This window comes from Sphingomonas sp. Ell38C01 (genome assembly GCF_055231975.1).
The window spans coordinates 1,224,903-1,335,929 of the sequence record NZ_JBUYVA010000001.1 but is presented as its reverse complement, the minus strand read 5'-3'; the positions used below and the strand labels follow the sequence as shown (position 1 = coordinate 1,335,929).

The 111,027-nt window shown below is 69.1% G+C and carries 109 protein-coding genes, 1 tRNA gene and 2 pseudogenes (1 of these 112 cut by a window edge); 38 read left to right on the top strand and 74 right to left on the bottom strand.

Annotation, left to right across the window (positions count from 1 at the left end; genetic code table 11):
- The 7 genes and pseudogenes from ACV7NO_RS06275 to ACV7NO_RS06245 all read right to left on the bottom strand — a co-directional run.
- Nucleotides 1–745, bottom strand: partial view of an NAD(P)/FAD-dependent oxidoreductase gene (locus tag ACV7NO_RS06275; protein WP_463405154.1) — the beginning only. Its footprint begins 896 nt before the window's first position; 745 of the gene's 1,641 nt are visible here — the first part of the coding sequence; it begins with the start codon at nucleotides 743–745; its stop codon lies off the left edge, out of view.
- A 55-nt stretch (nucleotides 746–800) separates the two neighbouring features.
- Nucleotides 801–1,100 (bottom strand): putative quinol monooxygenase, encoded by a 300-nt coding sequence (locus tag ACV7NO_RS06270; RefSeq protein ID WP_463405153.1) that lies wholly within the window; start codon nucleotides 1,098–1,100, stop codon nucleotides 801–803.
- Nucleotides 1,101–1,182: 82 nt separating this feature from the next.
- Nucleotides 1,183–1,470, bottom strand: a pseudogene (locus ACV7NO_RS06265) (thiolase family protein); the annotation flags it as partial.
- Nucleotides 1,467–2,639, bottom strand: coding sequence for a bifunctional 3-oxoadipate enol-lactonase/4-carboxymuconolactone decarboxylase PcaDC (gene pcaDC / locus ACV7NO_RS06260; RefSeq protein ID WP_463405152.1), 1,173 nt, complete (start codon nucleotides 2,637–2,639; stop codon nucleotides 1,467–1,469). The pseudogene ACV7NO_RS06265 and the gene pcaDC, both read right to left, overlap by 4 nt.
- 29 nt (nucleotides 2,640–2,668) lie before the next feature.
- Nucleotides 2,669–3,439: a lyase family protein gene (locus ACV7NO_RS06255; protein WP_463405151.1), complete on the bottom strand. Its 771-nt coding sequence runs from the start codon at nucleotides 3,437–3,439 to the stop codon at nucleotides 2,669–2,671.
- Nucleotides 3,418–4,125: an IS6 family transposase gene (locus ACV7NO_RS06250; RefSeq protein WP_463405150.1), complete on the bottom strand. Its 708-nt coding sequence runs from the start codon at nucleotides 4,123–4,125 to the stop codon at nucleotides 3,418–3,420. The genes ACV7NO_RS06255 and ACV7NO_RS06250 overlap by 22 nt, the downstream gene beginning before the upstream one ends.
- A 97-nt stretch (nucleotides 4,126–4,222) precedes the next feature.
- Nucleotides 4,223–4,312: transfer RNA gene (locus ACV7NO_RS06245), tRNA-Ser, on the bottom strand.
- Nucleotides 4,313–4,431: 119 nt separating this feature from the next.
- On the opposite strand from ACV7NO_RS06245, the gene hspQ reads away from it, so the two are divergent.
- From hspQ to ACV7NO_RS06175, 14 genes are all read left to right on the top strand, one after another.
- Entirely contained in the window at nucleotides 4,432–4,812 is a 381-nt protein-coding gene (hspQ, locus tag ACV7NO_RS06240; RefSeq protein ID WP_463405149.1) for a heat shock protein HspQ, read from the top strand.
- Between the two features lie 170 nt (nucleotides 4,813–4,982).
- On the top strand, nucleotides 4,983–5,279 hold the full coding sequence (gene rplU, locus ACV7NO_RS06235) for a 50S ribosomal protein L21 (protein ID WP_463407288.1): 297 nt from the start codon (nucleotides 4,983–4,985) through the stop codon (nucleotides 5,277–5,279).
- 25 nt (nucleotides 5,280–5,304) lie between these two features.
- A complete protein-coding gene (gene rpmA, locus ACV7NO_RS06230; protein ID WP_463405148.1) occupies nucleotides 5,305–5,580 on the top strand; it encodes a 50S ribosomal protein L27 in 276 nt (91 codons plus the stop codon).
- A gap of 202 nt (nucleotides 5,581–5,782) precedes the next feature.
- Entirely contained in the window at nucleotides 5,783–6,316 is a 534-nt protein-coding gene (locus ACV7NO_RS06225) for a GNAT family N-acetyltransferase (RefSeq protein ID WP_463405147.1), read from the top strand.
- 155 nt (nucleotides 6,317–6,471) lie between these two features.
- The gene (locus ACV7NO_RS06220) at nucleotides 6,472–7,056 is read left to right on the top strand and encodes a TetR/AcrR family transcriptional regulator (protein WP_463405146.1); all 585 of its coding nucleotides are present in this window, start codon (nucleotides 6,472–6,474) and stop codon (nucleotides 7,054–7,056) included.
- A gap of 6 nt (nucleotides 7,057–7,062) precedes the next feature.
- The gene (gene obgE / locus ACV7NO_RS06215) at nucleotides 7,063–8,118 is read left to right on the top strand and encodes a GTPase ObgE (RefSeq protein WP_463405145.1); all 1,056 of its coding nucleotides are present in this window, start codon (nucleotides 7,063–7,065) and stop codon (nucleotides 8,116–8,118) included.
- A 216-nt stretch (nucleotides 8,119–8,334) separates the two neighbouring features.
- Entirely contained in the window at nucleotides 8,335–9,435 is a 1,101-nt protein-coding gene (proB, locus tag ACV7NO_RS06210) for a glutamate 5-kinase (RefSeq protein WP_463405144.1), read from the top strand.
- 88 nt (nucleotides 9,436–9,523) lie between these two features.
- Nucleotides 9,524–10,420 carry an NAD-dependent epimerase/dehydratase family protein gene (locus tag ACV7NO_RS06205; RefSeq protein WP_463405143.1) on the top strand — a complete coding sequence of 299 codons (897 nt, stop codon included), beginning with the start codon at nucleotides 9,524–9,526 and terminating at the stop codon, nucleotides 10,418–10,420.
- 59 nt (nucleotides 10,421–10,479) lie between these two features.
- Complete coding sequence (locus ACV7NO_RS06200) at nucleotides 10,480–10,722, top strand: acyl carrier protein (protein WP_463405142.1); 243 nt, start codon at nucleotides 10,480–10,482, stop codon at nucleotides 10,720–10,722.
- A 128-nt stretch (nucleotides 10,723–10,850) separates the two neighbouring features.
- Nucleotides 10,851–12,125 (top strand): serine palmitoyltransferase, encoded by a 1,275-nt coding sequence (spt, locus tag ACV7NO_RS06195; protein WP_463405141.1) that lies wholly within the window; start codon nucleotides 10,851–10,853, stop codon nucleotides 12,123–12,125.
- Between the two features lie 120 nt (nucleotides 12,126–12,245).
- Nucleotides 12,246–14,138 carry an ATP-binding protein gene (locus ACV7NO_RS06190; RefSeq protein ID WP_463407287.1) on the top strand — a complete coding sequence of 631 codons (1,893 nt, stop codon included), beginning with the start codon at nucleotides 12,246–12,248 and terminating at the stop codon, nucleotides 14,136–14,138.
- An 81-nt stretch (nucleotides 14,139–14,219) separates the two neighbouring features.
- The gene (gene lptF, locus ACV7NO_RS06185; RefSeq protein WP_463405140.1) at nucleotides 14,220–15,431 is read left to right on the top strand and encodes an LPS export ABC transporter permease LptF; all 1,212 of its coding nucleotides are present in this window, start codon (nucleotides 14,220–14,222) and stop codon (nucleotides 15,429–15,431) included.
- Complete coding sequence (gene lptG / locus ACV7NO_RS06180) at nucleotides 15,428–16,519, top strand: LPS export ABC transporter permease LptG (protein ID WP_463405139.1); 1,092 nt, start codon at nucleotides 15,428–15,430, stop codon at nucleotides 16,517–16,519. The genes lptF and lptG overlap by 4 nt, the downstream gene beginning before the upstream one ends.
- Before the next feature lie 5 nt (nucleotides 16,520–16,524).
- Nucleotides 16,525–16,902 (top strand): hypothetical protein, encoded by a 378-nt coding sequence (locus tag ACV7NO_RS06175; protein ID WP_463405138.1) that lies wholly within the window; start codon nucleotides 16,525–16,527, stop codon nucleotides 16,900–16,902.
- 4 nt (nucleotides 16,903–16,906) lie between these two features.
- On the opposite strand, the gene ACV7NO_RS06170 is transcribed toward ACV7NO_RS06175, so the two are convergent.
- Nucleotides 16,907–17,995, bottom strand: coding sequence for a fatty acid desaturase family protein (locus tag ACV7NO_RS06170; RefSeq protein WP_463405137.1), 1,089 nt, complete (start codon nucleotides 17,993–17,995; stop codon nucleotides 16,907–16,909).
- Between the two features lie 142 nt (nucleotides 17,996–18,137).
- Between ACV7NO_RS06170 and ACV7NO_RS06165 the strand changes: the two genes are divergently transcribed.
- Nucleotides 18,138–19,292 (top strand): N-acetyltransferase, encoded by a 1,155-nt coding sequence (locus ACV7NO_RS06165; RefSeq protein ID WP_463405136.1) that lies wholly within the window; start codon nucleotides 18,138–18,140, stop codon nucleotides 19,290–19,292.
- A 42-nt stretch (nucleotides 19,293–19,334) separates the two neighbouring features.
- Here ACV7NO_RS06165 and ACV7NO_RS06160 read toward each other — a convergent pair whose 3' ends face one another.
- From ACV7NO_RS06160 to glnE, 8 genes are all read right to left on the bottom strand, one after another.
- The gene (locus ACV7NO_RS06160) at nucleotides 19,335–19,586 is read right to left on the bottom strand and encodes a hypothetical protein (protein WP_463405135.1); all 252 of its coding nucleotides are present in this window, start codon (nucleotides 19,584–19,586) and stop codon (nucleotides 19,335–19,337) included.
- A 163-nt stretch (nucleotides 19,587–19,749) separates the two neighbouring features.
- A complete protein-coding gene (locus tag ACV7NO_RS06155; RefSeq protein WP_463405134.1) occupies nucleotides 19,750–20,568 on the bottom strand; it encodes a transporter in 819 nt (272 codons plus the stop codon).
- 131 nt (nucleotides 20,569–20,699) lie between these two features.
- Entirely contained in the window at nucleotides 20,700–21,470 is a 771-nt protein-coding gene (xth, locus tag ACV7NO_RS06150) for an exodeoxyribonuclease III (protein ID WP_463405133.1), read from the bottom strand.
- Between the two features lie 24 nt (nucleotides 21,471–21,494).
- Entirely contained in the window at nucleotides 21,495–21,833 is a 339-nt protein-coding gene (erpA, locus tag ACV7NO_RS06145; RefSeq protein WP_463405132.1) for an iron-sulfur cluster insertion protein ErpA, read from the bottom strand.
- A 168-nt stretch (nucleotides 21,834–22,001) separates the two neighbouring features.
- Nucleotides 22,002–23,198 carry a peptidoglycan DD-metalloendopeptidase family protein gene (locus ACV7NO_RS06140; protein WP_463405131.1) on the bottom strand — a complete coding sequence of 399 codons (1,197 nt, stop codon included), beginning with the start codon at nucleotides 23,196–23,198 and terminating at the stop codon, nucleotides 22,002–22,004.
- A gap of 105 nt (nucleotides 23,199–23,303) precedes the next feature.
- Nucleotides 23,304–24,101 carry a ferritin-like domain-containing protein gene (locus ACV7NO_RS06135; protein WP_463405130.1) on the bottom strand — a complete coding sequence of 266 codons (798 nt, stop codon included), beginning with the start codon at nucleotides 24,099–24,101 and terminating at the stop codon, nucleotides 23,304–23,306.
- Nucleotides 24,098–24,553, bottom strand: coding sequence for a peroxiredoxin (locus tag ACV7NO_RS06130; RefSeq protein WP_463405129.1), 456 nt, complete (start codon nucleotides 24,551–24,553; stop codon nucleotides 24,098–24,100). The genes ACV7NO_RS06135 and ACV7NO_RS06130 overlap by 4 nt, the downstream gene beginning before the upstream one ends.
- Nucleotides 24,550–27,213: a bifunctional [glutamate--ammonia ligase]-adenylyl-L-tyrosine phosphorylase/[glutamate--ammonia-ligase] adenylyltransferase gene (glnE, locus tag ACV7NO_RS06125; protein ID WP_463405128.1), complete on the bottom strand. Its 2,664-nt coding sequence runs from the start codon at nucleotides 27,211–27,213 to the stop codon at nucleotides 24,550–24,552. The genes ACV7NO_RS06130 and glnE overlap by 4 nt, the downstream gene beginning before the upstream one ends.
- 87 nt (nucleotides 27,214–27,300) lie before the next feature.
- On the opposite strand from glnE, the gene ACV7NO_RS06120 reads away from it, so the two are divergent.
- Nucleotides 27,301–27,480, top strand: coding sequence for a hypothetical protein (locus ACV7NO_RS06120; RefSeq protein ID WP_463405127.1), 180 nt, complete (start codon nucleotides 27,301–27,303; stop codon nucleotides 27,478–27,480).
- A gap of 79 nt (nucleotides 27,481–27,559) precedes the next feature.
- Here ACV7NO_RS06120 and ACV7NO_RS06115 read toward each other — a convergent pair whose 3' ends face one another.
- The 3 genes from ACV7NO_RS06115 to ACV7NO_RS06105 form a co-directional block, all read right to left on the bottom strand.
- Nucleotides 27,560–28,201 carry a sigma-70 family RNA polymerase sigma factor gene (locus ACV7NO_RS06115; protein WP_463405126.1) on the bottom strand — a complete coding sequence of 214 codons (642 nt, stop codon included), beginning with the start codon at nucleotides 28,199–28,201 and terminating at the stop codon, nucleotides 27,560–27,562.
- Between the two features lie 103 nt (nucleotides 28,202–28,304).
- Entirely contained in the window at nucleotides 28,305–28,442 is a 138-nt protein-coding gene (locus ACV7NO_RS06110) for a hypothetical protein (RefSeq protein WP_463405125.1), read from the bottom strand.
- Nucleotides 28,443–28,518: 76 nt separating this feature from the next.
- Nucleotides 28,519–29,322 (bottom strand): response regulator, encoded by an 804-nt coding sequence (locus tag ACV7NO_RS06105; RefSeq protein WP_463405124.1) that lies wholly within the window; start codon nucleotides 29,320–29,322, stop codon nucleotides 28,519–28,521.
- Between the two features lie 274 nt (nucleotides 29,323–29,596).
- On the opposite strand from ACV7NO_RS06105, the gene ACV7NO_RS06100 reads away from it, so the two are divergent.
- The 3 genes from ACV7NO_RS06100 (at nucleotide 29,597) to ACV7NO_RS06090 (ending at nucleotide 31,805) form a co-directional block, all read left to right on the top strand.
- Nucleotides 29,597–29,794 (top strand): NepR family anti-sigma factor, encoded by a 198-nt coding sequence (locus tag ACV7NO_RS06100; protein WP_463405123.1) that lies wholly within the window; start codon nucleotides 29,597–29,599, stop codon nucleotides 29,792–29,794.
- A gap of 9 nt (nucleotides 29,795–29,803) precedes the next feature.
- The gene (locus ACV7NO_RS06095; RefSeq protein ID WP_463405122.1) at nucleotides 29,804–31,387 is read left to right on the top strand and encodes a sensor histidine kinase; all 1,584 of its coding nucleotides are present in this window, start codon (nucleotides 29,804–29,806) and stop codon (nucleotides 31,385–31,387) included.
- A 280-nt stretch (nucleotides 31,388–31,667) separates the two neighbouring features.
- A complete protein-coding gene (locus ACV7NO_RS06090) occupies nucleotides 31,668–31,805 on the top strand; it encodes an entericidin A/B family lipoprotein (protein ID WP_463405121.1) in 138 nt (45 codons plus the stop codon).
- A gap of 323 nt (nucleotides 31,806–32,128) precedes the next feature.
- Here the strand turns inward: ACV7NO_RS06090 and tatC are convergent, their stop codons facing one another.
- From tatC to ACV7NO_RS06040, 10 genes are all read right to left on the bottom strand, one after another.
- Nucleotides 32,129–32,893 carry a twin-arginine translocase subunit TatC gene (gene tatC / locus ACV7NO_RS06085; RefSeq protein WP_463405120.1) on the bottom strand — a complete coding sequence of 255 codons (765 nt, stop codon included), beginning with the start codon at nucleotides 32,891–32,893 and terminating at the stop codon, nucleotides 32,129–32,131.
- Entirely contained in the window at nucleotides 32,890–33,423 is a 534-nt protein-coding gene (gene tatB / locus ACV7NO_RS06080; protein WP_463405119.1) for a Sec-independent protein translocase protein TatB, read from the bottom strand. Before tatB ends, tatC begins: the two co-directional genes overlap by 4 nt.
- Nucleotides 33,424–33,466: 43 nt before the next feature.
- Nucleotides 33,467–33,700 (bottom strand): Sec-independent protein translocase subunit TatA, encoded by a 234-nt coding sequence (locus ACV7NO_RS06075; protein WP_463405118.1) that lies wholly within the window; start codon nucleotides 33,698–33,700, stop codon nucleotides 33,467–33,469.
- Nucleotides 33,701–33,730: 30 nt separating this feature from the next.
- Nucleotides 33,731–34,306, bottom strand: coding sequence for an SMC-Scp complex subunit ScpB (gene scpB / locus ACV7NO_RS06070; RefSeq protein ID WP_463405117.1), 576 nt, complete (start codon nucleotides 34,304–34,306; stop codon nucleotides 33,731–33,733).
- Nucleotides 34,303–35,037: a segregation and condensation protein A gene (locus ACV7NO_RS06065; RefSeq protein WP_463405116.1), complete on the bottom strand. Its 735-nt coding sequence runs from the start codon at nucleotides 35,035–35,037 to the stop codon at nucleotides 34,303–34,305. Before ACV7NO_RS06065 ends, scpB begins: the two co-directional genes overlap by 4 nt.
- 129 nt (nucleotides 35,038–35,166) lie before the next feature.
- Nucleotides 35,167–36,177, bottom strand: coding sequence for a glycoside hydrolase family 3 N-terminal domain-containing protein (locus tag ACV7NO_RS06060; protein ID WP_463405115.1), 1,011 nt, complete (start codon nucleotides 36,175–36,177; stop codon nucleotides 35,167–35,169).
- A gap of 186 nt (nucleotides 36,178–36,363) precedes the next feature.
- Nucleotides 36,364–37,095: an SPOR domain-containing protein gene (locus tag ACV7NO_RS06055; protein WP_463405114.1), complete on the bottom strand. Its 732-nt coding sequence runs from the start codon at nucleotides 37,093–37,095 to the stop codon at nucleotides 36,364–36,366.
- The gene (gene argS / locus ACV7NO_RS06050) at nucleotides 37,095–38,822 is read right to left on the bottom strand and encodes an arginine--tRNA ligase (RefSeq protein ID WP_463405113.1); all 1,728 of its coding nucleotides are present in this window, start codon (nucleotides 38,820–38,822) and stop codon (nucleotides 37,095–37,097) included. Before argS ends, ACV7NO_RS06055 begins: the two co-directional genes overlap by 1 nt.
- A gap of 230 nt (nucleotides 38,823–39,052) precedes the next feature.
- On the bottom strand, nucleotides 39,053–40,219 hold the full coding sequence (locus tag ACV7NO_RS06045; protein ID WP_463405112.1) for a DUF1501 domain-containing protein: 1,167 nt from the start codon (nucleotides 40,217–40,219) through the stop codon (nucleotides 39,053–39,055).
- A 5-nt stretch (nucleotides 40,220–40,224) separates the two neighbouring features.
- Entirely contained in the window at nucleotides 40,225–41,805 is a 1,581-nt protein-coding gene (locus ACV7NO_RS06040; RefSeq protein ID WP_463405111.1) for a DUF1800 domain-containing protein, read from the bottom strand.
- Nucleotides 41,806–42,010: 205 nt separating this feature from the next.
- Between ACV7NO_RS06040 and ACV7NO_RS06035 the strand changes: the two genes are divergently transcribed.
- The gene (locus tag ACV7NO_RS06035; RefSeq protein ID WP_463405110.1) at nucleotides 42,011–42,304 is read left to right on the top strand and encodes a hypothetical protein; all 294 of its coding nucleotides are present in this window, start codon (nucleotides 42,011–42,013) and stop codon (nucleotides 42,302–42,304) included.
- Between the two features lie 170 nt (nucleotides 42,305–42,474).
- Here the strand turns inward: ACV7NO_RS06035 and ACV7NO_RS06030 are convergent, their stop codons facing one another.
- The 22 genes from ACV7NO_RS06030 to ACV7NO_RS05925 form a co-directional block, all read right to left on the bottom strand.
- A complete protein-coding gene (locus tag ACV7NO_RS06030) occupies nucleotides 42,475–43,641 on the bottom strand; it encodes a deoxyguanosinetriphosphate triphosphohydrolase (RefSeq protein WP_463405109.1) in 1,167 nt (388 codons plus the stop codon).
- Nucleotides 43,638–45,878 carry an SPOR domain-containing protein gene (locus ACV7NO_RS06025; RefSeq protein ID WP_463405108.1) on the bottom strand — a complete coding sequence of 747 codons (2,241 nt, stop codon included), beginning with the start codon at nucleotides 45,876–45,878 and terminating at the stop codon, nucleotides 43,638–43,640. Before ACV7NO_RS06025 ends, ACV7NO_RS06030 begins: the two co-directional genes overlap by 4 nt.
- Before the next feature lie 540 nt (nucleotides 45,879–46,418).
- On the bottom strand, nucleotides 46,419–47,915 hold the full coding sequence (ftsZ, locus tag ACV7NO_RS06020) for a cell division protein FtsZ (RefSeq protein WP_463405107.1): 1,497 nt from the start codon (nucleotides 47,913–47,915) through the stop codon (nucleotides 46,419–46,421).
- A gap of 118 nt (nucleotides 47,916–48,033) precedes the next feature.
- Nucleotides 48,034–49,293, bottom strand: coding sequence for a cell division protein FtsA (ftsA, locus tag ACV7NO_RS06015; protein ID WP_463405106.1), 1,260 nt, complete (start codon nucleotides 49,291–49,293; stop codon nucleotides 48,034–48,036).
- 135 nt (nucleotides 49,294–49,428) lie between these two features.
- On the bottom strand, nucleotides 49,429–50,364 hold the full coding sequence (locus tag ACV7NO_RS06010) for a cell division protein FtsQ/DivIB (RefSeq protein ID WP_463405105.1): 936 nt from the start codon (nucleotides 50,362–50,364) through the stop codon (nucleotides 49,429–49,431).
- A complete protein-coding gene (locus tag ACV7NO_RS06005) occupies nucleotides 50,361–51,266 on the bottom strand; it encodes a D-alanine--D-alanine ligase (protein WP_463407286.1) in 906 nt (301 codons plus the stop codon). The genes ACV7NO_RS06010 and ACV7NO_RS06005 overlap by 4 nt, the downstream gene beginning before the upstream one ends.
- Nucleotides 51,267–51,441: 175 nt before the next feature.
- Nucleotides 51,442–52,320 (bottom strand): UDP-N-acetylmuramate dehydrogenase, encoded by an 879-nt coding sequence (gene murB / locus ACV7NO_RS06000; RefSeq protein ID WP_463407285.1) that lies wholly within the window; start codon nucleotides 52,318–52,320, stop codon nucleotides 51,442–51,444.
- A gap of 32 nt (nucleotides 52,321–52,352) precedes the next feature.
- Entirely contained in the window at nucleotides 52,353–52,529 is a 177-nt protein-coding gene (locus ACV7NO_RS05995; RefSeq protein ID WP_463405104.1) for a hypothetical protein, read from the bottom strand.
- Nucleotides 52,526–53,944 carry a UDP-N-acetylmuramate--L-alanine ligase gene (gene murC / locus ACV7NO_RS05990; RefSeq protein WP_463405103.1) on the bottom strand — a complete coding sequence of 473 codons (1,419 nt, stop codon included), beginning with the start codon at nucleotides 53,942–53,944 and terminating at the stop codon, nucleotides 52,526–52,528. Before murC ends, ACV7NO_RS05995 begins: the two co-directional genes overlap by 4 nt.
- Nucleotides 53,941–55,086 (bottom strand): undecaprenyldiphospho-muramoylpentapeptide beta-N-acetylglucosaminyltransferase, encoded by a 1,146-nt coding sequence (gene murG / locus ACV7NO_RS05985; protein WP_463405102.1) that lies wholly within the window; start codon nucleotides 55,084–55,086, stop codon nucleotides 53,941–53,943. Before murG ends, murC begins: the two co-directional genes overlap by 4 nt.
- Nucleotide 55,087: 1 nt before the next feature.
- A complete protein-coding gene (locus ACV7NO_RS05980) occupies nucleotides 55,088–56,311 on the bottom strand; it encodes an FtsW/RodA/SpoVE family cell cycle protein (RefSeq protein ID WP_463405101.1) in 1,224 nt (407 codons plus the stop codon).
- Entirely contained in the window at nucleotides 56,308–57,687 is a 1,380-nt protein-coding gene (gene murD, locus ACV7NO_RS05975) for a UDP-N-acetylmuramoyl-L-alanine--D-glutamate ligase (protein ID WP_463405100.1), read from the bottom strand. The genes ACV7NO_RS05980 and murD overlap by 4 nt, the downstream gene beginning before the upstream one ends.
- Entirely contained in the window at nucleotides 57,684–58,754 is a 1,071-nt protein-coding gene (mraY, locus tag ACV7NO_RS05970; RefSeq protein ID WP_463405099.1) for a phospho-N-acetylmuramoyl-pentapeptide-transferase, read from the bottom strand. Before mraY ends, murD begins: the two co-directional genes overlap by 4 nt.
- On the bottom strand, nucleotides 58,754–60,130 hold the full coding sequence (locus ACV7NO_RS05965) for a UDP-N-acetylmuramoyl-tripeptide--D-alanyl-D-alanine ligase (RefSeq protein ID WP_463405098.1): 1,377 nt from the start codon (nucleotides 60,128–60,130) through the stop codon (nucleotides 58,754–58,756). The genes mraY and ACV7NO_RS05965 overlap by 1 nt, the downstream gene beginning before the upstream one ends.
- Nucleotides 60,127–60,249 (bottom strand): hypothetical protein, encoded by a 123-nt coding sequence (locus ACV7NO_RS05960; protein ID WP_463405097.1) that lies wholly within the window; start codon nucleotides 60,247–60,249, stop codon nucleotides 60,127–60,129. Before ACV7NO_RS05960 ends, ACV7NO_RS05965 begins: the two co-directional genes overlap by 4 nt.
- Complete coding sequence (locus tag ACV7NO_RS05955) at nucleotides 60,246–61,661, bottom strand: UDP-N-acetylmuramoyl-L-alanyl-D-glutamate--2,6-diaminopimelate ligase (RefSeq protein WP_463405096.1); 1,416 nt, start codon at nucleotides 61,659–61,661, stop codon at nucleotides 60,246–60,248. Before ACV7NO_RS05955 ends, ACV7NO_RS05960 begins: the two co-directional genes overlap by 4 nt.
- Nucleotides 61,658–63,370, bottom strand: coding sequence for a peptidoglycan D,D-transpeptidase FtsI family protein (locus ACV7NO_RS05950; RefSeq protein ID WP_463405095.1), 1,713 nt, complete (start codon nucleotides 63,368–63,370; stop codon nucleotides 61,658–61,660). Before ACV7NO_RS05950 ends, ACV7NO_RS05955 begins: the two co-directional genes overlap by 4 nt.
- Complete coding sequence (locus tag ACV7NO_RS05945) at nucleotides 63,367–64,029, bottom strand: hypothetical protein (RefSeq protein WP_463405094.1); 663 nt, start codon at nucleotides 64,027–64,029, stop codon at nucleotides 63,367–63,369. The genes ACV7NO_RS05950 and ACV7NO_RS05945 overlap by 4 nt, the downstream gene beginning before the upstream one ends.
- Nucleotides 64,026–65,006: a 16S rRNA (cytosine(1402)-N(4))-methyltransferase RsmH gene (rsmH, locus tag ACV7NO_RS05940; RefSeq protein ID WP_463405093.1), complete on the bottom strand. Its 981-nt coding sequence runs from the start codon at nucleotides 65,004–65,006 to the stop codon at nucleotides 64,026–64,028. The genes ACV7NO_RS05945 and rsmH overlap by 4 nt, the downstream gene beginning before the upstream one ends.
- Nucleotides 65,003–65,503, bottom strand: coding sequence for a division/cell wall cluster transcriptional repressor MraZ (locus ACV7NO_RS05935; RefSeq protein WP_463405092.1), 501 nt, complete (start codon nucleotides 65,501–65,503; stop codon nucleotides 65,003–65,005). The genes rsmH and ACV7NO_RS05935 overlap by 4 nt, the downstream gene beginning before the upstream one ends.
- Nucleotides 65,504–65,834: 331 nt before the next feature.
- Nucleotides 65,835–66,143, bottom strand: a complete 309-nt coding sequence (locus ACV7NO_RS05930; protein ID WP_463405091.1) for a hypothetical protein — start codon at nucleotides 66,141–66,143, stop codon at nucleotides 65,835–65,837.
- A gap of 47 nt (nucleotides 66,144–66,190) precedes the next feature.
- Nucleotides 66,191–67,171 (bottom strand): cysteine synthase A, encoded by a 981-nt coding sequence (locus ACV7NO_RS05925; protein WP_463405090.1) that lies wholly within the window; start codon nucleotides 67,169–67,171, stop codon nucleotides 66,191–66,193.
- Between the two features lie 367 nt (nucleotides 67,172–67,538).
- Here ACV7NO_RS05925 and ACV7NO_RS05920 point away from each other — a divergent pair, with 367 nt between their 5' ends.
- Together ACV7NO_RS05920 and aat are read left to right on the top strand one after the other, a co-directional pair.
- Entirely contained in the window at nucleotides 67,539–67,925 is a 387-nt protein-coding gene (locus ACV7NO_RS05920; RefSeq protein WP_463405089.1) for a hypothetical protein, read from the top strand.
- Nucleotides 67,926–67,994: 69 nt separating this feature from the next.
- The gene (gene aat, locus ACV7NO_RS05915; protein WP_463405088.1) at nucleotides 67,995–68,732 is read left to right on the top strand and encodes a leucyl/phenylalanyl-tRNA--protein transferase; all 738 of its coding nucleotides are present in this window, start codon (nucleotides 67,995–67,997) and stop codon (nucleotides 68,730–68,732) included.
- A gap of 35 nt (nucleotides 68,733–68,767) precedes the next feature.
- Here the strand turns inward: aat and ACV7NO_RS05910 are convergent.
- The 5 genes and pseudogenes from ACV7NO_RS05910 to ACV7NO_RS05890 all read right to left on the bottom strand — a co-directional run.
- A pseudogene (locus ACV7NO_RS05910) lies at nucleotides 68,768–69,001 on the bottom strand (DUF2155 domain-containing protein); the annotation flags it as partial.
- A 233-nt stretch (nucleotides 69,002–69,234) separates the two neighbouring features.
- Nucleotides 69,235–69,627, bottom strand: a complete 393-nt coding sequence (locus tag ACV7NO_RS05905) for an NADH:ubiquinone oxidoreductase subunit NDUFA12 (protein WP_463405087.1) — start codon at nucleotides 69,625–69,627, stop codon at nucleotides 69,235–69,237.
- Nucleotides 69,628–69,804: 177 nt separating this feature from the next.
- Nucleotides 69,805–70,263, bottom strand: a complete 459-nt coding sequence (locus ACV7NO_RS05900; RefSeq protein WP_463405086.1) for a DUF192 domain-containing protein — start codon at nucleotides 70,261–70,263, stop codon at nucleotides 69,805–69,807.
- On the bottom strand, nucleotides 70,260–70,898 hold the full coding sequence (locus tag ACV7NO_RS05895; protein WP_463405085.1) for a cold-shock protein: 639 nt from the start codon (nucleotides 70,896–70,898) through the stop codon (nucleotides 70,260–70,262). Before ACV7NO_RS05895 ends, ACV7NO_RS05900 begins: the two co-directional genes overlap by 4 nt.
- Nucleotides 70,899–70,955: 57 nt before the next feature.
- A complete protein-coding gene (locus ACV7NO_RS05890) occupies nucleotides 70,956–71,498 on the bottom strand; it encodes a RecX family transcriptional regulator (protein ID WP_463405084.1) in 543 nt (180 codons plus the stop codon).
- A gap of 110 nt (nucleotides 71,499–71,608) precedes the next feature.
- Here ACV7NO_RS05890 and ACV7NO_RS05885 point away from each other — a divergent pair, with 110 nt between their 5' ends.
- The 4 genes from ACV7NO_RS05885 to pth all read left to right on the top strand — a co-directional run bounded on the left by ACV7NO_RS05885 (nucleotide 71,609) and on the right by pth (nucleotide 77,620).
- A complete protein-coding gene (locus tag ACV7NO_RS05885) occupies nucleotides 71,609–73,390 on the top strand; it encodes a fatty acyl-AMP ligase (RefSeq protein ID WP_463405083.1) in 1,782 nt (593 codons plus the stop codon).
- A gap of 279 nt (nucleotides 73,391–73,669) precedes the next feature.
- Nucleotides 73,670–76,024, top strand: coding sequence for a putative bifunctional diguanylate cyclase/phosphodiesterase (locus ACV7NO_RS05880; protein WP_463405082.1), 2,355 nt, complete (start codon nucleotides 73,670–73,672; stop codon nucleotides 76,022–76,024).
- A 126-nt stretch (nucleotides 76,025–76,150) separates the two neighbouring features.
- Nucleotides 76,151–76,843 (top strand): 50S ribosomal protein L25/general stress protein Ctc, encoded by a 693-nt coding sequence (locus tag ACV7NO_RS05875; RefSeq protein WP_463405081.1) that lies wholly within the window; start codon nucleotides 76,151–76,153, stop codon nucleotides 76,841–76,843.
- Between the two features lie 207 nt (nucleotides 76,844–77,050).
- Nucleotides 77,051–77,620, top strand: coding sequence for an aminoacyl-tRNA hydrolase (pth, locus tag ACV7NO_RS05870; protein WP_463405080.1), 570 nt, complete (start codon nucleotides 77,051–77,053; stop codon nucleotides 77,618–77,620).
- A 23-nt stretch (nucleotides 77,621–77,643) separates the two neighbouring features.
- Here pth and ACV7NO_RS05865 read toward each other — a convergent pair whose 3' ends face one another.
- Nucleotides 77,644–78,468: a hypothetical protein gene (locus ACV7NO_RS05865; protein WP_463405079.1), complete on the bottom strand. Its 825-nt coding sequence runs from the start codon at nucleotides 78,466–78,468 to the stop codon at nucleotides 77,644–77,646.
- A 20-nt stretch (nucleotides 78,469–78,488) separates the two neighbouring features.
- Nucleotides 78,489–79,052: a hypothetical protein gene (locus ACV7NO_RS05860; protein WP_463405078.1), complete on the bottom strand. Its 564-nt coding sequence runs from the start codon at nucleotides 79,050–79,052 to the stop codon at nucleotides 78,489–78,491.
- 164 nt (nucleotides 79,053–79,216) lie between these two features.
- On the opposite strand from ACV7NO_RS05860, the gene ACV7NO_RS05855 reads away from it, so the two are divergent.
- The gene (locus tag ACV7NO_RS05855; protein ID WP_463405077.1) at nucleotides 79,217–79,831 is read left to right on the top strand and encodes a TIGR02466 family protein; all 615 of its coding nucleotides are present in this window, start codon (nucleotides 79,217–79,219) and stop codon (nucleotides 79,829–79,831) included.
- A 75-nt stretch (nucleotides 79,832–79,906) separates the two neighbouring features.
- On the top strand, nucleotides 79,907–81,007 hold the full coding sequence (ychF, locus tag ACV7NO_RS05850) for a redox-regulated ATPase YchF (protein WP_463405076.1): 1,101 nt from the start codon (nucleotides 79,907–79,909) through the stop codon (nucleotides 81,005–81,007).
- A 178-nt stretch (nucleotides 81,008–81,185) separates the two neighbouring features.
- Here ychF and ACV7NO_RS05845 read toward each other — a convergent pair whose 3' ends face one another.
- Nucleotides 81,186–81,443, bottom strand: coding sequence for a hypothetical protein (locus tag ACV7NO_RS05845; protein WP_463405075.1), 258 nt, complete (start codon nucleotides 81,441–81,443; stop codon nucleotides 81,186–81,188).
- 249 nt (nucleotides 81,444–81,692) lie between these two features.
- On the opposite strand from ACV7NO_RS05845, the gene ACV7NO_RS05840 reads away from it, so the two are divergent.
- Both ACV7NO_RS05840 and ACV7NO_RS05835 read left to right on the top strand, forming a co-directional pair.
- Nucleotides 81,693–83,042, top strand: a complete 1,350-nt coding sequence (locus ACV7NO_RS05840; protein WP_463405074.1) for an alkaline phosphatase family protein — start codon at nucleotides 81,693–81,695, stop codon at nucleotides 83,040–83,042.
- 24 nt (nucleotides 83,043–83,066) lie between these two features.
- On the top strand, nucleotides 83,067–83,519 hold the full coding sequence (locus tag ACV7NO_RS05835; protein ID WP_463405073.1) for a MaoC family dehydratase: 453 nt from the start codon (nucleotides 83,067–83,069) through the stop codon (nucleotides 83,517–83,519).
- 171 nt (nucleotides 83,520–83,690) lie between these two features.
- Here the strand turns inward: ACV7NO_RS05835 and ACV7NO_RS05830 are convergent, their stop codons facing one another.
- The 4 genes from ACV7NO_RS05830 to petA all read right to left on the bottom strand — a co-directional run bounded on the left by ACV7NO_RS05830 (nucleotide 83,691) and on the right by petA (nucleotide 87,155).
- Nucleotides 83,691–84,236: a hypothetical protein gene (locus ACV7NO_RS05830; RefSeq protein WP_463405072.1), complete on the bottom strand. Its 546-nt coding sequence runs from the start codon at nucleotides 84,234–84,236 to the stop codon at nucleotides 83,691–83,693.
- 181 nt (nucleotides 84,237–84,417) lie between these two features.
- Nucleotides 84,418–85,260, bottom strand: a complete 843-nt coding sequence (locus tag ACV7NO_RS05825) for a cytochrome c1 (protein WP_463405071.1) — start codon at nucleotides 85,258–85,260, stop codon at nucleotides 84,418–84,420.
- A 29-nt stretch (nucleotides 85,261–85,289) separates the two neighbouring features.
- On the bottom strand, nucleotides 85,290–86,576 hold the full coding sequence (locus ACV7NO_RS05820; RefSeq protein WP_463405070.1) for a cytochrome b: 1,287 nt from the start codon (nucleotides 86,574–86,576) through the stop codon (nucleotides 85,290–85,292).
- Nucleotides 86,577–86,588: 12 nt separating this feature from the next.
- Nucleotides 86,589–87,155, bottom strand: coding sequence for a ubiquinol-cytochrome c reductase iron-sulfur subunit (gene petA, locus ACV7NO_RS05815; RefSeq protein ID WP_463407284.1), 567 nt, complete (start codon nucleotides 87,153–87,155; stop codon nucleotides 86,589–86,591).
- 210 nt (nucleotides 87,156–87,365) lie between these two features.
- Between petA and ACV7NO_RS05810 the strand changes: the two genes are divergently transcribed.
- The gene (locus tag ACV7NO_RS05810) at nucleotides 87,366–87,815 is read left to right on the top strand and encodes a tRNA (cytidine(34)-2'-O)-methyltransferase (protein WP_463405069.1); all 450 of its coding nucleotides are present in this window, start codon (nucleotides 87,366–87,368) and stop codon (nucleotides 87,813–87,815) included.
- Nucleotides 87,816–87,848: 33 nt separating this feature from the next.
- On the opposite strand, the gene ACV7NO_RS05805 is transcribed toward ACV7NO_RS05810, so the two are convergent.
- From ACV7NO_RS05805 to thyA, 5 genes are all read right to left on the bottom strand, one after another.
- Entirely contained in the window at nucleotides 87,849–88,862 is a 1,014-nt protein-coding gene (locus tag ACV7NO_RS05805) for an anion permease (protein ID WP_463405068.1), read from the bottom strand.
- Nucleotides 88,863–88,879: 17 nt separating this feature from the next.
- Entirely contained in the window at nucleotides 88,880–89,986 is a 1,107-nt protein-coding gene (locus ACV7NO_RS05800) for a DUF47 family protein (RefSeq protein ID WP_463405067.1), read from the bottom strand.
- 88 nt (nucleotides 89,987–90,074) lie between these two features.
- A complete protein-coding gene (locus tag ACV7NO_RS05795) occupies nucleotides 90,075–91,055 on the bottom strand; it encodes a DUF2891 domain-containing protein (protein WP_463405066.1) in 981 nt (326 codons plus the stop codon).
- 282 nt (nucleotides 91,056–91,337) lie between these two features.
- Complete coding sequence (locus ACV7NO_RS05790) at nucleotides 91,338–94,904, bottom strand: hydantoinase B/oxoprolinase family protein (protein ID WP_463405065.1); 3,567 nt, start codon at nucleotides 94,902–94,904, stop codon at nucleotides 91,338–91,340.
- Between the two features lie 147 nt (nucleotides 94,905–95,051).
- Entirely contained in the window at nucleotides 95,052–95,954 is a 903-nt protein-coding gene (gene thyA / locus ACV7NO_RS05785) for a thymidylate synthase (RefSeq protein WP_463405064.1), read from the bottom strand.
- Between the two features lie 77 nt (nucleotides 95,955–96,031).
- Between thyA and ACV7NO_RS05780 the strand changes: the two genes are divergently transcribed.
- A complete protein-coding gene (locus ACV7NO_RS05780; RefSeq protein ID WP_463405063.1) occupies nucleotides 96,032–96,406 on the top strand; it encodes a JAB domain-containing protein in 375 nt (124 codons plus the stop codon).
- 47 nt (nucleotides 96,407–96,453) lie between these two features.
- On the opposite strand, the gene ACV7NO_RS05775 is transcribed toward ACV7NO_RS05780, so the two are convergent.
- The 3 genes from ACV7NO_RS05775 to ACV7NO_RS05765 all read right to left on the bottom strand — a co-directional run bounded on the left by ACV7NO_RS05775 (nucleotide 96,454) and on the right by ACV7NO_RS05765 (nucleotide 101,034).
- Nucleotides 96,454–97,149 (bottom strand): class I SAM-dependent methyltransferase, encoded by a 696-nt coding sequence (locus ACV7NO_RS05775; protein WP_463405062.1) that lies wholly within the window; start codon nucleotides 97,147–97,149, stop codon nucleotides 96,454–96,456.
- A 101-nt stretch (nucleotides 97,150–97,250) separates the two neighbouring features.
- Nucleotides 97,251–98,378, bottom strand: a complete 1,128-nt coding sequence (prfB, locus tag ACV7NO_RS05770) for a peptide chain release factor 2 (protein ID WP_463405061.1) — start codon at nucleotides 98,376–98,378, stop codon at nucleotides 97,251–97,253.
- A 151-nt stretch (nucleotides 98,379–98,529) separates the two neighbouring features.
- Nucleotides 98,530–101,034, bottom strand: a complete 2,505-nt coding sequence (locus ACV7NO_RS05765; RefSeq protein ID WP_463405060.1) for a penicillin-binding protein 1A — start codon at nucleotides 101,032–101,034, stop codon at nucleotides 98,530–98,532.
- Between the two features lie 156 nt (nucleotides 101,035–101,190).
- On the opposite strand from ACV7NO_RS05765, the gene ACV7NO_RS05760 reads away from it, so the two are divergent.
- Nucleotides 101,191–101,337: a lmo0937 family membrane protein gene (locus tag ACV7NO_RS05760; protein ID WP_463405059.1), complete on the top strand. Its 147-nt coding sequence runs from the start codon at nucleotides 101,191–101,193 to the stop codon at nucleotides 101,335–101,337.
- Nucleotides 101,338–101,466: 129 nt separating this feature from the next.
- On the opposite strand, the gene ACV7NO_RS05755 is transcribed toward ACV7NO_RS05760, so the two are convergent.
- Nucleotides 101,467–102,705, bottom strand: a complete 1,239-nt coding sequence (locus ACV7NO_RS05755) for an N-acetylmuramoyl-L-alanine amidase (RefSeq protein WP_463405058.1) — start codon at nucleotides 102,703–102,705, stop codon at nucleotides 101,467–101,469.
- A 473-nt stretch (nucleotides 102,706–103,178) separates the two neighbouring features.
- Here ACV7NO_RS05755 and ACV7NO_RS05750 point away from each other — a divergent pair, with 473 nt between their 5' ends.
- A complete protein-coding gene (locus ACV7NO_RS05750) occupies nucleotides 103,179–105,926 on the top strand; it encodes an Rne/Rng family ribonuclease (RefSeq protein WP_463405057.1) in 2,748 nt (915 codons plus the stop codon).
- Between the two features lie 87 nt (nucleotides 105,927–106,013).
- Here the strand turns inward: ACV7NO_RS05750 and ACV7NO_RS05745 are convergent, their stop codons facing one another.
- Nucleotides 106,014–106,349 (bottom strand): hypothetical protein, encoded by a 336-nt coding sequence (locus ACV7NO_RS05745; RefSeq protein WP_463405056.1) that lies wholly within the window; start codon nucleotides 106,347–106,349, stop codon nucleotides 106,014–106,016.
- On the opposite strand from ACV7NO_RS05745, the gene ACV7NO_RS05740 reads away from it, so the two are divergent.
- From ACV7NO_RS05740 to ACV7NO_RS05725, 4 genes are all read left to right on the top strand, one after another.
- Complete coding sequence (locus ACV7NO_RS05740; protein WP_463405055.1) at nucleotides 106,336–107,586, top strand: M48 family metalloprotease; 1,251 nt, start codon at nucleotides 106,336–106,338, stop codon at nucleotides 107,584–107,586. The two genes, ACV7NO_RS05745 and ACV7NO_RS05740, sit on opposite strands and share 14 nt — an antisense overlap.
- A complete protein-coding gene (locus ACV7NO_RS05735) occupies nucleotides 107,583–108,302 on the top strand; it encodes a DsbA family protein (RefSeq protein WP_463405054.1) in 720 nt (239 codons plus the stop codon). The genes ACV7NO_RS05740 and ACV7NO_RS05735 overlap by 4 nt, the downstream gene beginning before the upstream one ends.
- 187 nt (nucleotides 108,303–108,489) lie before the next feature.
- Nucleotides 108,490–109,419 carry an ABC transporter ATP-binding protein gene (locus tag ACV7NO_RS05730; protein WP_463405053.1) on the top strand — a complete coding sequence of 310 codons (930 nt, stop codon included), beginning with the start codon at nucleotides 108,490–108,492 and terminating at the stop codon, nucleotides 109,417–109,419.
- A gap of 52 nt (nucleotides 109,420–109,471) precedes the next feature.
- Complete coding sequence (locus ACV7NO_RS05725) at nucleotides 109,472–110,233, top strand: ABC transporter permease (protein ID WP_463405052.1); 762 nt, start codon at nucleotides 109,472–109,474, stop codon at nucleotides 110,231–110,233.
- Here ACV7NO_RS05725 and ACV7NO_RS05720 read toward each other — a convergent pair.
- Nucleotides 110,205–110,966: a CPBP family intramembrane glutamic endopeptidase gene (locus tag ACV7NO_RS05720; protein ID WP_463405051.1), complete on the bottom strand. Its 762-nt coding sequence runs from the start codon at nucleotides 110,964–110,966 to the stop codon at nucleotides 110,205–110,207. The two genes, ACV7NO_RS05725 and ACV7NO_RS05720, sit on opposite strands and share 29 nt — an antisense overlap.
- Nucleotides 110,967–111,027 lie beyond the last annotated feature (61 nt).

Here is a 111,027-nt window from a genome sequence, read left to right as displayed (position 1 = left end):
GCAGCCGCCGCGTGCCGTCATCGTCGGCCGCGATGTCGAAATCGTCGACGCGGTTCCCGAACCGGTATTCGCCGCCCAGCTTCTCGACGCTCTCGCGCATGCTCTCCACCATCGTGACGAGGCGGAAGGTGCCGATATGCGGATGCGCCTCGGTCAGGATCTCGGGCGGCGCACCGGCCTTGACGAACTCGGTCAGCACCTTGCGGCCCAGATGGCGCGGGTCCTTGATCTGGCTCCACAGCTTGCCGTCGGAAAACGTCCCCGCCCCGCCCTCGCCGAACTGGACGTTCGATTCGGGGTTCAGTTCGCTGCGCCGCCACAGCCCCCAGGTATCCTTGGTCCGCTCGCGCACCACCTTGCCGCGATCGAGGATGATCGGGCGGAACCCCATCTGCGCCAGCATCAGCCCCGCGAACAGCCCGCACGGCCCCGCCCCGACCACGACGGGCCGCGGCCCCGCATAGTCCGCCGGCGCCTTCGTCACGAAGCGATAGCCGGTGTCGGGCGTCGGGTTGACGTGGCGATCGCGCTTGAACCGCGCGAGCACCGGCGCCTCCGCCTTCACCGTCACGTCGACCGAATAGACGAGTTGGATGTCCATCTTGTCGCGCGCGTCGTGCGCCCGCCTGGCGACGGTATAGCGGATCAGGTCGCGCGGGGTGATCCGCAACCGGTCGCGGATCGCCGCGGGCAACGCCTCCTCGGCATGGTTCAGGGGGAGCTTGAGGTCCGTGATGCGCAGCATGCTCCGCCCATAGCCGCGCGCGTGCCGCACGACCATCCGCGAACCGGGCGGTTCTTCAGTCGGCGACGTCCACCGGCTGCGTCGCGATGATGACCGGCCGGGCCGCCGCCAGATCGCGCGCGGCGAGGCCGAACGCCTTGAAATGGTCGGACGTCATGTGCGCCTGTACCGCCGCCTGGTCGACATAGAGCTCGTTGAACACGAACCGCCGCTCGCCCTCCGCCTCGCGCCACAGGTCGTAATGCAGCACGCCGGCCTCCGCGCGCGATGCCGCGACGCACACCGTCGCCGCTTCGACGAAGGCGTCTTCCTGACCGGGCTTCACGGTGACGAACGCGATGACCTTGACCGACATGCAGGGCTCCTGGTTTGGCTGACCGTGCAGCCTAGCGCCTTCGCGACGGCCAAAGCCATGATTATCGTGGGGGGTAAGTGGCCGCGTTCAGACACGAGCCGCAAAGCCGGTTGACCGTCGCGCAGGGCACGTCGATGGGCAGCCCGGCGAGCCGCGTTGCCATACGCGCGACGTTGCGATCGTCCTCGCCTGCCTAATTCGCGCAGCCCCGGATGCAATTCTCAACCGCCGCCCAGTCGACCCCGGCATTGCGCTCGGCCAGCGCCTTGATCGGCAGCGCAGCAAGATCGCCCGCGCGGATCGTCGACACCGCGCCGTTGAGCCGGCCGATCGGGGTCCGGACCGCATCGCAGATACAGGCGTCGGTCAGGCGCAGGGTGCCTCGGGCGTGGCATCGAGCGCGGCGATGATCCGGCCAGCTTCGGCAAAGGCAGTATTTGCGGCAGGGACTCCGGCATAGATGGCGGTCTGCATCAGCACCTCCTTCAACTCGTCACGCGTAAAACCGTCGCGCGATAGGCCCGCGCGGACATGCAGCGTGAACTCCTCCCACCGCCCCGGACTCGCAGTGATCGCCAGTACGATCAGTCGTCGGGTATGATCGTCAAGCCCCGGCCGGCCCCAGATCTCGCCCCACGCGATCCGCGTTATCATCGCCTGAAAATCGGCGTTGAACGGCGTGCGTGCCGCCAGAGACTGATCCACCCAAGCGTCGCCCAGTACGCGGCGGCGGTTCACCAGCCCCGCGTCGAACAACGTGTCGGCGGCCTCGGCCGCGGCTGCGTCGCGCGCCAGGAAGCGGATCAGGACGCCGCCCAGCGCCGCGGGCGCCTCGACAGGTGCAAGATGCGCGGCGTCGAGATGCACGACCTGGCACTTCGGGATCGCCGCCGCAATGCGCTCGCCATGCCCGAAGAACGGCGTCGACGTATCGCGGTCGCCTGCCACCAATAGCACCGGCAGCGTCAGTGCGGGCAGGCGATCGATCACCGCCATGTCGCGGATCGCCGCGCCCGCGCCGGCATAGCCATCGTCCGCCATGGCGACCAGCCCGCGACGCAGCGACGCGGCGACGTCGGTATGCGTCGCGGCAAAAGTGGAGGACAGGAACCGACTCATGGCGAGGTCGGCAATCGCTTGGGTCCCGTCGCGCCGCACCGTCGCGATCCGGTCGGTCCAGGCGGCGGGGTCCATCGTCGCCGACGTGCATATCAGCGCCAGCGCGGCAACGCGATCGGCGTGGTCGAGCGCCAGTTGCATCGCGATCATGCCGCCTAGCGACACCCCTGCGACCGCCGCGCGATCGATTCCGGCGGCATCCATCACCGCGATCACGTCGGCGGCGAGCATCTGCAGGTTGTAATCGCCGTCCGGTGCTTCGGACGCGCCATGTCCGCGTGCGTCGATCCGCAGCACGCGAAAGGTGGGGGCGAGCGTGGAGATGCACCCGTCCCACAGCGCCATGTCCGTGCCGATCGAATTGAGCAGCACCAGCGGAGGTGCCGCATCGTCACCATCGAGCTTCCAGTACAGGCGCACGCCGTCACGAGTTACGAAGGGCTGGACTTTCAGCCTTTTTCCGAAGCGACCAACGCGGCAACGAGCGCGGCGCTGTCGTCGATGTCGTCACCCTGCCCTGCCGCGGCCAGGTTGCGCGCGATGGCCGCTCCATCGATCTCCAGCCCTTGCGCGACCGTTGCCATCGCCTCGGCCGCGCCCGACGCCAGCAGGAACAGATCGACCAGCATCGGCCCTTCCGCCTGCCAGCCGCCGATGCCGCGCTCCTCCTCGGCAGGCATCGCGGCAAGGAGGCCGGCGACCAGCCCCGGCGTGCGGATCGCGGCGGACAGCGCGACCTGACATCCGGTCGGATTGCGCTTGTGTGCCATCGCCGACGATCCGCCGCGCCCCGCCACCGTCGGCTCGCGCGCCTCGCCGATCGCGGTCTGGGAAAGCAAGGGCACGTCGCGGGCCATCTTGGCGAGCGCTCCGATCAGGATGCCGAGCGCGGCAGCGATCCCGGCGACGCCTTCGCGCCGGGCATGCCACGGCGGCGCATCCGCCAGATCGAGCGCCGCCGCCAGCCGACGCGCGACCGCCGTGGCGCGACCCGCCTGGTCAGCGCGCGTTCCCGCAGCAGCACCCCATTGCAACGCCGCGCCCGACGCGACCTCCCGCTCGAGCCGGCTCGCCGTGGCGGCGATACCCGCCCGCCACGGTGCGATCCGCAAGCCGAAGCCGATCGGCTGTGCGGGTGCTGTCAGTCTAACGCGAACCGCTCTCCACAGGATGCATCCTGGGCTTTGGGTGCGGCAGCCTAGCTCGCGAGGATCTGCCACTCGGCCAGCGCGGCTGAGCGTCGTTCCTTGTAGGTCTGTCGGTCGACGAGATGGCGTTCCAAGCTGAAATGGTTGTGGACGTTGGCGTGGACGGAAGCGAACTTCTGTAGCGTCTTCATCCGCCTGAACCGGAGCATCGCTCGCTCTCGTCGTCGAAACGGCAGGTGACTATTCTCGACCCGGTTGTTTGCCCAGCGACCAATCTCCTGCTTCTCGGCATTGCCTAGGCCCTTCATCGCGGCACGGTACGAGCGCAGGCCGTTGGTTGTCACCGCCTCGGGCGAGCCGTGGTGCTTGAGCGCCTTCTTCATAAAGGTGAGCGCTGCATCCTTGTCGCGGGTCTTGGTGATGTAGCTCTCGAGGATCTCGCCCTCGTGATCGACCGCTCGCCAGATATACACCATCTCGCCATTCAGCTTCACGTACATCTCGTCCATGTGCCAGCGCCAACGGCGGAAGCCCCGCTGGCGACGGATGTCGCCTGCGAACATCGGACCGAACCGGTTCCACCACATCCGCACCGTCTCATGGCAGATGTCGATCCCGCGCTCGAACAGCAGGTCCTCCACGTTCCTCAGCGACAGAGGGAAGCGCACGTACATCAGCACCACCAGCCGGATCACCTCGGTCGACGAGTTGAAACGGCGGAACGGGCTAGACGGTAGCGCCCTTGATTTTCGGCTCATTAACGGCGGGTATCATCCCTCCTTCCCGCCTGCCACGTTGGCCTGACAGTGCGGGCCAGCCCTTTATCGAGCAAATACAGCGATTTACGCAAGGACGTGGCGGAGAGGGTGGGATTCGAACCCACGGTACCCGTGAGGGCACGCCGCATTTCGAGTGCGGTACATTCGACCACTCTGCCACCTCTCCGCAAGGTCGTGTGGGGGTACGAAACGCAACCCCCGTCGGTCGAGGGCGCGCCTCTAACGCAACGCCGCAGGGACCGCAAGCATGCTTGTGCGGCGCAAAAGACCCACTAGATTGGCCATATGCCCCGACATGACGCGCCCGTTTCCGCCACCCGCCCCGATCCGGCCACTCCGCCGGTCGCGCATGCGCGATTCTCGATCGGCGACATCGTGCGACACCGGATGTTCGATTTCCGCGGCGTGATCTACGATGTCGACCCCGTCTTCGCGAACACCGACGAATGGTACGAGGCGATTCCCGAGGGCATCCGCCCGTCGAAGGACCAGCCCTTCTACCACCTGCTCGCCGAGAACATGGAATCGAGCTACGTCGCCTATGTCAGCCAGCAGAACCTTGTGCCTGACGACAGCGACGAGCCCGTCGACCATCCCGCGATCGCGGGGCTGTTCACCGGGATCGCCGACGGACGCTACGCGCTGCGACGAGAGCATCGCCACTGACAGGGTGATTCGCCGAGGGCCGGACGGGATCGTACGCCGCCCTCGCGAAAACCGCCCTACCACGAGGGTGGAGGCGGTTGACAGACGCGCCCGTCTCGCCTAGCTGGCCGGCTCTTCCCGGCGGGCTCTGGTTCGCTCGGGGTACAGGCATTTGGAAAGTGATGAGGGCCATGTTCGCAGTCGTGCGCACGGGCGGCAAGCAGTATCGCGTCGCCGCCGGAGATAAGATCGTCGTCGAGAAGATCGATGGCGATGCAGGTGCGTCCGTGACGCTGGGCGATATCCTGATGGCGGGCGAAGGCTCGGAGCTCAAGGACGTCGCCGGCCTGACCGTCGCCGCTGAGATCATCGCGCAGGCGAAGGGCGAGAAGGTCATCGTCTTCAAGAAGCGCCGCCGCCACAATTATCGCCGCAAGAACGGTCACCGCCAGAACCATACGATCCTCAAGATCGTTTCGGTCGGCTGATCCACGCGCACAGGAGGACTTCGCAATGGCACATAAGAAAGCAGGCGGTTCGTCGCGCAACGGTCGTGATTCGGCCGGTCGTCGCCTCGGCGTGAAGAAGTTCGGCGGTCAGGAAGCGATCGCCGGCAACATCCTCGTGCGTCAGCGCGGGACCAAATTCTATCCGGGTCGCAACGTGGGCATGGGCACCGACCATACCCTGTTCGCGCTCGTCGACGGCCGCGTGGTGTTCCACCAGGGCAAGCTCGGCCGCAAATTCTGTTCGGTCGACATTACCGCGATGGCGGAAGCCGCCGAATAACATCGGGTAACCACACGGGTTGCCCACCAGGGCGACCCGGGTTCCGCATCACGCGGAGCCAGCCATCCAGAGGGAGACGGGTCCGCCCCGGCTCCCTTTTTTCTTGCTCTCTCGAGATCCGGTGTCGCGGGCCCGTCATCATGGCGTGCTTGGGGCCAGCGCAGGTGAGGAGAGCTTGGGAATGTTCGCCCGGACGAAGAGATTGACGCTACGGCCAGGCTGGCCGGAGGATGCGCACGCGCTGGCCGCGGCGATCGCGCATGAAGGGGTGGTGCGCAACCTCGCGCGCGCGCCCTGGCCTTATGACGTCGCGGACGCGCAGACCTTCCTTTCGCTACCGCGCCGCCACGACGAGCCGCGATTCGTGATCTGCGACAATACCGACGGCTATCGGCTGATCGGCGGCGTCGGCATCACCGAGGAGTGCGACGCGCAGGGCAACTGCCGCTACGAACTCGGCTATTGGCTCACCCCGGACGCCTGGGGCCGCGGCCTGGCGACCGAGGCGGCGTCGGTCGTGGTCGAGATGGCGCGCCACGCGCTGCCGATGCGCCGGCTGGTCGCACGCTGCAAGGAGGACAACCCCGCCTCCGCGCGCGTCCTCCACAAGCTCGGCTTCCGCGAAACCGGCCGGTCGACGCTCTATTCGCTCGGCCGCGGCGAAGAGGTGCCATGCATCGAACTGGCGCTCGACCTCGCGGCGGGCCTGGACGAGGCGATGCCGATCGCGGCGTAGATGGTGCCCCTTCCCGTTCGGGCTGAGCCTGTCGAAGCCCTGTCCTTCTTTTCCGGCGCCGAGAAGAACGAAAGCACTTCGACAGGCTCGGCGCGAACGGTCCCTGATTGAGCCATCCTTGCCTTCTCTCCCAAAACCGCCGACAGCCCGAAGCGATGTCCGTCACCCCCCTCCCCCTGCGCAAGCGCCTGTCGCCCGAGGAGTCGCGGGATGCCGCACTCGAGGCTGCGCGCGCGCTGCTGGTCGAGGTCGGCCCGCAGGCGGTGACGCTGAAGGCGGTCGCGACCCGGGTCGGGCGGACGCATGCGAACCTGCTCCACCATTTCGGCTCGGCGGAGGGGCTTCAGAAGGCGCTGATCGCGCGGATGGCTTCGGGGATCGTCGGCACGATCCGCGCCGCGGTGATCCGCTCGCGCGAGGCGCAGGATCCGAGCGAAGTCGTCGACCTGACGTTCGACGCGTTCGGCCGGAACGGCGCGGGCGCGCTGGCCAGCTGGATGATCCTGAACGGCAACGACGACGCGCTCGATCCGATCCTCACCGCGATCCACGACCTCGTCGACGAGCTGGTCGAGACGACAGAGAACCCCCGGCTGCCGATCCATGAGGAAACGCTCCAGCTCGTCCTCATGGCGCTGGGCGACGCGCTGCTCGGCGCGCCGATGGCCAAGGCGCTAGGCCTGCCGCGCACCGCCGCGCGCGAACTCGCGCGCAAGATGCTTCTTTCCGATCGGACGTAATTCCCCATGCATTTCCTCGACCAGGCCAAGATCTTCGTCCGCTCCGGCAGCGGCGGCCCCGGCGCGGTCAGCTTCCGGCGCGAGAAGTTCATCGAATATGGCGGCCCCGACGGCGGCAACGGCGGCAAGGGCGGCGACATCATCTTCGAGGCGGTCTCCGGGCTGAACACGCTGATCGACTTCCGCTACACCCAGCATTTCCGTGCCCCGCGCGGGCATGGCGGCTCGGGCAGCAACCGCACCGGCGGCGGCGGCGACGATCTCGTCGTCAAGGTCCCGGTCGGCACCCAGATCCTGGCCGACGACGACGAGCGCACGCTGCTGCTCGACCTGACCGAGGTCGGCCAGCGCGAGATCTTCCTGCGCGGCGGCGATGGCGGGCGCGGCAACGCCAGCTACAAGACCTCGACCAACCGCGCCCCGCGCCAGCACGGCACCGGCTGGCCGAATGACGAGGCGTGGGTGTGGCTGCGGCTCAAGCTGCTCGCCGATGCCGGGCTCGTCGGGCTGCCCAATGCGGGCAAGTCGACCTTCATCAACGCGGTGACCAATGCGCAGGCCAAGGTCGGCGAATACGCCTTCACCACCACCCGCCCGCAATTGGGCGTCGTCCGCCACAAGGGTCGCGAGTTCGTCATCGCCGACATCCCCGGGCTGATCGAGGGCGCCGCCGAGGGCGCGGGCATCGGCGACCGGTTCCTCGGGCATATCGAGCGTTGCCGCGTCCTGCTCCACCTCGTCGACGCGAACGACGCCGACGTAGCGGAAAGCTATCGCATCGTCCGCGAGGAGCTGGAGAATTACGGCGCGGGCCTGGCGGACAAGCCGCACGTCGTCGTCCTCAACAAGATCGACACGCTCGACGACGAACTGATCGCGGCGCTCTCCGCCGAACTCGAAGACGCCAGCGGCACCGAGGTCCTCCCCGTCTCGGGCGCAGCGGGCACCGGCGTCGACTGGGCGCTCGACCGCCTGCTTGAGGCGATCCCGGAAAAGGGCGTCGCCGCCCCGGTGCCGGAGGACGATGACGGCGAGGACGCGATCGAATGGTCGCCGTTGTGATCGTGTGCACTAAAATCAGATTCCGTTCGCCCTGAGCTTGTCGAAGGGCGACCCGCAGATCGACAAGCGCTCGCATATCGGGCGCGAGGGACGCCCTTCGACAAGCTCAGGGCGAACGGCAGCGTTGAACGGCGTCGTCCGGCCTTGACTTCCCCCTGCGCCGACGATCGTGATACCCCATTGGCCCCCGCCCCCCCACCCGCTACGGCAGCGCGCATGCTCTTTCCCCCCGCCACCTGCCCGCGCCTCGTCGTCAAGGTCGGATCGGCGCTCCTCGTCGACGCCGACGGCGCGGTCCGGCGTGACTGGCTCGCGGGGCTCGTCGCGGACATCGCGGACCGCACCCGCGCGGGCCAGCAGGTCGCGGTCGTCTCCTCGGGCGCGATCGCGCTCGGCGCGCGTCGGCTCGGGCTCGCCAAAGGCGGCCGCGCCAACCTCGAGGACGCGCAAGCCGCCGCCGCCACCGGGCAGATCGCGCTTGCGGGCGTCTGGGCCGAACTGCTCCACGCCGAGGGGCTGACCGCCGCGCAGATGCTCGTCACGCTCGACGATCTCGAGGACCGCCGCCGCTATCTCAACGCCGCCGCGACGCTCGCGCGGCTGCTCCAGCTCGGCGTCGTCCCCGTCATCAACGAGAATGACAGCGTCGCCACCGCCGAGATCCGCTTCGGCGATAACGACCGCCTCGCCGCCCGCGTCGCGCAGGCCGCGCTCGCACAAGGCGTCGCGCTCTTGAGCGACATCGACGGCCTTTACGATCGCAACCCGCGCGATCCCGGCGCGACCCACATCGCGCAGGTCGACCGGATCGACGCGCGGATCGAGGCGATGGCGGACAGCGGCTCCGCCTCGGGCATGGGCTCGGGGGGCATGGTGTCTAAGATTGCCGCCGCGCGCATCGCGACCGCCGCCGGCGCGCACCTCGCGATCCTGTCCGGCAAGGTCGCGCGCCCGCTCTCGACCCCCGCGCGCCACACGCTCTTCGTCGCGGAGAAGACTGCGCCCGCGCGCAAGGCGTGGCTGGCGGGCGGGCTCACCGCGCGCGGCGCGATCCACGTCGATGCGGGCGCGGCGGGCGCGCTGGTCGACGGCGCCAGCCTGCTCGCGGCGGGCGCGACCCGCGTCGAGGGCCGGTTCGCGCGTGGCGACCTCGTCACGATCGAGGGCCCCGCGGGCACGATCGCGCGCGGGCTCGCCGAATACGACGCCGCGGACGCCGCGCGCCTGCTCGGCCGCCGCAGCGACGAGCACGCCGCGATCCTCGGCTACGCCCCCCGCGCCGCACTGGTCCACCGCAGCCACATGGCGCTGGTGTGAAGGCGCACCGCATGGATGGGCTCCCGCGAAGGCGGCAGCCCAGTCTGGATGCCCGCCTTCGAGCGGATTCAACGGCGCGAGGACTACCGTGATCCTGGCGCTCACCGGTGGCACAGGCTTCGTCGGCCGTCGCACGATCGACCGCGCGCTCGCCGCCGGCCACACCGTCCGCGCGCTCGCCCGCCGCGCGCAGTCCCCCCGCGACGGCGTCACCTGGATCCCCGGCGCGCTTGACGACCGCGCCACGCTCGCCACGCTCGTCGAAACAGCCGACGCCGTCATTCACATCGCCGGCGTCGTCAGCGCTTCCGATCGCGCCGGCTTCGTCGCGGGCAATGTCGACGGCACCCGCGCCGTCATCGACGCCGCCACCGCCGCACAGGTCCGCCGCGTCGTTCACGTCTCGTCGCTCTCCGCGCGCGAGCCCGGGCGCTCCGACTATGGCTGGTCGAAGCGCGAGGCCGAACGCGTCGTCGAGGCGAGCGCGCTCGACTGGACGATCGTCCGCCCCGCCGGCGTCTACGGCCCCGGCGACACTGAATTGCGCGACATGTTCCGGCTGGCGAAGCTCGGTCTCGCCTTCCTTCCCCCGCCCGGTCTCGTCGGGCTCGTCCATGTCGATGACCTCGCCGCGCTGCTCGTCGCGCTCGCGCAAGCCCCCGGCGATCGCGCCACCTACGAAATCGACGACGGCACCGCGCTGACTCACGCCGCCATGGCGCACGCGATCGGCGCCGCTGTTGGCCGCCGCATCCTGCCGATGCACCTGCCCGCCGCGCTGCTCCGCGCCGCCGCGTGGCTCGACGGACGCCTCCGCGGCCCGGCGGCGAAGCTGACCGCGGATCGCGTCGGCTATCTCACCCACCCGGACTGGACCGCCCGCGCGGACCACCGCCCGCCGCCCGCGCTCTGGACGCCCACGATCCCGACCGCGAAGGGGCTTGCCGACACCGCACGATGGTATCGCGCCCAAGGCCTGCTATAGCCGCGCCGAAAAGCGGCCTCATTCGCCCGATAGGAAGAGCGCCCAACCAAGGACGAAACATGAGCGACCGCGACCAGATCCTCGAGACCATCAAGGCGCAGATCGAGCCGTTCAACAAGAAGGGCGTCGCCATCACCGACGCGACCACCTTCCAGGGCGACCTCGAATGGGATTCGCTGACCGTGATGGATTTCGTCGCCGCGATCGAGGACGAGTTCGACATCATCATCACGATGAACATGCAGGCCGAGATCGAGACGGTCGGCCAGCTCGCCGACGCGGTCGCGCGGCTCAAGGGATAAGACATTGCCGCTCGTCGTGAGTAGTCGTCGAGCATAGTCGAGACGATGTATCGAGAGGCCGATACCTCGATACGGCCTCCCGGCTTCGCTCGATCCCTACTCGGCATGAACGGTTACAGGATACAGACATGACCGAATCCGGCCTCCAGCCCGAAGCCCTCCCGCTCGATCCCGAAGTGGTAGCCCCAGCCAACGTTCTTGGGCGCGACCTCTTCTCCAAGTTCGATCCGTTGATCGCGGAGCGCAAGGCGCTGGTCGACAGCGGCGTGCGCGATCCGTTCGCGATCGTGATGGACGAAGTGAAATCCCCCACGCTCGCGATCATCAAGGGCAGGGAGACGATCCTGCTCGGCACCTACAATTACATGGGCATGACGTTCGACCCGGACGTCATCGCAGCGGGCAAGCGCGCGCTCGACCAGTTCGGCAGCGGCACCAACGGCAGCCGGATGCTCAACGGCACCTTCCGCGACCATATCGAGGCCGAGGATGCGCTGCGCGAATTCTACGGCACCACCGGCGCGATCGTCTTCTCGACCGGCTACCAAGCGAATCTGGGCATCATCTCCGCGATCGCGGGCAAGGGCGAGTACGTCATCCTCGATGCGGACAGCCACGCGTCGATCTACGACGGCTGCGCGATGGGCAATGCGGAGATCGTCCGCTTCCGCCACAACTCGGTCGAGGATCTCGACAAGCGCCTCTCCCGCCTGCCGAAGGAACCCGGCAAGCTCGTCGTGCTCGAGGGCGTCTATTCGATGCTCGGCGACGTCGCGCCGCTGAAGGAAATGGTCGCGGTCGCGAAGAAGCACGGTTGCATGGTGCTCAGCGACGAGGCGCATTCGATGGGGTTCTTCGGCCCGAACGGCCGCGGCGTGTACGAGGAGTTGGGGCTTGCCGACGACATCGATTTCGTCGTCGGCACCTTCTCGAAATCGGTCGGGACGGTCGGCGGGTTCTGCGTGTCGAACCATCCGAAGTTCGAGGTGATGCGGATGGTGTGCCGCCCGTACATCTTCACCGCCAGCCTGCCGCCCTCGGTCGTCGCCACCGCCGCCACCTCGATCCGCAAGCTGATGACCGCGCACGCCAAGCGTGACCGGCTGTGGACCAGCGCGCGCCGCCTCCACGCCGGGCTCACCGCAATGGGGTTCAGGCTGGGCACCGAGACGTGCCAGTCCGCGATCCTCGCGGTGCTGCTCGACGATCAGGCGCAGGCCGTCGCGATGTGGCAATCGCTGCTTGAGGCCGGGCTATACGTCAACGTCGCGCGCCCGCCGGCGACGCCCGCGGGCATGTTCCTGCTGCGCTGCTCGGTCTGCGCAGAGCATACGCCCGAACAGGTCGAGGCGATCCTGGCGATGTTCCGCGACGCGGGCCGTGCCACGGGCGTGATCGGCTGACGGGCCCGGCCCTTTTCAGCCGTCGCGCGATACGATAGTCTTCTACCCGTGAGCGGGATCGAGGGCGATACCCCGTCCGGGGAGCCGGATGCGGGGCTGGCGACGCGCTGGCGCACGATCATGCTCGTCGTGATCGCGATGCTCGGCGCGGCGGTTCTCGTAGCGCTCATCGTGACGCTGGGCGAGGCGAACCGTCAGCGCGATCGCGCGCTCCGGCTCCAGGCGCACAGCTACGACGTGATGATCCTCGCGCGCACGCTGTCGGGGTCGATCGCGCGGTCGGAAGCGTCGCTGGGGCGCTACGTCATCTCGGGCGACAAGCAGCTCGGCACGCTCTATTTCGACGAATGGCGGCTGGCGGGCGACCAGATCACGAAGCTCGACCACATCACCGACGACAATGGCGAGCAGCAGCCGCGGATCGATCGCCTGCGCGCCGCCTACGACACCCGCGGGCGCGAACTGTCGCTCACCGCGCTCAGCACCAACTACGGCAAGAACGACCAGGCGCTTTCGCGCTATTACCAGGCGCGCAAGGCGGTTTCGCTCGCCGACATCAACGACACGCTCGACCAGATCATCGCGCGCGAACGCGTGCTGCTCGATCGGCGGACGACGGAGGCGATGGCCTCGGTCGCGCGCCAGACGAAGATCGCGCGCGTCCTGTCGGCGTTCGGGTTCCTGATCGTGGCGGGCGCGATCGCGCTCGGCTGGCTCACCGTCCGCGCGCTGACGCTCGGCGCGGTCGCGCGCGCCGAGGCAGATCGCGAGCGCGAGCGCGCCGAGGAACTCGCCACCGCGGTCGAGCAGGCGACCGACGAGCTGCGCGTGCAGGAAGCGCGGCTTCGCCAGGTCCAGAAGATGGAGGCGGTCGGCCAGCTGACCGGCGGGATCGCGCACGACTTCAACAACATGCTCGCGGTCGTCCTGGGCGGACTCGAACTGGCGCGCCGCAATCTCGCGACCGGCGGCAACGACGTCCTGCGCCATATCGACAGCGCGACCGAGGGCGCGACCCGCGCCGCCGCGCTCACCCGCCAGCTCCTCGCCTTCGCGCGCGAGGATGCGATCAACCCCGAACCCCTCGACGCCGGCGGGCTGATCGCGGGGATGTCGCACCTGCTCGACCGCACGCTGGGCGACGCGGTGACGGTCGCGATGCGCGACGAAAGCCGCGGCTGGCGCGTCCGCGCGGATCGCGTCCAGCTGGAAAACGCGCTGCTCAACCTCGCGGTCAATGCGCGCGACGCGATGGCGGGGCGCGGCACGCTGACGATCGCCGCGCGCGCCGAGACGCTGGCGGCGGACGCGGTTGGCGCTTGCGCGGCGGGCGACTATCTCGCGATCGCGGTCGTCGATACCGGCTGCGGGATGACGCCGCAGGTGATGGAGCGCGTGTTCGAACCGTTCTTCACCACCAAGCCGATCGGCAAGGGCACCGGGCTGGGGCTCAGCCAGATCTTCGGCTTCGTCCGCCAGCTCGGCGGCGAGGTCGCGCTCGCCTCGACGCCGGGGGTCGGGACGACGGTGACGCTCTACCTCCCGCGCGATATCGAGGACGCGGCGCCGGCCCCCGCCCCCGCGGCGGCCGGCCCCGTCGCGCCCGTCGATCCGCCCCCGGCGCTGCGCATCCTCGTCGTCGAGGACGACCCCCGCGTCCTCGCCGCGACCACCGGCGCACTGGAGGAGCTCGGCCATGACGCCGTCGCGTGCAACGATCCGCTCGCCGCGCCGGCGATGCTCGCCGGGGACGACGCGATCGACCTCATCATCACCGACGTGCTGATGCCCGGTCAGACCGGCCCTGAGATGATCGCGGGCCTTGCGGACTCGTATGCGCACATCCCGGTTCTGTTCGTCACCGGGTTCGCGGGCGAGCTGGGCGATGGCGGCGGGTTCGGTGGCCGCCACGTCCTGCGCAAGCCGTTCACGCTCTCCGGACTCGAAAGCGCCGTCGATGCCGCGATGGCCATGTCGCGCCAGGACCCGCCCGAACAGATCGCGGCGGAATGAGCCGATTTCGCTGCTGACGCCGCGCGATCCCCCGCCTATAGCATCGGGCTTCCCGCCGCAGCCGAGCCCGCCCACGCCGTCATGACATCGATCGATCGTTACATGGCGCGGCTGATCGCGCTGCCGCTCTTCTCCACGCTCATCATCGCGGCGATGCTGCTGGTGCTCGACCGGATGCTGCGGCTGTTCGAGTTCGTCGCGACCGAGGGCGGCCCGATCAGCGTCGTGTGGAAGATGCTGGCGAACCTGCTCCCGGAGTATCTGGGGCTCGGCATCCCGATCGGGCTGATGCTCGGCATCCTGCTCGCCTTCCGCAAGCTCGCGACCACCTCGGAGCTCGACGTGATGCGTGCGGTCGGCATGAGCTACCGCAAGCTCCTGAAGGTGCCGTACATGTATGCGGTGGCGCTCGCGCTGCTCAACCTCGCGATCGTCGGCTTCGTCCAGCCCCGCGCGCGCTACGCCTATGAACAGCTCCGTTTCGAGCTGCGCACCGGCGCGCTCGGCGCGTCGATCAAGGTCGGCGAGTTCACGCATCTGGGCGACCGGATGACGCTCAGGATCGAGCAAAGTCGCGACGGCGGGCGTCAGCTGTCGGGCATCTTCGTCCATGCGAAGACCCCCAAGGGCGACTGGCTCGGCGTCACCGCGGAGCGCGGCCAGTTCCTCGCGACCGACGACCCCAACGTCATCATCTTCCGCCTTACCAACGGCACGCTGATCCACAACCGCCCCGGCTTCGTCGCGCCGCGCACGCTGACGTTCAGCAGCCACGACCTGCCGATCGACCTGCCCAAGTTCGAAAGCTTCCGCACCCGCGGCGAGGACAGCCTCGAATACACGCTCCCCGAACTCGCGAAGCTCGGCAAGCAGGGGCAGACCGAGGCGCAGCGCGACGGCAGCCGCGCCGAATTCCATTTCCGCGTGACCGAGGTCATGACGATGTTCCTGCTCCCGCTGCTCGGGCTGGCGCTCGGCGTCCCGCCCAAGCGGTCGACCTCGGCGCTCGGCGTCATCGTCGCGATCGTGATGATCGTCACCTATTTCAAGATCAACCAGTACGCCGCGGGCATCGGCGAACTGGGCCGCGTCGATCCGCTGATCGCGCTATGGACGCCGTTCCTCGTCTTCGCCGCGCTCGTCGGCTGGATGTTCTACACCATCGCCTACGTCCCCGGCGGCCAGCCGATCGGCGGGCTGGAGAAGTTCTTCTCCAAGGCCGCCAAGCTCGTCACCAATCGCCTGCCCGGCAATCGCCGCAAGCGCCGTGCCGCGCTGGAGGCGGGGGCATGACGTCGTTCTTCCCCTCGCGCACCGTCGCGATATACATGGCGCGGCTGTTCCTGACGCGCACCTTCGGCATCCTCGCCGGGCTGGTGCTGGTGCTGCTCACGCTCAACCTGTTGAGCGAATCGGGGCGGATCCTCGCCTATCAGGGCAACGGGCAGGGCGAGGTGTGGCGCTACGTATCGCTGCGCGGGCCGGAGCTGATTGCGTTCGGTCTGCCCTATTCGGTGCTGCTCGGCACGATCCTGACGCTGATGCAGATGAACCAGAACAGCGAGATTATTGCGCTCAAGGCCTCGGGGCTCTCCGCGCACCAGGTGCTCGCGCCCTTGCTCGTCTCCAGCGTGTTCGTCGCGATCCTCAGCTTCGCGTTCAACGACCGCATCGTCAGCCGCGCCACCGCGACGCTCAACCAGTGGGAGAACGTCTCCTACGGTCCGCTCCCGATCGATCGCGGGGACCGCACCAACGTGTGGGTCCGCGACGGCGACGACCTGATCCAGGTCGATCAGATCCGCGGCCGCGGCACTGCGGCGCAGCTTGGCGGCATCACGCTCTACGACCGTACCGGCGGCAACCTCCAGGCGATCGTCACCGCGCCGCGCGGCGTGTTCGCGGGCGGCGGCTGGCGGATCGCGCCGGCGAAACGGTTCGAGGTCGCGAGCGGCCGGGTCACCAATGTCGGTGCGATCGTGATCGCGAACGGCGTCCGCCCCGACCAGTTCACGCTCGCCAAGGTCGATGCGGAGGGGCTGTCGTTCGGCGCGCTCAAGGCCGCGATCAGCGACCTCGCCGAGTCGGGCCGCCCGACCAAGGCGCTGGAAGGCGCGCTATGGCACAAGCTTTCGGGTCCGCTGTCAGCGGTGCTGATGCCGCTACTGGGCGCGGTCGCGGCGTTCGGCATCGCGCGCTCGGGCAGGCTGTTCGTCCGCGCGGTCGCGGGCATGGCGCTGGGCTTCGCCTATTTCGTCGCGGACAATTTCGCGCTCGCGATGGGCAGCCTGGGCGCCTACCCCCCCTTCCTCGCCGCCTGGGCGCCGTTCCTGCTGTTCCTGCTGATCGGCGAAGCGGTGTTGATCCGCACCGAGGAATAGCGCCGATGCTGGCCTCGGTCCGTCGCCATCGATCGATCGCGATCGTCGCGATGGCCGTCGTGACGATCGATATTGTCTTGCTCGCGACCGGGATTCATTTCCTTCATCGCCTCCCCAACGTCACTGACGCCTATGCGCTGGTCTATCCGCCGGCATCCGGCGAACGGCATCAGCGGGAAAGCACCTGGACATTCGTCCTCGCCCTGCCGGTCGGGGCCATCTTCACGGGCGCGTGTGCGATCCACGCCATGCACGCGGCCCGTACCGATGCAGCCAGGCGCGCAAGGCAGGGTTTCGTCCTATGTGTCATGGTCTACGCCACGTTCGTCATCGCTGCGGTCGGGCGGTTCGCCGCGATCCGCGCATGGCTCGGCGGCGGGTAGGAGCTCAGCCCCGCCGCACCATCGTCGACCGCGCGATCTTCCACACCAGCCCGGGCAGCCCCTTGTAGCTCGCCTTGTGGTATGGCGATCCCGCGTCCAGCACCGCAGAGATCCGCCGGTGCGCCTCGCCGAGCGCATGATAGGGCACCCCCGGCAACAGGTGATGCAGCGCATGATAGCGCAAGCCCACCGGGGCCCACAGCATCGGCAGCATCGACGGCGGCGGCACGTTGACGGTATCGAGATACTGCGCGGTGACGCTCATCGTCTCGCCCTCATTTTCCCACAGATGCGCGACCAATGTGCGCACCTGGTTCACCACCGCGACCGCGGACGCCACACTCAGGAAGATCAGGAACGCGCGCACCGGGATCACCCCCGTCGCCACCAGCGTCAGCAGCGCGATCGCCCACAGGCTCGCCACGGTTTCGATTCGTGCCCACTGCGTCGCGAATGCGCCCTCCGGCATGCGTCGCCGGAACGACGGGTTGATCGCCAGCGCCGAGAAGCGCTCGACCACCGGCTTGCGAAGCGCCGGGATCATCACCGACAGCGGGGACAGGATCGCATAGCGGATCAGCAGCCCGACCGGCGCGAGCGCCGAGATCACGATGAACAGCGGCAGCGTCCACGGCTTCATCAGCGCCAGCGGCAGATATTCGGGATCCTCGGCGGTGCCGTAGCGCGTCTTCGCGTGGTGGAGGTTGTGCACCCCCTCGTACATGAACGAGGGCGTCAGCATCGGCACCCCGACCAACGCGTTCCACCCCAGCCGGAAGTGCGGCAGCGACGCGTGCTTCACGTGCGTCAGCTCGTGGATGAAGCTGATCGCGCGGTACAGCGCCAGCACCGACACAATGCCCGCCGCGATCGCCACCGCGACCGACGGCGTCAGCACCGCCAGCGCCAGCGCGCCGTACCCCGCCGTCACCGACGCGAGCAGGTCCGCCCAGTAGATGCCCGGCCGCGGCGCGATCAGGTCGCGCGTCAACTCCGCGGCAGCGCGCAGCATCGCCTTGTCGTCGGGAATGGCGTGCAGCGCGACACGTGGCGTCGCCGCGGTGTCGCGATTGAGGGTCAGCGAGGTCGTCATGCCGATATCCATTGGCCCAAGATAGTGGCGATACGGTGTCTTTTACACCGCCTGCCGTGCACATGGATGACGGAAACGTCACTCGCCATGATCGACTGCGCCGGTTACGAAGCGCGCCGGATTGCAGCGTGGGGACGCATCGATGGCAGACACCTTCACTATTCGCCCGGTCGAGACGAAACGCGACCGCAAGGCCTTTATCGACCTGCCGTTCCGGCTGTACCGGGACGATCCCAACTGGATCCCGCCGCTGAAGGGCGAGGCGCTCGGGCTCATCACGCCCGCCAAGAACGGGTGGTACAGCCACGCGAAGGCGCAACTGTTCCTAGCGGAGCAGGCCGGGCGCGTCGTCGGGCGCGTCTCCGCGCACATCGACACGCTCGCGCTGGAGATGCCCGCCGAGCAGGGATTCGGCCCCGGCACCGGCCAATGGGGCCTGATGGAGGCGGAGCGCGAGGATATCTTCGTCGCGCTGCTGGCCAAGGCGCAGGACTGGCTCCGCGCGCAGGGCATGACGCGCGCGCTGGGTCCGATCTCGCAATCGATCTGGGAGGAACCCGGGCTGCTGATCGAGGGCTACGACCATCCGCCGACGATCATGATGGGACACGCCCGCCCCGAATATCGCGGCTGGATCGAGCGCGCGGGCTATGCCCCGGTCAAGCAGCTGATGACCTACGAACTCGACATCACGCAGGAGTTTCCGCCGATCGTGAAGCGGATCATCCAGTCGGGCGAGAAGAACCCGCGCATCCGCATCCGCGAGGTCGACAAGACGAAGTTCGAGGAAGAGGCGGCGATCATCCTGTCGATCCTCAACGATGCATGGTCGGACAATTGGGGCTTCGTCCCCCTCACCCCGCCCGAGATCAAGGATGTCGGCGTGAAGCTCAAGCCGATCGTCTTCAACGACCTGATCCGCATCGCCGAGCTCGACGGCAGGCCCGTCGCGTTCATGATTACGCTGCCCGACCTGAACGAGGCGATCGCGCCGCTCAACGGCTCGCTCCTGCCCTTCGGCTGGGCGAAGCTGCTGCTGTGGCTGCGCCGACCGCAGGTGAAGACGATGCGCGTGCCGCTGATGGGGGTCGTCAAGGAGCTGCAATCGTCGCGCATGGCCAGCCAGCTGGCCTTCATGATGATCGAATATATCCGCCTCGCCGCGATCACCCGTTATGGTGCGACGCGCGGCGAGATCGGCTGGATCCTCGACGACAACCAGGGAATGCGCTCGATCGCCGAGACGATCCACAGCCGGGTCAACAAGGTCTACCAGGTCTATCTCGCAGATCTGTGACCGCCGCACCGGCCCGCGTCACGCGCGGGCCGGCCCGATCGATCACTTCCACTTGCTGACGTCGTAGCCCTGAGCCTGCCACTCGCCGCGCGATTTGCAGACCGTCCGCAGCACGCGCGTCCCGGTCATCTCGCCCTTGACGCAGTAACGCTGCGGCTTGGCGATCTCAGGCGCGACATTGCCAGCCGCCGGAGCGGGCGCAGGGGGCGCCTCGCGGGGTGCGGCGATCGCGGGGGTCGCCAGAACCAGCGCGGCGGATCCCAGCGCGACGAACAGACGATACGAACCGGTCATTGGAAAAGCTCCCGTGCGGCACCATGCCGACGACCGCATCAGTGCATTACCCGTGCCAGACACTCGTATCCAATGATTACAACGACTTGCATTTGACTACATCTGTAATCTTTGCGAGAATCCGGCGCGTCCTCCCAACCCGCGGGATTTTACGCCACCCGCGTCAGAACCGTCGCGACACCCCGGCGTACAGCTCGACATCGGGCGCTGCACGGTTGAGCCCCGCCGCCGCCAGCACGTCGAACTGGAGGTCGCCCTTCGCCGCCCACGCCAGCGATAGTGCCGCCAGCGCCTGCGTCGAGCGGCCGCCGGGATCGCGGTCGCGCAGCACCTGCCCCTCGCCCGTCAGCGTCCAGGCCTTGTCGATCGCATAGGCCAAGCCCGCCGTCCCGCTATAGGCGAGATGCCGGCCACGTCCGTCCTGGTCGACCGCGGCGTCGATTTCGGGGGTCGCGTCGAGTGCCCAGCGATCCGACAGTTCGAGCGTCACCGGCACCAGGAACCCGGCCCCCCAGTCCCCCGCTCCCACCGGCGTCCGCCCCACCGGCAGCGTCGCGAACGGCAGCACCGCGATCGACAGCCCCGATCCGTCGGGGTCGCGCAGGTTCGCCTTCACGCCCAGCGACACGTCGCCGACCCGGTTCGCGGTATCGACCGCCCCCGTTGCCAAGTCCCGCGTGCGGACATGCCCGAACGGCGTCCAGCCGACGCGTGCCTCGATCGCGTCGCTCACCCCGACACGCACCAGCGTCTCGCCCGCGACGATGCCATCGGTACGCGAATCGCTCTGCCGATCGAGCGTCCAGTCCGCGAACCCGGTCTCGACCGACACCCGCCCCTTCGCCATCGTGCAGGCCGGCGTATCGAGTCCGGGCCGCTCGGGACAATAATCCCGCTCCTGCGCCGCGACCGGAGCGGCCGCCACGAGTGCCAGGCCGATCGACAGCCCGCGCATGATGCCCGCCATATCCATAGACCCCATAGCCCTACCCCTCGTCACCCCGACTTGATCCGGGGCCCCGCTTCTACCGGGTGCATCCTTCGATAAGAAGAAAACGGGCCCCCGGATCAAGTCCGGGGTGACGGGGATAGCGGCAGACACCGCTACCGATCCTATCGCAGCCGCACCCAGGTCGGGGCATGGTCGCTCGCCTTCTCGCGTCCGCGATGCGCCTTGTCGACGCCGGCCTCGAGCATCCGGTCCGCCACCGCCGGGCTCAGCAACAGGTGATCGATGCGGAACCCCGCGTCGCGCGCCCACGCGCCCGCCTGATAGTCCCAGAAGGTCCACACCCCGCCTTTGGGATGCCGCGTGCGCAGCGCATCGGTCCACCCCTGCGCGACCAGCGTGCGATAGCCTGCGCGGCTCTCGGGCTGCATCAAGGCATCCTCCGCCATCGCCCGCACCGAGAAGGTGTCGTCGTCGTTCGGGATGACGTTATAATCCCCCGCCAGCACCGCGGGCGCCTCCTCCACCAGCAACGCCGCAGCGCGCGCGCGCAGCCGGTCGATCCAGCGCAGCTTGTAGTCGAACTTGGGTCCCGGCCGCGGATTGCCGTTGGGCAGGTAGATCGACGCGACCACCAGTCCGTCGACCTCGCATTCGAGATAGCGGCTATGCTCATCCTCGGGCTCGCCCTCCAGCCCGCGCTGCCGCTCGACCGGATCCATACCCTTCGCCAGCACCGCGACGCCGTTGAATCCCTTCTGACCATGCCACACCGCACCGTAACCGGCGCCGCGGATATCGGCTTCGGGAAACGTCTCGTCGGAGGACTTCAACTCCTGCAGGCAGACGATATCGGGCTGTTCCTCGCCCAGATACTCGAGCAGCCGCGGCAGCCGCGCCTTGATGCCGTTGACGTTGTAGGTAACGATCTTCACGGCCGCGTCCCGGATTCTGGAGGATCAGACCGCGAAGCTGGTGCCGCAGCCGCAGCCGCTGGCCGCATTCGGGTTCTCGACCCGGAACGCCGCGCCGCCAAGCGATTCGACATAATCGACCTGGCATCCGCGGACGAGATCGAGGCTGACGTCATCGACCACCAGCCGCACGCCGTCGGTTTCGGCGACGGTGTCGTTCGCCTCGGCGGCGTCCGCGAATCCGAACTTGTACTGGAACCCGGAACACCCCCCGCCCTCAACCGAAAGGCGCAGGATCGCCGGCTTGCCCTGCTTCGCCGCGATCGCCGCGACGCGCGCGGCGGCGGAGGAGCTAAGGGCGATATCGGGTGCGAGCGTGGCCATGCGGGAGAGATAGGCCTTGCAAGGGCATGCGGCAATGGCGGGTCTGTCCTCGCCCCCCCCTTACCGCGTTCGTTTCGAGCGAAGTCGGGAAGCGTGCCACGACCGTAGCGCGTGATATCTCGACTTCGCTCGAAACGGACGGGCAATCGGGACCTGACTGGCCTCAGCTCAATCGAGCGGCGCGGGCCCCGTCGAAACCGGGATCGCCGCAACCGAGCGGTCCTGCGCAGCGAGCAGATAGTCCGCGGTCGTCAGGAACGGCACCGGGTTCACCGCGTGCCCGTCGATGCGGACCTCATAGTGGAGATGGCTGCCGGTCGAGCGCCCGGTCGATCCCATCATCCCGATCAGCTGCCCGCGCGTCACGCGGACATTGTCGGCGACGAGGATCTTCGAGAGATGGCCGTAGCGCGTCGCGATGCCCTTGCCGTGATTGATCTCGACGAGGTTGCCGTACCCGCCCTGCCGGCCTGCATGGCTGATGACGCCGTCCGCGGTGGCGTAGATCGGCGTGCCGATCGGGCCGGGAATATCGACGCCCGCATGCATCGCCGCGGAGCCGCGGAACGGATCGCTGCGGATCCCGAAATTGCTGGTGAAGGACAGATGCTGGACGGGCTGGACCGAGGGGATCGCGATCACGCCCTGCTCGAGCCGGTCGAGCTTCTTCCAGCTCTGGAACAGCGAGCGGAACTGCGCGTCGGCAGCGATGTCCGCGCTCGCCTCGGCGCTCGCAGCCTCGACCAGCGGTCCGCCCATCGCGGTGGATTTCGACCTGGCGATCACGCGCTCGGGCTTCAGTCCCAGCCGGCGGATTTCGGTGCTGGCGGTGGCGAGCCGCGCGTCGAGCTGCGCCTTGGCCTGCCCGGCCTGCGCCAGCTGTCGCTGCTCGACCTGCATGAAGGGCTCGATCGCGGGCGCCGCGACGCGATCCGCCGCAGGGTCGATCGCCAGCGTCGCCAGCGCCAGCTTGCGCGCGTCGCCCTTGCCGGTCAGCGCGGCGGCGATCAGGGCCTGGCGATGCTCGATCCGGGTCGCGTGGAGCTCGGCGGTATGACGGATCGTCGCGACCTTCGCGCGCATCTGCCCCAGCTTCGTCTCCATCTGCGCCAGCCGGGCCTGCGACACCGCCGGGGCCGTCAGCCCGCTCGCCTGCGCGGCGGAGGCGACGCCGTATCCCGAAAAGCCCATCATCACCGCCGCGACGCCGGCGATCGTCGCCTGCGCCCGCGCGGGCACCTTGAAGCGGCGCAGCGTACGCCCGTCGTGGAGGATGAAATCGCGGTCAGTGAACGGATTGGCGGCGAAAAGAGCGCGGGCCCGGGTGAACAGCGTGGCCGCAGGCGCGAAGATCGTCTTGGTCATGAACCTCAGGCGTTCCCATCGGACGGCGCCGGAACGGCCCCGTTCTTCACAAGATCTGGTTTGCAGGCCCCCCGCGCACCGGACGATGGTTACTGACCCGCCCCGTCACCCCGATGCAAGCGCGGCATAGTAATCCAGCGTCAGACCGGCAGCGGCGCGCGCCGAGTCGTTGAACGGCGGCTTAATCAACCCGCGAAAATGCTGTGCGATCAACGCTTGCCAGTGAGTCGGCGCGTCGATCCCGGCGGCATCCGCCGCATGGGTAAACCACCGCGTGCCCGCGCGGACGTGCCGGATCTCGTCGGTGAGGATCCGCGCGAGGATCCGGGCGGTAGCGGTATCGCCAGCCCCTTCGAACCGAAGGATCGTCGCCGGCGTCACGTCCAGCCCGCGCGCCTCGAGCACCATCGGCACCACCGCGAGACGCGCCATCGCATCCCCCGCGGTCGCCACCGCCGATTCCCACAACCCGTCATGCGCAGGCAGGTCGCCATAGTGCAGGCCGAACCCGCCCAGCCGCCGGTCGAGCAGCACGAAGTGCATCGCCTCGTCCGCGCCCACCGCGATCCAGTCGTCGACGAACGCGCGCGGGAATGCGCCGCCGAACCGCCCGGCCATGTCGAACGCCAGATCGATCGCGACGAACTCGATATGCGTCAGCGCGTGGATCAGCGCGACGCGACCGCGCTCCGACCCGCCCTTGCCCCGACGCGGCATCCGGTGCGGCGGCAGCAGCTCTGGCCGATCGGGACGCGCCGGCACCGCGGGCATCGCCACGTCGAACGCATGCGCCAGTCGCCCGCCGCGCCAGTGGCGCGCGACGGCGCGGGCGCGCTTCACCTTGGCATAGGGATCCGCCGTCTCGAGAACGGCGCGACAGGCGGCGGCGATGCTACCGCTCACACCGCCTTCGCCGCCTCCAGCATCGCGGCGGCGTGACCCGGCACCTTCACCTTGCGCCACGCCTTCACCAGCCGCCGCTCGCCGTCGAACAGGAACGTCGCGCGCTCGATCCCCATGTACGTGCGACCGTACATCGACTTTTCGACCCACACGCCGAAGGCTTCGCACGCGCTGCCATCCTCGTCGCTCGCCAGCGGCACCCTCAGCGCATGCTTCGCCGCGAACCTGGCATGACTGGCGGGCGTATCCTTCGACACCCCCAGCACGCGCACACCCGCCCCCGCGAACTCCTCGCCCAGCGCGGAAAAGTCCTGTGCCTCGCGCGTGCAGCCCGAGGTGTCGTCCTTGGGATAGAAATAGACGACCAGCGGCCCCTCGATTTCGGCCAGCCGGATCGCGGCGCCATCGGGCGCGACCACCGTCACGTCGGGTATCGTATCGCCTTCGGTCATCGCGCTTCTCCAATCCCGTCCCACACGCGCGCGACCTCCTGCCGGGTCGCCGCGAACGATGCAACCACCGCCGCCCAGTCGGGCAGGTGGAGCGCCCGCGCGATCAGGGCGCGCGTCGCCTCCGCGGGCGGCTGCGCGTCGGGCGCGACCAGGCGCAGCGTCACCAGCAGCCGCGTCAGCACGTCGTGCGCGCCGCGCATCCTCTCCGGCATCAGCCCCTGCCCCGCCAGCGCATCGATCGCGCGCGCCAGATCGGGGTCGAACCCGGCTCGATGGACCAGCTGCGTCACATGCACCGCGAACTCCAGGTCGACGAGCCCGCCCGGCAGCAGCTTCGCGTCGAGCGGCCCCGCGGGCGGCTTGTGCGCCGCCATCTCGTCGCGCATCCGCCGCGCATCCGACGCGACGTCATGCGCAGCCCGCGCGCCCGCCAGCACGTCGGCGACGATCGCCGCCAGCGCCGCGCGTGCCGCCGCCGATCCATAGACGGGGCGCGCGCGCGTCAGCGCCATGTGCTCCCACGTCCACGCCTCCTCGCGCTGGTATCGCGCGAACGAATCGACGCTGACGACCAGCGGCCCCTGCGTCCCCGACGGCCGCAGCCGCGTATCGATCGGATAGAGCGGCCCCGCCGCGGTCGGCACCGAGAGCGCCCCCGTCACCCGCTGCGCCATCCGGTTGTAATAGAGCGTCGCGCCCAGCGGCTTCGCCCCGTCCGATTCCGCGGTGAAATCGCCCGTGAACAGATAGATCAGGTCGAGGTCCGACGCATGCGTCAGCGCGCCGCCGCCCATCCGCCCCAGCGCCAGGATCACGAACTCGCTCCCCGGCACGCAGCCATGCGCCCGCGCGAACTCGGCGACGGTCGCATCCGCCAGCGTCACGATCGCGGCCTCCGCCACGCGCGCATAGCCATAGGCGACGTCGATCGGATCGGACGCGCCTGCGACGATCTGCGCGCCCAGCGCGAACCGCGTCTCGCCGACGACGCGGCGGACATGTTCCAGCTGCGCCTGGTAATCCTCGCCCCCGCGCATCCGCGCGGACAGCGCCTCGACGCTCTCCGCGGGCTCGAACGCGGTCGCGTCGATCAACCCGTCGAGCAGGTCGGGCCGCCGTCCAAGCTCCGCCGCCAGCGTCTCGGCATGGCTCAGGATCGCCGCCAGCAGCGTCGCCAGCGCGGGCCGCGCCTCCAGCAGGCGGAAGATGTTGACCGCGCTCGGCAACCGCTCGAGCAGCCGGTCGAGCCGCATCAGCGCCGCCTCGGGATCGGGCGCGGTCGCGAACGCCGCGACGATCGCGGGCAGCACCGCCTCCAGCGCCGCCTTCGCCGCCGGGCTGCGCAGCGCCGGGTACGCGCCGCCGCGCCACGCCTCGATCCGCCGCACCGCCCCGTCCGTCTCGACGAACCCGGCCTTTGCCAGTTGCCCCGCCAGCCGCGCCGAATCGGTCGACAGCGAGTCGCCCTCGTCGGGCGCCAGCGTGTCGTAGATCCGCGCGGTGGCGGTCACGTGCGGGCGCAGCGTGTCGAGCAACGCCGCGCCGTCCGCCACGCCGTCCAGCCGCGCGACCCGGTCGAGCGCGTCCCCCACCGGCAGCGCGTGCGTCTGGCGGTCGTCGATCATCTGCACCCGGTGCTCGACGGTCCGTAGCCGTTCGTAGCTCGCGGCCAGCGTCGCCGCATCCTCCGCCGCGATCCGCCCCGCCCGGGCCAGCGCCGCGAGCGCATCGCGCGTCGCGGGCGCCCGCAGCGACGCATCGCGCCCGCCATGCACCATCTGGTGGATCTGCGCGAAGAACTCCGCCTCGCGGATCCCGCCGCGCCCGCGCTTCAGGTCGTAGCCGGGGCCGAATGCCTGTCCCTGCGCATGGTGGTCGCGGATCCGTCGCGTGATGTCGAGGATCTCGCCCACCGCGCCGAAATCGAGGCTGCGCCGCCACACGAACGGCCGGATCGCGTCGAGGAAGCGTTGCCCCAGCGCCACGTCCCCTGCGCACGCCCGCGCCCGGATGAATGCCGCGCGCTCCCATGGGAGCGCCTGCGATTCGTAATAGCCGATCGCGGCATCCACCGGAATCGCGATCGGCGTCACTTCGGGGGAGGGGCGCAGCCGCAGGTCGACGCGCAGGACATAGCCGTCCCCGTCGCGCGCCTGCAGGATCTCGACGACTCGCCTGGCGATCCGCACCGCCGCTTCGGCCACGTCCTCGCGCGCGCGGTGTGGCAGCGTGGCGGGATCATAAATCAGGATCGGATCGATGTCGGACGAATAGTTCAGCTCGAAGCTGCCCTGCTTGCCCAGCGCCAGTGCGGCGAATCCGCGTGGCTCCGCCCCCGGCGTCCGCTCCTTGATCGCGGCGCGGATCGCGGTGTCGAGCGCGCGATCCGCGAACGCGGTCAGCGCCCCCGTCACCGCGGTCAGGTCGTATGCGCCCGCCAGGTCCGCGATCGCGACGCGCAGCGCCACGCGCCGCCGCTCCAGCCGCAGCGCACGCGCCACCGGGGCATCCCGCTCGACAAGGGCATCGACCAGGGGCACCTCGCCCTGCGCGAGTTGCGCCGCCAGCGCCGGCTCGCGATCGAGCAGCAGCGCGAGGAACGGCGCCTCGTCGCGCGCCCGCACGATCGCCGAAGCAAACGCCGCCACCGTGTCACTCATGCAAGGGTCCCGCCGCTTTCCGTCACCAGCCACGCCCGATCGCCGCCACACAGGCAACCATGCCCGTCGCCGACCGTTCTATCCAGCATGACCCGCTCGATCCCCTCCCGCCAGCGCGCCTCGACAGACGGCTATGTCGTTCCGCGCCCGCGTGACAGCGACTCGCTCGGTTTGTCGTTGCGCCAGGTTTTCGACGCGCCGGCTTCCGCGACCTGCGAGTTTGACGGTCTTCTCCAGTCGATCGATCGCGTCACCGCACGGCATTGAAGGCGCAAGGGTGCCGCAAACACGAGAAGAGCGGCCCGACCGCCGTCGAACCGCTCTTAAGTCCCGTCGACTGCTCGTTTTACCGTTCGCGACTGAGATCGTCGACTTCGCCCATGATCGTATCGAGCGCGGTCATTCCCACCTCGTTGCGATGTTCGCGACGCGACGGCAGCGATCCATCGCTTAGGATCTGCTCGAGGGCGACGCGCCCGCGCGCCACCCGGCTCTTGATCGTCCCGACGGCGACGTTGCAGATCTCGGCCGCCTCTTCATAGGCGAACCCGCCCGCGCCGACCAGGATCAGCGCCTCGCGCTGCGGCTGCGGCAGGTGGAGTAACGCACGCTGCATGTCGCCCAGCTCGACATGCCGGTCCTGACTCGCCGGCGCGGCGAGAATCCGGTCCGCGACCAGATCGTCCCACTCGCCCTTGAACCGCGCGCGGCGCATTTGCGAAAGGTAAAGGTTGCGCAGGATGATGAACGTCCAGGCACGCATGTTCGTGCCCGCCTGGAACCGCTTGCGCGCCGCCCAGGCCTTCAGCAACGTCTCCTGCACGAGATCGTCCGCCAGATCGCGGCTGCCCGAAAGCGATCGCCCGAACGCGCGCAGATGCGGAATCACCTGCGCCAGTTGCGTCTTGAACTCGGGATCGGAGAGCGAGACATGCTCTACGGGCGCGACGGCGATATCGTCTTCGTCACGCTGTTCGGTATCTGTCATGCTGCTCCGTCCGCTCCGGTCGGGCCGGGGATCGGCCTCTCCGGAGCGCGCAAGATAGGGTTGCGCCCGCGTTTCCGCCAGCCGTGTCGTCAACATAGTCGCGTCAGCGCAACAGGATAAACGCGAATATCGCGATCACCAGCACCAGCGAGATCGCCAGCACATAGCGCATCGTGCCACGGGTTTCCCCGGACCGTGCGTCTTCCGCGTCGATGTGAATGGGTTCGTTATCCTGGGCCATGGCGTATCAACCCTCCAGAACCGTTTTGGGTCCGTACCGACCGGTACGAACCCTGCTGTTTCGCGACGTATCGGCGTTATGCCGGGACCGTGCTCTGGTCGAAGAACAGCGCCTGGCTGATCGCGGCCTTGACGGTGGAACGCTGGAACGGCTTGGTGATGAGGAACGTCGGCTCGGGACGCTCGCCGGTCAGCAACCGTTCCGGGAACGCGGTGATGAAGATCACCGGCACGTCGAACTCGGCCAGGATGTCCTTCACCGCGTCGATTCCGGAGCTGTCGTCGGCCAGCTGGATGTCCGCCAGCACCAGCCCCGGGCGATCCTGCATCGCCAGCGCCACCGCCTCGTCGCGGGTCACCGCCACGCCCGTCAGTTCATGGCCTAGGTCGCGGACGATCGTCTCGATATCCATCGCGATGATCGGCTCGTCCTCGATGATGAGGACGCGTGCGCGCGTCTGATGCTCGATCTCGGCCATCGCCTCGGCGACGAGCGACTCCACTTCGGCATCGTCGACCTCGATCAGATACGCCGCATCCTCGGTGGTGAAACCCTCCATCGCGGTCAGCAGCAGCGCCTGCCGCGACAACGGGGTCATCCGCGCCAGTCGTGCGCGCGCCACCGCCTCCTGGCCCGCACCCTCGGCGTCGGCACTTTCGTCACCGACTTCGTCATAGTTCGCCGAGTTCCAGATCCCCTGGAACATCCGGTACAGCCCCAGCCGGGGATCGACGTCCTTGGGAAACTCCTCGGGCGCGGCGACGATCGCCTCCAGCGTCGCCCGCACATATTTGTCGCCATGTTGCTGGCTGCCGGTCAGCGCGCGGCCGTATCGGCGGAGGAAGGGCAAATGCGGGGCAAGCTGTTGTCCAAGCGACATCGAGATACGGTCTCCCTTGCGCCGACGCCCCTTGTGCAACGGGAGGCGACGGCCACGATTTTCAAAGCCCTGATTCCAAGGCACTGCCGACGAGTCCCCCGTCCCGGCGCGGCAGACCCCGCCCCCGACCGTTTTTTCGTCACGCGTCTGGAACCATCGAAGCGCTTTTTTGTTTCATCGTCCTGCGTGTCATTCGACACCGACTGATTTTTGTGGCCTTTCGACAGGCCGCGTGCGCCAACAGGGGCCCGACAGGGCGGTTCGGGGGTAGACGTTGCGTTCGGGGTCCAATTCTCCAGATAACCCGGCCGCTCCAGGGGCCGATGCCAAGACGAACGATGCCAAGGTGCGCAGCCCGAAGATCCACAGCAAGGATCGCGACATGGGATCGGCACTGCGCTCTGTCTACCAGAGAACGGTCGACGAGAAGGTGCCCGACGAAATGCTGTCCCTCCTCGGAAAGCTCGATTAAGCCACCCTCATGACCGTCGCGGATTCCGATCCGCGCTCGTCGGCAGCGCTCCGGGCCCCCCTCGAGCGCTGGCCGACGGGTGCGAAGCTCTTCATCATTCTCAGCGCCGCGCTGCTTCCGCTGGCGCTGATCGCGGTTTTCGCCACGCTGCGCACCAATCAGATCGCCGATACCGAAGCTCGCGCGCGATTGCGCGTCGCCGCGTCGGAAAGCTCGCGCGCGCTCGCGATCGAGCTGATCGGCGACATGACCGCGCTGCGCGTCGCCGCCGACGCGCTGGAAACCGATCGGGGCGATGCGCCGAGCTGCGCGCGCGTCCAGGGCGTCTTCGCCCCGCAACTCGCGACCGGCACGCGCTTCGCGATTCTGGATATTCGTGGACGCGTCCTGTGCGGCACCGGCTTCCCGGATGCCGCCGCCGTCACCCGCCGCCAGGACGATCTGCCGATCGCGGCGAAGATTGCGCCGGATCGCGGATTGATCCTGGGCGTCGCCAGCCGCTCGGGCCGCGTCACCGCCGCCGCGTTGTTCCCCACCGCGTTCCTCCGCCAGATCAGTCGGCCGAGCGGTTTCACGCCCGATTCGGCGATCACGCTAACCAGCGACGGCGAGGCGCTGGCGCTTCGGCCGCTAGCGATGGAAAGCCCGCTCGAGCGTCGCGAGACAAACCGGACCGCGCTCGGCATCGGCGATCTCGTGCTGGAGATGCAGGTGCGCAGCGCTCCGATCAGCTCGCCGCTGGTCATCGCAATGCTGTTGCCGCTGCTGATGTGGGCCGCCGCCGCCGGCATCGCATGGTTCGTCGTCGATCGGCTGCTGATCCGCCCGCTTCGCCACCTCCGTCGCAGCGTCGCCACCTTCACCCCCGGCGAGGAGATCGACACCGGCGACGCCAGCCTGTTTCCCGCGCAGGAGATCCGCGAGCTCGGCGACACGTTCCGCGCGATCAGCCGCACCGTTGCGCTTCACGAAGCCGGCCTCGCCGAGGGCCTCGTCCGCCAGACCAAGCTGACGCGCGAGGTGCATCACCGCGTGAAGAACAACCTCCAGGTCATCTCCAGTCTCATCAACTTCCACGCCCGCGGCGCGCGCACGATCGAAGCGACGCAGGCCTATGCCTCGATCCAGCGCCGCGTCGATGCGCTCGCAGTGGTGCATCGCCATCATTACGCGGAGATGGAGGAGAATCGCGGTCTGCCTCTCCGTCCCGTCCTTGGCGAGCTCTCCTCCAACATCCGCGCGACCGTGCCCGAAGGCAGCAGCATCGGGATCACGCTGGAGGTCGAGCCCTTCCTCGTGTCGCAGGACACTGCGGTCGCGGTCGCGTTCCTCGTGACCGAGACGATCGAGCTGGCGTCGTTCTGCGACGATGCCGCCAGGATCCGCATCTCGGTCAAGCCCGGGCCGGAGGGGCGCGCGATCCTGCGGGTCAGTTCGCCCGCGCTGATCGAGAGCGAGGCATTGCGCGAGGGATTGAACCATCGCTTCGGCCGCGTGATCGAGGGCCTGTCGCGCCAGTTGCGCGCGCCGCTCCACCACGATCCGCTCGTCGGCGCCTATGAAATCGCGATCGCGGTCACCGGACGCGACTGAACCCGCGGAAATCCCTGCGAAAGTTTTTCGCGGATTTTTTTTGAGCCCCGGGAACCCGACGCCATAAAGCTCGTTATGCAATACGGATCGCGACCTTATGCCCCCCCGCTATCGCGATCCACGCAATAGGCCCGGAAGCACCCACCCTCCCCCCCCCCGGTGGTGCTTCCGGGCCTTACTCGTTCCCGCGTCTGTCGTCCTCGATCGATAGGAACCCGGAACGATCCACCGCCCGAAACATTTCGTTGCCACTCGCTTTCGAGTGTTCAGGAGGTACGAAATGCGTAAACTGTTCGGAATCGCGATGATCGCCAGTGCACTGGTCCTCACCAGCGCGTGCAACACCGTCGAAGGCGTCGGCAAGGACGTGTCCTCCGCCGGCAAGACCGTCGCCAAGACCGCCGACGACGCGAAATAAGCCTCGCCGGACTGTCGCGAACGGGCGGGCGCTCTCAAGAGCGACCCGCCCTTTTCGTGTCGATATGTGCTGTGCTGACGTGCTAACGTGCTGACGGTCCACCTTACCCGATGGCGAATCAACGCGACCGAAGATCCCGCAAAAAATCGTCACCCCGGACTTGATCCGGGGTCCAGCTTCTTCTCCGACGCCACACGATAGGGGCACTCGGGATCAAGTCCGGGATGACGTGTTTGCGACGAAGCCGCTACTCGGCGATCGCAATCCAGCCGACACAGGTCGGGCGCGCACCGCTGCTCCGGTACGCCATCACCCTCAAGCCCTCACGCGTCCGCTTCCACCTCGACCGCCTTCGCGCGCCGCTTCTCGGTAAACCAGATCCCTACGATCGCCAACTCGTAAAGGATGCACAGCGGGATCGCGAGCAGCAGCTGCGACCCGATATCCGGCGGCGTCAGCACCGCAGCGATCGCGAACGACGCCACGATCGCATAGCGGCGCGCACCCTGCAGCTGCTTGCGCGTCACGATCCCCGCGCGCTCCAGCAGCATCAGCAGCACCGGCAGCAGGAACGCAAAGCCGAACCCGAACAGGAACTGCATGATGAACGACAGGTAATTGCCGATCGCGGGCAGCGCCTCCTGATGCACTCCGCCGACATCGCCCTGGAAGCTCAGCAGGAAGTGGAGCGCCATCGGCACCGCGACGAAATACGCCATCGACGCGCCCATCGCGAACAGAACCGGCGTCGCCAGCAGGAACGGCAGCAACGCGCGCTTTTCCTTGCGGTACAGCCCCGGCGCGACGAACTGCCACAGCTGGCTCGCCAGCACCGGGAACGAGATCATCATCGCCGCGAAGAACGCCACTTTCACCTGGACGAAGAACGCTTCGAACACCTGCGTGTAGATGACCGTCTTCTGCCCCGCCGCCAGCAGCGGCTGGACCAGGATCGCGAAGATGTCCTCCGCGAAATACCACGACACCGCGAACGCCACGACGACCGCCGCGATGCAGTACAGCAGCCGCCGACGCAGCTCGAGCAGATGGTCGAGCAACGGCGCGCGCGATTCGTCGATCTCGCTCACGAAAGCGCCTTTCCGTCGGCATCCGGTTCCTCAGACGGAGCGGGCGCAGGCTCGACGACCGGCTTCTCGACCATCACCGCGCGCGCCTCGCCGCCCTCGAACAGGCTCGGTTGCGTGGTAGGCGCGGGCATGTTGCGATGCTTGGCGCGCGACGGCGCGTCGGGCGCCGCGGCTTCCGGCGCATCGACCTCGTCGGAGACGCGATCGCCGGAGACGTGATCGCCAACGCCATGATCGACAGCGTCAGGCGCAGGTCCCTCGGTCGTCGGCGCCTCGATCGCGGGCACCGAAGTGGCGGGATGCTCGCGCATGATCCGCGCATTCTCCTCCGCCCACTTCTTCTCCATCTCGGCCAGCTCCGATTCGCGGACCATCTCGTCGAAGCCCGAGCGGAACTGCCGCGCGACGCCACGCGCCTTGCCCACCCAATAGCCGACGATCCGCATCGCCTTGGGCAGGTCCTTGGGGCCGATCACCACCAGCGCCACGAAGGCGACCAGCAGGAATTCGGACGGCGCGATATCGAACATCCGCTATGCCTTAGCGATTACGTGCGGGCGCGCCAGACGGAACTCAGCGATCCTCGCGGACGCGCTCGCCATCGCGGTCGAACGCGGGCTCGGCCGCCTTCTGCGCCTCGATCCGCGCGGACGGCTTGGCGGGCTCGTCCTCGTCGGCCATGCCCTTCTTGAAGTTCTTCACGCCCTTGGCGACGTCGCCCATCATGCTGGAAAAGCGTCCGCCGCCCAGCAGCAGGATCGCGACGACCGCGAGGATCAGGATATGCGGAAGGCTGAAGCTGCCCATGACGAGATATCTCCTGGAGTTATTCCCTATCTAGTCCTCCTCGTCCGCGTTTGCCACCGTCAGTTGCTCGAACGCGAGATCGACCGGATCGAGCAGCCCCGCCACGCGCAGGTCGTCGATCCCGGGCAGGTCGCGGCGCGATTCCAGCCCGAAATGCGTCAGGAACCCGGGCGTCGTCGCATAGGTCAGCGGTCGCCCCGGCACCTCGCGCCGCCCCGCCGGGCGCACCCATCCCGCCTCCATCAGCACGTCGAGCGTCCCCTTCGAGATCTGCACCCCGCGAATCGCCTCGATCTCGGCGCGCGTCACCGGCTCGTGATAGGCGATGATCGCCAGCGTCTCGATCCCCGCGCGCGACAGCCGGCGCACCTCCTCGCGGTCGCGCCGCAACAGGTGCGCCAGATCGCCCGCGGTCTGGAACTGCCACCGCTCGCCGCGCCGCACCAGCGCCACGCCGCGCCCCGCATAATCCCGCGCCAGCACCGCCAGCGCCCCCCCGATATCGCCCTCGCCCACATGCGCGCGGATCGCATCGACCGTCAGCGCCTCCGCCGCCGCGAACAACACCGCCTCGACCGCGCGGGCGAGATCGTCGGGCGGTGTCATGAAACGGGCGCCCGCAGGTAGAGCGGCGCGAACGGCGCGGCCTGCTCCAGTTCCACGCGCCCCTGCCGCGCCAGTTCCAGCGCGGCGAGAAAGCTCGACGCCAGCGCCGAGGCGCGAAACCGCCCCTCCGCCGCCTCGGGCAGGAACCGCTCGATCGCACGCCACTCGATCGCCGCGCCCACCAGCGCGGAGACCCGCGCGATCGCTGCCTCCAGCGTCATCACCTGCCGATCGTGGACGACGTGCATCACCGGCCGCGTCCGCGCCGCGGTCCGGCCATAGGCGGCGATCAGGTCGTAGAGGTCCACCCGCCACGCCGCCGTGCGCACCGTCCGCAGCCCCTCGGGCGCGGCGCGCACGAACACGTCGCGCCCCACCCGGTCGCGCGCCATCAGCCGCGCCCCCGCCTCGCGCATCGCCGACAGCCGCTCCAACCGCAACTGGAGCCGCAGCGCCAGGTCATCGGCGTCGGGCTCCGCCTCGGGATCGCGCGGCAGCAGCAGCGCCGATTTGAGATACGCCAGCCACGCCGCCATCACGAGATAGTCCGCCGCCAGTTCCAGCCGCAGCGCGCGGGCGCGATCGACATAGCGCAGATACTGCTCGACCAGCGCCAGGATCGAGATCGCGCGCAGATCCACCTTCTGCGCGCGCGCCAGCGACAGCAACAGGTCGAGCGGCCCCTCCCACCCGTCGAGGTCGAGCGTCAGCTGGTCGGGATCGGTCGGCATCGTGCGCCGATATAGCGCGACCGCCGGTGCACGTCTCTCCCTCCCCGGAAAGGAGGGGTCGGGGTGGATGGCTCGCAATCGCAGGCGATGTCAGTCCAAACCGGCCGCCCACCCCCCGGCCCTTCCTTCTCAGGAAGGAGAGCAGGCCGCCCGCAACGCATCCCGTTTCGCGACCAGCTCCGCGAAATCCCCCTGCGGCGCGCCGACGCTCGCCATCGCGCGATCGAGCCGCGCCAGCGACACCGCCGTCATGTCGGGCAAGCGCGACACCACCTCGATCATCTCGGGCATCCGCGCCCAGCAGTCGAGCACCACGTCGCATCCGGCCGCGATCGCGCCCGCCGCCTTCTCGCCGGGCGTGCCCGACAGCGCCTTCATGTCGATATCGTCGGTCATCAACAGCCCGCCGAACCCGATCCGCCCGCGGATCACATCGGCGATCACGGTCGGCGACAGCGTCGCGGGGCGCTCGCGGTCCCACGCCTCGAACACGATATGGCTCGTCATCCCCATCGGCGCCCCCGCCAGCGCGCGGAACGGCGCGATGTCCGCCTCCAGCTTGTCGTCGGAGGCGGAAACGGTCGGCAGCAGGTGATGCGAATCGACCAGCGCGCGGCCATGCCCCGGCATGTGCTTGACGACGCCGACGACCCCGCCGTCGCGCAGGCCTTCCAGCACCGCGCGCCCCATCGCCGCCACGCGCATCGGTTCGTGGCCATAGGCGCGGCACGCCACCGCCTCGGTCGTCTCGGCATGGACGACGTCGAGCAGCGGCAGGCAGTCGACCGTGATCCCCACCTCCGCCAGCATCAGCGCGATCGCCTGCGCGTTCGCGCGCGCCGCCTCGATCGCGGTCATCGGCGCGATATCGTAGAGCGCGTCGAAGACCGGCCCGCCCGGGAAGGCCGGCCACTCGGGCGGCGCCATCCGCGCCACGCGCCCGCCCTCCTGGTCGATCAGGATCGGCAGGTCGTCGCGCCCCGTCATCGCGCGCAGCGAATCGGTCAGCGCGCGCATCTGTGCGCGGCTGCCGCAGTTGCGTTTGAAAAAGATATACCCCGCCGGGTTCGCGTCCCGGAAGAAATCGCGTTCGTCGGCGGTGAGTTCGAGGCCGCTGAGGCCGAAGATGACGGGCTTCATGGCCGCCGCCTATGCCATGCGGGGTGCGACCGGGCCATAGCGCGGACGACAGGGAGGTATGGCGCTGATCTATCCCCCCAACCGCGTCACCCCGGCGAAAGCTGGGGTCTTGTGAGGAGGAAACGCAGCGCCAGCCCCAGGGAAACCCCGGCTTCCGCTGGGGTGACGTGCGAGGCTCACGTCCGATCAACTCGTGACGAAGCACCCCTCGCCCGCGACCTTCAGCCGCCCGCAGATATCCGCCGCCGCGTTCGCGCTGCCCGCGTTGACGCGCAGGCGGAACACCTTGCGGCCGTTCACGTCCGCCGCCTGGATCTGCTTGCCCAGCGTCGCGACATAGCCGAACCGCTTCGCGACCGCGCTCCACGCCGCGTTCGCCGCCGCCTCGCTCGGGAACGCGCCGAGCTGGACGAGCGCGCCGCCCGATCCCGCACCGGGCACGCTCGCCTTGGGCGCGCCGATCGGCGGCGCCGCGGCGAGCTTGCCGCCGCTCGCCGGCACCGGCGCGACCGTCCGCGTGCCGACCGCGACCGGCTCTGCAGGCGCGCCGCTTCCGGTGCGCTTGCCCGTCACCGGCGCCTCGGGCACCGCCTTAAGGTCGATCGCACTGCCGCCCGCGCCTGCGCCCGCGCTGGTCGCGATCGCCGAATCGCCCTCGCCCTCGACCTTAAGGCCGCCGGGATCGTCGGGACGGACCTTATAGTCCCCCTCCTGCGCCGCGATCAGGTCGCCATTGCCCTGCGGCCCGGCGCGGTTCGAGATCGTGTAGACCCCGAACACCACCGCCGCGAGCAACGCGAGCCCCAGCACCACGAACGCCGCGATCCGGGCGATGCCGGGGCCTTCGGGTTCGTCGGGCTCGACCGTCTCGAGCCAGGGGAGACGATCCTCGTCCTTCAGATCGATCTCGTCGGCCATCACTTCATCTCCGAAACCGCCACCACACCCATGATGGACAGCCCGTTACGGATAATCTGCGCGACGCCTTCGGCCAAGGACAGACGTGCGGCGGTAACCATCTTGTTGTCCTGAATAAGGAATCTGCGCTCCGGCAGGTCGTTCCCGACATTCCACGCCGCGTGGAGCGCAGCCGCCAAGTCATAGAGATAGAACGCGATTCTGTGCGGCTCGCGCGACGATGCGGCCGTCTCCACGATACGCGGAAATTGCGCCGCCAGCTGCACCAGCGCCAGGTCCTGCGTATCAAGAAGGGACAGGTCCGCCGTCTGCGGCTCCACCCCGGCCTCCGCCGCACGGCGATGCAGCGATGCGATCCGCGCATGCGCATACTGGACGTAGAACACCGGATTGTCCTTCGACGCCTCCACCACCTTGGCGAAGTCGAAGTCCATCTGCGCGTCCGATCGCCGCGTCAGCATCGTGAAGCGGACGACGTCCTTGCCCACCTCGCGCACGACGTCCGCCAGCGTCACGAAATTGCCCGCACGCTTCGACATCTTCACGGGCTCGCCCCCGCGCAGCAGCCGCACCATCTGGATCAGCTTCACGTCGAACCGCGTCTTCCCCCCGGTCAGCGCCTCCACCGCGGCGACGATCCGCTTCACCGTGCCGCCATGGTCCGCGCCCCAGATGTCGATCAGCTGGTCCGCCGTCTGGCTCTTTTGGAAGTGATAGGCGAGGTCGGCGCCGAAATAGGTCCACTGCCCGTTCGACTTGCGGATCGGCCGGTCCTGATCGTCGCCGAACTTCGTCGAGCGGAACAGCGGCAGCACCACCGGCTCCCAGTCCTCGGGCGTCTCGCCCTTGGGCGCTTCCAGCACGCCGTCATAGATCAGGTCGCGCGCGCGCAGTTCCGCCTCCGCCGCCTCGGGCTTGCCCGCCGCCTGCAGCTCCGCTTCGGACGAGAACAGGTCGTGGTGGATCCCCAACAGCGCCAGATCCTCGCGGATGAGCACCAGCATCGCCGCGACCGCGCGCGCGCGGAACACCGCCAGCCACTCCGACTCGGGCGCGCTCGCATAGGTGTTGCCGAACTCCGCGGCCAGCGCCTGCCCGACCGGGATCAGGTAATCCCCCGGGTACAGCCCCTCGGGCACAGCGCCGACCTCCTGCCCCAGCGCCTCGCGATACCTGAGGTGCGCGGAGCGCGCGAGCACGTCGACCTGCCCGCCCGCGTCGTTGACGTAATATTCGCGGATCACGTCGTGGCCTGCAAACTCGAGCAGGCTGGCGAGCGCATCGCCCACCACCGCGCCGCGGCAATGCCCCATGTGCATCGGCCCCGTCGGGTTCGCCGAGACATATTCGATGTTGACGGTGATGCCCCTGCCCGTCGTCGAGCGGCCGTAATCCGCGCCCGCCGCGTGGATCGCGGCCAGCTCGTCGCGCCACGTCGCATCGGTCAGCCGCAGGTTGATGAACCCCGGCCCCGCGACCTCGACCGCCGACACCGCATCGAGCGCGCCCAGCCCGGCGGCGATCTTGTCCGCCAGCGCACGCGGGTTGGTCTTCGCGGGCTTGGCCAGCACCATCGCCGCGTTGGTCGCCAGATCGCCGTGCGCCGGATCGCGCGGCGGCTCGACGGTCACGTTCTTCCGGTCGAGCCCGGCCGGCAGGTCGCCCGACGCGACGAGCGTATCGAGCACCGCATCGAGATGCGCGGCGAAACGGGGGTACAGGGTCATGGGCGTCCGGCGTATGTTCGAGGAAAGCCGCGCTCCTAGCGCAGCGTGGCGCGAAACCCAAACGCCGCTCCACGCCTCCCCGTCATCCCCGCGGACCTCTCTGTCATCCCCGCGAAAGCGGGGATCCATCCCCCACGCGTTATACAGGCGCAACCGCCGGGACCATCCAGACGCCCGGAGCTGGATCCCCGCCTTCGCGGGGATGACGAGACGTAGGAATGACGGAAGCGCTACACCCGCATCAACCCTTCCACCGCCGCACTCCGCGTCCCCACCGGGAACAAGGCCGCCATCGCCTTCCCCGGCTCGACGCCGTAATGCGCCGCCACCGCCCCGCCGATGAACGCGTCCAGCGCCGCGGTCGGCCGCAGGTCGCGCCCTTCGTACAGCGCCGCCGCCTGCAACCCGGGCCAGTCGGCCAGCACGCGTCCGCCCTTCACGCCGCCGCCGAACAGCATCGCCGCGGTCCCCGTCCCATGATCGGTCCCGCCCGTCCCGTTCACCGCGACGGTCCGCCCGAACTCGGTCGCGACCAGCACCACGGTGTCGCGCCACGCCGGCCCCAGCCCGGTGCGGATCGCGCCGATCATCGCATCCAGCCCCTTGAGCTGCGCCGCCAGCCGCCCGCGCTGCCCGGTATGCGTGTCCCACCCGCCCGTCTCGATCATCGCGATCCGCGCGCCGTCCGCGGGCGCGAGCAGCTTGGCCGCCAGCGCCCCCGTCGCCGCCGCGTTCGCCCCGCCATTCTGCGCCAGATCCCCGGTCAGCTGACGCGTCGACAGCGCCTCGCTCCACAGCCCGTGGAGCTGCGCATCGCCCTGATACAGCATCGTCACCCGCTGGAGCAGGTCGTCCGACGCGTCGGGCAGCGCGGAGGGCGCATAGGACGACACCTCGCGGCTCCCGCGCAGCGCCATCGGCACCGTCGCCGCCACCGCGATCGCGCGGCGATCCTCGGTCGGCACCACAGCCAGCATCCGGTTCAGCCAACCGTCCTTCACCTGATACGGCGACGCGCCCCCGCTTTCGAGCACGTTCTGCCCGTCGAAATGCGAACGATCACGATACGGCGAGGCGATCGCGTGCGCGAACAGCGCCTGCCCCTCGCCGTACAGCCCCGCCGCACTGGTCATCGCCGGATGCAGAGCGAACATCGAATCGAGCTTGGCGCCGGTCGCGAAGTCCGCCGCCATGTCGCCGCGGATGCCCGCGAACGCCGCGTCCCCCACCGGCGCGACGATGCCCAACCCGTCCGCCGCGCCGCGCTGGATGATGAACACGAAGCGCTTCTCGGTCGCCGCCTTCGCGAAGGCCAGCCGCGGCGCGATGCTCGCCGCCACCGCCGCCAGCGTCCCGCCCACCAGCAGCGAGCGCCGATCCGTCACACGATCCAACATGGCCGTCACCTCCGCATCATTTCGGGCGCCACGAGCAGCAGCGCGAGCGCCTGCCCGGGGCTTTCGGCGCGCGCCAGCGCCTGTGTCGTCACGGGCGAGACCGCCGCCGGGAACAGCGTCGGCGCCAGCGCGCGCGCGTCGATCGCGCCGCCCTGCCGCGTTGCGAACCGCTCCGCCGCCTCCACCCGCCGCATCACCGCGTCCGGCCCCGCCCAGGCCGGGGCGATATCGTCATAGCCGACGGGCTGCCCCGGCTTCCACACCGGCTGCCCCAGCTGGTTCATCAGCCCGACGACCGATCCGCCCGCCGCCTGCGTCATCCCCAGCGCGCGCATCGCGGAGATCGACCATTCCCAGGGCGACTTGAACTTCACCGGCCGCGCCACCCAGGCCTCGGGCGAATCGATGATCGCGCGATAGACGGTCGGCAGGTCGCCGCCGGACTTCAGATAGACCGCGGTCAGCCGCTCGACCATCGCGGGCGGTGGCGCGTCGCCCGCGAAATGCCGCGCCAGCTTCGTCGCCAGATGCCGCGCGGTGGCCGGGCTCGCGGCGAGATCGGCGAGCACCGCCTGTGCCTGCGCCTCGCCACCCTCCGCATAATGCTTCCCGACGATCGTCCGCGCGCCCGGCTCGTGCAGCCGCTCCGCGAACAGGAACGCGCCCGGCGTCCCGCCATCGGTCCCCGCCAGCCGCGCGCCCGGCCCGCCCCCGATCCCCGCGACCGTCCACCCGGTCATCGCGCGCGCGAACTCGGTGACGTCGGCCTGCGTGTACCCGGTCCGCACGCCGAGCGTGTGCAACTCCATGATCTCGCGCGCGAGGTTCTCGTTCAGCCCCACCTTGCGCGCATTGGGTCGCGCCGCGACGCGCTGCCCCACCGCGCTGTTCGGGCCCACCGATACCGCCTGGTCGAGATACAGCAGCATCGCGGGATGCCGCTCCACCGCGTTCAGCATGTCGCCGAAGCGTCCCAGCACGTGCGGCCGGATCGCCTCCATCTCCAGCGTCCCGCCAAGCCCGATCACCTCAAGCTTGTCCGCCGAGACGGCGAAATGATTCGCCCAGAAATGCACCAGCCGCTCGACGAACGGCGCGGGCGTGGTCAACGCAGCCGTCGCGCGCGCGCCGACCAGCGCGGCATAGTCCGCGCGCGCATCGCGCCCTGCCTGCTGGCGTGCGGCCTGGAACGGGTCCGTCACCGTCGGTGTGACCGCTGCTGTCCCCGGTGCCATCGTCTGCACCGCCGCCATCGACGACGCCCCCCCGGGGGCCGGCATCTGCGCCCCGGCCATCGTATCACCTGCGCCTGGAGCCACAGCCGACCCCGCCCGGGCCTGCGCACGGAAATCGCGGCGTGGCCCGTATTGCGCGCGCAACGCGCGCTGCTGAGCCTGATACGCCGCCAGTTCCCCTGCGACCGCCGCGCTGGCCGGCGCTGCGGCCACCTGCGCGGGCCGCGCGTCATAAGCCTCGAACTGCGCGCGCAACCAGCGGCGCGGATCACCCGATACCGGCGCATCCGCGCGGCCACCGAGGCCGAACCGGTTGATCGCGATGGAAAGGCTCGAGTCGGTGTCGGACATGGGACGTACCTCGATCACTGTCCCCCGGCTTTCCGCCCCATTTGTCGCAGAAGTTTGCCCGGCGTCGAAGGTATACGATTGCGTTTTCTGCAAGTCGCGCTGCACCGTACGCGTTTGCAACCTATTGTGCGCCGCAATATCTCAGGCTTCGGAAGTCGGGAGTGGGCACTGAACGGCCCGACCTTGCAACACGGGAGTTTCGACCATGCTGAACACCATCAAGTTCCTCGGCGCCGCCGCTGCAGCACTCACCGCCACGATCGGCCTCGCCGGCGAAGCGCCGCGCAGCTTCACGCAGGACGGTCACAAGTATGTCTATACCAAGACGGTCAAGCAGGACGGCCGCACCGTGATCGAGGGTCGTCGTTACCCAGCCGGCGCCACCTTCCACCTCGTCGTGCGTGACGGTCGCGTCACCGGCATGAGCGGTGGCCAGCCGGTGTCGTTCCGCGTCGCCGACGCATCGGGCGCCGCCGCGACCGCCGTAGCCGCCGACTGATTTCCCTCCCACTCCGGTGGGAAGGCAAAACGCCGGTTCGCTCGACGGAGCGGGCCGGCGTCGTCATGTGTAGACTTCGTCATCCCAACTAAAGCTGGGATCTCTAAACGCCGGGGACACCCTGCGCCTCGGACAGACCCCGGCTTTCGCTGGGGTGACGAATCTCTACCTCAAAACCCCTCGGGCAGATCGATCGCGCCGACCATCTCGCGATACCGCGTCACCGCATAGCGATCGGTCATCCCCGCAATGAAGTCCCCGATATGCCGCGCCCGCGCGGTCGCGTCGTCGGGCAGCAGCTCGCCCCACTCGCCCGGCAGCGCACCCGGGTCCGCGGCATAGGCCGCGTACAGCCCCGCGACGATCCCGTGCGCCGCGTCCGCCGCCGCCAACTGGCGTGGATGATGGTACAGCTCGGCATACATGAACGTCTTCAGCGCGCGCTCATCCGCCCGCATCGCCTCCGAGAACGCGACCAGCACGTCGCCCGCTGCGCGGACGTCGTCCGCCGTCTCCACCCCGCTCGCCGCGATCCGCCGCCGCGTCTCGTCGAGCAGATCGTTGACCATCACCCCGATCTGGCTGCGCACCAGCTCGCTCGCCAGCCGCTTGGCGGATACGTCGGGAAACCGTGTCCGCGCCGCCTCCCACCCGCGCGCGACCAGCGGCACCGCCAGCAGCTGGTCCAGCGTCAGCAGCCCCGCGCGCAGCCCGTCGTCGATGTCGTGATTGTCGTACGCGATGTCGTCCGCCAGCGCCGCCACCTGCGCCTCGAGCGAGGGCCATGTCGTCAGCGCGAGCGGGAACGCCGCATCCGCCTCCGCCAGCGCCCATTCGGGGGCCGCGACAGGTCCGTTATGTTTCGCCAGCCCCTCCAGCGTCTCCCAGGTCAGGTTCAGCCCGTCGAACCGCGGGTACGGCTTCTCGATCCGCGTCAGCGTTCGCAGCGTATGCCCGTTGTGATCGAATCCCCCGACATCGGCGAGCGCGATCTCCAGCGCATCCTCTCCCGCATGCCCGAACGGCGGATGGCCGATGTCGTGCGCGAGACACAGCGCCTCGGTCAGGTCCTCGTTCAGCCCCAGCACGCGTGCGATCGTCCGCCCGATCTGTGCGACCTCCAGGCTGTGCGTCAGCCGCACGCGGAAGTGATCGCCGTCGGGCGCCAGGAACACCTGCGTCTTGTGCCGCAGTCGGCGGAAGCTGATCGAATGGATGATCCGGTCGCGATCGCGCTGGAACGCGTCGCGCGGACCCCGCTCGCTCGCGCCGGGCTCGCCATGCAGTCGCCCGCGCGTCCGGGCGGGATCCGCCGCCCACGATGCGTGCCCGGTCACTTGCCCGGAAGCCGCGTGACCTTCTGCCCCGCCTCGCTGGTGAAGGGGAACGCCGACACCCCCTGCTTGGCCAGCGTGTTGACGAACGCGCGCGCCTCCGCCTCGGTCTTGAATGGCCCCGTCACGACGCGGTTGGTCGCACGCAGCGGCGTCGAGTACGCGGACTTGCCCGCCAGCGCCGGTGTCTTCGCCTTCACCGCGCTCCACGCCTTGGGCAGATCGCTCTCGTTCGCACCGCCGGCCACCTGCACCCATACGCGGCTCGGCTCGCTTCGCGCCGCCTTCTTCGCGGCCAGTTTCTCGTCCGCGGCCGCCTTGTCCGCGAGCTTCTTCTCGGCCGCCTTCCTGTCGGTCAGCGCCTTCGCCGCCGCAGCCTTGCGCGCGGTCGCGCGATCGACCGGCTTGTCCTGCGCACCGGCCTCGGCGGCTTCGGTCTCCAGCTTCGCCGCCGCTGCAGCAGCAGCCCGACGCCCGGCGCGAGTCCGCGGGACCGCTGCCGCCTCGGGCGCTGCCGTCTCCGCCTCTAGCTTCGCCGCTGCGGCGGCCGCGGCGCGGCGCCCGGCCCGCGTGCGCGGCACCGCCGTTACCTCGGATGCTGTCGCCTCGGTCTTCGCAGCCTCCAGCCTCGCCGCCGCAGCAGCAGCCCGCCGCCCGGCGCGCGTACGCGGCTCCCCGACCGGTGCCGATGCCAGCTCGGCCGCCGGCACCTCGATCCCCGCAACGATCCGCGCGAGGATCGAATCATTCACCGAGCGCGGCGGCCTGGGCAGCCGCGCCGACCGGTTCGCCGGGGCCGCACGCTGCGGCTGGTCCTCGGGGGGCACCGCCTGCACCATCGCCAGCGCAGGCGGCGCCGCGGTGAGTGCGACCGCGGTCGAAGCGGGTGCTGCCTGCGTCGCGACCTGCACCGGCAGTGGCTGTACCGATGGCGTCCCGGCAGCACTTGGTGCCGGCACCGCAGTGGTCGTAGAGGCCACCGTACCGGCCGGTGCCGAAGGCGCCGTCACCCCGGTCACAATCGGTGCGACCGGCACCGCAGACGCGAGGGCGGTTGGCGGCGCGGCCGTCGCTGGTAGCGTCACCGAAGCCGGCGGCATCGCACGCGCAAGGGTCGTCGCGCCGTAGCTGGCCGCGGGCCGGACCTCGTTCGCCGCGAGTTGCGGCGCCCTGTTCGGCACTGCCGCAAGCGCAGGGGCCCGCGTGGGAACCGGCTGAACAACCGTCCGGGCCGTCGCCACCTGCGGAGGGAGCGCCTGAACGGTCTGCAGCGCGCGCGGCGCCGCCGTCACCACCGGCGTTGCCGCCGCGACCTGGGTCGCCGCCCGGTCACGACCCCCGCGCCGATCGCGATCGCGCTGCCGGGTGGCACTCCGGCTATCCGTCGCGACCACCACCGGCACACGTACCGGCGTCGCCGTGGCCACCTGTACGCCGGCTTCGGGCGCGAGCGGCGCCAGCGCCGGCACCAGCCGCGCATCCGCCACACGATCGGCCGTCGGCCGCACCTCGCCGAAATGCACCGCGAAGGCGCGATCCGCGGCGGGCAGGCTCGGCAGCTTCTGGAAGAACGGCCGCAGACCGCTCGCGAAGCCCGGCATCATACTCGTCGCGATCTTGTCCGCGCCCGCCTGGTCGCCACCCATCGCCAGGATGAACGCGCGCGCGCGCCATGCGCTGCGGTCCTGCTTGCGCAACAGCGGATCGAGCAGCGCGAACGCCTCCTCGCGCCGCCCCGAAATACCCAGCGACAGCGCATAGCGCCGGACCAGCTCATCGCTCGAATCGTTTTGCATCGCAACGCGGTAGTCGCGCTGCGCCCGCTCCTGCTCGCCGATCAGGTCATAGGCGAACGCGCGATCCGCCGCGAACGCGCGCGGGTTCAGTCCATAGCCGACCGCCTGGTCGAAATAGCGCAGCGCCGCGCCCGGTCGCTCCTCCTGGACCAGCACGCGCCCCATCCCGGCCTTCACCCGCGCGTTCATCGGATCGACCTTGTCCGCCCGCGCGAACAGCGACGCCGCGCCGCTGAGATCGCCAAGCCGGACCGACAACTCCCCCGCCGCCACCAGCGCATCGACGTCGCGCGGACTGGTCGCCAGCCGCCGCATCGCATCGGCGAGCGCATCGGCATCCGGGGTCGCACGCGGCGCGGTCGCCACCTGCGCGACCGCGGCCGGAGAGACAGCAAGAACAGTTGCAAGCGCGAGCAACGACGCGGGGAATCGAAAAACGGTCATGGGACGCGACAGCCTACAGCCCAGCGCGGCCCGACCGGCAATGACCCCCCGCCCCCGCTACGACGAAGCGAGACGCAGCGGCGACGAACGGGCGGGCGGGCGGGCGGGCGGGCGGGCGGGCGGGCGTCCCAAGAAACGGATCATATCCGCCAGCCGCGCAATTGACGCGCAAACCCGCCACACACGCCACCATACCCTGGCGAAGCCTGTCCTGAGCGCTTGCCTTGGCAGACCGTTGAAGGGGGCGGGTCCAGCCCCGACCGAGGACTCGCGCTTCGGCGCGATTACCACGCGGACCGAAACCTTACTGCAACAGGCATCCGCCCTTGAATCAGACGCTTCGAGCAATCCGCGCCGGCACACAACCTGACGCATCGTCCCCCCGGGACTTGGTCCGGGGTCCCGCTTCCGCCACACGCACTGCCGCCAGAAAACAAAGGGGAACCCCGGATCAGGTCCGGGGTGACGAGCAGGCAGGAAAACCGGACGGCGGACCGTCGACCCGGCCAATACCGATCAAGCGGCAGCCCCCACCCAACCCTACTGGTTGTTCTGCCGATGCAGGAATCGCGGGATCTCCAGCGAATCCTTCGACGCACTCCCACCCGCGCCGTCATCCTCCGCACGCTGGTTGCCGCGCGCGTTCGCCATCCGCTCGAACAGCGTGCCGCCCAGCTTCACCTTGGGCGCAGGCGTCGCTTCGGCATCCGCCTCGGTCCCGGCGCCCAGCCAGCGGCGGCGCGTATCCGCCGCGCTGGGGGGCGAGGCCTCGTCCGTGCCGGACATCTCGCCTGCCGACGGCACGATCGCCTCGGCGCCCAGCACCAGTTCGTCGTCCTCGGGGTTCGCCTCGATCGCGGCGATCGGCGCCGCCGGCGTCATGTCGACACGCGCGCCGCCGTCCGCCGCGGGCACGCCGCTCGTCATCGCCTCGGCCGCAGCCCCGCTCGGCTGCGCGGCCGTATCGGTCGCGGGCGTCGCACGCGCCGGCGCCTCGTCGGCCTTCTTCGGCGCGGAGAAGCTGAACGCGCGCGCCGGCGCCGCGGCCTGCTCGGGCGCGTCGGTGCGCACGTCCGCCTCGATTCCCGTCGCGACGACCGACACGCGGATCTTGCCCTCCAGGTCGGGATTGAACGCCGAGCCCCAGATGATGTTGGCGTCGGGATCGACCAGTTCGCGGATATGGTTCGCCGCCTCGTCCACCTCGAGCAGCCGCATGTCGTCGCCGCCGGTGATCGAGATGATGACGCCCTTGGCGCCCTGCATGCTCACGCCGTCGAGCAGCGGGTTCGCGATCGCCTTCTGCGCAGCCTCCAGCGCGCGGTTGTCGCCGCTCGCCTCGCCGGTGCCCATCATCGCCTTGCCCATCTCCTGCATCACCGAGCGCACATCGGCGAAGTCCAGGTTAATGAGGCCCGGCATCACCATCAGGTCGGTGATCCCGCGCACGCCCTGCTGCAACACCTCGTCCGCCATCGAGAACGCCTCGCGGAACGTCGTGTTCGCGTTGGCGATCAGGAACAGGTTCTGGTTGGGGATGACGATCAGCGTATCGACGTACTTCTGCAGTTCCTCGATGCCCTGGTCCGCCGCCTTGGCGCGACGGTTGCCCTCGAAGCTGAACGGCTTGGTCACGACGCCGACGGTCAGGATGCCCATGTCGCGCGCCGCCTTGGCGATGACGGGCGCCGCACCGGTGCCGGTGCCCCCGCCCATGCCTGCCGCGATGAAGCACATATGGCTGCCCTCGAGCAGCTTCGACAGCTGGTCGATCGTCTCTTCCGCCGCCGCGCGCCCGATCTCGGGCCGCGCGCCCGCGCCCAGCCCCTGCGTGATCTTGGAGCCCAGCTGGATCTTCTGCGGCGCGTTCGATTGCTTCAGCGCCTGCGAATCGGTGTTTGCGACGAGGAAGTCGACGCCCTGCACGTCCGCCATCATCATGTTGGCGATCGCGTTGCCGCCGGCCCCGCCGACGCCGATCACCGCGATCCGCGGGGTCAGCTCGTCGACCTCGGGTGCCAGGAATTCGATGCTCATCGCCAAGTCTCCGCCCATGATCCGTGCACCATACGCCGGCCGGACCCCTGATTAACCTTTGTGCACCAGAGATTCGCCCCGTTCCAGCGCAAATCGTGGGGTGCCCCGCACAAAATCCTCAATAATTCGCGCGCGCCGCCTGGATCAGCTTGCGGATGCCCCTGAACCCCTTCGCGCGATGGACCGTCGTCTGCTGCGGCGCCAGCCCGCGCAGGTCGATCGGATCCGACGCCGCGAAGAAGGCCAGCCCCGCCAGCGTCGCGAACGCCGGCCCCGAATGCGCGTCGGGCAGCGCGGAGAGCCCGCGCGGCCGCCCGATCCGCACAGATCGGCCCAGCACCAGCTGCGCATAGTCCGCGATGCCCTTCATCTCCGCGCCGCCCCCGGTCAGCACCACCTGCCGCGCGACCGGCCCCTCGAAGCGCAGCTCGGCGAGCGCCGCCTGCACCTCCTTCATCAGATGCTCCAGCCTCAGGCGGATCACCGCGATCAGCGCCGCCTTGGTGATCTGCACCGTCTCCCCGTCATCCTCGCCCGCCAGCGGCTGGATCGGGATCATCTCGTGATTGTCCCTCGGCGACGCGTTGGCCGATCCGTGGAAGCATTTCATCCGCTCCGCCTGCGCGCGCCTGGTCCCGAACGCGCTCGCGATGTCGTCGGTGATGTCCGCCGCGCCGAACGGGATAGACTTCAGCCCGACGAGCATCCCGCCAAGGAACAGCGACACGTTGGTGACGCCCGCCCCCAGCTCGACCAGCGCGACGCCCAGCTCGCGCTCCTCGTCGGACAGGCACGCGAGGCCGGTCGCCACCGGCGACGCGATGATCGACTTCACCTCCAGATGCGCGGTCCGCACGCACAGATCGAGGTTGCGCACCGGCGAGCCCTGCGCCGCGACGACATGGATGTGCACCCCCAGCCGGTCCGCGTGCAGTCCCTTGGGGCTCTTGAACCCCTCCAGCCCGTCGAGCGTGTAGAGCGCGGGCTGCGCGTGGAGCACCATCCGCCCCTGCGGATCGATCGAATCGCGCCCCGCCTGCAACAGCGCCTCGATATCCGCGTCCTCGATCCGGTGCCCGCCCAGCTCGATCTCGATCGACGCGACGTCGCTGACGAGATCGCCCGCCGAGAAGCCGACCCAGACATTCTCGATGTTGATGCCCGCGATCCGCTCCGCCTGCTCCACCGCCTCGCGCACCGCCGCCTCGGTCGCGTGCATGTCCGCGATATAGCCGCGCTTGACGCCCCGGCTCTCGCGCTGGCCGGTGCCCAGCACCACCAGTTCGCCGCCGTCGCCCTTCTGCGCGATCATCGCCGACACCTTCGACGATCCGATGTCGAGCGCGGTGATGAGTCCTTCCGGTGCTGCCTTCGCCATTATGCCCTGCCCCTGTTCCCGCGCCCCATGCGGGTATCTTCAACTATCTTGACCCCAAACCCGAACCGCTCGTCCTGAGGAGGGACTGAGCGAAGTCGAAGGCCCGTCTCGAAGGACGCTGCTTCGCGACCACCCTCACACCTCCCCCGATCGCGCCAGCGCCACCGACGTCACCGGCTTCGCCGCCGGCGCGGTCCCGTCGTCGGGCACCTGATGCTCCGCGCTGCCGTCGGGCTTGCGCGCCACCAGCCGCGTCGGATCGCGCATGTCGAACCGCTTCCACCCCTTGCCCAGCAGCGGCTGCTTGCCGTCGTACCGCGCGAACTTCACCAGCGCCGCCGCCGCCTCGTCCTGCGGCAGCGCCAGCGTCTCGCCGGTGTCGAACGTCAGGTCCCAGCGCCGGTTGCCCACCCACGACGCCGCCTTGATCCGGGGCTTGAGCGCAGGCGCCGCATCGAGCAGCGCCTGATACGCCGCCTCTTGCCGGTCCGCGCCCGGCCCGATCATCAACGGCAACCCCGCGGGCATCGCGTTCGCGTCGACCGGCTCGAGCAGCCGCCCGGTCGCGTCGATCAGCGTCAGCTGGCCGTCATTCTGCCAGATCGCCGCCGGCGTCCGCTCGACGATATGGATCAGCAGCGTATCGGGCAGCCGCCGCGAAACATACGCATCCTGCACCCAGCCGTACGCCAGCAACCGCTCGCGCACCGCGCCCAGATCGACCTTCAGGATCGCGCGCGCAGCCTGTCCCTCCAGCGCCAGTGCATAGACGGTGTCGCGATCCATCCGGTGCAACCCGGTGATGTCGACCTGCTCGACCCTGAGGCCTGCGCGCCCCGCGCTCTCCGCGATCGCGTCGCCCGCCATCGCCGGCACCCCGGCCCACGTCGCGGCCGCGACCAGCACCGCGCCGCCCGCGCCCAGGATCGACCACGTCGCCGCCTTGCGCAGCGTCGCCTCGCTCACCGGCAGCGCCGCGATCATGCGGTCGATCATCGACACCTTGGGCTTGCGCCGCACCGCGCGCGTCGGGCGACGCGGCGGCGATCCGCGACGGATCGTCCGGCTCATCGAAGCGCCTCGTCGACGATCGCCTGCACCAGCTCGGGATACGTCATCCCCGTGTGCCGCGCCTGTTCGGGGACGAGGCTCAGCGGCGTCATTCCCGGCTGGGTGTTCACCTCCAGCAGGAACAGGCCGTCGACCCCGCGCTCGTCGTCCCACCGGAAATCGGCGCGCGAACAGCCCCTGCACCCCAGCAGTCGGTGCGCCTCGACCGCCATCGCCATGCACGCCTGCGTGATGGCATCGGGCACCGGTGCGGGGAACAGATGCTCGGTCATCCCATCGGTATATTTCGACGCGTAATCGTAGAAGCCGCTCTTCGGCCGCAGCTCGGTGACGCCCAGGGCGCGAGGACCGTTCGCGCCGCCCAGCACCGCGGTAGTCAGTTCGCGCCCGCGGACGTACGGCTCCGCCAGCAGCTCGTCGAACTCCTGCCACGGCCCCGCCACGTCGCGCCCGATCGGGTCGCCGTAATTGCTCTCTGCGGTCACGATCGCGATCCCCACCGACGAGCCTTCGTTGACGGGTTTCAGCACATAGGGTCGCGTCAGCGGATCGCTGTCATGGATCTCCGCGGACTTCACCACGCGCCCGCCCGGCATCGGGATCCCGTGCGGCACCAGCGCCTGCTTGGTCAGCACCTTATCGATCGCGATCACCGAGGTCGCGAGCCCCGAATGCGTATAGCGCAGCCCCATCAGGTCGAGCAGCCCCTGCACGGCGCCGTCCTCCCCCGGCGTCCCGTGGAGCGCGTTGAACACCAGGTCCGGCGCCGCCTCCGCCAATCGCGCCGCGACGTCGCGCCCCATGTCGATGCGCGTCACCCGGTGCCCGAGCGACTCCAGCGCCTCGGCCACCCCCGCGCCCGACATCAGCGAAACCTCGCGCTCCGCGGACCAGCCGCCCATGAGGACGACGATGTGGAGCGATGTCACCACAGGTCCTCCCCATCGAAGATGGGGAGGGGGACCATGCGCAGCATGGTGGAGGGGCGGCGCGAAGCGCCGACGTCGCCGGTTCCCTCGACCGTCCTGCGGCCGCTCCCCGTCCCCGGCAAGCCGGGGAGGATCTCGTTCGAACCACTCACGGCTTCACCCCCACCCGCTGGATTTCCCATTCCAGCGTCACGCCCGACTGCGCCTTCACCCGCGCGCGGACCTCTTCGCCCAGCGCCTCGATCTCCGCAGCCGACGCGCTACCCAGATTGAGCAGGAAATTGCAATGCTTCTCCGACACTTGCGCATCACCGACCCGCAACCCGCGACACCCCGCCGCGTCGACCAGTGCCCACGCCCTGTGCCCGTCAGGGTTCTTGAACGTCGATCCGCCCGTCTTCGATCGCAGCGGCTGCGACGCCTCGCGCTCCGCCGCGATCCGGTCCATCTCCGCCCCGATCGCCGCGGGCTCTCCCGGCGCTCCCGCAAAGACCGCCTCCAGCACGATCGCCCCCTCGGGCAACCCCGAATGTCGATAGCTGTAGCCCAACTCTGCGACCGGCATCGTACGCACCACGCCATCGCGCGCCAGCACGGTCGCCTCGACCAGCACGTCCGCCACCTCGCGCCCATAGGCGCCGCCGTTCATCCGCACGAACCCGCCGACCGTGCCCGGGATGCTGCGCAGGAACTCGACCCCCGCCACCCCCGCATCGCGCGCGGTCGACGACACGAGGATCCCCGACGTCCCGCCCCCGCACGTCAGCGTCGTGCCCGCAACGCGCGCATAGGAAAACGCCTTGCCGAGCCGCACCACCACGCCCGGCATCCCGCCGTCGCGCACGATCAGGTTCGATCCCAGCCCCAGCGGATAGACCGGCACCGCCGGATCGAGCCCACGCACGAACGTGACCAGATCATGCGTGTCCGCCGGCTCGAACAGCCACTGCGCCGCCCCGCCCGCCTTGAACCAGACGAGCGGCGCCAGCGGCGCGTCCGGCGTCAGCCGCCCGCGCACCGCCGGCATGTCCGATGTGACGGAGAGGGTGGCATTCGAACTCACGGCCCCACGCCCCACAGCGCCAGCCACGCCTTGTACGCCGCGAGGTTCGCCTCCGCGGCCTTCTTCGTCGCCTCCTGCACCTTCACCAGCGCATCCCCCGCCCCGACCGAGGCGCGCGACGCGTCGAGCATCTGCTTCTGGACCTTGAGCGATTCGTCGAACCAGTTCGTCATGCGCCCCGCTCCTGAACCGCCGCGGCCAGCCCGGCCGCCCATTTGGTGATGTCGCCCGCGCCCAGGCAGATCACCTGGTCGCCCGCGCGTAGCGTCCCCGCCAGCGCGTCGGCCAGCGCGTCCGCCCCCGCGATCGTCGCCGCGGAGCGATGCCCGCGCCGCTTCAGCCCCTCGACCAGCGCCCCCGCGTCGACGCCCTCGACCGGCGCCTCGCCCGCGGCATAGACCGGCGTCACGAACACCTGGTCGGCGTCGTTGAACGCCGTCTGGAAGTCCTCCATCAGGTCGCCCAGCCGCGAATAGCGGTGCGGCTGCACGACGGCGATCACGCGACCCACCGCGCTCTCGCGGGCGGCGGCCAGCACCGCGCGGATCTCGACCGGGTGGTGCCCGTAATCGTCGACGACCGTCGCGACGCCGCCCTCCACCGGAACCTCGCCCACCTTGGTGAAGCGCCGCTTCACCCCGCCGAACTTGGCGAAGCCCTTGGCGATCGTCGCGTCGTCGATCCCCATCTCCAGCGCCACGCCGATCGCGGCCAGCGCGTTCTGGACGTTGTGCCGCCCCGGCATCGGCAGCTCGATTCCCTCGATCGACCGTGTCGTCCCGTCGCGGTGGCGCACGATCGTCTCGAACCGGTTGCCGCCCGGCACCGGCGTCACGTTCACCCCGCGCACGTCCGCCTGCGCGGAGAAACCGTACGTCACGACACGCCGGTCACGCACCCGCGGCAGGATGTTCTGCACTTCCGGATGATCGAGGCACACCAGCGCCGCGCCGTAGAAGGGCACGTTCTCGATGAACGCGACGAACGCGTCCTTCACCGCATCGAAGCTGCCATAATGATCGAGATGCTCGGGATCGATATTGGTGACGACCGCGATCGTCCCGTCCAGCCGCAGGAAGCTGCCGTCGCTCTCGTCCGCTTCGACCACCATCCAGTCGCTCGCGCCCAGCCGCGCGTTCGAGCCATAGCTGTTGATGATCCCGCCGTTGATGACGGTCGGGTCCACCCCCCCCGCGTCGAGCAGCGCCGCGACCATGCTGGTCGTCGTCGTCTTCCCGTGCGTTCCCGCCACCGCGACGGTCGATTTCAGCCGCATCAGCTCGGCGAGCATCTCCGCGCGCCGCACGACGGGCACGCGTCGCTCCAGCGCCGCCTCCACCTCGGGGTTGCCGCGCTTGATCGCGGTGGAGGTCACCACCACCGCCGCATCGCCCAGATTGTCCGCATGGTGCCCGATCGACACCGGGATCCCTTTCGCGCGCAGCCCCTCGACGACATAGCCCTCCGCCACGTCGGAGCCCTGCACGCTGTAGCCGAGATTCTTCATCACCTCGGCGATCCCGGACATGCCGATCCCGCCGATCCCGATGAAATGGATCGTCCCGATGTCGGTGGCGACCCCCCTCATGCGAACGCCTCCTTGCGCGCCGGCACGCCCACCGGCAGCCGCGACACCGGCGCATCCAGGCTCTCGACCAGGTCCGCCAGGTCGCGCACCGCATCGGGCCGCCCGCACGCCTTCGCGCGCCCCGCCGCATTCTCCAGCGCCGCGGGGTCTAGCCCCAGCTTCTGCATCTGCTTGGCCAGTTCCGCCGCGGTGAAGTCCCCCTGCGCGATCACTCGCGCACCGCCCGCCGCCGCCATCTCGCGCGCGTTCACCGTCTGGTGGTCGTCGGTCGCGCCGGGCAGCGGCACCAGGATCGCAGGGCGGCCCGCCGCCGTCAGCTCCGCCAGCGTCGACGCGCCCGCGCGCGCGATCACCAGATGCGCCCAGGCCAGTTCGTCGGGCAGGTCGGGCAGATAGGTCGCCAGCGTCGCCGCGATGTCGAGCTCGGCATATTTCGCGCGCGCCGCGTCGATGTCCTCGATCCGCGCCTGATGCGTCACCTGCAACCGGCGGCGGAACGCAGGCGGCAGCATCGCCAGCCCCTCGGGCACCACCTTCGACAGGATGCTCGCACCCTGCGACCCGCCCGTCACCAGCACGCGGAAGATTCCGTCCTCCTCCAGCAGCGGATACGGCTTCGCGCGCAGCGCCACCACCGCCTCGCGGACCGGATTGCCGACCAGATGCGCCTTGCCCTCGTGCTTGGCCGGCAAGCGCTCGGTCTTCGCATAGCTCAACGCGATCGCGTCGACCCGCCCCGCGACCAGCCGGTTGACGCGCCCCAGCACCGCATTCTGCTCGTGCACCGCGGTCGGGATCTTCTCCGCGAATGCCGCCGCCAGCGCGGGGAACGCGGGGTATCCGCCGAAGCCGATCACCGCCGCGGGCTTGAACGTCCGGTACAGCTGCCGCGCCATCGCGCGCCCGCGCCACATCTGTGTCGCCGCCTTCGCCCATCCGATCGGCCCGCCCGCCAGCCGTCCCGCGGGGAGCACATGCGTCTGCACGCCCTCGAACAGGCCCGGAAACCGCACCCCGCGCTCGTCGCTGACCAGCGCGACGCGGTGCCCGCGCCGCGTCAGTTCGGCCGCCAGCGCCGCGGCAGGGACCATGTGCCCCCCCGTCCCCCCGGCCGCCAGCACGTAATGCTTCGCTTTCGTCATCTCATGCGCTCCAGCGCGCCACGTACGGGCTGCGCGTCAGGAACGGATTGCGCCGGGTGAACGCCAGCAGCAACCCCATGCCGATCGAAAGCGCGATCATCGACGATCCGCCATAGCTGATGAACGGCAGCGTCATCCCCTTCGACGGCGCGAGGCCGGTGTTGACCGCCATCGAGATGAGCGCCTGCAACCCGAACTGCGTCGCCAGGCCGGCAGCGGCCAGCAGCTTGAACTCGTCGGTCTCGTCCAGCAGCTTCACGAACACGCGGACCACGATCGCCAGGAAGATCACAGCGATGACCGCGCACGCGATCAGCCCGAACTCCTCGCCGATCACCGAGAAGATATAGTCGGTATGCGCCTCTGGCAGCCCGAACTTCGCGGTCCCGCCGCCCGGCCCCGTGCCGGTCCAGCCCCCCGCCGTCAGCGTGGTGTGCGCGGCGTTGGTCTGGAAATGGTCGCTCGCGCCCTCCCCTTCCACGCCGGGAAACAGGAACGCGTCGATCCGCTTTCGGGCCGTGCCGTAGAAGATATACGCCGCGATCAGCCCGGCGGGCGCCATGCTCACCAGCCCGATCAGCGTCTTCGCCGGTGTCCCCGCGATCATCACCAGCGCCATCCACACGCACGCGAACACGATCGTCTGCCCGAGATCGGGCTGGAGCATCAGCAGCCCCGCGATCATCGCGGTCAGCGCCGCGGTGATCGGCACCACCGGCAGGTCCGCATCGCGCGACTTCATCGACAGCAGCCACGCGGTCGTCACGATGAACATCGGTTTCAGGAACTCGGACGGCTGGAACTGCGCGAACCCCACCCCGATCCAGCGATGCGCGCCGTTCACCTCGACGCCGATCAGCGGCACCAGCGTCAGCATCGCGACGAACACGCCCGTCCCTGCCACTGCCAGCCGCCGCGCGAGCGTGACGGGCAGCATCGACACGACGAACAGCACGGGGATGGAGATCGCGACCCACGCCGCCTGCCGCCAGAAATAATAGAGCGGCGGAAACTTGGTATGCTCCCCCGAATAGCGCAGCGCGCTCGCCGGAGACGCGGCCGCCACCGCCAGCAGCCCGATCGCGATCAGGAACAGCGTCAGCACCAGCAGCACCCGGTCGATGTCCCAGAACCACATGCCCAGCGGCGACCGGTCGCCGCGCCCGCCGCGCGCCTTCAGCCGCGTCGCGAGGCCGGGGGCCGCACTGGCTCGAATATCGGTCATGCGCCACTCCCCGGGGAAACCGCCCCCACCGCCTCGCGGAATACGTCCCCGCGATGCTCGTAATCCCTGAACTGGTCGAAGCTCGCCGCCGCCGGCGACAGCAGCACCGTGTCGCCGGGCGCGGCCAGCGCCGCCGCGCGCGCGACCGCCGCCTCCAGCGTCCCCGCCTCCTCGACCGCCATGTCCGGCCTCAGGATCGCCGCAAACCGCGCCCCCGCCTCGCCGATCGTATAGGCGCGCACGACATGCCCGAACGCCGGGCGGCACGCGTCGAGATCGTCGCCCTTGGCCTTGCCGCCGACGATCCAGTGCACCCGCGCGAACGCCGCCAGCGCGGGCGCGGTGCTCTCGGGATTGGTCGCCTTGCTGTCGTCGACATAGGCCACGCCGTCGATGGTCGCGACATGCTCCATCCTATGCGGCAGCCCTGTAAACGTCTCCAGCCCCGCATCGATCTGCGCATTCGACAAGCCCAGCGCCTCGCACACCGCGATCGCTGCCAGTGCGTTCTGCGCGTTGTGCGGCCCCTGCAACGACGGCCAGCGCGACTGGTCCATGCACACGCCGGGCGCGATCTTCGTCACATCCTCGCCGCGCCTCGACAGCCCGCGCGCGATGGCGGCAGACGCGTCGTCCCCGATCCCGATGATCGCCGCATGCCCCGCCGACTGCATCGCGAACAGCCGCGCCTTCGACGCCGCATAGCCCGCGAACCCGTCATACCGGTCGAGATGGTCGGGCGTGACGTTGAGCAGCACCGCCACGTCGCAGTCGAGCGTATGCGTCAGGTCGATCTGGTAGCTCGACAGTTCGAGCACGTACACCCCGCCCGCCGGCAGCGCGTCCGCGCCCAGGATCGGCAATCCGATATTGCCCCCCATCAGCGTCGGCACGCCCGCGGTCTTCAGGATGTGATGGACCAGCGCGGTGGTGGTCGACTTCCCGTTGGTGCCCGTGATCCCGACGACCTTGTGCGGCGGCAGGTCGGCGCGTGCCTGCGCGAACAGCTCGATATCGCCGACGATGGCGACGCCCGCCGTCCGCGCCGCCGCCGCCAGCGGATGCGAATTGAGTGGCACCCCCGGCGAAACCACCAAGGCATCGAACCCCGCCAGATCATCCAAAGGCGCGACCAGAAAATCCTCCCCGGCACGGGGAGGGGGACCATCCGAAGGATGGTGGAGGGGGAGCGCCCCGAGCGCACCACCTGCGACAATCCCCCCGCCGGAAAGGATAGCCTTCCGCTTCGCCGCATCACTGTCCCAAGCGACCACCCGCGCACCTGCCGACACCAGCGCCCGCACCGTTGCCGCGCCGGACCGCGCCAGCCCGAGCACCGCGTACCGCTTACCCGCCCAGGCGCGCGCGGGAATCACCGCAGCTTCAACGTCGAGAGACCGGCCAGCGCCAGCACGAGCGCGATGATCCAGAAGCGGATCACGACGGTCGGCTCGCTCCAGCCCAGCTGCTCGAAATGATGGTGGATCGGCGCCATGCGGAACACCCGCCGTCCGGTGCGCTTGTAGAAGAACACCTGGATGATGACGCTCATCGCCTCGACCACGAACAGCCCGCCGATGATCCCCAGCACGATCTCGTGATGCGCGACGACCGCGATCGTCCCCAGCGCGCCGCCCAGCGCAAGGCTGCCGGTATCCCCCATGAACACCGCCGCCGGCGGCGCGTTGAACCACAGGAAGGCCAGCCCCGCGCCCACGATCGCCCCGCAGAAGATCGCCAGCTCGCCCGCGCGCGGGACATGCGGGATGCCCAGATAGTCCGCGAACTTCACGTTGCCCGCCAGATACACGATCAGCATGAAAGCGACCGAAGCGATGATGACCGGCATCGTCGCCAGCCCGTCGAGCCCGTCGGTCAGGTTCACCGCGTTGCCGAACGCCACGATCGTGAACGCGGCGAACAGCGGGAAGAACCAGCCCAGCTCCAGATACATCCGGTTCGTGAACGGCAGATACAGGTGCGTCCCGTTCTCCTGGCAGATGATCCACGCCGCGACGCCGGCGATCAGGAACTCCAGCAACAGCCGCGTCCGGCCCGATACGCCCGCGGTGCTCGCCTTCTTCACCTTGTCGTAATCGTCGAGGAAGCCGATCGCGCCGAACCCCAGCGTCACGAACAGGCACGCCCATACGAACGGGTTCGACAGGTCCATCCATGTCAGGATCGCCAGCGCCATGCTGGTCAGGATCATCAGCCCGCCCATCGTCGGCGTGCCGCGCTTGGCGAGGTGCGTCTGCGGGCCATCGGCGCGGATCGGCTGGCCCTTGCCCTGCCGCACGCGCAGCCAGCCGATGAACCTCGGCCCGATCACCAGCCCGATGACCAGCGCGGTGAAGATCGCCGCGCCGGTGCGGAACGACTGGTAACGGATGAGGTTGAGGACACCCGGGAATCCCAGCTGCTCGGCGATCCAGTAGAACACTATCTTGCCCCAGCTCTTAGGGCCGCGACCACGCGCGCGAGCCCGACCCCGTTCGATCCCTTGACGAGAACCGCATCGCCCGGCGCGAGCACGTCGTGGACGGCATCGAGCGCGGCAGCCGCGTCGCGCACATGACGGATTTTCAGCTTTCCCTCAAGCGCATCCGCCAGCGGCGCCATCGCTTCGCCGACGAGCAGCGCCGTTTCGACGCGCGCCGCCACCACCGCGTCGGCCAGCCCGGCATGATAGGCGTCGGACGCGTCGCCCAGCTCGCGCATCTCGCCCAGCACCGCGACATGCCGCCCCGGCTCCTGCGCCAGCACCGCCAGCGTTGCGCGCATCGATGCAGGATTGGCGTTGTAGCTCTCGTCGATCACCAGCGCCTCCCCGCCCGGCACCGCCGCGATGAACCGCGCGCCGCGCCCCTGCATCCCGCCCAGCTCCGCCAGCGCGAGCCCCGCCAGCCCCAGATCGCCCCCCGCCGCGTCGACCGCGGCGAGCACAGCCAGCGCGTTGGACACCCAGTGCATCCCCGGCTGCGCGATCGTGAACGACAGCTCGCGCGCGCCCACCTTCGCGGTGACGAAGGTCGCCCCCGTCGCCAGCCGCATCGTCTCGATCGCGCGCACGTCGGCGGCGCGGTCCCACCCGAACGTCACCGTCCGCGCGGCGTGCGGCGCGGCGGCGGCAATCAGCCGGTCGCGATGCGGCGAATCATACGGCACGATCGCGATACCGCCGGGCTCCAGCCCCGCGAAGATCTCGCCCTTCGCGTCCGCGATCGCGCTTTCGTCGGGGAAGAACGCGGTGTGCGCGGGCGCGATCGCGGTCACCATCGCGATATGCGGGCGCACCAGCGTCGTCAGATGCGCCAGCTCGCCCGGATGGTTCATCCCCATCTCGAACACCCCGAACCGCGTCGCCGCCGGCATCCGCGCGAGGCTCAGCGGCACGCCGGTATGGTTGTTGTAGCTCTTGACCGACCGATGCGTCGCACCCGGCGCGCCGCGATCGAAGCACGCGAACACCGCCTCCTTGGTCGATGTCTTGCCGACCGACCCGGTCACCCCGATCACGGTCGCAGCCGTTCGCGCCCTTGAAGCCCGCGCGAGATCCTCCAGCGCCGCAAACGTATCCGCCACCCGCACATGCGGCAGCCCCGTCGGCGCGTCCGCGGACACCAGCGCGCCCGCGACGCCGTTCGCCGCCACCTGCGCCAGAAAGCGGTGCCCGTCGGTCGCCTCGCCCTTCAGCGCGACGAAAAGGTCGCCCGCGCACGCCTCGCGCGAATCGAACGTCACGCCGTCCGCCGCGAAGTCCGCGGACGCGGTGCCGCCGGTCGCCGCGGCGATCTCCGCGGCGGTCCACAGCGTCATCCGCGCGCGCCGGACTGCGGCAGCGGGCGGGTCGAGGTCGGCCCGCCATATTTCAGCGCCAGCTTGGGGCGCACCCGCTCCGGCTTGGCCGTCGCCGGGGTCGAAGTCTCTGTCGTCACGAAGCCACCTCCCGTGCCACACTCACATCGTCGAACGGCAGCACGCGGTCGCCCACGATCTGCCCCTGCTCATGCCCCTTGCCCGCGATCAGCACGATGTCCCCCGCACCCGCCAACCACACCGCATGCGCGATCGCCGCGCGCCGGTCGCCGATCTCGATCGCCTGCGGAGCCCCCGCCAGCACCATCGCGCGGATCGCCGCGGGGTCCTCGCTGCGCGGATTGTCGTCGGTCACGATCGCGACGTGCGCCTGCGCGCCCGCGATCGCCCCCATCGCCTCGCGCTTGCCCGCATCACGATCCCCGCCCGCGCCGAACACCACGATCAGCTTGCCCGAGACGTGCGGCTTCAGCGCCGCGATCGCCGCCTCCAGCGCGTCGGGGGTATGCGCATAGTCGACATACACCGGCGCGCCGCTCGCCGCGATCGCCGCGCGCTCCAGTCGCCCGCGCACCGGCTGCAACCGCGCGAGATCGGCGATCGTCGCCGCGACATCCCCGCCCGTCGCGATCACCAGACCCGCCGCGACCAGCGCGTTCGCCGCCTGATACGCGCCGATCAGCGGCATCGTGACCCGATAGGTCTCCCCACCCGCCTCGATCGTCAGCCCCTGTCCCAGCAGCGTCGGATCGCGCGCCACCAGCTTCAGCGCGTCGCCATGCTCGCCCACCGTCATCAGCCGGTCGCCGCGCGCATGCGCCAGGTCGATCACCCGGTCCGCATGCGGGTCGTCCGCCCACACCACCGACGCACCGCCACGCGCGAGCACTTCGGAGAACAGCCGCAGCTTGGCGGTGAAATACGCCGCCATGTCGCCATGATAGTCGAGATGGTCGCGGCTGAGATTCGTGAACGCCGCCGCCGCCACCGGCAGCCCCTCGGTCCGATACTGCGTCAGCCCGTGGCTCGACGCCTCGAACGCGACATGCGTGACGCCCTCGCGCGCCAGCCCCGCGACGTTCGACAGGAACGTCACGACGTCGGGCGTCGTCAACCCGGTCGACACGCGGTCGTCCGCGGTCGTCACGCCCAGCGTTCCGATCGACGCGGCATGATGCCCCGCCATCCGCCACAATTGCCGAGTCATCTCGACGACCGAGGTCTTCCCGTTCGTCCCCGTCACCGCGACGACCGTCGGCGGGAACGGCGCGAAGAACTTTGCCGCCAAGCGCGCGAACACCGCGCGCGGCTCGGTGGAGACGATATGCACCGCCCCCTCGACGCGCGCCTGCCGCCGCGCGACGACCGCCACCGCCCCGCTCGCCACCGCCGCGCCGATATAGTCCTCGCCGTTGACGGTCGCGCCCTCGAACGCGCCGAACACGGTGCCCGGCGCGACCTTGCGATGATCGATCGCGAACCCGGTGACCTGCACCGTCTCGTCGCCACCGGTGAGAACGCCCAGCTTCATTCGGGGTCCGTCGCGCTCTCGCCGGGCGCGTGCCACAGCAGCGGGTTCAGGTCCGATTCGTCGACATCGGCATGGTCGTCGGGGATCACCCCCAGCAGCGCGCCCGTCCGGCTGATGACGCGACTGACGACGGGCGCGGCGGTATAGGCCGCGGTCGTCTGGAACTGGTTCGCCTCGACGCGCCTGGGGCTGTCCATCATCGCGATGACGACATAGCGCGGCGCGTCCATCGGGAACGCCGCGGCGAAGGTGGAGACGTTGGCGTTCTTGGCATAGCCCCCCGCCTGCGCGACCTCCGCGGTCCCGGTCTTGCCGCCGACGCGGTAGCCCGGCGCCTCGCCCTTGCGCCCGGTGCCGTCGAGCACCACCAGCCGCAACAGCTGCCGCATCCGCGCCGACGTCGCCTCGCTGATGACGCGCCGCCCCTTCACCTCATGCCCGTCCGCCACGCGCAGCAGCGTCGCGGGCCGCCAGATTCCGCCGTTGACCAGGGTCGCATAGGCACTCGCCAGCTGGAGCGGGGTCACCGCGATGCCATGCCCGTAGGCCGTCGTCATGACGGTCGTGCGCGCCCAATAGGCCGGCCACAACGGCCGGCCCTTTTCCTTCAGCTCGATGTCGGGCTTGGTATCGAACCCCAGCTTGCGGAACATCACCTGCATCCGCGCCGCGCCCACCTCGTCCGCGATCCGCGCGGTCGCGATGTTGGACGAATGGATCAGCGTCTCGGGGATGTTGAGCCAGCGCTTCTGCGGATGGTCGTCCTTGATCTTGAACCGCCCGACCTGCAGCGGCGCGGTCGCGTCGAACCGGCGCGCCATGCTGTTCACCACGCCGGTATCGATCGCAGTCGCCATCGTGATCGGCTTGAAGGTGGAGCCAAGCTCGTAGACGCTCTGCGTCACGTTGTTGCGGAGCTGGTCGCTGCCCGCCATCCCCACCTTGTTCGGGTTGAACAGCGGCAGCGACACCATCGACACCACCTCGCCGGTGCGCACGTCGAGCACGATACCCGCCGCCGCGCGCGCCTGCATCGCGTACATCGAACGGCTCAGCTCGCTCTCCATCGCCGCCTGCACGCGCGAATCGATCGACAGCGCGACGGGCGTCCGCGCGGTCGCCGGGTTGGTCAGCTGGTCGTTCAGCGCGCGCTCCATCCCCGACAGCCCGACGCCCTGCGGCCCCAGCACGCCCAGCACATGCGCCGCCATCGAGGTCTGCGGATACAGCCGCTGCGTCTCGCGCTCGAACACGATGCCCGGCTCGCCGATCGCGTTCACCGCCTGCACCAGCGCGGGGCTCGCGCGGCGCTGGAGGAAGGTGAAGGGCCGCTTCATCGTCAGCAGCGAATAGAAATATGCCTGGTCCCCACGATCGGGCATCAGGTCCGCCAGCTTCTGCGCGATCTCGCTGCGGTCGCCGATGATCTTGTCGGGGTGGACCCCGATCGTCCACGCGTCGATCGTCCGGGCCAGCGGCACGCCGTTGCGATCGACGATATCGCCGCGTGGCACCGTGTTCAGCGCGCGCGCCGTCCCGTCCGGCGCATCGAGGATGGCCAGCATCGCCAGCCGCCCGACCACCAGCACGACCGCGGCCAAGAACATCAGCATCACGATCATCAGCCGCATATGCAGCGTCGCGAGCAGCGCCTGGCGCTGCCCGCTGCCGCGGCGCTGCTGGACGGGTCGTGCGACGAGTGTGGTCAACGCAGCCGCCGCGTTTCGGCCTTTGCGCCGCTCAGCAGGTCGCCGATCGTCGTGTCGCTCAGCAGCGAGCGGTCGAGCATCGCCACCGCCTGCGCCTTGCGCGTGGTGCCGGCGGGCTTGCCGACCGACACCGAGGCGGAGACCGCCGCAACCTGTACGATCGGAGACTTCGCGCGCAGCGCCACCGCGGGCGCGGTCTTGGCGGGCGCCTTCACCGTCACCGCCGCGACGGTCGCGATCGGGGCGGCGATCGTCGGCGTGGTCAGCGGGCCGGCCTCGGGCGCGGGCGCGATCGAGGGCATCACCAGCGCTGCGGTGCGGATCTGCCCCTCACCCTGCCCTGAGCCGCCGGGCATCGCCGATCCGTCGAACCGGATCGATGCCAGCTGCGCCTCGCTGCGGACGAACTGCTGCGCGGTGGGCGCGACGAGCGCGAGCGTGTCGCCGTTCCACTTCTCCAGCTGGATCAGGTTCGATCGCGTGTCGAACTCGGTGTCGAGCGCGCGGATCTCGCGCTCCGCCGCGACGATCCTGCCGTTCACCTGATCGAGCTTCTTGCGCTCCGCCGCCACCTGCAGCGACACGAGGTAGAAGCCGAGCGTGACGATCACGCACCCGCCGAACCAGCCGAGTCCCTTCAATCGATACGCCGCCGTCATCGCCCGTCTCCACGCATATGCTCGCCCCCGGGCAACACTTCGCCCGTCGTCCACGCCGCCGCGTCCGTCCGCGTCGCCGTCCTCAGCGTCGCCGATCGCGCGCGCGGGTTGCGGGCCAGCTCGGCCTCGCCTGCCCGCACGCCGCGCCCGACGCGCTCGAAACTGGGGGGACGCACATCGCCCCCCGCCGCTGGTGCATGCCGCGAAGCCCCGGGCATCGCGCCGGAGCGCTCCCGCAGGAACCGCTTCACCATCCGGTCCTCCAGGCTGTGGAACGTCACCACCGCCAGCCGCCCGCCGGGCTTCAGCACCCGCTCCGCCGCCGCCAGCCCGTCCGCCAGCTCGCCCAGCTCCCGGTTCACATGGATGCGGATCGCCTGGAACGCGCGCGTCGCGGGATCCTTCTTCTCGTGCGGCTTGTGGCCCAGCGCCTTGCGGACGACATTGGCCAGCTCGCCCGTCCGCGTGAGCGGCCGCGCCGCGATGATCGCGCGCGCCACCCGGCGCGACTGCCGTTCCTCGCCATAATGGTACAGCACGTCCGCGATCGCGGCCTCGTCCGCCTCGTTGACGAAGTCCGCCGCGGACAGCCCTTCCTGGCTCATCCGCATGTCGAGCGGCCCGTCCGCCTGGAACGAGAAGCCGCGCGCCGCCTGGTCGAGCTGCATCGACGACACGCCGATATCCATCGTCACCCCGTCGACCGGCACCGCGTCGCGCGCGTCGAGCTCGGCCGCCATCGCGGAGAAATCCGCGGCGACCAGCGTCAGCCCCTCTTCGGCCCCCTCCATAGCGCGCCCGTTCGCAATCGCATCGGGATCGCGGTCGAACGCGAACACCCGCGCCCCCTTCGCCAGCATCGCGCGCGTGTAGCCGCCCGCGCCGAACGTCGCGTCGACGTGGCGCTGGCCGGGGGCGATGGCGAGCGCGTCGATCACCTCGGCGAGCAGGACGGGAGTGTGCGGCGCGGCGCTCACAGCACCACCTTCCTGTCCATCAGGTGATACTGGCACGCCGACACCATCACGCCGGGCATCCCCGGCGTCTCGAGCAGGATCTTGGGGTTCCAGATCTCGATATAGTCGACCGTGCCCCAGAAGAACGCGTGCGCCTGGATCTCGGCATGGAAGCGGGGAAAGCCGGGGAGCACGAACCGCCCGCTCGAATCGAACGGCGTCGTCTCGCCCCCCATGCCGCCGCGCCGCTTGATGTTGTAGTCGAACTCGCCGCCCTCGGCGGTGTTCTCGCGCTCGCGCTTGCTCAGGTCCTCGGCGAGCTGGTCGATATAGCCGGGATCGGAGGCGACAAGGCATCTGGAGGACTGGTGCGCGCCGACGAAGATCGTGCCGCCGCCCTTCCCCTCGATGCCGGGCGTGTTCGCCAGCAGCGTGCCGCGGAGCGAAGCGGGAATCGCGAGCCGGCCCTTGTCATCGACAGGGCTAAGGCCGCTTCCCAGATACTTGCCCCTGCTCACACGCCAAACCCCGCACGCCCCGATTCAGCTCATCCTGATCTCGCGAGGGAAACACACACCGCTGCCGCTTCCGAAACGCGGGTTCGCCACGCTTCGACACGCCGATTCTACGGACAACAGGTGAGAGTGCCCCTCTGACACTTGATGAGTATCAGTGGCGTTTTGGGGATGCAACGGGATTTTTGGGGATTACGCGGGAAACGCACTCAATCCGGGGGAAACGTCCCCACATGGCCGGGATCGGGACCAACAAGGCGCGTGGGACGAGAGCGCCTGGCCACACAACGCGTACGCCGCGCGGCCCCACCGATCCCGTGAAATCCCCGCGCCGTCACCGCGATCCCCGCGCGGCCGGCATCGCGCCGTTGCCGTCGACCGTACTCGGCGCCACGCCGAGTTCGGCCAGCGGCTCGTTGGGCGGGGCGAGCATCATGTTGGAAGCGGTCGCCATATTGGCGACGGTATCCGCGCGCGGCGCGCCGATCGCCGCGATCGGGCGCTCGCGCGAAACCGAACTGAAGATCGCGCTGGCCAGACCGATCAGCAGCACGACCGCGGCCAGGCCGATCATGCCGACCTTCACGCGCTGTGCGGTCTGGGCTTGGGCCGTCTGGGCCTGGGGGCGGTCCGATATCTTCATTCCGTCGCGCGATTGTAACGAAACATCGCGCTTTTGTCGACGCGTGTTCATTCCGTCGTCCGGCCGAGCCCTTTTGCCGCGCGCCAGTCCGGGTCGTACAGTGTCGATAGATAGCGGAATCCGCTGTCGCACAGAATCGTGACGACGCGCGTGCCCGGCCCGAGCCGCCGCCCCAGCGCTATCGCTCCCGCCACGTTGATCCCCGACGACAGTCCCAGGCACAGCCCCTCCTCGTCGAGCAGCCGTCGCACCCAGTGATAGCCCTCCTCGTCCGAAATGCGGAACTGCGTGTCGATCGGCGCGCCCTCCAGATTGGCGGTGATCCGCCCTTGTCCGATCCCCTCGGCCACCGATGATCCTTCGGACTTCAGTTCGCCATGCGCATAATATTCGTAGAGCGCGGCACCATGCGGATCGGTCAGCGCGATCGTGACGCGCTCGTCCTTCGCCTTCAGCCCCATGCCCACGCCCGCGACCGTCCCGCCGGTGCCCGCGGCGCAGGTGAACCCGTCGACGCGCCCGTCCATCTGCGCCCAGATCTCCTCGGCGGTGCCGACGATGTGCGCGCGGCGGTTCGCGATATTGTCGAACTGGTTCGCCCACACCGCGCCCGGCGTCTCCTCGGCGATCCGCCGCGAGGTGTGGACGAAGTGCTGCGGCGAACTGAACGGCGCGGCGGGCACCAGCACCAGTTCGGCCCCCAATGCGCGCAGCGTGTCCATCTTTTCCTTGGACTGGGTGTCGGGCATCACGATCACCGTCTTGTAGCCTTTGGCGTTGGCGACCAGCGCCAGCCCGATCCCGGTATTCCCCGCGGTCCCCTCGACGATCGTCCCGCCGGGCTGGAGCAGCCCGCGCGCCTCGGCGTCCTCGACGATGAACAGCGCCGCGCGATCCTTCACCGACGCGCCCGGATTGGCGAACTCGCATTTGCCGAAGATCTCGGCACCGCTGGCCTCGCTCGGCCCCTTCAGCCGGACGAGCGGGGTGTTGCCGATGAGCGCGAGGGTGTCGTTGGCGATATGCATCCCGTGAATGTAGGCGTGCCGGTCCGCCCGGCCAAGCGCACTTCGCTGTCTTGCCCGCAATCCGAGATCGTTTCCGTCGCGCTCGATCATGCCCGCGCATGCGCCAGGCATTTGGCGATTTCGGAGAGGGACGGTATCCCGCCCGCCTGAATTTCGGCGACTGCTTCGCCTACGCGCGGCGCGAACCGCTACTTTTCAATGGCTGCGGTTCTTTACGGACCGACATTCCGGCGACGATTGGACGGCCAGATCGCCAGGGGCCGCTGCGGCGCCACCACCGGCTGGTCGCATCCTGCCGCGAAAACCCCGACACCGTTGTCGCACCGCCTTGACGTCGCATGCTGCATGCGCGAAGCGCAGGAGCGCTATGAGAACCCCCCTCCTCCTCGCCGCCGCCCTTCCCTTCCTCGCGCTCGCCGCCTGCGACAGCAAGCCGGCCGCGCCCGAAGTGATCGACACCAATCCCGATCCGATGGCGAGCACACTCGCCAATCGCGCGCCGGTGGAGCTGCCGCCGTCGATCAGCGCGGACAAGACGTTCCGCTGCAAGGACAACAGCCTCGTCTACGTCACCTTCTTCCACGGCGACAAGCAGGCGTTCGTCCGCACCGACAAGGCCGGTACGCCCACGACGCTCAAGGCCGAGAAGGCGGGCGATCCCTATGTCGCCGATGGCGGCTGGAAGCTGACCGGCACGCCCGCCAACATCACCCTGACCCAGCCGGGCAAGGGTTCGCTCACCTGCAAGTCGTAATCGCCTGCCCGGCCGTTCCCGCACGCCGCGCGCGTGCGGGGCGGTCCGGCGCGCGCCCCGCCTGACCCGATGCCTGATCCGATGCCCAGTCCGATGCAGGTGCTCGATCCGCACATGGTGCTCGGCGCCTATGCGGTCGGGGTCTTTCCGATGGCGGAGCAGCGCGACTCCGTCTCGGTCCACTGGGTCGAGCCGAAGCGCCGCGCGATCCTGCCGCTCGATGGCTTCCGTCTGTCGCACTCGCTGCGCAAGACGATCCTCGCGGATCGCTTCCGCGTGACCGCCGACACCGCCTTCGCGCGGATGGTGCGGCTGTGCGCCGAAAGCGTCGAGGGCCGGCCGGAGACGTGGATCAACCCCGCGATCGAACAGGTGTTCAACCGCCTCCACGCGATGGGATTCGCACACTCGATCGAATGCTGGGACGGCGATCGGCTCGTCGGTGGGCTCTACGGGCTCGCGCTGGGCCGCGCCTTTTTCGGCGAGAGCATGGTCAGCCGCGAGCGCGACGCCTCCAAGGTGGCGCTCGCCGCGCTCGTCGCGCGCTTGCGCGCCGGCGGCTACACGTTGCTCGACTGCCAGTTCATGACCAGTCACCTCGCCTCGCTCGGCGCAGTGGAGATTGCGCGCAGCGCCTATCTGGCGCTGTTGTCTACCGCGCTGTCGGGCGTGGTCGGCGCCTCGACCTCGGCGCTGCCCTCCGCCGACTTCGCGGCGGTCGATCGCGCGGCCGGCGCCGCGATCGACACCGTATCCGCGCCCCTGTCGGGGAACGTCATCGCGCAGCTCTTGGCCCAGACGTCGTAGACGGGGTGCAACACGACGTTCAGCGCCGGGCGCTCCTTGAACAGCCACCCCGAAAACGCGCGCTTCCAAGACTTGTCGACCTGCTGGACATCAAGCTGGACGAACGCGCCGGTCAGCGCGTCCTGTTCCCACGGCGCGGTCTGTTCGCATGCGCGCAGCCGCACGACGGTGTCGCCCACGCGCACCGCCTGCCCTGGCTTGAGCGTCAGGTCGCGGCTGACGCCGTTGCGCTTGTTGAGCAGCCCGATCACCGCGACGCGCTCGCGCATCGGCGTCGTCCCCGCATCCATCACAGCGTCGCCCGACTGGTCGACCGTCACGACATCACCGGTCGCGCCGGGCGAATCGGCGGGTTGCGGCGAACTCGCGGGCACCGGCTGGCGGACGGTCGCGGCGGGCGTCGCGTCGGCATCGAGCCAGCGGACTCCCTGCCATCCCGTCCCCTGCCAGACGACGGTGGCGAGCGCGACCGCGGCGACGCCGGCGATCGCGGCGGTGCGCTTCACCCCTCGGGCGTCCACGCTTCGTAATCGCCGGTCGCGGCGGCGCGCACGCCGCCCTTCTCCATCGCGCCGGGGGGGCGATAGGCGAGCGCGGTGCCCGTCATGTTGGCCACCGCAGGCTTCTCCCACCGGCGCGCGGGCGGCATCGTCTTGTCGGGCACGTCGTCGACGAGGTGCGCGAGCCAGCTCGTCCATTCGGGCGGCACCCGGCTGGCATCGTTGGCGCCCTCATAGACGACCCAGCGGCGCGGCCATCCGTTGGTGTCCTTGCCACCCTTGAAATAGACGTTGCCCAACGTGTCCTCGCCCACGCGAACCTTGCCGCGCAGGCCGAACCACGTGCCGAGCGTGATGCCATTCCACCAGGTGAACGGATTGCGATTGAGTCCCATCGCCACCGCGCTTAGCCGCCCCCGCGCCGCGCATCAACCGGCGAGTGTCCAGGGTCGGCCCGGATCGGCGCATCCCGCTCCGCACGTCATCTCAGCGAAAGCTGGGATCTCACTTCGCTGGAGCGCGCGCTCGCATCGAGACCCCGGCCCTCGCCGGGGCGGCGCCCGGAAGACCCCCTACCAGCTGACCCGGTCCCCTTCCGCGATCCCCAGTTCAGCCGCGCGGCCGCCGTTGATCTCCAGCACCGCCGCCACCGCCTCGCCCGACGCCACCGGCGCTTCCGAGAACGGCACCGTATTCTCTGCGATCCGGGCGATCGTCCGGTCGGCGCGGATGAAGACGATGTCGAGCGGGCGCGGCGTGTTCTTCATCCAGAACGCCGTCGCGCGCGGTGCGGTGCCGTTCGCATCGTCCTTCGGCGGATAGGGCGCGAACAGCATCCCGCCGTCCGCGGGAATCGTCGTGCGGTACATCAGCCCGCGCTCCTGCTTCGCCGCGGTATCCGCCAGATCGACGACGAAGCGGTGCGATCCGTTGGCGCTGGCGATCGTCACCGCGACCGTGCCCGGCGCGACCTTCGCCGGTCCGGAGCAGCCGGCCAGCAGCAGCGCGAGCGCCAGCGAAACGCGGCTCACGAATCCTCGCGTTCGACAGCGGGCGATTCGTCTTCCACCGCAACCGCCAGTGGCCCCTTGCGCGCCTCGACGATCCGCGCGCGCAGCGGCTGGTCGGGCTCCACCTCGACGATGCCTGCCCGGCGCAGCGTCTCCATATGGACGAACACGTCGGTCAGCCCCGCCGCGCGCACCAGAAAGCCATAGCCCTTCAGCCGGTTGAACCATTTGACCGACACCGCCTCCCACGGGCCCGCCTCGTCGACGAGGGCGACCGGATCGACGCGGTTGCCCGTCTCGCGCACTGGCACCGGCTCGACAGCGTTGCTGGTATCGACCGACAGCACCTCGCGCGCCTGGAACCCGCGCTCCCCGCGCACCGCGATCACGCGCAGTTCGGCGCCTTCGGGCAGGCTGCGGCGGCCCAGCGGCTGGAGCACCGAAAAATGGATCAGTACGTCGCCCACGCCCGCGTCGTCGGGCACGAGGAACCCGAACCCGCGCGTCACGTCGAACCATTTCAGCGTACCCGCGACCTGGATCGATCCGTCCGCGCCGTTCTCGGCATCCACGGTCGCGCCCTCGCCCCCGGCCATCGCCGGAGTCGAAACGTCGTATTGCCGGTCCTGAGTCATCGGTCGCGGATCGTCACGCATCACATGGCCCCTGTGCCTCGACGCTAGCAGGCTTGGCGCAGTGCACAATATGTTCGCTCACGCTTGGTAGAAATCGTCGATCGTTTCGCCCGGCGCCATCGCGACGATCCGCTTCGAAAGCGCGAAGTCATGTCCCGCACGCAGCAGCGCGGCCAGCTGCTTGCGACGCAGTATCGGGTCGGCCGGCGTCGCGGCCCACGGGCCGATCCGCCGCCGCCGCGCGAACGCCATCGCGCTCTCGTCCGCACGATCCGCGATCACCGGCGCCAGGTCCGCGCTGTCCTCCGCCGCGATTCCGGCCGCCTTCAATGCCTGGTCCACCCGCCGCGCGCCGAGCCCGCGCCGCGCCATCGCGCGCGCGCGCGCGTCTGCGAAGGCGGCGTCGTCGACATAGCCCAGCCCCGCCATCCGCTCCGCCACCGCGCGCGGATCGGGCGGCATGGCATCCTCCCAGCCGCGTTCGCGTATCTTTCGCGTGAGATAGTCGGCCAGCTTGCCCCGGCTGGTCGCGAACCGCTCGACATAGCGCAGCGCCAGCCGGTCGAGCGCGGCGGGGTCCAGCGGCGGCGGAGAAGCGCGGGAATGGGAGGGATGTCGCATCACGCCATGTTTGTGCCACACTGGACTCCGATTTTGAACGTGGCGCATTCCCATAGGCGTCGACGCCCGATGATGCGGTACGGGAACCGCGGATGGACGAACGGACAGTGATGACGACCCAGACGATGACGACCCAGACGGTGACGGGGGACACGGCCCTGATGCCGACCCCGACAGAGGACGCGCTGCCGCGCCGCCGGTCGGACTTCGCGACGCTGGGTGGCGCGCTCGACTATGCCGCGACCGGCGCGCGCGGGCTGAACTTCCACGACGCGCGCGGCACGCTCGCCCGCGCCTATCCCTTCGCCGAGCTGCGCGCCGATGCGATCGCGGCCGCGCATCGTCTCGTCGCCGCCGGGGTGAAGCCGCAGGACCGGATCGCGCTGGTCGCCGAAACGAGCGCGGAGTTCGCCGCACTGTTCTTCGGCGTCGTCTATGCCGGCGCCTGGCCGGTGCCGCTGCCGCTGCCCACCTCGTTCGGCGGACGCGATTCCTATATCGAGCAGCTTCGCGTCCAGCTCTCGAGCTGCGAGCCGTCGATGCTCGTCTACCCTCCCGAGCTCGCGCAGATGGCGGGCGCCGCCGCCGAGGCCGCGGGCACGCAGGGCGTCGATTGGGCGGAGCTGCTTGCGCGCCCCATCGTCGAGGGTCCGCTGGCGCAGGCGTCGACCGACGACATCGCCTATCTCCAATATTCCAGCGGCTCGACGCGTTTCCCGCACGGCGTCGCGATCACCCACCACGCGCTGCTCAACAACCTCGCCGCGCACGCGCACGGGATGGAACTGATCGACACCGATCGCTGCGTATCGTGGCTGCCCTGGTATCACGACATGGGGCTGGTCGGCTGCTTCCTGTCGCCCGTCGCCAACCAGGTCTCGACCGACTATCTCAAGACCGAGGATTTCGCGCGCCGCCCGCTCGCGTGGCTCGACATGATCTCGCGCAACGCGGGCACCTCGATCAGCTATTCCCCCACCTTCGGCTACGACATCTGCGCGCGCCGCATCTCGTCGCAGACCAAGGCATCGGACCGGTTCGACCTGTCGCGCTGGCGGCTGGCGGGCAACGGCGCGGACATGATCCGGCCCGACGTGATGCAGGGCTTCGTCGACGCGTTCGCCGATGCCGGGTTCCAGGCGACCGCCTTCCTCCCCAGCTACGGCCTCGCCGAGGCGACGCTCGCCGTCTCGATCATGCCCCCGGGCGAAGGGATCCGCGTCGAGTTGGTCGAGGAGACTCAGCTCTCTGGCGTCCCCGCCGGGCAGGATCGCCCGCAACGCTACCGCGCGATCGTCAATTGCGGAAAGCCCGTGCGCGACATGGCGGTCGAGATCCGCGAGGAAGACGGCACCCCGCTGCCCGAGCGCGCGATCGGCAAGGTCTGGTGCACCGGCCCGTCCGTCATGGTCGGCTATTTTCGCGACGAGGCCGCGACCGAGGCGTGCATGGCCCCCGATTCCACCGGGAAAGTCTGGCTGGACACCGGCGACATGGGCTACATGTCGGACGGCTATATCTACATCGTCGGCCGCGCCAAGGACATGATTATCGTCAACGGCAAGAACCACTGGCCGCAGGACATCGAATGGGCGGTCGAGCAGCTGCCCGGGTTCAAGGCGGGCGACATCGCCGCCTTCGCGATCACCACCCCCGGCGGCGAGGAGACGCCCGCGGTCCTCGTCCAGTGCCGCAGCTCCGACGAGGGCGAGCGCCTTCGCCTGCGCGACGAGATCCGCGAGCGCGTCCGCTCGGTGACGGGCATGAACTGCGTGATCGAGCTGATCCCCCCGCGCACGCTCCCGCGCACATCCTCCGGCAAGCTCAGCCGCGCCAAGGCGCGCAACCTCTACCTCAGCGGCGACATCAAGCCCTACGACATCGCCGCCTGAATCTGACGCCGCGGGCGCTCCAGACTCGGACGGGATCGACGGGCAGAAGCGAGGGTACGGCCACCTCACCCAACCCCGTCACCCCGGACTTGATCCGGGGTCCCGCTCGTGTCCGGCCACAAGAAGCGGGAGCCTGGATCCAATCCGGGGTGACGAAAAATGATGCGGGCGTTCCTGATCCGTCTGCTCCGGCCGGATGACCTCAATCCCTTGTAAAAAAATCGCCACCCCGGTCGTATCGGAAACGATTGCTCAACCACGCGCGGCTACACCGGCCCGGTGAGCACCGTATCGCCCAACCTCCCCGCGCCGGCCGTTTCCGTGGCGCAGCTCCTCGGCCTCCGCGACGGGGCGGATGCCGCCGTCGCGGGTCGTGTCCGCGCGACGCAGCTCCACGCCGCACGCCGGATGGCGCCCTGGCTGCTCGTCGCGAACCTGGCCTGCGTCGCGATGGTCGTCGCACTGTTCCACGCGGTCGCGCCGTTCGCCACGGTCGCGGGATGGGGCACGGTCGGCGCCATCCTCGTCTCGGCGGTCGCCGCGCGCCGGCTCGTCAGCCATCACCGCGACGAAGGCTATGCCACCGCGCGCGACCTGCGCGACACCGTCACGGAGGGAGCGGCACTGGCCGCGGTCTGGGGCTCGGCGCCGTTCCTCTTCGCCGGCCATGGCGGACCGGTGGAGACGATCGGGCTATGGCTCGCGATCGTGCTCGCGATGGTGGCGGTGGCTGTCGGCCTCGCCGCGCTCGCGCTGGCGGCGGAGGTCTGCCTCGCCGCGGTCGGCCTCGCTGCGATCGCGACGCTGCTGATGGCCGGCGGCTGGATTCCCGCCCTGGCGATGGCGATGCTCACCGCGGCGCTCATGATCGGCGCACTGTCGCGGGGCGCGGCAAAGGTCCAGCTTCGCGCCAACGAACTCGCGCTCGCGGAACGCGACGAGACGGTCAGCCTGCTGCTCCGTGAATTCGAGGATACCAGCGCGGACTGGTTGTGGGAAACCGATGCCGCCCGCCGGGTCGTCCGCGCCTCGCCGCGCTTCGCCTATGCGCTCGGGCTCGATCCGGTGAGGATCGACGGCATGCCGTTCCTCCAGGTGCTCGCCGGCCCCACCTGGGAGGCCGGCAATTTCTCCGCCGGCCTTCGCCTGCTCGCCGACAAGCTCAAGACGCGCGAGAGCTTCCGCGACATCGCGCTCCCCGTCAGCGTCGCCGGCGAGGAGCGGTGGTGGGAAATCTCCGCCAGCCCGCGCATCGACGAAAAGGGCGCTTTCGTCGGCTTTCGCGGCGTCGGCTCCGACGTCACCGAACAGCGTGCCTCGGCGGACAAGATCAACCGGATGGCGCGGTTCGACACGCTCACCGGCCTGCCCAACCGCCTGCTCATCAACGAGACGCTCGCGCGTGCGATGGCGGAGGCGGACAAATGGGGTTCGCGCTGCGCGTTCATGATGATCGATCTCGATCGGTTCAAGGCGGTCAACGACACGCTCGGCCACCCGATCGGCGATCGCCTGCTCGGTCGCGTGTCCGAACGGCTGGCGCGGCTGGTGACCGATACCGAGATCATCGGCCGGCTGGGCGGCGACGAGTTCGCGGTCGTGGTGCGCGACGCCACCGATTCGACGCGCGTCGAAAAGCTCGCGCGAACGATCATCGAGACGCTCTCGAAGCCCTATGAGGTCGACCAGCACACGCTCTACATCGGTGCCTCGGTCGGCGTCGCCACCTCGCCGCGCGACGGCCGCACCGCGGAGATGCTGATCCGCTCCGCCGATCTCGCGCTCTATCGCTCGAAAGACGCCGGCGGCGGCGTCTTCCACGCCTATGAGCCCCAGCTCCACACCCGCGCCGAGGAACGTCGCGTCCTAGAAATGGCGCTGCGCGGCGCGCTCGATAATGGCGAGCTCTATCTCGACTATCAGCCCGTCGTCGACACCCTCACCAGCCAGCTCGTCGGGTTCGAGGCGCTGATCCGCTGGAAGCATCCCGAGCTCGGCCAGATCTCGCCATTCAAGTTCATCAGCCTTGCCGAGGATGCGCGCCTGATCGAGCCGATCGGCGCCTGGGTCGTCCGCACCGCCTGCGAGGAGGCCGCGCGCTGGCCCGAGGGGGTCCGCGTCGCGGTCAACGTCTCGCCCGAACAGCTGCTCAACCCCGGCTTCGTCACCGTCGTCGCCTCCGCGCTCGCCAATTCCGGGCTAGACACCAGCCGGCTGGAGCTCGAAGTGACGGAAAGCGTGTTCATGAAGGAGGGCACCAGCGCGGTAAAGACGCTGGAACGGCTGCTCGATCTCGGCATCCGCCTCAGCCTCGACGATTTCGGCACCGGCTATTCCTCGCTGGGCTATCTCAGCCGCACCCGGTTCTCGACGATCAAGATCGATCGCAGCTTCGTGCGCGATGCCGCCAAGGGCGAACGCGAGGCGATCGCGATCTGCCGCGCGGTCGTGGCGCTTGCCGACAGCCTGGGCATGGCCACCACCGCGGAAGGCGTGGAGACCGAGACCGAGCTGGCCATGGTTCAGGATCTTGGCTGCACCAAGATCCAGGGCTATTATTACGGTCGCCCGCTCCCCGTCGCCGAAGCCCGCCAGCTCGCCAGCCGCCGCTGGGACGACTCCGCTGCGGCGTAAGGTTGCGCGGCGTGAGGTTGCGCAGGGGAGGGTTTTCCCCTATGCGCGCGCACTTCCGTGGCCATGGTCATCCCTGGAGGCGTGGCGCGGGAAGAACACACATTCGTTTCGATAAAGGTACATGCAATGAGCGATACGCTGACGCTCGCAGCCGAGACGCGTGACCGGGTTGGCAAGGGAGCCTCCCGGGCGCTGCGTCGTGACGGCCGCGTCCCCGCCGTGATCTACGGCCAGAATCAGGAGCCGGTCTCGATTCATCTCGAGGAAAAGGCGCTGATGAAGGCGCTGAACACCGGCCACTTCATGACGACCGTCGTCACCGTCGCCGGCCAGCGCACGCTGCCCAAGGACGTCGCGTTCCATCCGGTCACCGACCGGCCGGTCCATGTCGACTTCCTGCGCATCTCGGCGCACTCGACCGTGACGGTCCAGGTGCCCGTCGTGTTCACCGACGAGGACGATGCCCCCGGCATCAAGAAGGGCAACGGCGTGCTCAACGTCGTGCGTCACGAGATCGAGCTGGTCTGCGACGCGTCCGAGATCCCGACCGAGATCAGCATCTCGCTGGCCGGCCGCGAGATCGGCGACTCGATCCACATCAGCGACGTCGCGCTGCCGAAGGGTGTCGAGCCCTCGGTCGACGACCGCGACTTCACGATCGCCACGATCGTGCCGCCGACCGTCCCGACCGCCGAGGACGAGGCGCTCGAGGCCGAAGTCGCCGAGACGCAGGCCGCCGAGCATGAGGAAGCCGTCGCCGAGGCGGAAGCCGAAGCTGCCGACGACGCAGCCGAAGGCGAGGACAAGGCGGAGGGCTGAGCCCTTTCCTTCGTCGCGAGACACGGGGGGCGGGGCGGCGATGGTCGCCCCGCCCCTTTTCATGTCCAAGGCGGTTCAGCGACTCCGCTACGGTGTACCCCCGCGAAGGCGGGGTCCAGTCTGGGCTCCCGCCTTCGCGGGAGCACAAGGTTGCATACCGGACGTCGCCCGCGATTGTCCGGGCGCCGTCCTAAGGAGTGAAAGCGAATGCAGATCTGGGCCGGCCTCGGCAATCCGGGCGCGCAATATGCGATGCACCGCCACAATGTCGGGTTCATGGTGGTCGATGCGATCGCCGCGGTCCATGATTTCGCGCCCGTGAAGAAGCAATTCCAGGGCTGGACGCAGGAAGGCCGCCTCGGCAGCGAGAAGATCCTGCTCCTCAAGCCCGCCACCTTCATGAACGACAGCGGCCGCAGCGTCGCGGAGGCGCTGCGCTTCTACAAGCTGGGCGTCGACGCGCTCACCGTCTTCCATGACGAGCTCGATCTCGCCCCGATGAAGGTCAAGGTTCGCACCGGTGGCGGGCTCGCCGGCCACAACGGCCTGCGCTCGATCGACCAGCATCTGGGGCCGGAGTTCCGTCGCGTCCGCCTCGGCATCGGCCATCCCGGCCACAAGGATCGCGTCACCGGCCATGTGCTCGGCAACTACGCCAAGGCGGAGATCGACCCGCTCAGCGACCTGCTCGGCGCGCTCGCCGCGGAAGCCGCCTGGCTCGCCGCGGGCGACGACGTGCACTTCATGAACGACGTCGCGGTGCGCATCAGTGGGTGAGATCTGCACATCTACATTTCACCTCATACCGTTTTATCATGTGCTGGGGGCAACCTAAATTCTTCATGAATCGGCTCACCCGATTGATTACGTCCAGCCGACTTTTTTGACTTCATCAAGCGATCACGCGATCGAATTTTTTCCTGATCTAATACCTTACTTTTAAGCGGAAAATCCATTGATAGGAAGAATAACGCCATAATAGATGACGATATCAAAAATGATACGCCAGTGACTCTCATTAAAATTATATTTGTCTGCCTTGCACCTAGATCGGGGAAAAATCTCTTGTTGTTGGAATTTTTCCAAGAATTAAAGAAATGATGCGGAAGATTTTTTATTCCACTTTTATGATAATTTTTATTTTTCCACTCTTCGAAATTATCTAGTTTTTCACAATGTCGTTCGGAAAAATATCCGCTATTTTTTTTGTATATTCCTTCGCTTTCTAGGTCCCTTTCTATTTTGGCTAGCCAAAATCCCATCCTCGAATGATCCAGCCAAATCCGAGACAGTGACGAGGCGCTGGTCAAGTTAACTATGCCCAATATCGCGACCGCGCCGATACCTATAAGGTAATCTATTCTCCCCAGCGGTTGCCAATTGGCAATTAATGCTACAACAACAAAACTTCCTGCATATACTCTCGTTGGTATTGCCCAGCACAATGAATCAAGGCTATTATAGGTTGCTATATATCCAGCAAATAGCGCCTTTTTCACCTCGATATCGCTAGAATTTTCTAACCTTTTTGAACGATTTAAAAAATTTCTAAGGTATTTTATCGGACTTTCCAGATCACGATCCTCATCATCATTATTGTAATCAATGAGCTGGATATCTGCCAACTCTCTGGCTGTATCTTTATCTAAAACCTGTACCCGAACGCCATCCGGACGATCTGGTTCGCGCCGTTCTGCCTCGGCATGTGCGGCACGTTCACCCGCTGCGACAGGCTGGGATCGGTCGGGCCGACCATCATCCCGCCCTCCAGCCCCAGCGTCACACCGGGTTCGACGACGCGCGAATAGCCCATCGTCATCGCGGGCGTCATCCGTCGGCTGATGCGTACGCCCGCCTGCCGCGGCGCATAGAGCAGCCGCGCGGTCTCATCCTTGCGCGGCGCGGCCCGGGGCGCGAGCCGCCCGCCGGCGGAGACGTGGAAGCCCTCCGCGCCGAACGGATAATAATCGACCATCGACCCGCCGAACCCGCGCTGCACGCGCCCGTCGAGCGCGTCGGGTGTGGCCGCGGGCGTCGTCAGCACGCGCAGCCGGAAATCGCCCGGCAGCTTCGATCCCAGCACCGGCGACACCGTCCCGGGCGTCAGCCGCGCGCGCGCCGGGACCGTCTGCGCCCCCACCACCGTAGAAGCCCCGCACGACCAGAGCACCGCCGCCGTCGCCAATTCCCGTCCGATCGATCCCCGCATCGCCGTCCCCCCGTTCGTCGCCCCCGACGAATACCCGTTCGATACGAAGACCTTATGACACTGCCCGACTCTCACCACGATCTCGCCACATTGCGACAAAGCGTTGTGGCGCAGCGACCGGACGAGGCTTGGCAACCGGAACCACCGCCCCTACCCAGCGGGGCATGGCCACCCCCGACATCCGCCCGCTCTTCGCCACCCTGCTCTACCGCGCCGAGCTCGACGCCCCCGCGCTGGTCGAGGAGCTCGAGGACTCGGTCCGCGCGCTCGCGGAGGATGACGTCGCGGGCCGCCGCTGGTCGAAGGCGAAGGGCTATCGCGGCTACACCTCCTACGCCTCGCTCGACGACCTGCCCGTCCGCGATCCCGCCTTCGGGGACCTGAAGCGCATCCTCGACAAGCACGTCGCCCGGTTCGCGGAAGCCTGCGCGTTCGATCTGGCAGGGCGCAGGCTCAAGCTCGACAGCCTGTGGGTGAACCTCCTCAAGCCCGGCGGCCACCACAGCGCGCACATCCATCCGCACAGCGTCGTCTCGGGCACACTCTATGTCGCGGTCCCGCCCGGCGCGGGGGCGCTCAAGCTCGAGGATCCGCGCCTCGCGATGATGATGGCCGCCCCGCCCCGCCACGACGACGCCCCCGACGACCGCCGCACCTTCGTCACCGTCGCGCCGGAACCCGGCACGCTGCTGTTGTGGGAAAGCTGGCTCCGCCACGAAGTCGTTCCGAACGGCGCGAAGACCGACCGGATCAGCATCAGCTTCAACTACCGCTGGTGAACGCGCGGCGGTAAGCTGGCGTTCGCGCGCGCAACGCCCTATGGCGCGCGCTTCCCCAATACACGAAGGCACGACATGGGTTTCCGCTGCGGTATCGTCGGGCTGCCGAACGTCGGCAAGTCCACCCTCTTCAACGCGCTCACGGAAACGGCGGCGGCGCAGGCGGCGAACTATCCGTTCTGCACGATCGAGCCCAATGTCGGCAACGTCGCGGTGCCCGATCCGCGGCTCGACGCGCTGGCGAAGATCGCGGGCTCCGCCAAGATCATCGAGACGCAGCTCGGCTTCGTCGACATCGCCGGGCTCGTCCGCGGTGCGTCGAAGGGCGAGGGTTTGGGCAACCAGTTCCTCGGCAACATCCGTGAGGTCGACGCGATCGTCCATGTCCTGCGCTGCTTCGAGGACGGCGACGTCACGCACGTCGAGGGCAAGGTCGATCCGATCGCGGACGCAGAGACGGTCGAGACCGAGCTGATGCTCAGCGATCTCGAAAGCCTGGAAAAGCGTGTCCCCAACCTCGTCAAGAAGGGCACGCAGGGCGACAAGGAGGCGAAGATCGGCGCCGCCGTCCTCGGCCAGGCGCTGGAACTGCTCCGCGAGGGCAAGCCTGCCCGCCTGACCGTGCCCAAGGACGACGAGGAAGCCCGCGTCTTCGCCCAGGCGCAGCTCATCACCGCCAAGCCCGTCCTCTACGTCTGCAACGTCGACGAGGGCGATGCCGCGAACGGCAACGCGCATTCCGCGCGCGTCTTCGAAAAGGCGAAGGCGGAAGGGGCCGAGGCCGTCGTCGTCTCCGCCGCGATCGAGGCGGAAATCGCGACGATGCCCGCCGGGGATCGCGGCGAATTCCTGTCCGAGCTGGGGCTCGAGGAAACCGGCCTCGCGCGTGTCATCACCGCGGGCTACAAGCTGCTCCATCTCCTCACCTTCTTCACCGTCGGCCCCAAGGAGGCGCGCGCTTGGACGGTCGAGGTCGGCGCCAAGGCCCCGCAGGCCGCGGGCGCGATCCATTCCGATTTCGAACGCGGCTTCATCCGTGCAGAGACGATCGCCTTCGCCGACTATGTCGCGCTCGGCGGCGAAAGCGGCGCGCGCGACGCGGGCAAGCTGCGTCAGGAGGGCAAGGAGTATCTCGTCCACGACGGCGACGTGATGCTCTTCCGCTTCAACGTGTGACGCGATCCGGCCTGGAATCCCTTCCCGTTCGCACTGAGCCCCGTCACCCCGGACTTGATCCGGGGTCCCGCTTCTTCTTTTGAAGACGGCATCGGAACCAAGCGGGCCCCCGGATCACGTCCGGGGTGACGGTTGGATCAAAAGACGTCCGGACGTCGCAAAGTCGACCTGCCGCCCGCTACTGCCGATCCTCCACCACACTCCCCTCCAGCACATTCCCGTAAGGCGCCACCGGCGCGGGCGTCGCGGCCTCCCGCGGCCCGATCCACGATGCGCTGTTCCCTTCCGCGACCGGCACCTCCAGCCGCGGCGTCTTCGGGGGCGGCGCGGTCGGCGACGGCACCGGTGCGGGCGCGGCGGCGTTGTTCCCCGCCTCCTCCCCACCCGAACAGGCGGCAAGCGACAGGATGAGCGCGACGGGGGCTAGGCGTATCATCCGTCCTCAAACCGCGACACCGCCGCCCGTTCCATCGTCGCGCCCCGCCCAGCACGTCGCGAATCGGGTCAACATAGAGTTCGGTCCGACGATTCGCCCACATCCGTCATGCCGGACTTGTTCCGGCATCCACCGTGCCGCAAGATTGAGCCGGACGGACTCACCATGCCGCGACCTCCCGGAAGATCCGGGTGACCCGGTGTTCCCGGCACCGTCCCGAATGCGCGTACGAACCCCGACGAGGCGACCATGAAGCCCTTTGCATCCCTCCTGCCCGCGCTCGCGCTGGCCGCCTGCGCCTTTCCCTACACCCCGCCCGCGCTGTCCCCCGCGACGCAGGCCGCCCCCGCCGCCACGCTCGCCCCGCCGCTGCCCACGCCCTACGCCACCGCCGCTACGCCTGGCGCCGCGACCCCGGCGACCGACGCCCCCGTCACCATCCTCATCTCGATCGACGGCTTCCGCCCCGATTATCTCGCCCGCGGCGTCACTCCCACCCTCTCCCGTCTCGCGCGCGACGGCGTGACCGCCGCGATGCGCCCGTCCTTCCCTTCGAAGACCTTTCCCAACCACTGGGCGATCGTCACTGGCCTCCGCCCCGATCGCAACGGCATCGTCGCCAACACGATGGAGGACGCGCGCCGCCCGGGCGAAACCTTCACGATGGCCACCGACGATCCCTTCTGGTGGAACAGCGCCGAGCCGATCTGGGTCACCGCGGAGAAGGCGGGCATCCGCACAGCGACGATGTTCTGGCCCGGCGCGAACGTCGACTGGGGCGGCACGAAGCGCACCGGCGGGCATGGCGACGTCGACGGCGGCGTCCGACCCGACGACTGGCAACAGTTCAACCAGGCGATCGACGGCAATCAACGCGTCGATTCGGTGATCGACTGGCTCCGTCGCCCCGCCGCGGCCCGCCCGCGCTTCGTCACGCTCTATTTCGACAGCGTCGACAGCGCCGGCCACGATTATGGCCCCTATGATGCGCGCACGACGAAGGCGGTCGCCGAGATCGACGCGACGATCGCGCGCCTCGTCACGGGGCTCGCGACACTCGGCCAGCGCGCGAACCTCGTCATCGTCGCGGATCACGGCATGTCCGCGACCTCGAGCGACCGCACGATCGCGCTCGACACGATCCTGCCCCCTGCCGACGCGCGCATCGTCGAGAGCGGCCCCTACGCCTCGCTCGTCCCCGCCCCCGGCCGCGAAGCGGCGGTCGCTGCCGCGCTCGCGACGCCGCGCGCGCATATGCGCTGCTGGCCCAAGGCGCAGATCCCCGCCCGCTTCCATTATGGTCGCAACGATCGCGTGCCTCCCTGGCTGTGCCTCGCCGACGACGGCTGGCTCATCGTGAAGACGAAACCCGACAAGCCTTTCACCGGCGGCAATCACGGCTACGACAACGATGCCGCCGACATGCGCGCGCTGTTCATCGCCAGCGGCCCCGCCTTCGTCGCCGGTCGAACGCTCGCCACCTTCGACAATGTCGACGTCGCCCCCCTGATCCGCGACCTGCTCGCGCTGCCCGCCGACGCGACGCTCGATGGCAACGACGTGCCGTTCCACACTGTCCTGCGTCGGCGAACGCGCTAGTCTTCCGGAAAGAGGAGAGGCACGATGCAATTTTACGAGGACATCACCGTCGGCACGAAGGCCGCTTTCGGCGCCTACGCCGTCACCCGCGACGAAGTGATCGACTTCGCGCGCAAGTTCGATCCGCAGCCCTTCCACCTCTCGGACGAGGCTGCCGCTGCCACGCACTTCGGGCGTCTCTCGGCCAGCGGCTGGCATACCTGTGCGATGACGATGTCGATGGTCGTCGCCAATCTGGCGAAACAGGATCAGGCGGGGCTCGGATCGCCGGGGATCGACGAGCTCAAATGGTTGAAGCCCGTCTATCCGGGCGACACGCTCCGCTGCGAAACCGAAATTCTCGAGAAGCGCGTGATGAAATCGCGCCCGGAGATCGGCCTGTTCAAGAGCCGGATGACGGTCTTCAACCAGAACGACGAGGCAGTGATGACCTTTGTCTCGAACGGCATGATCGGCACGCGACCGGAGGCCGCGTAGGCGGTGCGCGGTCGCCGGGCGACCACCGTCACCCCGGACTTGGTCCGGGGTGCACCGCGCCGCGAACACGACATCGGCATCACGCGTACGAGGGTCGATGACGGGACCTCGACCACCATGTGAACCCACCGGCATCAAGGAGCGGGCCACCGCCCCTTGTCACGCCCGCGCTCAGTTTCGCCGGTCGCGCCGGTTCTCCCGTCGCAGCGCTCCACGATCCTGCCGGTACTCGCGCCGATACTCGCGATTCGCGTCGACACGCCGGTCGCGATACTGTCCGCGATCGATCTGGCCCTGCCGGAAATCACGTCGGTCGTCGCGGCGCTCGCGCACATAACCGCGCTCGTCGCCACGCCGGTCGCGGCGGAAGTCCTGCCAGTTGTCGCGGATCTCCGCCCGGCCGCCGTTCCAGCCGCCACGGCGACCTTCCCAATAGCGCTGCTGGTTGCCGTTCCAGCGATAGGGCCGGCGCGACTGATCGTACACGTACACCCCCGTGCCCGGATAATAGAACCCGTCGTTCCATCCGTAATAGGACGACACGCCGCCATAGCCGTACGGGTCACCATACCCGCCGCCATAGCCATAGGGATCGCCATATCCCGCGACGCCGTAGCCCACCCCGACGCCGCTATAGCCATAGCCGTCAGTACACGCCGTCACGCCGAGCCCGATACCGAGGGTAAGCCCCACAAGGGCCAGTCGCTTGAGGATCATGTCCGTTCTCCCGCACAAGGGGGTGGCCGATACGCGCCACCGGTTAACGGAAAACGAGGGCAGTCCGTCGCGGTTCCATTACCCCGCCGGAACGACGTCCGCCGGACACGACGGCGCCCCGATTCTCATCGGGGCGTCACGTAGCTCGGGGTCGAGGCGCCGGACGACCCGGCGCGTCCGGTCAATGCTTTATGTCGCGCCAGACATTCTGATACGCGCCCCAGGCGAGGAAGCAGAAGATCAGCAGGAAGATCACCGCCGCCAGCCCGGCCGCATGCCGCGCCTCGAGGTTGGGCTCCGCGGTCCAGGTAAGGAACGCGGCGACATCCTTCGCCATCTGGTCCTTCGTCGCCTTGGTCCCGTCGGTGTACGTCACCTGCCCGTCCGCGGTCAGCGGCGGCGGCATCGCGATGTTGAGATTCGCGAAATACGGGTTGTAGTGCAGCCCCGTCGGCGTCTTGGCCTCCGGGAATTCCTTCAGCAGCGCGGCAGGCTGGTTGACATAACCGGTGATGAGCGCGTGGACGTAGTTCGCGCCGTCATGCCGCGCCTTGGTGATGAGCGACAGGTCGGGCGGCAGCGCGTTGTTGTTGCCCGCGCGCGCCGCGACCTCGTTGGGATACGGCGTCGGGAAGTGATCCGACGGCACGTTCTTGCGCGTCGCTGGCTCGCCGGTATCCGGATTGATGCTCGGCGCCTCGATCTGCCACTGGCTGGCGATCGCCTTCACCTCGGCCTCGGTATAGCCGATCTCCGCCAGGTCGCGGAACGCCACGTACTTGAGGCTGTGGCAGGCCGCGCAGACCTCCTTGTACACCTGGAAGCCGCGCTGCAGCTGCTGGCGGTCGAACTTGCCGAACAGCCCCGCCGACGACAGCCCCGCATCCTCGGGATGCTTGTGGAACGCGTGCTCGGCGGTCGGCTTGGCCGGATCGGTGATCGCGGTCGACACCGTGCCGTAGAGCGCGAGCGCCAGCACGAAGACGAAGGCCGCGCCGACCAGCGATGCGATGAGACGTACCATGGTCTTTTCCAGTTCCCTGTTCGGCTACGTCAGGCGGTCGCGGCGCTGTGCGCGATGCTGGTGCCGCCCTGCTTGGCGAGCACCGCCTCGGTGATCGAGTTCGGCAGCGGGCGAGGCCGCTCCGACCGCGCCACCCACGGCAGGATGATGAGGAAGTGCGCGAAGTAATAGGCCGAGGCGAGCTGCCCCAGGATCACGTTGCGCGCGTTCGCCTCCGCCCCGCCGACATAGCCCAGCACCAGAATGTCGAGCAGCAGGATCCCGAGGAAGATGCGGTACTTCGGACGATAATTGGCCGAGCGCACCGGCGACGAATCGAGCCATGGCAGGAAGAACAGCAGCAGAATCGACCCGAACATCGCGAGTACCCCCCACAGCTTGGCATCCAGGATGAAGTTCGCGGTGAAGCTCTTGAGGATCGCGTAGAAGGGCAGGAAATACCATTCGGGCACGATGTGCGCGGGCGTCGAGAGCGGGTTCGCCTCGATATAGTTGTCCGGGTGCCCCAGCAGGTTCGGGCTGAAGAAGATCAACGCCGCGAACACCAGCATGAACACGCCCACGCCCACCGCATCCTTGGCCGTGTAGTATGGGTGAAACGGCACGGTATCCTGCTCGCCCTTCACGTCCACGCCGGTCGGGTTGTTCGAGCCCGGGATATGCAGCGCCCAGATGTGCAGGATGATGACGCCCGCGATCACGAACGGCAGCAGATAATGGAGCGAGAAGAAGCGGTTGAGGGTGGCGTTATCGGGCGCGAACCCACCCAGCAGCCACACCCGGATCGTCTCGCCGACCAGCGGGATCGCGGAGAAGAATCCGGTGATGACCTGCGCGCCCCAGAACGACATCTGCCCCCAGGGAAGCACATAGCCCATGAACGCGGTCGCCATCATCAGCAGGAAGATCACGACGCCCAGCAGCCACACCATCTCGCGCGGCGCCTTGTACGATCCGTAATAGAGGCCGCGGCCGATATGGATGTAGACGACCAGCAGGAACATCGATGCACCGTTGGCGTGCGCATAGCGCAGGAACCAGCCCGCGTTGACGTCGCGCATGATGTGCTCGACCGACGAGAACGCGACCGCGCCGTTCGCGGCGAAGTGCATCGCCAGCGTTACCCCGGTCACGATCTGGATCACCAGCGCCACGCCCGCGAGCACGCCGAAGTTCCAGAAATAGTTGAGGTTGCGCGGCACGGGATAGCCCGCGCCGATCGCGCCGTAGACGAGACGCGGCAGCGGCAGCTTCTCGTCGAGCCACCGCATCAGCGGTTGCTTCGGCTCGTAATGCTTGGCCCAGGGAAAGCTCATGGTGCTGCTACCTCAACCGACCGTGACGGCCGTGTCAGACGTGAAGGTGTACTCGGGAACGTGCAGGTTCAGCGGCGCCGGCCCCTGCCGGATCCGCGCCGCGGTATCGTAGGCCGAGCCATGGCACGGGCAGAAATAGCCGCCGAACGGGCCCTTGTTCTCGCCCTCGCCCGCGCCCAGCGGCACGCAGCCCAGATGGGTGCAGACGCCCAGCGTGATGAGCCAGTTCTCCTTGCCCGGCTTCGTCCGCTCCGCCAGCGTCTGCGGGTCGCGCAGGTCGCTCAGCTTTACGGCGTTCGCCTCGGCGATTTCCTTTGGCGTCAGGTTGCGCACGAACAGCGGCTGCTTGCGGAACTGGCTCTTGATCGCCTGGCCGGGTTCGATCTTCGACACGTCGATCTCGGTGGTCGACTGCGCCAGCACGTCCGCGGACGGGTTCATCTGGTTGATGAGCGGCAGCACCACCACCGCGGCGCCAACGCCCGCAAAGGCGACGGTGGCGATGTTGATGAAGTCGCGGCGCCGGGGATCCTCGACGTTCTCGTGGAACGGCGCGGGCGCTTCGCCCGGGGGCACCATATCGTCGACAGTCGCCATTCAGCCTAACCCTTGCAGTATCGTGTCGGGCGACCACATCGATTTCGGGACAACCATCTGCTCCCCCTCGTCTCACGCGATCGCCGTCGCCGCCCTCTCGTCCCCACGGAAGGCCTTGGCCTGATAGCGTCGCGTTTCCCGCTTTGCCAACAGGCAATTTGCGCGAGGGCCGTCCGCGGCTAGGGAAGCAGGATGCGGATCGCGCTTCTGGAACCCGAGATCGCCGGCAATGTCGGCACGATATTGCGCACCGCGGCATGCCTCGGCGTCGCGGTCGACCTGATCGAGCCGATGGGATTCGCGTGGAGCGACCGCGCGCTCGCCCGCTCGGGCATGGACTATGCCGCGGGGGTGTCGGTCACCCGCCACGCCGATTTCGCCACCTTCGCCGCGACGCTCACCGGCCGCCTCGTCCTGCTGACGACGAGAGGCGCGACCGACCTGCCCGCGATGCGGTTCGAGGGCGCAGACGTCCTGCTGTTCGGCTCCGAAGGCCATGGCGCGCCCGAGCCCGTCCACGCCCGCGCCGATGCGCGCGTCCGCGTGCCGATGGTCGCCGGCATGAGATCGCTCAACGTCGCGGTCACCGCCGCGATCGTGCTCGGCGAAGGGCTCCGACAGACCGGCGGGTGGCCCGCCTGACCCTCAGAACCCCGACCCTCAGAACCCCGGCCCTCAGAACAGCGTCGTCAGGAAATAGAACAACGCTCCCACCGTCGCCGATGCCGGAATCGTGATGACCCATGCCGCGACCACGCTGCGCGCCACGCCCCAGCGCACCGCCGACGCGCGCCGTGCGGTCCCCGCCCCGATGATCGCGCCGGTGATCGTATGCGTCGTCGAAACCGGGATTCCCATCACCGACGCGCCGAACAGCACGATCGATCCCGCGAGCGAGGCGCTGAACCCCTGGTGCTGCGACAGCTTGGTGATCCGCGAGCCCATCGTCTCGATGATCTTCCACCCGCCCGTCATCGTCCCCGCCGCGATCGCGATGTAGCAGCTGATCGCCACCCAGTGCGGCACCTCGAACGGCCCGGTCAGATAACCGGTGGAATAGAGCAGGACGGTGATGATCCCCATCGTCTTCTGCGCGTCGTTCAGCCCGTGGCTCAGCGAATAGGCCGCCGACGAGACGAGGTGGAGCACCCGGAAGCTGCGCTCCGCCTGGTGCGCGGTCGCGCGGTGGAGCGCCCAGCTCGACGCGAGCATCACCAGCATCGCCAGCGCCATCCCGATCGTCGGCGACAGCACGATCGCGATCAGCGTCTTGTTCAGCCCGCTCCACTGCACGCCCGTCAGCCCGGCATGCGCCACGCCCGCGCCGATCAGTCCGCCGACCAGCGCGTGGCTCGACGACGACGGGATCCCCTTCATCCACGTCACGACGTTCCAGAACATCGCCCCCACCAGCGCGCCGAAGATGACGGCGGGGGTGACGAGGTCCTTGTCGATCAGCCCCTTGCCGATCGTCTCCGCCACCGCGTGGAGGCTCGGGAACGCGATCGTCAGGAAATAGGCCGCGAAGTTGAAGAACGCCGCGAACAGCACCGCCTTCACCGGCGACAGCAGCCGCGTCGCCACCACCGTCGCGATCGAGTTGGCCGCGTCGTGCAGGCCGTTGAGATAGTCGAACGCCAGCGCGACCAGGATCAACCCGACCAGCAGCGGAAAGGCGAGCTCGTGCATGGTGCGTCAGCCGCCGGTCACGAGTGGTCGATGACGATGCCGTCGATCTCGTCGGCGACGTCCTCGAATGCGTCGACGATCCGCTCGAGATGCTTGTAGATCTCGCGGTCGACGACGAAGCGCAACGTATCGGTCGCGCCATAGGCCCTCAGCGAGCGCTTGAGCCCCGCGGCATGGATCTCGTCGGCCTGGCCCTCCATCCGCACCAGCCGCTCGGTCAGCTCGTGGAGCCTCGCGCCGTTGCGCGCCACGTCGCGCAGCAGCGGCATCGCCTCCACCGCCAGCCGCGCCGCATCGACGATGATCGCGGCCATGTCCTTCATCTCGGGCGAGAACTCGGCGACCTCGTACAGGTCGATCGCGTTCGCCGCGGCTTGCATCTCGTCGACCGTATCGTCCATCGCGCCGATCAGGCTGGTGATCGCGCCGCGATCGAACGGCGTCAGGAAGGTCTTGCGGACGGTCTGGAGAACCTCGCGCGTGATCTCGTCGGCGTCATGCTCGCGCTCGATGATCTCGCGGATATGGTCCTTGGCCGCCGGTCCGCCCTCCAGCAGCCGGGCGACCGCGTCGGCGGCGGCGGCGACGGTCGCGGCGTGCGCCTCGAACATTGCGAAGAAATTCCCCGTCCGGGGGAGCAGGCGCTGAAACCAGGCAAACATCGATCCCACCTTCGATTGATTGATACCCGCGGCCGGCGCGCCCGTCCGGCGCGCCGCCGCCTTGAAATCGCCACTCGCGAACGATCCGATCAGGTCGCGCAGGTCGGGCTCGTCGACCGCCCTCGCCGCCTCGGCGAGCGTGAACCAGCGTCGCTCGCGCTCATGCTGTTCCTTCCACGCGTCCATCTCGCGCGTCACTGCCAGCGGGAACACGTCGACATCGACCATCAGCGACGCGCCGTTCCCCTTGCGCTTGCGATAGCGATAGCTGCCCAGCGGCGTCGGGCAGATCGCGCCGCTCACCCCCGCTTCCTCCTCGGCCTCCGCGGCGGCGGCGGCGTGCGGCGAATCGCTGCCGCCGATATTGCCCTTGGGGATCACCCATCGCCGCGAGGTCCGCGACGTCACCAGCAGCACCCGCACGACCGAGTCGGCGGAGGCGCTGTCGGTCCGGTAAGGCAAGGCGGCGATCTGGCGGATGACGGGCTCCCGATGGCGTGCCCGGCACACCCTGCGCCGAATCACCCCCGATACAAGGCGGGCCGTTACCTCACGCGGTCAGCGCCAGCAACGCGAAGGTGGCCAGCCAGTGCTCGCCCATATAGTCGTCCGCCAGATGCGGCAGCGCCGCGTCGAGGTGCGCCACCGCGATCGCCTCGCCCCGTGCGGGGTCCGGCAAGGCCGGCGCCAGCGCACGCCAGCACCACGCCCGCGCCAGATTCAGCCCGTCGATGTGCGCCATCCGCCCGTCGGTCCGGTCGCGCACCGTCGCAGGCTCCAGCAGGCACGCGACCGCGCCGCCGAATGGATCGGGCATGAACCCGGCGAACCAGTCGCCGAAGTCCGCCCCCAGCACCGCCTGCATCAGCACCGCCTCGCACAGGGTCGCGGAGACGAAGTCCTCGCCCCCCGGCTCCCAAGGCCGAGCATCGCGATCCGCGCCGTACCACGCCCGCGCATGCGTCTCGATCGTGCCCGCCAGCCCCGCATCATGCGTCCGCGCCCACGCCAGCGCCAGGATCAGCGCGAACGCGCTCTGGTCGTGCTTGCCGCTGCGGATTGGATAGCCCAGCCGCGGCAGGTAGCTCGCAAACCGCGCGGCGAACGCGCGCGCCAGCGGCTCGACCGCCGCCGCCCAGCGCCGATCGGGGCGCAACGCCAGCTCGCCGTGCAGCGCGAGCAGCCACGCCCACCCGTAAGGCCGCTCGAACCCGCCCGACAGCGCGCGATCGAGAAACGCCAGCTCGCCCGCGATCTTCGCCGGCACCAGCATCGCATCCGCCAGCGCCTCCGCCCGCGCCGCCTCCTCCGTCCCCGGGAAGAGCCGCGCGAGCCGCATCACCTGCCACCAGCCATGCACGCAGCTGTGCCAGTCGAAGCTGCCATGGAAGACGGGGTGGAACTCGCTCGGGCGCCGCAGGTCCTCCTGTCCGGTCAGCACCCTGTCGCTGATGTTCGGCCACTCCTGAGTCAGGTGCCCAAGCGTGGAAGCGGCGAACCGCGTCGCCATGTGTCGGTCGAGGATCATCATGCCATCCCTTTGTCCGTCATCCCCGCGAAGGCCGGGATCCATCTCCCGCCGCCGGAGCCGCACGCAACGCCGGATCCCGGTTTTCGCCGGGATGGCGGAGGGGGCGGTTCCGACCCCACCGCCCCGATGTCACTGGCCCGTAACGCTGACGGCATCGTCCGTACGTTCCCTGTCGTGCCGGCCGCTACCTTGGACCCGTCGCCCCGGCGAAGGCCGGGGTCCACCCCGCCGCCGGGCGCTGGCGCAGGTCTGGATATCGGCCTCCGCCGGAATGACGGGGCGTCAGCCATAGCCCCCGCCCCCCGGCGTCTCGATCACGAACACATCCCCGGCGCGCATCGCCACCTCCGCGGTGGAGCCCAGCCGCTCCACTCCGCCGTTCACCCGCTCGACCCACGCCGCGCCGACCGCGCCGTCGTCGCCGCCCGCCATCCCGAACGGCGCCACCCGCCGCCGGTTCGCCAGGATGCACGCAGTCATGTCGCGCAGGAACCGCACTCGCCGCAGCGCTCCGTCGCCACCGCGCGACGCGCCCACCCCGCCGGTCCCCTCGCGCACCGCGAACGTCTCCAGCAGCACCGGGAACCGCGTCTCGAGGATCTCGGGATCGGTCAGCCGGCTGTTCGTCATGTGCGTCTGGATCACGCTCTCGCCGTCGAACCCCGGCCCCGCGCCCGCGCCGCCCGCGATCGTCTCGTAATATTGGTGGCGCGCGTCCCCGAAGGTGAAGTTGTTCATCGTCCCCTGGCTCGCCGCCATCGCGCCCAGCGCGCCGAACAGCGCGTCGGTCACCACTTGGCTCGTCTCGACGTTGCCCGCGACCACCGCCGCCGGATAGCGCGGGTTGAGCATCGACCCCTCCGGCACCCGGATCGTCACCCCGCGCAAGCAGCCGTCGTTCAGCGGCACCGCCTCGTCGATCAGCGCGCGCACGACATACAGCACCGCCGCACGCACGATCGAGACCGGTGCGTTGAAGTTGTTCGCGCGCTGCGCGCTCGTCCCTGCGAAGTCGATGTCGAGCGTCCCCGCGTCCCGATCGACCCGCACCGCGACGCGGACGACCGCGCCGTCGTCCATCTCATAGGCGAAGGCGCCATCGGACAGCGTCGCGATCAGCCGCCGCACCGCCGCGTCGGCATTGGCCTGCACATGCTCCATATAGGCGCTGACGACGTCCGCGCCGCTCTCCGCCGCCATCCGGTGCAGCCCCGCCGCGCCGCGCGTGCACGCCGCCAGCTGCGCCGCCAGATCGGCGATATTCTGGTCGATGTTGCGCGCGGGATGGGCGCTCCCTGCGAACAGCGCACGCAGCTCGTCCTCCAGGAACCGCCCCGCGTCGACGACCAGCACGTCGTCGAGCAGCACGCCCTCCTCCTCCACGGAGGTGCTCCGCGGCGGCATCGATCCCGGCGTCGTCCCGCCGACATCGGCATGATGCCCCCGCGCCGCGACGAACCAGCGCGGCTCGCCGTCCCCGTCCGCGAACACCGGCATGATGACGGTGATGTCGGGCAGGTGAGTCCCCCCGCGATACGGCGCGTTGAGCGCATAGGCGTCGCCGCGCCTTATGCCGCGTCCGTCCGCCCCGCCGCCCCGATTGGCAAGGATCGTGCGGATGCTCTCCCCCATCGATCCCAGATGGACCGGGATATGCGGCGCGTTCGCCACCAGATTGCCCGCCGCATCGAACAGCGCGCAGGAGAAATCGAGCCGCTCGCGGATGTTCACCGACGCCGCCGACCGCTGGAGCGCCGCCCCCATGTCCTCAGCCACGCTCATGAACAGGCCTGCGAAGATCGCGAGTCGCACGGGATCGGCATCGTTCCCGACCGCGCCCGGCGCTTCCCCGTTCGTTTCGAGCGAAGTCGAGGAACGCTGTCGCACCGCCACCCGCTCGAGGATCAGGTTCCCAATCGCGTCCACCCGCGCGCGCCAGCCGGGCTCGACCACCGTCGTCGACACCGCATCGATCACCAGCGCCGGCCCGTCGAACGCATGCCCCGCGGGCAACCCCTCGCGCGCCAGCACCGGCGTGTCGCGCCACGCGCCTGCCAGATACACCGGCACCCTCGCGATCGGCGGCGCGGCGGCGTCGGGCAGCGCCACCAGCGCGGCGTCGACCGGCGCGCTCGCCGCGATCGCCTCCGCGACGACGCGGTCCGCGACCAGCGTCTGCGTGCTCGCGAACCCGAACTGCGCGACATGCGCCGCGTCGAACGCCGCGACCATCGTATCGACTTCGCCCAGGTCGATCTCGATCGTATGCTCGGTCTGCCCGCGCCGCAGATGCACCCGCCGCTCGACCGTCACCCCCGCCGCATCGACGCCCTGCGCGACCAGCGCGTCGCGCGCCTCGTCCGCAAGCGCCTCGATCGCCGCCAGCATCGCATCGCGCTCGCCGAACGCCATGCCCAGCGTCGCCTCGCGCAGCACCCGCCGGTCCGCCAGACCCATGCCATAGGCGGAGAGCACCCCCGCCAGCGGGTGGATCATCACCCGGTCCATCGCCAGCGCGTCGGCGACCAGGCACGCATGCTGCCCCCCCGCCCCGCCGAAGCACGCCAGCGTATAGCGCGTCACGTCGTGACCGCGCGCGACCGAGATCGTGCGGATCGCGTTCGCCATGTTCGCCACCGCGACCGCGACGAACCCCTCCGCCAGCACCTGCGGATCCCCCGGCAGGTCCGCGAACCGCGCCGCCACCGCCCCGGCATCGAGCGGTGCGTCACCGCCAGCGCCGAAGATCGCGGGAAACACCTCGGGTCGCAGCTTGCCGAGCATCACGTTGCAGTCGGTGACGGTCAGCGGCCCCCCGCGCCGGTAGCAGGCCGGGCCCGGCACCGCGCCCGCACTCTCCGGCCCGACGAGCAGCCGCTGCCCGTCGTGCCGGCAGATCGATCCGCCCCCCGCCGCGACGGTATGGATCCGCAGCATCGGCGCACGGATCCTGGCGCCCGCGATCAGCGTCTCGGTATCGCGCTCATAGGTGCCCGCATAATGCGACACGTCGGTCGAGGTGCCGCCCATGTCGAACCCAATGATCCGGTCGAACCCGGCCTCGCGCGCGGTCGCCGCCATGCCCACGATCCCCCCCGCCGGGCCCGACAGGATCGCGTCCTTCCCCCGGAACGCCGCGCCGTCGACCAGTCCGCCGTTCGATTGCATGAACAGCGCGCCCTGCCCCAGCGCCGCGCTCAGCCCTTCGACATAGCGATCGAGCACCGGCGACAGATACGCGTCGACCAGCGTCGTGTCGCCGCGCCCGATCAGCTTGATGACGGGCGCGACGCGGTGGCTGACCGACACCTGCGTAAAGCCGATCTCTTCCGCGATCGCCGCCAGCGCCGCCTCGTGCGCGGTGAACCGCCAGCCATGCACCAGCACGATCGCCACCGCGCGAAGGCCGTCGTCATACGCCGCCCGCAACCCGCTACGCGCCGTCTCCGCGTCGAGCGGCACGAGGACGGCGCCCTCCGCATCGACCCGCTCGTCGATCTCCAGCACACGCGCGAACAAAGGCTCCGGCCGGCGCACGTCGCGCGCGAAGATGTCCGCCCGCTCCTGATGCCCGATCCTGAGCGCGTCGCCGAATCCGCGCGTGATCGCGAGCAGCGTGGGCTCGCCCTTGCGCTCGAGCAGCGCGTTGGTCGCCACGGTCGTCCCGATCCGCAATGCGATCGCGCCGGGCTCCGCCCCCGCCAGCCGCCGGATCGCCTCGACCGCGGCATCGTCGTACCGCCCCGGATCCTCCGACAGCAGCTTGGCCGTCACGACGCCCCCGTCCGGCCGCCGCGCGACGACGTCGGTGAACGTGCCGCCACGGTCGATCCAGAACTGCCAGGTCACATGAGGCTCCTTTTGGGCACGTCGGAATGAACAAACATAGGCAGCCCGCATCCGTTCGTGCTGAGCTTGTCGAAGCACCGTCCTTCTTATCCCCGCTGGGAAAGAAAGGCAGCCCTTCGACAGGCTCAGGGCGAACGGATCAACCCGCTAGACCGCCACCTCCGCCTTGATCGCGGGATGCGGCGTATAGCCTTCCACCGAAAAATCCCCGATCGCGTAATCGTCGATCGTCGCCGCCCGCGCCGCCAGCGTAACCCGCGCCGCCGGCCGTGCCTCGCGCGCGATCTGCTCACGCGCCGCATCGAGATGGTTCGCGTAGAGGTGCACGTCGCCCCCCATCCACACGAACTCGCCCAGTGCCAGACCCGCCTGCTGCGCCAGCATCATCTGCAACGCCGCCGCGCCCACCCAGTTGAACGGCAGCCCCAGGAACACGTCGCAGCTCCGCTGGAACATCAGAGAATGGAGCCGCCCGTCGCTCGTCACATGATATTGATACACCATATGGCACGGCGGCAGCGCCATCGCGCCGATTTCGGGCACGTTCCACGCATGGAACAGGATCCGCCGGCTCGCGGGATCGTGCTTCAGCGCCTCGATCACGCCCGCGATCTGGTCGTGCTCCACCCCGTCCGGCCCCGCCCAGCGCCGCCATTGCCTGCCATAGACCGGCCCCAGCTCGCCCCACTCGGCCGCGAACGCCGCGTCCGCCACGATCCGCGCCTCGAAATCGCCTTGCGCGATCGCCTCCCCGGTCGCTTCGCGATACGCTTTCAGCGGCCAGTCGGTCCAGATCCGCACGTCCTGTTCCAGCAGCTGGCGGATATTGGTGCCCCCGGTCAGGAACCAGATCATCTCCTTGACCGAGGTCTTCCACGACACCCGCTTGGAGGTGATGAGCGGGAACTCCCCCGCCCCCAGGTCGAAGCGCGCAGTCTCGCCGAACACGGAGCGCGTACCGACCCCCGTGCGATCCCCGCGCGGATCCCCCGATTCCAGCACCCGCCGCACGATCCGCGCATAGGCCGCGTCGATTGTGTTCGCTTCCATGCCGCTTTCGCTACGACAAAATCCGGTTCGGACCAACCCGCGCTCGCGGCCGTCGCGCCGCACGGTACGGTGCGCGCATGCCGGCCTTCGACCTGCCCGTCGATCTCGCTGCGGTGTTCGCGCCGCTTGCCGTCGCACGGACGGAGATCGCGATCTTCGCCTATCTCGATTCGCGCCAGCGAATCCTCGGCGTCCGCCACGCGCCGTCGGCGCTGTCGTCGCGCGTCGACCTCCCCGTCCGCACGATCGCGGGCGACGCGCTCGCGTTCGGTGCCAGCGCGGTCGTCATGGCGCACAACCACCCCAGCGGCGATCCGACTCCCAGCGCCGCCGATCTCGGCGCCACCCGCCTGCTCGCACGCATGCTCGCCCTGCTCGAGGCGCCGCTGCTCGAACACCTGATCGTCGCGGGCGACCGCACCACCAGCCTGCGCGCCAGGGGGCTGCTCTAGCCTCGTCATCCCGGCGAAAGTCGGGATGACGGCGGTTCAGACCACCATCACTCCAATCGGCACGGGCGGATCGCATCCGGCTCCGGCCGCGCACCCACTGCACGGAACGCTGCGAAATATCCCCCAGCCGACGGCATGTCCTTCATCGCCACCTGCTCATAGCCGACCGCCGCGAACTCGCACCGCAGCAGCGCGGGCGGCGTGCCGTGGTACTTGGTCGGCCGGTCGGCATCGACGACGATCACCAGCCCGCCCGGCCGCAGCGCGGGCCGCACCGCCCACAGGAACGCATAGGGCTGCGCGATCTCGTGATACATGTGGACCATGAAAACCCGGTCGAAGCTGTTCGCGGGCAGCTTGGGGTCGTCGGGCTCGCCCAGCTTCACGCTGACATTGTCGAGCCGCTCGCGCGCCACGCGTTCGGCCAGCGCGTCGCGGGTAGAGGCGAAGATGTCCTCCGCCAGCACGCGCCCGTCCTTGCCCACCGCCTGCGCCAGCCGAATCGTGTAATAGCCCTCGCCCGCGCCGATATCCGCCACCGTCATCCCCGGCCGGATCGCCGCGCGCGCCATCACCGCGCCCGCCTCGTTCAGCCGGTCGCGCGATTCCTCGTCGGACCAGCGCGTCGAGACGATCCCCGCGACCGGCCGGTCGGCGACCGGGAACGGCCCCGGCTCCCTGGGCTCGCGCTTGAGGAGCGGCGTCGAGCCGTCGCACGCGGCGAGGACCAGCAACATCCCCATGGCCGCTCGCTTCGCGCGCAGTCGAGAAACGCCCACGCCCACGCGCACACGGACGCCGTTTCTCGACTTCGCTCGACACGAACGGAGACGGGAGACGAGGATCAATCGACGTCCTCCACCTCGACCGCCTCGCCCGTGACCCGCTGCGACAGCGCCGCCGCCATGAACGAATCGAGATCGCCGTCGAGCACGTCGGACGGCGCGGTCGAGGTCACGCCGGTGCGCAGGTCCTTCACCAGCTGATACGGTTGCAGCACGTACGACCGGATCTGGTGCCCCCAGCCGATATCGGTCTTGGTCGCGTTCTCCGCATTGGCCGCCTGCTCGCGGATCGCCAGCTCGCGCTCGTACAGCCGCGCGCGCAGCTGGTTATAGGCCTCGGCCTTGTTCTTGTGCTGCGATCGCTGGTTCTGGCACTGCACGACGATGCCGGTCGGGATGTGCGTGATGCGCACCGCCGAATCGGTCGTGTTGATGTGCTGCCCGCCCGCGCCCGACGCGCGATAGGTGTCGATCCGCAGGTCGCTCTCGTTATAGTCGACCTCGATATTCTCGTCGACGACCGGATAGACCCACACGCTCGCGAACGAGGTATGCCGCCGCGCCGCCGAATCGTACGGGCTGATCCGCACCAGCCGGTGCACGCCGCTCTCGGTCTTGGCATAACCGTACGCGTTCTCGCCCTTCAGCAGCAGCGTCGCGGACTTGATCCCCGCCTGCTCGCCCGAATGCTGGTCGACCAGCTCGACCTTCAGGCCATGCCGCTCGCCCCAGCGCGAATACATCCGGCTGAGCATGCCCGCCCAGTCCTGGCTCTCGGTCCCACCCGCGCCGGCGTTGACCTCGATATAGGTGTCGTTGCCGTCGGCCTCGCCCGCCAGCAGCGCCTTCACCTTGTCCTTCTCGGCGCGCGCGGACAGCGTCGCGAGGCCGGCGACCGCCTCCGCCTCCATCTCGGTATCGCCCTCGGCCTCCGCCATCTCGATCAGCTCGACGGTGTCGGACAGCTCGCGCTCGATCGCGCGCGTCGCCTCGATCGCCTCGTCGAGCCGGCGACGCTCGCGCATCACCTCCTGCGCGGCCTTGGGATCGTTCCAGAGCGCCTGGTCCTCGACGCGCGCGTTCAGCTCGTCGAGCCGGCGCAGCGCGCGGTCCCAGTCGAGGAAGCGGCGCAGCAGCGCCAGCGCATCGTTGATCTGCTCGACATGGGCCTGCGCTTCGGCGCGCATAACGTCACTCCAATTCTCGCGTCATCCCCGCGAAGGCGGGGATCCATCTCCCGTCCGGGACCTCCATCGCTACCGTCGCGTGCCTGGCGACGGTTCGGCGATGGATCCCCGCCTGCGCGGGGATGACGGACGGGTCTTATGCCGACAGGCGCTAGTAGATTCCGCCCTGCTTCTGCAAGAAATCGCTGTCGGCGGGCGCCGCCTTCGCCGCCGCGGTCGCGCTGGCGGTCGGCGCCGGGCCGCTCCGCCGCGCCGCGCGCCGCGGTTCGCTCTCGGGCTTGAACGCTTCCCAGATCACCCCGGCCTTGGGGTCGCTCGTCGGCCACGCGCCATAGACCGGCCGGCCGCTCGCGCGATCGATGCGGACCATGCGGATCCCCTCGGGTGCACGGAACGGCAGCGGCTCCATCCCCTCATAGGCCTTCACCGCCCACTGCTTGAAGATCGGCGCCGCCAGCGTCCCGCCCTGCGCATAGCCGCCCAGATTCACCGGCGAGTCGTACCCGATATAGACGCCCGCGATCATCTGCGGCGTGCCGCCGATGAACCACACGTCCTTCGGCCCCGTGTTCGTCCCCGTCTTGCCGAACATCGGCCGGTTCAGGTCGCGCAGGATCGTCGCGGTGCCGCGCTGGATCACGCCTTCCGCGATGTGGACCATCTGGTAAGCGCTCATCGCGTCGACCACCTGCTTGCCGCGAATGCCCGGCCGCGGCATCGCCTTGCCGTCCCAGTCGGTCGCGTTGCACCGGTCGCAAGCGCGCCACGCCTCGGGCCAGATCACCTTGCCGTGGCGGTCCTGGACGAAGTCGATCAGCGTCGGCGCGTGCCAGCGCCCCTGGTTCGCCAGCACCGCATAGGCGTTGACCATCCGCGACACCGTCGTCTCGCCCGCGCCCAGCGCATAGGAGAGGTACGGCGCGTAATTGCCCACCTCCAGCGCCTTCATCAGCCCGACGACCTTGGGCATCCCGGTCTGCGCCGCGGCGCGCACCGTCATCAGGTTGCGCGACTGCTCGACGCCCCAGCGCATCGTGTGCGGTCCGGAACCGCCGCCCGAGAAGTTGCGGAAGCATTTCTGCCCCAGCCGCGCGCCCTGATAGACGCAGAACGGCCCATCGACGATGATCGACGCGGGCGTCATCCCGCCCTCCAGCGCCGCGGCATAGACGATCGGCTTGATCGTCGAGCCCGGCTGGCGCATCGCCTGAGTCGCGCGGTTGAACGCCTGCACGCGGTTGTCGAACCCGCCCTGCATCGCCAGCACCCGCCCGGTCGCGGGCTCTTCCACCACGAACCCGCCGGAAATCTTCGGGACCGAGCGCAACGCGAACCCTGCCCCCTCCGGCGCCACCGCAATAATGTCGCCCGGCACCAATGCGGCGAACGCTGTGCCGCCCTTGCCGCGCACCGGGGTCTGTGCCGCATAGCGCGCCATCGTCCCCTGCTCGCCGGTCGCGAATCCCAGGTCGACGCCCTCGCCCGTCTTCGCGATCACGATCGCCGCGCGCCAGTCTGAATAGTCGAGCGCGATATTGGTGTTGATGAGCGCCGCCAGCCAGCGGTCGCTGTCGATCTCGACATGCTTGAGCGGCCCCGCCCAGCCCCGCCCGCGATCATAGCGCAGCAGCCCGTCACGCAAGGCCTGCGCGGCATAGTCCTGCATCTTCGGATCGAGCGAGGTGCGCACCCACAGCCCGCCCGAATACACGCTGAACGGACCGTCGCGCGCGGTTTCGCCGAACTTGTCGATCAGCTCGCGCCGCACCTCCTCGACGAAATAGCCGCCCACGCGCTCGAACTTGGGCGTCCGCCGCAGGATCGCGCCGATCGGCTCGCCGCGCGCCTGCGTATACTGTCCTTGCGTGATGAACCCGTTCTTGAGCATCTCGCCCAGCACATAGTTGCGCCGGTCGAGCGCGCGCTCGGTATTGCGCACCGGATCGTAGTTCGCCGGCCCCTTGGGCAGGATCGCCAGATAGGCGAGCTGCGCCAGCGTCAGCTCGTCGAGCTCCTTGTCGAAATAGGCGTGGCTTGCCGCTTCCACGCCGAACGCGTTGCGCCCCAGCGGAATCTGGTTGAGATACAGCTCCAGGATCTGCGGCTTCGTCAGCGTCTCCTCGATCTTGTAGGCGAGGATCGCCTCCTTCACCTTGCGCGTCGGCGAATAGGCGTTGCCGATCAGCAGGTTCTTGGCCACCTGCTGCGTGATCGTCGAGCCGCCGCGCGCGCGCTTGCCCGTCCCGAACTTGCGCGCATAGTCGAGCACCGCGCCCGCAAGGCCCGGGAAATCGACGCCGTGATGCTCGAAGAACGTCTTGTCCTCCGCGGCCAGGAACGCGCGGATCAGCAGCGGCGGATATTCCGCGAAGCTCAGCTCGACGCGCCGCTCGCGGGCATAGGAATAGACCGGGGTGCCGTCGATCCCGCGCACGTTCGTCGGCAGCGGCGGCTCGTAGGTGCGCAGTTGCTCCACCGACGGCAGGTCGCGCGCGAAGATCGCCCAGAACGCCCCCGCACCGACCGCGGCCAGCAGCGCCAGCACCGCGATCGCCTTCACCCAGCGCCGCTGCCACGCGCGCGCCAGCGCCCCGCGCACGCCGGCGACGTCGCGCCTGAGCCTCAGCTTCATCGGTTCGGGGGGAGTAGACGCCATACCAGCGCCCAGCGTTTAGCAGGTTCGCGGGCGGTGGGAAGCGCGTTGCGTCGGGCGCATGGCGTTACGCGGCCGGAACGGATCGCACGCTGTCTCGTTCACCCCGTCCGACCGGATCGTACCGGCCGCCGGGACATCTGAAAAAGGACCAAGGCCATGTTGTGGACGATCGCGCTGATCCTGTTGATCTTCTGGGCGCTTGGCTTCGCCTTCCACGTCGCGGGCGGGCTGATCCACATCCTGCTCGTCGTCGCGGTGATCGTCGTGATCTTCCGCCTCGTCACCGGCCGCAAGGTAGTGTGACACCCCCTTAACCCCGGCCTCGTGCCGGGGTGCACCATCGTACGAGCGCAGTGCACGACCATCGGGCGAGTCACCCGCCCCGCAGTGGATCCCGGCCCGGGCCCGGGATGACGATCAGGATGTCGAGCCTTACTTCGCCGCCATCTTCCGCGCGAAGTATACCTCGACCGACCGCCGCACGCTCTCGGCGATGCGTGCGCGCCCCTCGCGGCTGTCGAGGAAGGCCGCATCGCCCGGGTTCGAGATATAGCCCGTCTCGAACAGCACCGACGGCATGTCGGGCGCCTTCAGCACCAACAGCGATGCCATCCGGTGGAACGCCGGCTTGGTCGGGATCAGCGGCTTGGCCTCGCGCCCCAGCAGCCGCGCGAACCCGGCCGACGCATTCATCGTCTCGCGCTGCGTCAGGTCGATCAGGATCGACGATACGTCCGCATTCTCGTCGAGCCGCACGCCCGAGATCACGTCGGCCTTGTTCTCGCGCGCCGCTAGCAGCGACGCTTCCTTGTCCGACGCCACCTCGGACAGCGTGTACACCGATGCGCCCGTCGCATCCCCGGATCCCACGCTGTCGCAGTGGATCGAGATGAACAGGTCCGCGTGCATCCGCCGCGCCACCCCGAACCGCTCGCGGTGGAGCAGGTAGCGGTCGTCGTCACGCGTCAGCGCCACGCGCACCCGGCCCGATTCGACCAGTTCGTCGCGGATCGCCTGCGCGATCTTCAGCGTCACGTCCTTCTCGCGCAGGCCCGTCTCGGCGTTGATAGCCCCCGGATCGTGCCCGCCATGCCCTGCGTCGATCACGACCAGCGGCCGGCCCTCGTCGCCGGAGATCCGCGGCAGCGCGGCGGCGCGCGCGGGTGGCGGCACGGGAACGGTGATCTTGTAGCGCGGCTTCGCGTCGCCCAGCCCGAACGGCAGGAAGCTGAGCGGCGAGGCGACACTGGCCTCGGCGAATCGCGTGCGGTCGACATCGCGCAGCGTCAGCGTCAGTTCGCGCCCGTCATGATCGAACCGGCCCCCGGCAACGATCGCGGGCGTCGTGAGGTCGAGCACGATCCGCGTGCCCCCATCGCCGTGCCGCCCCTGCCGCACCGCGCTCACCACCCCGCCCGCGTCGCCATGCCGTCCCGGCGTTGCGCCGTCGACGTCGATCGCAATCCGGCGCGGGCCGTCGAGCACGAACGCGCTCGCGGCGGACACCGCCGCGTCGAACCGGACGGTCACGCGCCCGTCGTCCACTTCGACACGCTCGACGGTCGCCGCCCAGCCGGGGGCGCCGAACATCATGCCCATCATCAACGCGATCACGCTTGCCACGCGGCGTCCATGCCGCGGGGGCGTCCCGCCGGTCCAGCAAAAAGCCATGGTTAACGCGAACCCTCTGTTACCCTGTACATTCCCGCCTAGCCCGCCGCGTCTCAAGCCGCGGTTGCAGGAAAGGGTTAACCGGCAATTCGGCATTATCTTGCCGGCAACCCCGGCAGATTCCTGCCAGTTGATGCGGCGCGCGCGCGGTGCTAGTCCAGCGCACGACCGGACAGGTGCGCATTTCCCGCGCGTCTTCAAGACCGGCCCATTGCCCGTCCGAAAGAGCGATCTGCCGGGCGCGGCGCTTCAGGTTGACGCTCGCATGCCGCATCTCACCCGCGCCCAGACCAGCCCGGCTTCCGCCGGCGGTCGCGCGGCTGTCGCCGGAGGCACGCTGCCCCGGCATGCTGCGCGAGCGAAGGCAGTTCCACAAACCGTACGCGACACCGGGCACAGGGGCCCGGCCGCGCTTCATCATCATCGCGCGACCCCGCCGCCCGGCGGCGCGGTCCGCGCGTGGAGACCGTTCAATGACCACACGCATGCTGATCGACGCACGCCACCGGGAAGAGACCCGCGTGGCGGTCGTCAAGGGAAACCGGATCGAGGAGTTTGATTTCGAGAGTGCCGAGCGCAAGCAGCTCAAGGGCAACATCTATCTAGCCAAGGTCACCCGCGTGGAGCCGTCGCTCCAGGCGGCGTTCATCGATTACGGCGGCAATCGCCACGGCTTCCTCGCCTTCTCCGAGATCCACCCGGATTATTACCAGATTCCCAAGGAGGATCGCGACGCCCTCCTGCGCGAGGAGGCGGAGCACGCCGCCGAGGAAGCCGCGCTGCGCGCCGAGCAGGACGACGACGACGATCATCATGACGAACATGGTGACGACGACGACGATCACCGCGACGGGTTCGACGATTCCGGCCACGACGACGATCACCATGACGACGATCATGCCGACGACGAGGGCGGCGAAGCCCGTGCCGCGCGTCCGCCGCGCAAGCCGCATGCGAACGACGACCAGGTCGAGGCGCTCCGCCAGCGCCGGATGAACCTGCGCCGCCGCTACAAGATCCAGGACGTGATCCGCCGACGCCAGGTGCTGCTGGTTCAGGTCGTGAAGGAGGAGCGCGGCAACAAGGGCGCCGCGCTGACGACGTACCTGTCGCTCGCCGGCCGCTACTGCGTGCTGATGCCCAACACGTCGCATGGCGGCGGGATCAGCCGCAAGATCAGCAACGCGGGCGATCGCAAGCGGCTGAAGTCGATCATGGCCGATCTGGCGCTGCCCTCGTCGATGGGCTGCATCGTCCGCACCGCGGGGCTCCAGCGCACCAAGGTCGAGATCAAGCGCGACTTCGATTACCTCGCCCGCCTGTGGGACGGGATCCGCGAGACCACGCTCAGCGCGTCCGCCCCAGCGATCGTCTATGGCGACAGCGACCTGATGAAGCGCGCGATCCGCGATATCTACAACAAGGAGATCGACGAGATAATCGTCGAGGGCGACGACGGCTATCGCCAGGCGCGCGAATACATGAAGCTGCTGATGCCCAGCCATGCGCGCAAGGTGAAGCACTACAGCGATCCCGTGCCGCTGTTCCAGCGCGCGGGCGTCGAGGACCAGCTCTCCGCGATGTACCACCCGGTGGTGCAGCTCAAGTCGGGCGGCTATCTCGTCATCAACCCGACCGAGGCGCTCGTCTCGATCGACATCAACTCGGGCCGCTCGACGCGCGAGCACAATATCGAGCAGACCGCGACCGCGACCAACCTTGAGGCCGCGCAGGAAATCGCGCGCCAGCTGCGGCTGCGCGACATGGCGGGCCTCGTCGTCATCGACTTCATCGACATGGACAACAATTCCAATGTCCGGAAGGTCGAGAAGGCGATGAAGGAGGCGCTCAAGAACGATCGCGCGCGCATCCAGGTCGGCCGCATCTCGTCGTTCGGGCTCATGGAGATGTCGCGCCAGCGGCTGCGCACCGGCGTGCTCGAGGCATCGACCCGCGCCTGCCCGCATTGCGAGGGCACCGGGCTCGTCCGTACCGCGTCGTCGGCGGGGCTCAGCGCGCTGCGCCTGATCGAGGACGAGGCCGCACGTGGTCGCGGCTCGATCCTGACGTTGCGCGCCAGCGTCGAGGCGGGCGTCTACGTCCTCAACCGCAAGCGCGCCGACATCGCCGAGATCGAGGAGCGCTACGGCGTCCAGGTCGAGATCCTGCCCGATGGCGAGCAGGAAGGCGCACGCATGTCGGTCGAGGCCAGCGGCCCGCCCCCCGCCTACGCCCCCCGATTCGAGGCGATCGTCGAGGAAGAGCTCGAGGAGGACTTCGTCGAGGAGCCCGAGGACGAGATCGAGGAAGAAGAGCCCGAGGCCGAAGCCGAAGCGCCCCGCCGCGAGCGAGCCGAGCGTGACGACGACGAGGGCGGCAATGGCGGTCGCCGCCGCCGCCGTCGCCGGGGTCGCCGTGGTCGCAACCGCGAGGAAGGCGAGGGCGACGCCCCCGTCGACGCGGATGCCGAGGGCGAGGTCGAAGCCGACGCATCGGACGATGTCGAGGAGAGCGACGCCGAGACCGAGACCGAGGCGACCGAGTTCGAGGGCGAGTATGCCGGCGAACAGCCCGCCGAGGCCGAGGGCCGTCGTCGCCGTCGCCGCGGCCGTCGGGGTCGTCGTCGTGACGGCAGCGAGGCTCCGGTGACCGCGACCGACGACGCGTCGATCGATTCGGTCGCCGAGTCTCCCGAGGTGGCCGTCGAGGACGAGGCGATCGTCGAGGAGGCCCCCGCGCCCGTCCCGAAGACGCGCCGTCGCCCCCGTGCTCGCGCCGCCGAGGCGACCGCCGCACCGATCGCGAAGCCGGTGCCGGAGCCTAAGCCGGAACCCGCGCCCGAGCCTGCTGCGGTAGAGGCGGAGGCCGAGCCCGCGCCGAAGCCCAGGCGGACCCGCAAAAAGGCGACGCCGGCTGCTGCGGTCGAAGCCGAGGCCGTGAGCGAGCCCGAGGCGACCCCCGTCGCCGAGGACGCGCCCGCCAAGCCCAAGCGCCGCCCGCGCAAGAAGGCGGACGCGCCGGTTGCGGATGAGGCCACACCGGCTCCGGCACCGTCGCGCACGCGCACGCGCACGCCGGCACCGGTTGCCGCCGAAGCCGAAGCCGACGCCGACGCCGACGATACCGCGGCGGACGAGGGCCCCGAGCCCGGGACCGCCGAGGCGCCCGACACCGCTGGCCCGCCGCGCCGCGGCTGGTGGCAGCGCACGTTCGGCGCTTGAGGATCGGCCGGGTTTCAGGCGCGGTTCACGCGAACCGCGCCAGGGATCCGGCCCCCTCCCCGATCGCGCGCGCCGCACGCCCGATCGTCAACGCGCTGGCGATGCTGGAAAAATCGTGCTGAACTCGATCTCGATGACGTCCGACCCCAACGCGTCGCTTGAGACGGCGCGCGCCTTCTCCTCGAATCCGTTCGCACTGAGCTTGTCGAAGTGCCGTCCGTCTTCCTTCGGTGGAAAGAAAGGCAGTGCTTCGACAAGCTCAGCACGAACGGAGTTTGGGAAGCCCCCCGCCCGCGCCCGCAAGAGCGGGACCGTCCGCAACGCGATCGCCGCGCTTGCAGCACTTGTCACCCTCGCCGCACAACCCGCCGCCGCCCAGTCGATCCTGCGCGATGCGGAGACCGAGGCGATGTTCAACGACATGTCCGCGCCGCTGATCCGCGCCGCCGGCCTGTCGCCCAGCGACGTCCGCGTCGTCCTCATCAACGACGATTCGATCAACGCCTTCGTCGCGGGCGGGCAGATCGTCTACGTCCATTCCGGGCTCATCCAGGCCGCGGACAATGCCAACGAGGTCCAGGGCGTCATCGCGCACGAACTCGGCCACGTCGCTGACGGCCACATCGCGCTCGGCGATCGCGGTTCGCGCCCTGCGATGGGCATCTCGCTCCTGTCGATGGTACTCGGCATCGCCGCGATCGCGGCGGGCGGCGCGGAGGCCGGTGCGGGCATCCTCGCCGCCGGGCAACAGGCGGCGCTCGGCAAGTATCTGGCGTTCAGCCGCGTGCAGGAAGCCACTGCCGACGCCTCCGGCCTCAAATATCTGAGCGGCGCGGGCGTCACCGGCAAGGGCATGCTCAGCTTCTTCAAGAAGCTCCAGCAGCAGGAATATCGCTACGGCTTGGCGAACATCGATCCGTTCATGCAGAGCCACCCCCTCTCGGGCGAACGCGTCCAGACGCTCGCCGCCGACGTGAAGGCCTCGCCCGCCTACGACAAGCCGCGCGACGTGGCGCTCGAGGAGCGGTTCAAGCGCGTGAAGGCCAAGCTCGAAGGCTATGTGATGTCGCCGCAGCGCACGCTGACCGACTATCCCCTCTCGGACCAGTCGATCTACGCGCATTATGCGCGCGCCTATGCCTATCACAAGGGTGGCTACCCCGACAAAGCCGAGGCGGAAGTGGCGGCGCTCGTCGCGGCGAACCCCGACGATCCTTATTTCCGCGAGATCCAGGGCCAGATCCTGCTCGAGGGCGGCCGCCCGAAGGACGCGATCGCACCGCTGCGCCAGGCGGTCGCGGGCACCCGCAACTCGCCGCTGATCGCGACGACGCTCGGCCATGCCTTGATCGCGACCGAGGACAAGGCGAACTTGCCCGAGGCGACGCGCGTACTGCGCCAGGCGGTCCAGCGCGACGACCAGAACCCGTTCGCCTGGTATCAGCTCGGCACCGCCTACGAACTGTCCGGCGACACCGCGCGCGCCGCGCTCGCCACCGCCGAACGCTCCAGCCAGAACGGCGACACCAAGACCGCGGTCTACACCGCGAAGATCGCGATGGCGGGCCTCCCCCGGAACACCGCGGACTGGATCCGCGCGCAGGATATCGCGATGACCGGCCAGAACGAACTCGACGCCAACCGGAAGAACCGCAAGTGACACGCCTCCTCCCCCTCGGCCTCGTCCTGATCGGCGCGGTGGCGGGCGGCGGCGCGATGCTCGTCGCGGACCGCGTCGCCCCCGCCCCGCTCGACGGCGCGGACACCGCCCGCATCGGACAGGTCGTCCGCGCCTATGTCCTCGCCAATCCCGAGATCATCCCGGAGGCGATGCAGCGCCTGCAGGAGCGCGAGTCGGGCAAGGCGGTCGCCGCGAACCGCGCCGCGATCGTCACGCCCTATGGCAACGCCTTCGCGGGAAACCCCGATGGCGACGTCACGCTCGTCGAGTATTTCGACTATAATTGCGGCTATTGCCGCGCCAGCCTGCCGATGCTGGCGCAACTGGTGAAGGCGGACCCGAAGCTCAGGATCGTCTTCCGCGAGCTCCCCGTCCTCACCGACACCAGCCGCACCGCCGCGCGCGTCTCGCTCGCCGCTGCGCAGCAGGGCAAATTCCCCGCCTTCCACGATGCGCTCTACGCCGCCGGCCCCGTCACCGACGCGACGATCGCCGCCACCGCGCGCGCCGCCGGAGTCGACGCGGCACGCATCCCCGCGGACGCCGACGAGCAGCTGCGCACCAACATGGGCGTCGCCGCGAAGCTTGGGGTCACCGGCACCCCCAGCTGGGTCGTCGGCGACCGCGTCCTCTCCGGCGCGCTCCCGATCGACCGGTTGCAGGAGGCGATCGCAGCGGCGCGGGCGAAGAGCTGACCCCCCTTTCCGTTCACGCCCCCTCTCCCCGTCCGCCCTGAGCTTGTCGAAGGGCACCCCGCCCACCGCGGAGCGCGGGACGGATCGAACCGGGGGCGCCCTTCGACAGGTTCAGGGCGAACGGATGCACCGATGCGGTTGCGACGGAGCCCACCAACCCCCACCTCCCCACCCACAAGGGGCATCCATGACCGAACCGATCCTCAGCGTCCGCGACGTGTCGAAGACCTATGCCGGCGGCACCACCGCGCTCCACCCTGTCGATCTCGACATCCAGTGCGGGGAGATCTTCGCGCTGCTCGGCCCCAACGGCGCGGGCAAGACGACGCTCATCAGCATCATCTGCGGCATCGTGAACCCGTCGACCGGCAAGATCCTGGTCGAGGGCCACGACGCCGTCCGCGACTTCAAGGCCGCACGTCGCCGCATCGGGCTCGTGCCGCAGGAACTGTCGGTCGACATGTTCGAAACGGTACTCGCCACCGTCACCTTCAGCCGTCGCCTTTTCGGGCGCTCGGCGCACGGCGCGTATATCGAGCAGGTGCTGCGCGACCTGTCGCTGTGGGACAAGCGCGACGCGAAGATCATGGAACTGTCCGGCGGCATGAAGCGCCGCGTCCTGATCGCCAAGGCGCTCGCGCACGAACCCGAGATCCTGTTCCTCGACGAGCCCACCGCGGGCGTCGACGTCGCGCTGCGCAAGGACATGTGGAAGCTCGTCCATGCCTTGCGCGAACGCGGCACCACGATCATCCTGACGACGCACTATATCGAGGAGGCCGAGGAGATGGCCGACCGCGTCGGCGTGATCGACAAGGGCCGGCTCCTGCTCGTCGACGAAAAGCGCGCGCTGATGGCGCGCCTCGGCAAGCGCGAGATGGACCTGACGCTCGACACGCCGATGGATCGCGTACCCCCGGACCTCTCCGACTGGAGCCTGACGCTCGAGGACGACGGCCGCCGCCTGCGCTACGTCTTCGATGCGCGCGCCGAACATACCGGCATCCCCTCGCTGCTCCGCAAGCTCGCCGAGCTCGGCATCGCGTTCACCGATCTGGAAACCTCCAAGTCCAGCCTCGAGGACATCTTCGTCGATCTGGTGGGAGGGAAGGCGTGACGTACGCTCGCCACCCCCTCCGTTCGTTGGTGCAATTTGTGGGACACCACGCATGAATACCCACGGCATCTGGGCGATCTACCGCTTCGAAATGGCGCGCGCGCTGCGCACGCTGTGGCAGAGCCTCGTCACCCCCGTCCTCACCACCAGCCTCTATTTCATCGTGTTCGGCGGCGCGATCGGCAGCCGGATGCAGCAGGTCGACGGCGTCGGCTATGGCAGCTTCATCGTGCCCGGCCTCGTCATGCTCTCGCTCCTCACACAGAGCATCGCGAACGCCTCGATCGGGATCTACTTCCCCAAATTCACCGGCACGATCTACGAGCTGCTCTCCGCCCCCGTCTCGGCGTGGGAGCTGGTGATCGGCTATGTCGGCGCCGCGGCGACCAAGTCGATCGTCCTCGGCCTCATCATCCTCGCGACCGCCGCGTGCTTCGTCGATCTCGACATCCGGCACCCGCTCGCGATGGCCGCGTTCCTCGTGCTCACCAGCATCGCGTTCAGCCTGTTCGGCTTCATCATCGGCATCTGGGCGAAGAGCTTCGAACAGCTCTCGTTCGTGCCTTCGCTGCTGGTCACCCCGCTCACCTTCCTCGGTGGCGCCTTCTATTCGATCGACATGCTGCCCCAGCCCTGGCGCACCGTCAGCCTGTTCAACCCCGTCGTCTATCTGGTCAGCGGGTTCCGCTGGAGCTTCTTCGGCGCGGGCGACGTACCGGTCGGCATCAGCCTCGCGGTCACCTTCGCGTTCCTCGTCGCCTGCCTCGCTGCGATCTGGTGGATCTTCAGGACCGGCTGGCGGCTGAAGAGCTGACCCGCCAGACGCCTCGCTGAAGCGGATGCGCGACCAGTGCCGCCATGTCGATCAGCACATGGAACGCGATCGCCAGCCACAGCGCATGCGTCGCCAGATAGATCGCCGCCAGCACCGTGCCCACGACCGTCGTCGTGACCACGCCTGCCTTGCCCTGATACCGGTGCATCGCGCCGAACAGCAGCGTCGCGACGACGAACCCCGCGATCGCACTCCCGGTCGCCAGCGCCACCAGCAGCGGCAGGACCAGCCGGAACATCAGCTCTTCGCACACCCCCGCGCTCAGCGAGACGAGCGCGCCCCATGGCAGTTCCTCGCGCGTCCGTGGCACCAGCGCGGCGATATCGCCCAGCATCCGCCCCCGCGCCATGCGCGGTCCACGCCAGCGATAACGCGCGAACGCGACGCCGCAGCCCAGAAGGATTCCGCTCGCGAAAAACAGCGCCAGCTCGGCGTCTGACGCGACCGGATCCCAGGGCGAAACCGCCCCGAACTCCGCCGGCATGGTGATGACCGCCCCAAGCCGCCCGATCATCGCGAGCGTCGCCAGCGACCCCGCCCCGAACATCACCGCGCACCGCCACGCGATCCGCCGGAACGCCGCGATCCGATGCGCTCCGTCCCCGGCCGCCGCGAACGCGCGATACCGTACCCGGTCACGCCGCATGAACCGCGCAAGCATCGCCAGCGTCGCGACGAGCAGTACTGCCGCAACAAGGCGTCCGCCCGTCATCGCCTTCTACAGCCAGCCCAACCCACACTCGTAATCCTGGCCAAACCGTCATCCCGGCCTC

What these genes read in the sequence shown, in the direction of transcription:
- ACV7NO_RS06110 (WP_463405125.1), bottom strand. Translation starts at nt 28,442, where the DNA reads ATGGCCCAGGATAACGAACCCATTCACATCGACGCGGAAGACGCACGG.
- rpmA (WP_463405148.1), top strand. Translation starts at nt 5,305, where the DNA reads ATGGCACATAAGAAAGCAGGCGGTTCGTCGCGCAACGGTCGTGATTCG.
- ACV7NO_RS05890 (WP_463405084.1), bottom strand. Translation starts at nt 71,498, where the DNA reads ATGCGACATCCCTCCCATTCCCGCGCTTCTCCGCCGCCGCTGGACCCC.
- ACV7NO_RS05795 (WP_463405066.1), bottom strand. Translation starts at nt 91,055, where the DNA reads ATGATGATCCTCGACCGACACATGGCGACGCGGTTCGCCGCTTCCACG.
- ACV7NO_RS05805 (WP_463405068.1), bottom strand. Translation starts at nt 88,862, where the DNA reads ATGCACGAGCTCGCCTTTCCGCTGCTGGTCGGGTTGATCCTGGTCGCG.
- ACV7NO_RS06040 (WP_463405111.1), bottom strand. Translation starts at nt 41,805, where the DNA reads ATGTCCGACACCGACTCGAGCCTTTCCATCGCGATCAACCGGTTCGGC.
- ACV7NO_RS05740 (WP_463405055.1), top strand. Translation starts at nt 106,336, where the DNA reads ATGTTCAACGACATGTCCGCGCCGCTGATCCGCGCCGCCGGCCTGTCG.
- ACV7NO_RS06175 (WP_463405138.1), top strand. Translation starts at nt 16,525, where the DNA reads ATGCTGGCCTCGGTCCGTCGCCATCGATCGATCGCGATCGTCGCGATG.
- ACV7NO_RS05750 (WP_463405057.1), top strand. Translation starts at nt 103,179, where the DNA reads ATGACCACACGCATGCTGATCGACGCACGCCACCGGGAAGAGACCCGC.
- ACV7NO_RS06140 (WP_463405131.1), bottom strand. Translation starts at nt 23,198, where the DNA reads ATGACCAAGACGATCTTCGCGCCTGCGGCCACGCTGTTCACCCGGGCC.
- ACV7NO_RS06250 (WP_463405150.1), bottom strand. Translation starts at nt 4,125, where the DNA reads ATGAGCCGAAAATCAAGGGCGCTACCGTCTAGCCCGTTCCGCCGTTTC.
- ACV7NO_RS05825 (WP_463405071.1), bottom strand. Translation starts at nt 85,260, where the DNA reads ATGGTACGTCTCATCGCATCGCTGGTCGGCGCGGCCTTCGTCTTCGTG.
- ACV7NO_RS05905 (WP_463405087.1), bottom strand. Translation starts at nt 69,627, where the DNA reads ATGGGACTCAATCGCAATCCGTTCACCTGGTGGAATGGCATCACGCTC.
- ACV7NO_RS06010 (WP_463405105.1), bottom strand. Translation starts at nt 50,364, where the DNA reads ATGAGCCGGACGATCCGTCGCGGATCGCCGCCGCGTCGCCCGACGCGC.
- ACV7NO_RS05830 (WP_463405072.1), bottom strand. Translation starts at nt 84,236, where the DNA reads ATGATCCTCAAGCGACTGGCCCTTGTGGGGCTTACCCTCGGTATCGGG.
- ACV7NO_RS06105 (WP_463405124.1), bottom strand. Translation starts at nt 29,322, where the DNA reads ATGTCGCTTGGACAACAGCTTGCCCCGCATTTGCCCTTCCTCCGCCGA.
- ACV7NO_RS06130 (WP_463405129.1), bottom strand. Translation starts at nt 24,553, where the DNA reads ATGACCGAAGGCGATACGATACCCGACGTGACGGTGGTCGCGCCCGAT.
- ACV7NO_RS06095 (WP_463405122.1), top strand. Translation starts at nt 29,804, where the DNA reads ATGACCGTCGCGGATTCCGATCCGCGCTCGTCGGCAGCGCTCCGGGCC.
- ACV7NO_RS06065 (WP_463405116.1), bottom strand. Translation starts at nt 35,037, where the DNA reads ATGCCGACCGATCCCGACCAGCTGACGCTCGACCTCGACGGGTGGGAG.
- obgE (WP_463405145.1), top strand. Translation starts at nt 7,063, where the DNA reads ATGCATTTCCTCGACCAGGCCAAGATCTTCGTCCGCTCCGGCAGCGGC.
- ACV7NO_RS05895 (WP_463405085.1), bottom strand. Translation starts at nt 70,898, where the DNA reads ATGCGTGACGATCCGCGACCGATGACTCAGGACCGGCAATACGACGTT.
- ACV7NO_RS06060 (WP_463405115.1), bottom strand. Translation starts at nt 36,177, where the DNA reads ATGAAGCCCGTCATCTTCGGCCTCAGCGGCCTCGAACTCACCGCCGAC.
- ACV7NO_RS05810 (WP_463405069.1), top strand. Translation starts at nt 87,366, where the DNA reads ATGCGGATCGCGCTTCTGGAACCCGAGATCGCCGGCAATGTCGGCACG.
- murG (WP_463405102.1), bottom strand. Translation starts at nt 55,086, where the DNA reads ATGACGAAAGCGAAGCATTACGTGCTGGCGGCCGGGGGGACGGGGGGG.
- ACV7NO_RS05745 (WP_463405056.1), bottom strand. Translation starts at nt 106,349, where the DNA reads ATGTCGTTGAACATCGCCTCGGTCTCCGCATCGCGCAGGATCGACTGG.
- lptF (WP_463405140.1), top strand. Translation starts at nt 14,220, where the DNA reads ATGACATCGATCGATCGTTACATGGCGCGGCTGATCGCGCTGCCGCTC.
- proB (WP_463405144.1), top strand. Translation starts at nt 8,335, where the DNA reads ATGCTCTTTCCCCCCGCCACCTGCCCGCGCCTCGTCGTCAAGGTCGGA.
- thyA (WP_463405064.1), bottom strand. Translation starts at nt 95,954, where the DNA reads ATGGAAGCGAACACAATCGACGCGGCCTATGCGCGGATCGTGCGGCGG.
- aat (WP_463405088.1), top strand. Translation starts at nt 67,995, where the DNA reads ATGCCTGATCCGATGCCCAGTCCGATGCAGGTGCTCGATCCGCACATG.
- ACV7NO_RS06045 (WP_463405112.1), bottom strand. Translation starts at nt 40,219, where the DNA reads ATGTTGGATCGTGTGACGGATCGGCGCTCGCTGCTGGTGGGCGGGACG.
- ACV7NO_RS06090 (WP_463405121.1), top strand. Translation starts at nt 31,668, where the DNA reads ATGCGTAAACTGTTCGGAATCGCGATGATCGCCAGTGCACTGGTCCTC.
- ACV7NO_RS06120 (WP_463405127.1), top strand. Translation starts at nt 27,301, where the DNA reads ATGACCCGCTCGATCCCCTCCCGCCAGCGCGCCTCGACAGACGGCTAT.
- ACV7NO_RS05760 (WP_463405059.1), top strand. Translation starts at nt 101,191, where the DNA reads ATGTTGTGGACGATCGCGCTGATCCTGTTGATCTTCTGGGCGCTTGGC.
- erpA (WP_463405132.1), bottom strand. Translation starts at nt 21,833, where the DNA reads ATGGCCACGCTCGCACCCGATATCGCCCTTAGCTCCTCCGCCGCCGCG.
- petA (WP_463407284.1), bottom strand. Translation starts at nt 87,155, where the DNA reads ATGGTGCCCCCGGGCGAAGCGCCCGCGCCGTTCCACGAGAACGTCGAG.
- spt (WP_463405141.1), top strand. Translation starts at nt 10,851, where the DNA reads ATGACCGAATCCGGCCTCCAGCCCGAAGCCCTCCCGCTCGATCCCGAA.
- ACV7NO_RS05820 (WP_463405070.1), bottom strand. Translation starts at nt 86,576, where the DNA reads ATGAGCTTTCCCTGGGCCAAGCATTACGAGCCGAAGCAACCGCTGATG.
- ACV7NO_RS05730 (WP_463405053.1), top strand. Translation starts at nt 108,490, where the DNA reads ATGACCGAACCGATCCTCAGCGTCCGCGACGTGTCGAAGACCTATGCC.
- ftsZ (WP_463405107.1), bottom strand. Translation starts at nt 47,915, where the DNA reads ATGAGCATCGAATTCCTGGCACCCGAGGTCGACGAGCTGACCCCGCGG.
- ACV7NO_RS06005 (WP_463407286.1), bottom strand. Translation starts at nt 51,266, where the DNA reads ATGGGCGGCTGGTCCGCGGAGCGCGAGGTTTCGCTGATGTCGGGCGCG.
- murB (WP_463407285.1), bottom strand. Translation starts at nt 52,320, where the DNA reads ATGCCGGCGGTGCGCGGGCGGCTGACGCCGGACGCGCCGCTGGCGCCG.
- murC (WP_463405103.1), bottom strand. Translation starts at nt 53,944, where the DNA reads ATGAGGGGGGTCGCCACCGACATCGGGACGATCCATTTCATCGGGATC.
- ACV7NO_RS05945 (WP_463405094.1), bottom strand. Translation starts at nt 64,029, where the DNA reads ATGACGGCGGCGTATCGATTGAAGGGACTCGGCTGGTTCGGCGGGTGC.
- ACV7NO_RS05930 (WP_463405091.1), bottom strand. Translation starts at nt 66,143, where the DNA reads ATGAAGATATCGGACCGCCCCCAGGCCCAGACGGCCCAAGCCCAGACC.
- ACV7NO_RS05980 (WP_463405101.1), bottom strand. Translation starts at nt 56,311, where the DNA reads ATGACCGATATTCGAGCCAGTGCGGCCCCCGGCCTCGCGACGCGGCTG.
- hspQ (WP_463405149.1), top strand. Translation starts at nt 4,432, where the DNA reads ATGCCCCGACATGACGCGCCCGTTTCCGCCACCCGCCCCGATCCGGCC.
- ACV7NO_RS06200 (WP_463405142.1), top strand. Translation starts at nt 10,480, where the DNA reads ATGAGCGACCGCGACCAGATCCTCGAGACCATCAAGGCGCAGATCGAG.
- ACV7NO_RS06075 (WP_463405118.1), bottom strand. Translation starts at nt 33,700, where the DNA reads ATGGGCAGCTTCAGCCTTCCGCATATCCTGATCCTCGCGGTCGTCGCG.
- argS (WP_463405113.1), bottom strand. Translation starts at nt 38,822, where the DNA reads ATGACCCTGTACCCCCGTTTCGCCGCGCATCTCGATGCGGTGCTCGAT.
- ACV7NO_RS05925 (WP_463405090.1), bottom strand. Translation starts at nt 67,171, where the DNA reads ATGCATATCGCCAACGACACCCTCGCGCTCATCGGCAACACCCCGCTC.
- ACV7NO_RS05840 (WP_463405074.1), top strand. Translation starts at nt 81,693, where the DNA reads ATGAAGCCCTTTGCATCCCTCCTGCCCGCGCTCGCGCTGGCCGCCTGC.
- ACV7NO_RS06270 (WP_463405153.1), bottom strand. Translation starts at nt 1,100, where the DNA reads ATGTCGGTCAAGGTCATCGCGTTCGTCACCGTGAAGCCCGGTCAGGAA.
- ACV7NO_RS05995 (WP_463405104.1), bottom strand. Translation starts at nt 52,529, where the DNA reads ATGACGAACTGGTTCGACGAATCGCTCAAGGTCCAGAAGCAGATGCTC.
- ACV7NO_RS05920 (WP_463405089.1), top strand. Translation starts at nt 67,539, where the DNA reads ATGAGAACCCCCCTCCTCCTCGCCGCCGCCCTTCCCTTCCTCGCGCTC.
- lptG (WP_463405139.1), top strand. Translation starts at nt 15,428, where the DNA reads ATGACGTCGTTCTTCCCCTCGCGCACCGTCGCGATATACATGGCGCGG.
- ACV7NO_RS05965 (WP_463405098.1), bottom strand. Translation starts at nt 60,130, where the DNA reads ATGACGCTGTGGACCGCCGCGGAGATCGCCGCGGCGACCGGCGGCACC.
- ACV7NO_RS06170 (WP_463405137.1), bottom strand. Translation starts at nt 17,995, where the DNA reads ATGACGACCTCGCTGACCCTCAATCGCGACACCGCGGCGACGCCACGT.
- ACV7NO_RS05955 (WP_463405096.1), bottom strand. Translation starts at nt 61,661, where the DNA reads ATGAAGCTGGGCGTTCTCACCGGTGGCGACGAGACGGTGCAGGTCACC.
- ACV7NO_RS05885 (WP_463405083.1), top strand. Translation starts at nt 71,609, where the DNA reads ATGACGACCCAGACGATGACGACCCAGACGGTGACGGGGGACACGGCC.
- ACV7NO_RS05775 (WP_463405062.1), bottom strand. Translation starts at nt 97,149, where the DNA reads ATGGGGATGTTGCTGGTCCTCGCCGCGTGCGACGGCTCGACGCCGCTC.
- ACV7NO_RS05780 (WP_463405063.1), top strand. Translation starts at nt 96,032, where the DNA reads ATGCCGGCCTTCGACCTGCCCGTCGATCTCGCTGCGGTGTTCGCGCCG.
- ftsA (WP_463405106.1), bottom strand. Translation starts at nt 49,293, where the DNA reads ATGGCGAAGGCAGCACCGGAAGGACTCATCACCGCGCTCGACATCGGA.
- ACV7NO_RS06190 (WP_463407287.1), top strand. Translation starts at nt 12,246, where the DNA reads ATGCTCGTCGTGATCGCGATGCTCGGCGCGGCGGTTCTCGTAGCGCTC.
- ACV7NO_RS05875 (WP_463405081.1), top strand. Translation starts at nt 76,151, where the DNA reads ATGAGCGATACGCTGACGCTCGCAGCCGAGACGCGTGACCGGGTTGGC.
- rplU (WP_463407288.1), top strand. Translation starts at nt 4,983, where the DNA reads ATGTTCGCAGTCGTGCGCACGGGCGGCAAGCAGTATCGCGTCGCCGCC.
- ACV7NO_RS05855 (WP_463405077.1), top strand. Translation starts at nt 79,217, where the DNA reads ATGGCCACCCCCGACATCCGCCCGCTCTTCGCCACCCTGCTCTACCGC.
- ACV7NO_RS06160 (WP_463405135.1), bottom strand. Translation starts at nt 19,586, where the DNA reads ATGACCGGTTCGTATCGTCTGTTCGTCGCGCTGGGATCCGCCGCGCTG.
- ACV7NO_RS06155 (WP_463405134.1), bottom strand. Translation starts at nt 20,568, where the DNA reads ATGGGGTCTATGGATATGGCGGGCATCATGCGCGGGCTGTCGATCGGC.
- ychF (WP_463405076.1), top strand. Translation starts at nt 79,907, where the DNA reads ATGGGTTTCCGCTGCGGTATCGTCGGGCTGCCGAACGTCGGCAAGTCC.
- pth (WP_463405080.1), top strand. Translation starts at nt 77,051, where the DNA reads ATGCAGATCTGGGCCGGCCTCGGCAATCCGGGCGCGCAATATGCGATG.
- scpB (WP_463405117.1), bottom strand. Translation starts at nt 34,306, where the DNA reads ATGACACCGCCCGACGATCTCGCCCGCGCGGTCGAGGCGGTGTTGTTC.
- ACV7NO_RS05725 (WP_463405052.1), top strand. Translation starts at nt 109,472, where the DNA reads ATGAATACCCACGGCATCTGGGCGATCTACCGCTTCGAAATGGCGCGC.
- glnE (WP_463405128.1), bottom strand. Translation starts at nt 27,213, where the DNA reads ATGAGTGACACGGTGGCGGCGTTTGCTTCGGCGATCGTGCGGGCGCGC.
- ACV7NO_RS05720 (WP_463405051.1), bottom strand. Translation starts at nt 110,966, where the DNA reads ATGACGGGCGGACGCCTTGTTGCGGCAGTACTGCTCGTCGCGACGCTG.
- ACV7NO_RS06035 (WP_463405110.1), top strand. Translation starts at nt 42,011, where the DNA reads ATGCTGAACACCATCAAGTTCCTCGGCGCCGCCGCTGCAGCACTCACC.
- ACV7NO_RS06220 (WP_463405146.1), top strand. Translation starts at nt 6,472, where the DNA reads ATGTCCGTCACCCCCCTCCCCCTGCGCAAGCGCCTGTCGCCCGAGGAG.
- ACV7NO_RS05845 (WP_463405075.1), bottom strand. Translation starts at nt 81,443, where the DNA reads ATGATACGCCTAGCCCCCGTCGCGCTCATCCTGTCGCTTGCCGCCTGT.
- ACV7NO_RS06165 (WP_463405136.1), top strand. Translation starts at nt 18,138, where the DNA reads ATGGCAGACACCTTCACTATTCGCCCGGTCGAGACGAAACGCGACCGC.
- ACV7NO_RS06025 (WP_463405108.1), bottom strand. Translation starts at nt 45,878, where the DNA reads ATGACCGTTTTTCGATTCCCCGCGTCGTTGCTCGCGCTTGCAACTGTT.
- prfB (WP_463405061.1), bottom strand. Translation starts at nt 98,378, where the DNA reads ATGCGCGCCGAAGCGCAGGCCCATGTCGAGCAGATCAACGATGCGCTG.
- ACV7NO_RS05765 (WP_463405060.1), bottom strand. Translation starts at nt 101,034, where the DNA reads ATGGCGTCTACTCCCCCCGAACCGATGAAGCTGAGGCTCAGGCGCGAC.
- ACV7NO_RS06055 (WP_463405114.1), bottom strand. Translation starts at nt 37,095, where the DNA reads ATGGCCGACGAGATCGATCTGAAGGACGAGGATCGTCTCCCCTGGCTC.
- ACV7NO_RS05835 (WP_463405073.1), top strand. Translation starts at nt 83,067, where the DNA reads ATGCAATTTTACGAGGACATCACCGTCGGCACGAAGGCCGCTTTCGGC.
- ACV7NO_RS06115 (WP_463405126.1), bottom strand. Translation starts at nt 28,201, where the DNA reads ATGACAGATACCGAACAGCGTGACGAAGACGATATCGCCGTCGCGCCC.
- ACV7NO_RS05860 (WP_463405078.1), bottom strand. Translation starts at nt 79,052, where the DNA reads ATGCGGGGATCGATCGGACGGGAATTGGCGACGGCGGCGGTGCTCTGG.
- tatB (WP_463405119.1), bottom strand. Translation starts at nt 33,423, where the DNA reads ATGTTCGATATCGCGCCGTCCGAATTCCTGCTGGTCGCCTTCGTGGCG.
- ACV7NO_RS05755 (WP_463405058.1), bottom strand. Translation starts at nt 102,705, where the DNA reads ATGGCTTTTTGCTGGACCGGCGGGACGCCCCCGCGGCATGGACGCCGC.